Origin of the sequence: Dolichospermum sp. UHCC 0260, from assembly GCF_009711985.1 — a bacterium.
Taxonomy (GTDB): Bacteria; Cyanobacteriota; Cyanobacteriia; order Cyanobacteriales; family Nostocaceae; genus Dolichospermum; species Dolichospermum lemmermannii.
This window is the reverse complement of sequence record NZ_VIKZ01000003.1, coordinates 49,262-132,400: the sequence shown is the minus strand read 5'-3', so window position 1 is coordinate 132,400 and position 83,139 is coordinate 49,262. Positions and strand designations below refer to the sequence as shown.

The following is an 83,139-nucleotide window of genomic DNA, read 5'->3' as shown; positions in this document are numbered from 1 at the left end:
ATTAAATCCTTATTTTCATCCTGTTAATCCTTAAATCCTGGACATCCTGATAGCGAAGCGTGGCGTTAGCCATTTCTGACAATATTCTGACAATTTTCATATTAAATATTCAAATCTCGTAAAGCTAAACGAATTTGCTCTAAGCGAGTGCGGTTGACACCAAAATCAGAATCTCCCACACGAGAAGAAGAACGAATATGAATAACTGAATCATTGCTAGGAAAATAAAATTCTACATCATCAACGAATTTGAAAATGCGACTTTTAGAAATCGCATGAATATAATTATCTGTTTGTTCTATAACTGTGGTGCGGGGAACAACCGTGAGAACTTTGAGTAAGGTTTCTCTAGCTTTATCTCGTGTTACATCATAAGTGATTGGTGCAATAGCGTGTTTAGCATCAGCATTTTGACTGACAACACAGTTAGGGGAAGTTGGACAAGGAGGAAGAGAACCTGATTCAATTCCCACGCTAGAAGCCGAAGCAGTTGCAGGAACTATGCAACTGATGATCAGAGTTAGGAATATCGAGAAAATAATATTCCGTAGTCGGGCGATTGTTGTTAAATTGGACATAATCAGTTAATTACTATATTCTGTGATTTAAGATATATTATCAGCTTTTGATATATTATTGTCTGAATCGGGCGCATATAGTCGCTGGGGAAAGTACCAATGTACTTATGCTGTATTCGGGTAAATGGGTAGCCTTTCGCTTACCATCATGAAATAATATGCTTGTAGTTTAATTCCAGATTCTATTTATTCTCATCATCAATGCTATTGATCATTTCTTATGGCTGTATGATAAGCTTGAGTTATAGAAAATCAATAATACTTTTGATATTTATAACTTATAGCAATTTGCCTTTAGATTTCCTTAATAATTAATTGAGAATCTTTTCTATTTATCAACGAGGTTGCAATACTTTCCGCGATTTGCTATAATTTCAGAGAATTTCATAATTGGCCTACTATTGTCAATTTTGGATTTTTCAGAAGATGTTAGTCTCAAACCCTTTATTGACAGTAGTTTCAGAAATTAATTTCCCAGGTTAATACAAAACTTTACAAAAATTTTAGCCATAAATTTGCTCAGAAATGATCTAATTTGAGCGATAGTAAAAATTTACTATTGACAAATTGGTAAATAAGTGATTAGTAACCTTTCAACGTTATTAACTTTAGTGATATGAAGTCAATATGAATCACCTTAACTTCGATATATGGTAGGGGTTTAGCACTACTCATTGGTGTCAACTTAGGTTACAGATGGCTTATTTGTTTGGCTTCCACACCCGCCAGGGAATAAATTCCCTGTCTCATAGCTCAAGTCCGTTAAAACGGACTAATGAATTTTCCTAGTATTTAGTCATCTTTTAGATGACTTTCGCTATTAGCAAGGAACTTGAGTTCCTTGCGGGATGAAGATTTTGCGTTAAGTTGACACCAATGAGCACTACTAAACCCCTACAAATCACATCAAATCAACAGTTTTCCTAATATTACTTAACCAACGCAGCATACATTTTTTAATATCTGCGGGGTTAGTTTGTCAAAGTATGAGGGTATTTATTTTATTTTTTATATTTTTGCAAACCCATGAGATTTAACGGAAGTTTTCTTCCCTAACAACCAATGTAAATGCTGTGGCAATAATTTTGCTAAATCATAATTATTTACTATAGTCTTTCTTGCGGCTGCACGAATAGCTTTCATATCTTGGAAGTTATCTAACACTTTGTTGACTTTATCTGCAATTTGTTCAGGAGAAAAGAAATCTACTAAAAGTCCATTTTTACCATCTTTAATTACTTCTAAAACTGGTGGAGTATTAGCAGCTATTAACAAACATCCTGTTGACATTGCTTCCATCATTGACCAGGATAAAACAAAGGGACGGGTTAAATAAATATGGGCTGAAGATGCTTGTAAGACTTGGAGATATTCATGATAAGGTAATCTACCAGTAAAGTGTAATCTGGATAAATCTAAATCCAGTTTTGCTAACATTAATTGTTTATAGGTTTTACCATCAGGAAGCTGTTTACCATAGGCTACTCTATCTTCTCCCACAACTACAATATGGCAATTTGGTCGTTGTTGTTGAATTAATGCCACTGCTTCCATAAACTGAGGAAAACCCCGATAAGGTTCCATTCCTCTGCCTACATAGGTGACTAATTCTGAGACATGGGAAAGGTCAAGATTAATGCGGGGTAAAACTAATTTAGCATCTGGCTGAGGTTGAAAAAAATTAGTATCTATCCCATCGTGACAAACATTAATTTTACTATGATATTCTGGGGGAAATTGTTGATGTTGCCAATTAGTGGGAGTAAGACCTCTATGGCAATTATATAAATCAATTAAAATCGGGGCGTTTTTTACACGAATTCGACATAAATCATCTGCATTTAATGGTTCATTGGGATCAAAATCAGCATCAGAACCGCGAGGATGATAAAACCATTCAAAGAAACACAATAATTCTGCTTTGGGAAAAACTTCTTTCATAAATAATGTTGGACCCCAACCAGAATGACCATAAATTATATCTGGGATAAAACCCTGTGCTTTGAGGTTTTCTGCGATTCGATATACAGCTTGTCCGGTGAGAACGGCATTTTCTAAATTGCGGACATAATGATGAGTTTGGGGTGCAGCTTGACGGGAAGGTTCATAAATGACTTTATGTACACCTGGTATTGTTCCTTCTTGACGATTGGTAGTAAATACTATTTGATAATTATCATCTTTTGCTAAAGCTGTGGCTAGGTGACGAAATTGGGCGGGAAAATTGGGATGTAAGAATAAAATGTGTTTGGGTTTTTTAGTCATAGTTGCTTGATTTGGGGTATAATTACTGATGAAATTATTTTAGCATTATGTTAATGACAACTTATTGAGATTTTATATGTTCAGAAATTTGTCTGAAAATTGCTTCAATATCAACAGATAAATACGGAAAAACGGAATCTTCAGAACCATCATGTACATGATGGGGGTAAGTTGAAATTTCCGGATGATGGGGTGCGTTATCCCAACGTTTTATTAGTTCTCTATTTTCAGTTTGCCAATGGAAACTATATTTAATTATTTCTACTTGTCCTGATGCTATTTGCAAGAATTCAAACATTTCTAAAAAGCTACCATTTTTTAATGTCAGACGATAACGCCATAGTCCTTTATCAGTTTGTGATTCTTCTCGAATAATCGTTACATTTACGACTTCTGGACAAAGTGCAATTACAGATTTTATCCATGCCAAATAGTCATCGGCATTTCTAACATTTTTCATAAAGCTTGTTCTAATTTATGGATTTTTTGGAAGATATCTTTGCGTAGTTCGCATAAGCCGAACCATTCAAAAAAATCCATTTCATCTCCTAAATTTCCTGAGTTAAATTGTTCTAAAAATTGTTCAGAAGCGAGTTGATATTTTTTCTCAAATTTATCTATATCTAAGTTATAGATAGCGAGTTTTTGACGATAACGAGTTAAAATTACATTTAAAAGTTGTCCAATAATTCTATCTAATTCTGTGTTGTCGCTACAGGTTTCACTCAACAATTCTAATTTTTCTAATGTATTCATAATTATATATATGTTTTTAGTGAATTTTTTCTTGATCATACACTATTCGAGGCAATAAATACCATATATGGGTGCGGCTCTTTTAGGAAGACAAAATACTACATCCGCGTCTGGGGATTGTACAATTTACCCAAACCCGCTATACTTGTACAATAAACAGTACAGGTTCTCCGCCAATGAAAATTATCTCTTTTAGCGAGGCCAGAAATAGTCTGAAAACGGTTTTAGACCAGGTGACGGCAGATGCCGACTATACAATTATCACTAGACGGGATGCTGATGATACGGTGGTGATGTCCCTGGAGTTTTTTAATAGTCTCATGGAGACTGTGCATTTATTGAAGTCTCCGGCAAATGCAGCCCATTTAGAACGTTCCATTGCTCAATTTAAGCAGGGGAAGGTGGTGCAGCGAGATTTGTTAAATGAGTAGAATGTTGGCTTGGACTGATGAGGCTTGGGGTAATTATCTTTACTGGCAAGGGCAAGATCAAAAGACTCTCAAAAGAATCAATAAGTTGATTGAGGAGACGATGCGGATGCCTTTTGAGGGTATTGGTAAACCAGAGCCTCTCAAGGAAAATTTAGCTGGATTTTGGTCACGGCGAATTGATGATACAAATCGTTTGGTTTATGCTGTTGATGATGTCTATGTAACTATTATTTCTTGCCGATATCATTATTAATTTTGCACTAACAATACTGTAGCTATTAGCAATTAGTGAATTTTTTCTTGACTATACACTATTCGAGGCAATAAATACCATATAGCGGTTATCGGTCGGATGCAATAGAATCTATTTGATTATTCTAACATAAAAGTAGGATAGTAGGGGTAAAGCAAGAGATTCATAAGTGTCAACTTAACGTAAAACCTATTACCCGACGGGGAATTAATTCCCCGTCTCATAGCAAAAGTCATCTGAAGATGACTAGAAATAACCATCAATTTATAGTTTACTTTAGTAAACTTTGGCTATTAGCCATGAAATTCATTTCATGGCGGGTTTGTTAGCCAAATCAATAAGCCATTCTCCTTTGGTAGTGGTAGGTTGGGCTTAACGTGGGAAAACCCAACAAATGCGCCAAAATGTTGTAAATGGGGCAAAATGTTGGGTTTCGTTCCTCAACCCAACCTACTGGCTTTCATTGGGTTGACGGTGCTGCTTGACGGGAAAGTTGATAAATAGCCTTAAATACACCGCATTATGATCACGCCACAGTGTAAAACCAAGAACTATCAGTTTGACTAAGTAGTTGCAAACTGTAATTATGTTGTGAGTTGTACCCGGCAATATCCAGGAAAACTAAAGAATCCTCCCCACCAGCTTGATTCTGTTGTTTGATGTTTATTCCTTGATAATATACGTTATCTATGTTCGTTCCTAGATTACGATTCTCAGTCCAATTAAAACCTTTCGGTATAACCAATATATCTTTCTGTGGCTGGAAATCATCAATGATCACAACATCATTCCAACCTCCAATAGCTGGTTTAAGGTCTTGTAATATTGAAGATCCTAGACCGAATGCACCGCCCAAAGCACCTATCACAGCCCCAGTCAGAGGGTTGATAACACCAACTACAGTACCCACTATTGAGGTAATTTGTCCTGTATAAGACAAGACCTTACTAGCAGTATCTAAATCGTTGCTATCCCCTGAAACTCCCACAAAAAATGTATCTACACCTTCACCACCATTAAAAATATCTCTCTGACCATCAAATTGTACCGCAGCAAAAACGTCGTTTCCATCTCCACCGTATATTGTATTTGCTCCCTTACCACCATTTAGATAGTCATTGCCAGATTCACCAATTATGGTGTCATTTCCAGACCCACCATAAATGGAGTCGTTGTCTTCACCACCCCAAATATAGTCATTGCCAGATTCACCATAGATAGTATCTCTCGCAGAGCCATAGACTGTATACGAAGCATCACCATCTATAACATCATTACCGGCACCACCATATATAACATCATTGCCACTTTCGCCGTAAATAGTGTCATTGCCATTTCCTTTATCAATCCAATCGTTGCGATCGCCGTAAATAGTGTCATTACCACTTCCGCCATAGACTAAATCGTGGTCTTGACCAGCATCAATATTGTCATTACCGTCACCACCATAAAGAGTATCATTTCCTTGCCATGCCCAGATGGTATCATCACCACTTTCACCGTCTACAGTGTCATTTCCAGATCCGCTATCTATGAAGTCGTTGTCTTCACCACCCCAAATTTTGTCATTGCCAGATCCACCATAAATAGTATCTCTGGCAGACCCAGAAACCCAATACCATGAATCACCATCTATGACATCATCGCCGTCTCCACCATCAATATAATCATTACCTTCCATACCATAAAGAGTATCATTACCCCAAAAACTAATCAGAGTATCATTGTCAGTTCCACCATTAAGATAGTCATTACCCTCCCCACCATCAAGGTAATCATTTCCAGATTCTCCATAAAGAGTATCGTTGCCATTTCCTCGATTAGTCCAATCATTGCGATCGCCGTAAATAGTGTCATTACCACTTCCGCCATAGACTAAATCGTGGTCTTGACCAGCATCAATATTGTCATTACCGTTACCACCATAAAGAGTATCATTTCCTTGCCATGCCCAGATGGTGTCATTGCCATCCCCACCATCTATCAAGTCGGCATTATATGCGCCTTTGAGAAAGTCGTTTCCTGCCAATCCGTATAGCTGGTTATCATAAGCCCAATTCCAAACTCCCCAAGGTGCCCACCATGGGTTAGTCCAGTATCCCTCAACAGATAAATCATCATTTCCATTGCTTCCATATCTAGCCATTTGAGATTCTCCTTGTTTAGTTCCAGAAAAAGATATTGTTTTCGTGATATTTCCATGGGGTGCTAATTAGTTGAATTAGCATATATTCAATCTACCCAACGCTGTACTGACTTCCGTACTGAGAAACACTGACTTCATCTGACTTCATCTGACTTGAGAGCTAATTTTGACATCAAAAAACAAAACAACCATGTCATCTATCTAAAGATAGATTTACATGACGCACTGATTATGAGAATATATCAATCAAAACATCTGAATTTAGTCAAATCTGCCTGAACAAGTGAATTATTACCGTCTTGACGTAAATTATTTAACATTATGTCAAAGTCACTTAAGGTAAGCAATGACCGTATTCAACAGGTTAATATGGCACTTGGAGTTAATGGCTACCCCAGCCAAAGGGCTTTAGCTTATGATACCGGATTGTCCTTAGCTACAATTAGTAATTTCCTGACTGGTAAACCTGTTAGTTATACAAGCTTTGAAGAACTATGTCGGCGATTAAATCTAGATTGGCGAGAAATTACTACCAGTGCTGAAGTAATATTTCCCCCCCCCGCATACGCACAAATACGCAAAAAAAAACCAAATTTAAATCAATTCCCAGACTGGGGAACTGCAATTGATATTTCAGCATTTTACGGATATAGCCAAGAACTGACACAATTGCAGTCATGGATTTTACAAGATGGTTGTCGCTTACTAGGATTATTCGGTATAGGTGGAGTTGGGAAAACAACCTTAGCTACTCAACTTGTAAAACAAATTCAGGATCAATTTAATTACGTTTTTTGGCGTTCAGTACCGACAGTTCCATGTTTTGATAGTATGATGACTGACTTGCTATCTTTGTTCTCCCATCACAAAGAAAACAAACTCAATATTAATCAAATTATCTATTATTTGCGTACTCATCGTTGTCTGATTATTTTGGATCATGTAGATATTGATCATCTGAAATATATGCAATTCATCAAAATAATTGCTGAAACCAATCATCAAAGTTGTGTGATTTTCACCTGTCGAGAACAATATCCAGAATTCACTTTTTTAGAATATTGGCTATCATCAGTAAGGTGTTTAAAGTTGTCTAATTCCTCAGAAATAGCCTTGTCTCTGATAGAATCACAACCACTATGGGGAACTGATCAAGAAAAGGATGATTTATGTAATCTCTGTAATAATAATCCTTTGAAAGTTAAACAAATGATTGTTTCTATAATTCATTTATATAATGGGGATATTGGTAAGTTTTTAGAACGAAATACATAATAGACATCTGGTGAAAATCAAATATGCGTGACTTACAACCCTTGTAGAGACGTTCCATGGAACGTCTCTACATTCTTTTCTGGAGATGTCTAATAGATAGAACTTATATACTGGACAAATTTACCATTATATGTATTAATGAAATTGCCTCTTTTCAGACTTTTGGTGATAAAGTTCATTCTCACTCCTATTCCTCTAACACTGTTTTGCATCTGCTGGATTCACAAAATCATGTAAATCAGCATCCCAAATACTAATATAGATAAAATCACAACTTTGTCGAACTATTTGACCTTTTACCCCACCCTTACTAAAAGTAAAATTATCTGTTTGTCGTTGTTGAACTTGTTGCAGTCCTTGTTTAATTTCTGCTGTAGCTTCTCCATTCAATAAACCATTGAGAGTTGTCTGCATAACTTCAGGTTCTACTGATGATGCAAAAGCTGCTTCTGTTTGTTTTAGCGTTCCAGTTTTCTTATCAAATAAGTAGCCTAAATCAATTTTCTTAGGAACAACTTTATAAGTAACAGCGCGGGTATTTCCCCATAATCCTCTTAAATCTTTCTTTGGTTTACCTAGCGTTTCTTCTACACTACTTCTTGATGTACCTGTAGGAAATGCTGGGACAGTTTCCCTAATATTAGTAGCTACTTGATCACGTTTTTCCTGTCTTTTTTTCTTTAATGTTTCTTTGATAGTTAAAGTCGGTTCTGTAGTAGGAACTACAGACGTTTGTTCCTGTTCATTTTTTATTTCTGGTTGTGGAGTTGATTCTATGGAAGGAGTAGGAGTATTTTCAGGAATTGTCTCTGTGGGTTCAGGTAATATTGAAGGAGTAGGAGATACAGTTGCTTCAGAAATGGGAGTATTTACAGTTGTTGGTATTGGTGTTGGTGTTAGGATTGATGTTGGTGTTGGGGTTGGGGTTGGTGTTTCTGTGATGTTGGAATTAGTGACAATGGAATTTGTGGTTTGTGGTCGGTTTATGCTAGAAATAGCCATTGCACCCATTAAACTTCCCATCATAACGCTACCAATAATCACCGCTGGTTTTTGCCAAATTTGAGGATTATTCCCAGTTTTAACCACGGGATTTTGAGAGAGTGAAGATATAGGTTGATTTAGTGCGGCAGGAGTGAGATGAATTGTTGCTGCTGTTTGATTAATATGATAAACTTGTGAGGGAATAGAAGTGTCAGATTTTAAAGCATATAACATTTTATTCGCAGTAGTAAAGCGATCGCCTGGACGTGGTTCAATCGCTTGAGTTAGTAGCATTACTAATTGGGGAGAAATCCCCCCAGCGAATTGTTGCCAAATAACCTGTCCCGTGTGAGGATGAGTTTCTAATTCTTGAGGATATTTACCCGTAAGTAAATAAATAGCCGTTAAACCCAAACTATAAATATCAGTAGCATAAACCGGACGACCAATAGCTTGTTCACTAGGCATAAAACCAGGAGTCCCAATCACTAGAGACTGAGTAGGATGTCCAGCAGCATTAATAGTAGTCCGAATAGTTTCTTTAACCGCACCGAAATCAATTAAAACTGGTTTATTATCTATCTCCCGCAAAATAATATTATCTGGTTTAATATCTCGATGAATAATCCCTTTACTGTGAACATAATCCAACACAGACAGCAAACTTAACAGAATTTCTCTAACAGTATTTTCCTGTAATTGTCCTTGAGATTTAATCACATTAGTCAAAGTGTGACCATGCACCCATTCTTGCACCAGATAGAAGAGACCATTTTCCGAGAAATAAGCATAAAGTTGGGGAATTTGGTCATTAGCTTCCCCCAAATACTCCAACGTCGCAGCTTCCCTCTCAAACCGTTGTTGAATTACTTGATAAGTTTTGGGGTCATTGCTAATAGGTTTAAGTTGCTTAATCACACAACGACGACGGGAAGGCATATAGGTATCTTCAGCGAGAAAAGTTTCACCAAACCCTCCTGCACCTAAAACCTGAATAACCTGATAACGATTGTTTAGCAACTTCATAATTATGAAAAATTACCAATATATTTAATACCAAATTTTATGTGAAACTGCACAAAAAAATAATCATCCATATTTATCTGCGTTTATCTGCGTTCATCTGCGGTCAATAATTCTGGAAATATTAAGAACCAGGATAAACAGGATACAGAAAAATCCTGAAATCCCGTAAATCCTGATTCAGACAAAAAATCAACTAGACCAAAGCAGCAGCCTGTTTCTTAAAAAAAGCTTGTAAAACAGTTTCCGCAATTTGAGGACTACTCAAACCTAACTCCGCAAAAGATTGATCCGGTGTGGCATGATCTACCAAAATATCAGGAACACCAATCCGCTTCACAGGGACAACAATATCAGCATCAAGTAAAGCCTCAGCCACCGCAGAACCAAAACCACCCATTAAACAACCTTCTTCCAAAGTCACAACCCGACCAATTTGTTTAGCCAAAGGTAAAATCAACTCAGTATCCAAAGGCTTAACAAAACGGGCATTAATCACAGTTGCTTCAATCCCATGTTCGCTGAGAATTTCCGCTGCTTGCATTGCCGGGTAAACCATTGTACCATAGCCCACAATTAACACATCATCCCCTTGACGGAGAATTTCCCCCTTCCCGATTTCCAGAGATTCCCAACCTTCCTCCATTAAGGGGACACCGTGACCATTACCACGGGGGAAACGCATCGAAATCGGTCCATCAGTGTAATTAATCCCAGTCACAACCATCCGTTGTAATTCCGCCTCATCCTTGGGAGCCATTACCACCATATTCGGAATGAAACGCAGATAAGCGATATCATACATACCTTGGTGAGTCGGACCATCAGCACCAACAATCCCCGCCCGATCTAAACAGAAGAATACAGGTAGATTTTGAATGCAAACATCATGAATAATTTGGTCAAAGGCACGTTGTAAGAAAGTAGAGTAAATAGCAGCAACAGGACGCATACCTTCACAGGCTAAACCGGCAGCCAAGGTAATAGCGTGTTGTTCAGCAATACCCACATCAATATACTGGTTAGGCAATTTAGCTTGTAGTTTATCTAAACCTGTACCAGTCGCCATTGCGGCTGTGATGCCGACGATTTTAGGATTTTGTGCCGCCAGTGTCACTAAAGTATGAGAAAAGACCTTAGCGTAAGCGGGGGGTTTAGGTTTGTTGGAAGGAATCGCTTTCCCAGTGGTTAAATTAAAGGGAGTTTGGGCATGGTAGCCTACTTGATCTTTTTCCGCCAGTTCATAGCCCTTACCCTTAGTTGTCACTACGTGAACCAAAACAGGGCCAGTAATTTGATGTGCCTGTTGGAATGTGGCAATTAATTCTTCTAAATTATGGCCATCAACTGGCCCCATGTAGGTAAAGCCCAATTCTTCAAAAACAGCGCCGACTTTGGGAACTGCTAACCGCTTCATACCTTCTTTGATGCGTTCCAGTTCTGGGGAAAGCGATTCACCCACAAAAGGCAGATGTTTTAACTGTTCCTCAATTCCATCTGAGAGAAACTGCACCGGCGCACTCAGACGCATTTTATTCAGATAACGAGGAATCGCCCCCACATTGGGAGAAATGGACATCTCGTTATCATTGAGAACCACGAGGAGATTAGTTTTGGGTAAGTGTCCCGCGTGGTTAATCGCTTCTAGCGCCATGCCTCCAGTTAAAGCCCCATCACCAATCACAGCAACGGTTTTAAATTTTTCCCCTTTTAAGTCGCGGGCTAAAGCCATTCCTAATGCGGCAGAAATGCTTGTAGAAGCGTGTCCTGCCCCAAAATGATCAAATTTGTTCTCGCCGCGTTTAAGATAACCTGCAACGCCGTCTTTTTGGCGAAGAGTGTCGAAATTACTGTAGCGTCCGGTAATTAATTTGTGGGGATAAGCTTGATGTCCTACGTCCCATGTGACCTTATCCCGATCTAAATCTAAGGTTTGATAAAGCCCCAGTGTTAATTCGACAACGCCCAAACCCGGACCCAAATGCCCTCCAAAGGCTGCTACGGTTTGTAGGTGCTTCTCACGAATTTGCCGGGCAATTTGTTCTAACTGCCGAATTGACAAACCATGCAACTGGTTAGGATGGGTAATTTCACTCAAGTGCATATTATCGGCTTTTCCTCTGTTAAGTCTTCTCTTGGCATAATTTTATTTTCCCACTTTCGGTGGCTTCTAAAATATAACTGTCATTAATTATTGTTGTACAACTATAACCTTTGCGCGTTATTAATAGCTATGTATACCAATTTTAATGGGTACGACAGGACTCGAACCTGTGACCGTCCGCTTAGAAGGCGGATGCTCTATCCAACTGAGCTACGTACCCATGAAGCCTTCACAATCATAGCTAAAATTGTCTAAATAAGCAAGAGAAAATTAAAAATTTCCTAATTTCATTCAGAGGGAACAGGGAACGGGCAACAGGGAACAGAAAAAACTCATGTTTTTAACCGTTTATTTGCCACAGAGATAACCGGGGTATTACAGAAAAATCAATTTCCCGATATATCTGCCGCAGATGCAGTAAAATCTTTCCTAACCGCGAATTTGTCACAGATGAGTAAAATGCCAGCTTGGCAAGAAACTCATGTAATTCTTTTTTTAGAAGAACTGCACAGATTAGGAAAAACATACTTTGGTGACACCAAGAACTATTTATCAGTTGGTTACAAAAATCTCCACTTCATCAGCTTTGGCGTTAAGGTGGATATTGATTTGTTAAAAAACAACTCTTAACTGGCACTTGCCTTTAACTGGCTATTGTCTATCACACAAGTACGTAAATGCCAATTATTTCATCAATTTTGTAAACAATATTACATTCAGAGCATTTACATAGTTAATCTCTATGAGTAAATCTTACGACAACTCATCTGATCTCAAGCCCACCTACTTAACTACTCAAAACCTTGTTCTTTGCTGTTTTAGCTGGGCTGTTTTAGCATTGTTATACTTTTTGTTGTTCAGTGCCAAAATCCCTGACCCAGAGCAAGCAGGAATAGAAGTTCGCGCCCAGTGGTATGTAATTGGTACAAATATTTTTGAAGCTGTGGCTTATTTGGGTGCAAGTCTCTTATGCTGGAGGAACTGGCGGAGTACCCAAATGGTTAGTAGTGGAAAAGTCTGGCTCTCAATCGGGTTAGGAATGTTTGCTTATTTTATAGGTGGACTCGTTTTCGGCTATATAGAAATCGTCCTAAAACAAGAGCCAGATGTATCTATTGCTGATATATTTTTTGTCCTCACATATTTATGTTTAGGGACTGGTATGGCTTTAGCCTTGCTTTCTCGCCGCATTCATCTAGACCCATGGCAATGGCTAATTGTAGCAGCAGTTGGCGGATTAGGCAGTTTTCTCCCTTGGTTGATTGCTCAAAAAGAGCAAACATCAACTGAACAGATAGCCTTTTTTCTCAACTTGTTTTACATAGTTAGCGATGTGGCATTATTAATTATTGCCACAACTATGCTGCTGGCTTTTTGGGGACGTAAAGTCTCCTTGTCTTGGCGAATGATTGCCGCAGCCGCATTTTCGCTCTACATTGCAGATATGCAGATATGTGGTTTAAATTCGCCCAATGACCTAATTATCAAAGTGGAGACATACTAGAAGTATTCTGGGTGTTTAGTGGAGTGTTATTCGGTCTGGGTGCTGTTCTAGAATATGACGCATCATTGAGTCTTAAAGGCCGAGACCGTGGACGCAAACGAACTTAACAAATTTTGGTGTCTACCGTGAGAAAATTAACAGATTCTGACAAACAAGAAATTCTCAAGCTATATCGAGAAACTGCGGAAACAACCTCGACTTTAGCAGAACGCTATGGTGTGAGTAACTCTACAATTAGCCGTCTGCTTAAAAGTACCTTACCAGAAGAAGAGTACGAATTTCTCGTCTCTTTAAAACGTGCTGCTAGAACCCCTGAAGGCAGAGCGCAGGTAAGTTATGAGCAGTTACCGCTGTTGACCCAACCACCATTGCTAGTAGAGGCTTCTAGCAGCGTCAGCAGTGGTGGGGAGTTATTGAACCCAAAAGTAGAAAAGCCCACAATAGAAGCAGAAGCATTACCAAAACCAGAACCAGAGAATGATTTTGATTTTGATCAACCGATTCCGGCTAATAGACGGGTGAAAACACGCTCCTCAGCAGTGGAAAAACCCAAGCTTCCTGTTATCAAGGAAACTCCTATTGTCAAAGAACTGGAAATTGTTAGACACAAGCCAACGGAAACGCCCATTGTCCCCAAACCAAAGATAGAGGTAGAAACTCGATATTCACAGCCGAGTCTGTTTGCGGAAATTCTCGATGAAGATTTGTTGGATGAACCTGATGATTTAGAAGATGACGATTTAGATGATGATTTGTATGAGGATGAGGAGGACTTTGAGGACGAAGACTATGAAGCTCCAAAACCCCTAGTTACTAGACGGGGAAATGGGGAAGTATCTGTACAAGTTTTACCATTGTCAGTCGCTAATTTACCGAAAACTTGCTATTTGGTAATTGATCGTTCTGCGGAGTTAATTACCCGGCCACTCAAGGATTTTGGTGATTTGGGTCTCATTCCTAGTTTGGAAAATCAACAGAAAACACTGCCAATTTTTGATAACCATCGTGTAGCTAAACGCTTTTCTACTAAGCGCGATCGCGTGATTAAAGTTCCCGATAGTCAAATGCTCCATAAAGCTAGTAGCCATTTACAAGCTAAAGGGATTACGCGACTGTTGATTGATGGTCAAGTCTACTCATTGTCTTTGGTCTAAGGCAATGCGAATATTTGCTGGTTGGAGTAGTTAGCTACTCTAACCGCCGCTTGATCAAGGTGGCCTCTGACCATGTTAAAATCAAAATAATATTCATAATTCCGACTGATTTTAAGTAGTTTATTTAGCCAAATAGGTGCTATTAATTGCTTAATTTTAATTTTGTCTACCGCTTTATTCAGAAACGTATCTACCGTAATGGTTAACACTGCTGCTTCTCCTACGACCAATCGTCAGCCTTCCAAAGTCGAAGGTATCAAAGAAAATAGTAATTTTTTACGTGAACCTGTAGCCACGGAAATCCTTGAGGACACTACCCACTTTAGTGAAGACGCAATTCAGATTCTCAAGTTTCACGGTTCTTATCAACAGGATAACCGTGATAACCGCATCAAGGGTCAGGAAAAAGATTACCAAATGATGCTGCGGACAAAAAATCCCGGTGGTTTAGTACCCCCTGAGCTTTATTTGGCTTTGGACAAACTGGCTGATGAATATGGTAATCATACCCTCAGAGCTACTACTCGCCAAGGCTTTCAGCTACATGGTATCTTAAAAAAGAACCTGAAAGCGGCGATCGCTACAATTGTCGAAAATCTCGGTTCAACTTTGGGCGCTTGTGGTGACATTAACCGCAACGTTATGGCTCCTCCAGCCCCCTTTAAAAATCGCTCAGAATATCAGTATGCTTGGGAATATGCCCAAAATATCGCTGATTTACTTTCTCCCCAAACCGGTGCTTATTATGAAATTTGGTTAGATGGGGAAAAAGCCATTAGCGCTCAAGAACATCCAGATGTCAAAGCAGCCCGACAAACCAACGGTAATGGTACTATTCTTCATGATTCCGTAGAACCCATCTATGGAACTCACTATATGCCCCGCAAATTTAAAATTTGCGTCACAGTTCCGGGAGATAATTCTGTTGATTTGTACTCTCAGGATTTGACGTTGGTAGTGATTACCAATAAAAAAGGCGCATTAGCAGGATTTAATATTTTTGCTGGTGGTGGTCTGGGGAGAACCCATAATAAAGAAGAAACCTTTGCTAGAGCCGCTGACCCCATTGGCTATGTAGCCAAAGCTGATGTATATAATCTTGTAAAGGCTATAGTTGCGACACAACGAGATTATGGCGATCGCACGGACAGACGACACGCGAGGTTAAAATACTTAATTAATGATTGGGGTGTAGATAAATTCCGCACTCAGGTAGAAGAATACCTTGGTAAACCCATCGAACCTTTTAAACCTCTGATCCAGTTTAAATATAAAGACTTTTTGGGCTGGAATGAACAAGGCGATGGTAAACTATTTTTGGGTATTTCCATTGATAACGGGCGTGTGAAAGATGACGGAACATTCCAACTAAAAACCGCTTTGCGGACAATTGTTGAGCAATTTAATCTGCCTATTCGGCTCACAGGTAATCAAAACCTGCTATTTTACGATATTGCACCAGAAGATAAAGCAGCAATTCAAGAGATTCTGGATAAATGTGGCGTTGTTGCTGATCCTAGCCAAATAGCAGCATTAACCCGCTATGCTATGGCTTGTCCGGCTTTACCTACTTGCGGTTTAGCAATCACAGAATCGGAAAGAGCCATTCCTGGAATTTTAGAACGAATTCGGGCTTTATTAGATAAATTGGGTTTACAAAATCAGCATTTTGTGGTGAGGATGACCGGTTGCCCTAACGGTTGCGCTCGTCCTTATATGGCAGAATTGGGTTTGGTGGGTAGCGCTGTGGAGTCTTATCAAGTATGGTTGGGTGGTTCACCAAATCAAACTCGGTTAGCGCAACCTTTTGTGGAAAGACTGCACCACAATGATCTTGAAAGTTTTCTAGAACCGATTTTTGTCTTCTTTAAAAAGTCGCGGACACCGAAAGAAAGTTTTGGGGATTTTTGCGACAGATTGGGTTTTGATGCAATTAGGGAATTTGTGGCTGATTACACACCAGGAGATCCTACTAGCAGCGGTAAGTCCCGTCACCGCATCAGTCTGCGGGATGATTTTTACGCGCAACTCAAGGAAACGGCGGAAAAACAAGAACGACCGATGACTGATTTGGTACATGAGGCTTTGGAGGCTTATTTCCAAACTCTGTAGGAATATATTCTCACGCAAAGGCGCAAAGTTGTTTTTGGGGTTTTTTGCGTGAGATTAAATTACAGCTATTTTTGGGTGAATTAATTACATTTTTCTTTCTCACGCAGAGGCACGGAGAGAGAGCAAGAGTTTAGTTTAAATATGTGAATTAGATGCTGTTTTAAAAGTATTAAATTAAAAATCTAGTGTTCAAGTCTGGATGATTTTCATATTATTGATAAGGTAGAGTAATTTAGAATTTATTGGTTGATCTTGCACTAGACTATTTTAAAATTGTTGATGGAGCATTATTGAAGATTGATATGAATTCTAGACAAATCGAAAGTTGGGCATTGAGAGTAATTGATAGTGTTAAAAGTGGTCAACCTAACGAAGATTTTTTGGTTGAATTAAAGGCAACCTGGATATCTGGAGAGAAAGCTGCTCGTCGAATTGCTGGTCATGCTAATGCTGCGCGAGGAGAGAATATACTTTGGTTAATAGGCGTTGATGAAAAAGAAGGTGCTGATTGTGTGATTGGAGCTAATGTTGCTGATATCGCTAGTTGGTATCCTACTGTAGAGTCATTTTTTAATGAGCTTGCTCCAACAATGATTTCTTCATTGAACATTCCTGTTGATGAAAAAACGGTTGTAGCTTTGGTATTTGAAACTGATCGCGCTCCTTTTGTTGTTAAAAATCAAGCTTTTGGCTCTGTGAAAGGAGTTGTTGTTGAACTTGAAGTTCCTTGGCGTGAAAATACGGCTATAAGATCCGCACGTCGTTCTGATCTCATTCGATTACTTGCACCACTTGAACTTTTACCGGAAATTGAAATTCTTGGCGACATTGAACTGACAGCAACGATTGCAGGAGAAGATTCTGTAGGAAATTATCATTCCGATGAATTGCGGTTAAATTCAGAGTTGTACATTATTCCTAAAAGTAGAGAGCGTGTGATCATTCCATTTCATCGATGTCGCGTAGAGTTTGAAATTCCTGGAATTCCAACATTTAAGTCTAATCCGATTAGTTTAAATCCTGCTCTTGGTGACTATGGATTTGCAGGAGGTAAACCTGGCTCTTTAACAATTAAAAGTACACGACACGAAATCATAATTGATGGACCAGGCAAGCTTTCACTCGAAGCAACAGCACAAAGACCTTCTTTGACGGAAGATGCAAAAAATTGTGATATTCGTATATCAATTTATCTCCAGCCAACTGCTGCTAACCGTCCAGTCGTGTTAACAAAGACTTTACCTTATCCAATAGAGAAATTACCGTCTTAGCGCGATCGCTAATCTTGTAAAATACTTTCATGAATTTTATCCTTTACTCAGATGTAATTTTATTGCGTGATCTTCCCGAAGAAAATGTATATGCTGGGGACATTGGCACAGTAGTTGAACAACATAATGTTCCCGGACTAGAAACAGGCTACAGTGTTGAATTTTTCGATATGCTTGGCAATACTGTGGCGATTGTCACATTGCCAATGAGTTGTTTCCGGTTGCCAACTATTACAGATAGACCCGCAGTTAGGCTGATGGCTAATGCTGCATAGTCTATTTTAGGACTTATGCACTGCACAAATTAATCATTTTATGTTTTGACTATCTAGTTGGGTTTGGGATTGTATTTCATTCAACCGATAACCGCTATAATGTACTTCTAGCGAAGATATATGAAAAAACTTTTAATTACAGGTGTTAGTGGATTTCTAGGTTGGCATCTTTGTCAATTAGCGCAGCTAGGATGGGAAGTTTATGGTACATATCATACCCATTTTCTAGAAATACCTGATATTAAAATGGTGAAAGTTAATTTAACAGACTTTCAGGAATTAAAAGGGATATTTAATGATATCAAACCAGATGCAGTAATTCACACTGCTGCCCAATCTCAACCAAATTATTGTCAACTTCATTCCCAGGAATCTTATAAAATCAATGTTACAGCCTCTTGTGATATTGCGGGACTTTGTGCTGATAATTCTTTACCTTTAGCTTTTACCTCTACCGATTTAGTTTTTGATGGTTTAAATGCACCTTATCAAGAAATAGATCAAGTATCACCTGTTAATATTTACGGTGAACAAAAAGTCGAAGCTGAAGCAGGTATATTAAAAGTATATCCCCAAGCGGCTATTTGTCGAATGCCGTTAATGTTTGGCAGGGAAACACCCACAGCTAAAAGCTTTATTCAGCAATTTATCCAAATATTGAAAGACGGAAAAGAACTAAGTTTATTTATAGATGAATTTCGCACTCCGGTTAGTGCAAATACAGCCGCGAAAGGGTTATTATTAGCTTTAGGAAAGGTTAATGGGATCATTCATTTAGGTGGAAAAGAGAGAATTTCCCGTTATGAATTTGGGAAAATATTAGTTGAAATCTTACAACTTCCAAATGATAAATTAAAATCCTGTTTTCAGGCAGATGTGAAAATGGCAGCAGCAAGGCCAAAAGATGTTTCTTTAGATAGTTCCCAGGCTTTTGCTTTGGGTTATCAATCATTATCTGTGAGAGAGGAGTTAGAAATATTAAAATCTACCTGTTAGGGTCTGTTAGCGAAGCATAACGCCCCATGCAAAGTCGTTTTTCAGGTTTTTTGCCTGAGATTACGGACGGGGAGTATACAGCGGTTTCCGCTCTTATGAGGTACAAAGTTGAATCATGAAACTCTTGTAGTGCGGGCATCTTGCCCGCTAGATATGTACCTCATAACACCGGGAAGTGCTGTAGCTGACACCATACTCCTGTATTTTTTTTAAACTGTCACTGGTTGACGAACTTCTACCACTTCTCCAGTTAAACTAAAAGCCCGAACTTCGGTAATTTTGACTTTGACTATTTGTCCTTTAAGTTCATTAATATCACCAGTAAAGAACGTAAGCCGATTTCCGCCGGTTCTTCCCATGACTTGATTTGTGTCTTTGGTGTTTTGAGCTTCTACTAATACTTCTTCAATGCGGCCAAAGTAACGTTGCGATCGCTCGGCTGCCTTAATATTAACTAAATGATTCAATCTTTGCAAGCGATCGCTTTTTACCTCTTCACTGAGTTGATTATCCCACAAAGCCGCAGGTGTGCCAGGACGGGGTGAATAAGCCGCAGTATTCACTAAATCAAAACCGATATCTTCCACCAATTTCAAAGTATTTTCAAACTGTGTTTCTGTCTCACCGGGAAAACCCACAATCGCATCAGCACTAATTGACGCATCTGGCATATATCCTCTAATAGTATCAATAATCCGGCGATATTTTTCGTGTGTATAACCCCGTGACATAGCTTTTAAAAGCTCATTGTCACCAGACTGAAAGGGAATATGGAAATGTTCGCATACCTTGGGCAAATCTGCACAAGCTTTAATTAATCTTTCTGTAAAATAACGCGGATGACTCGTGGCAAATCTAATGCGTTCAATGCCCGGTACATCATGTACATAATAAAGTAAATCTGTCAATGTGTGCAGGTGACGACCTTCGGGAGTAGAACCGGGTAAATCTCGTCCATAAGCGTCAATATTTTGACCCAAGAGCGTAATCTCTTTGTACCCTTGTCTCGCTAACTGTTCAATTTCGGATCTAACCGCTTCTGGTGTGCGAGACTGTTCCACACCACGGACGTTAGGAACTACACAATAAGTACAACGTTCGTTACAGCCATAAATGATATTTACCCAAGCTGTGACTTGACTATCCCGACGCGGTTGGGTGATATCTTCAAAAATGTGAACTTCTTCAGTAGCGACAACTTGATTACCTGCAAAAACCGACTCTAGCAAATCTTTCAGACGGTTAGCGTGTTGGGGTCCCATGACTAAATCTAATTCTGGCACCCGTCGCAGTAAAGCTGCCCCTTCTTGTTGGGCAACACAACCAGCAACAATCAAAGTTAAATCAGGTTCTTCCTGCTTGCGTTTGGCCTGTCTACCTAAATAAGAATATACCTTTTGTTCCGCATTATCCCGAATGGTGCAGGTGTTGTAAAGGATTAAATCTGCCTGATTTGGGTCTTCTGACCACTCAAAGCCCATGTCCTCTAAGATGCCAGCCATGCGCTCAGAGTCGGCCTTATTCATTTGGCAACCGAAGGTAATAATGTGGTAATGGCGTTTAGTGGTCATTGGGAATTACGCTTAGTTAGTAATGTATATCAAATCTGTTTATTATTCAGTTTACAACTTTTCTGGCAGAAACAGGCTCATTGAACAGAAGTTTCACACCTTTTATATCTATATGGATAATAACAGCTTTCATCACATTTTCCCTAATTTGGTTTGTTCACTATATATATATAGTAGTAATAATCGAAAGTTTATGGCTAACAAAATTATAACTAATCACCAATAAATAATGATCAAAAAATTAAATCTTTTGCAAATTATCTGCATTAATATAGATGATATAGCAAAGGTATATTCCTTATACAGCAAGATATACAGCTACAATTTATATCATTAATAATCGAAAAATTAAAAAAATATAAATTGCATTTTTACCCGAAAAAAAATGATAGGTTGTATACAGAATTGAATTTCGCTCGGATCTGGAGTAGTCGGATTAGTCTTACTCCAGTTTTTTATCCTCAAATCCCTGATAAACAAGAGTTTTCAGGATAATTTGCCGAAAAGTTGAGTACAGTCGAATATCAAGAAAACCCAATAAAAAGATAGCTGAAATCCTTACAGGTATTGACTTGGAGATGAGTACAAAGAAATCCTGAACCCCTCATGATAAATACTCGTACCCCTCACTATAAATACTCGTACCCCTACCCGAAAAAATCTTTTTTAATTTTTGTATCGTTGCAATGCAAGGATTTAAGGATTTGAGTACAAACATAATAAATCCAATAAGTTCTATCCCCTGTCAACGAAGGGGGGCAAAAAAAAGGGCTGCTATAAATCATTTATCGCCAATCACTTAACGCTCCTTAACAAAACCAAGTTAGCAGTCAAAAGTGAGTGGAGGGATGAGATTAGCACCATGTCTAAAATAATTTAGATATTGGCAGTAGTAAAAGCATCTCCCACAGTGGCTCTCAAGTCCACCTCCAACAGCGAAATTCAATGACACTACCTGCTACAGATATTCTCACCTCCGACTTTGAGAATGCCATTATCGCCCCTGCTACATCTGCTGCTTGCGGTTGCGACAGCACCACAACTCCAGAAATGGATGAAAAACTCATAGAACGCATTTCTAAACACCCCTGCTATAGTGAAGAGGCTCATCATCACTATGCACGGATGCACGTTGCCGTTGCTCCAGCTTGCAATATTCAATGTAACTATTGTAACCGCAAGTATGATTGCGCTAACGAAAGTCGTCCTGGAGTAGTGAGTGAATTACTCACACCGGAAGAAGCTGCCCATAAAGTGTTAGTAATTGCCGGAAAAATTCCTCAAATGACTGTGTTGGGAGTTGCTGGTCCTGGTGATCCTTTGGCTAATCCAGAAAAAACTTTTCGGACTTTTGAATTAATTGCCGATAAAGCACCAGATATTAAATTGTGCTTATCTACTAACGGTTTGATGCTGACAGAACATATTGATCGCATCAAGCAATTAAATATAGATCACGTTACTATCACCCTTAATACCATTGACCCCGAAATAGGTGCAGAAATCTATTCTTGGGTTCACTATAAACGCAAACGTTACAGAGGGATTGAAGGGGCAAAAATTCTTCTAGAAAAACAATTGGAAGGATTGCAAGCTCTCAAAGAAGCTGATATCTTATGCAAAGTTAATTCCGTAATGATTCCCGGAATTAATGACAAACATTTGGTAGAAGTTAATAAGGCTATTCGTGAAAGAGGAGCATTCTTACACAACATTATGCCGCTCATTTCTGCACCAGAACATGGTACACATTTCGGTTTAACTGGTCAACGTGGACCAACAGGAAAAGAACTGAAAGAAGTTCAAGATAGCTGTTCTGGTAACATGAAAATGATGCGCCACTGTCGCCAGTGTCGAGCCGATGCGGTAGGATTATTAGGAGAAGATCGTAGCCAAGAATTTACTAAAGATAAGTTCATGGAAATGGCTCCAGAATATAACTTTGAAACTCGTCAAGAAGTTCACGAAGGGATTGAGAAATTTAGAGAAGAAATTAAGGCTGCAAAAGATAAAGCATCAACTGGCAAAAAATCTGCTAATAGTCCTAAAATCTTGATTGCAGTAGCAACAAAAGGTGGTGGATTAGTTAACCAACATTTCGGACACGCCAAAGAATTTCAAGTTTATGAAGTTGATGGTAATGAAGTTCGTTTTGTTAGTCACCGCAAGATTGATCAATATTGTCAAGGTGGTTACAGCGAAGCAGCTACCGCAGACAATATAATGAAATCAATTGCAGATTGTAAAGCAGTCTTGGTATCGAAAATAGGCAATTGTCCCAAGGAAAAACTAGAAGCAGCAGGAATCCAAACTGTTGAAGCCTATGACGTAATTGAAAAGGTTGCTTTAGAATTTTACGAGCAATATGTTAAGGCTAATGGGTAATGGGTAATAGGTAATGGGTAATAGGAATGGGTAATATGTTCCAATCACCAATCACCAATTACCAATCACCTATTACCTCTTCACCAATTCCCACAAAGGTAAATAATCATGGCTTACGAAATTACTAGCCAGTGTATTTCCTGCAAGTTGTGTTTATCTGTTTGTCCTACCGGTGCAATTCAAGAAGTTGACGGTAATTACTGGATTGACTCGGAACTTTGCACAAATTGCGCTGGTAGTATTCACACCGTACCTCAATGTAAAGCCAGTTGTCCTACTGTTGATGGTTGCATTAAACAACCTAGTGATTATTGGGAAAGTTGGTTTGCTACTTACAACCGTGTGAGAGCAAAGTTAACCAATAAGCAAGACTATTGGGAGAATTGGTATAAATCCTATTCCCAAAAGATTGCCCAACAATTGCAAAAGCATCAAGGACCAATAGTTATATAGGTGACAGGTAACAGTTAAGAGGAAATAGGAAATAGAGAATATTTATATTTATCTTTCTTCTGAATTTCTGACTCCTGTAAGGGCGAAGCATTGGGAAAATAGTCTTGGACAAAACCGATAATTTATCGCCCCTGTAAGGGCGAAGCATTCAGAAAATAGTCTTTGACAAAACCGATAATTTATCGCCCCTGTAAGGGCGAAGCATTGGGAAAATAGTCTTGGACAAAACCGATAATTTATCGCCCGAATGCTTCGCCCCTACTTTATACTTTTATATGGAAAATCATGCAAAATAATTGTATCTATCTTGATAATAATGCCACCACTAAAATAGATCCTCAAGTTGTTGAGGCAATGATGCCTTATTTGACGGACTATTATGCTAATCCTTCTAGTATGCACACTTTTGGTGGACAACTTGGGAAGGCTGTAAAAATAGCTAGAGAACAAGTTGCTGCTTTACTGGGAGCAGATGAATCAGAAATTGTTTTTACCAGTTGCGGAACTGAGGGCGATAATGCTGCTATTCATGCTGCTTTATTAGCTCAACCTGAAAAACGTCATATCATCACTTCCCAAGTAGAACATCCGGCAGTTTTAAATGTCTGCAAACAATTAGAATCTAAAGGTTATCAAGTTACCTATTTGTCGGTAGATTCTCATGGACAAATGGATTTGAGTGAGTTAGAAGCTGCTCTAACTGGTAATACTGCTTTGGTAACAATGATGTATGCCAACAATGAAACCGGCACGATATTTCCAATTGAAGAAATTGGTGCTATGGTTAAGGAATACGGCGCTATCTTCCACGTTGATGCAGTGCAAGCGGTAGGCAAAATACCCTTGAATATGAAGACCAGCACCATAGATATGTTAACTATATCTGGTCACAAAATTCATGCTCCTAAAGGTATTGGTGCTTTGTATGTGAGACGTGGGGTTCGTTTCCGTCCTCTCTTAGTTGGTGGACATCAAGAACGAGGACGCAGAGGCGGTACAGAGAACGTTCCGGGAATTATTGCTCTTGGCAAAGCTGCGGAATTAGAACTGTTACATTTAGAAGAAGTATCTCAGAGATTAACAAAGTTGCGCGATTATTTAGAGAAATCTCTTCTATCCCACATTCCTGACTGTGAAGTAAATGGTGATATCAAACATAGATTACCAAATACTACAAATATCGGGTTCAAATATATTGAAGGTGAGGCAATTTTGCTCTCTTTAAATAAGTACGGTATTTGTGCTTCTTCTGGTTCTGCTTGTACTTCTGGTTCTCTTGAACCTTCCCACGTTTTACGGGCAATGGGTTTAGCCTACACTACTTTACATGGCTCAATTCGCTTCAGTCTTTCTCGCTACACAACCGAAGCTGAAATTGATCAAGTAATAGCAGTAATGCCGGAAATTGTTGACCGTCTCCGAGCTTTATCTCCCTTCAAAAATGATGAAGCAGGTTGGTTACAACAACAATCCGTAGGGGCGAAGCATTAGGATGATCAATTATCGGTTTCTCCCAAAGGCTTTTCTCCGAATGCTTCGCCCGTACATTAGTCATTAGTCAGTGGTCAGTAGTAAGTAAAAACTGACTGCTGACTAATCAAAAATTACGAATCACCGATCTAAAATCCAAAATCTAAAATTAACTATGTGGGACTACACTGATAAAGTATTAGAGTTATTTTACGATCCCAAAAACCAGGGTGCTATTGAAGAAACTGGCGAAGCTGGTGTGAAACTGGCAACTGGTGAAGTGGGAAGTATTGCTTGTGGTGATGCTTTAAGATTACATTTGAAAGTTGAAGAAGCAACAGATAAAATTCTCGATGCTCGGTTTCAAACTTTTGGTTGTACCAGTGCGATTGCTTCTTCGAGCGCTTTAACTGAAATGGTTAAAGGTCTGACTTTAGATGAAGCTTTGGGTGTGACAAATAAGGAAATCGCTGATTATTTAGGTGGTTTACCTCAAGAGAAAATGCACTGTTCTGTTATGGGTCAAGAGGCTCTAGAAGCTGCCATTTATAATTATCGTGGCATTCCTCTAGAGGCACATGACGATGAAGAAGGTGTCCTCATCTGTAGCTGTTTCGGAATAACTGATGCTAAGATCAAGAAAGCAGTTGCACAAAACAATCTCTTCAGTGCAGAGCAAGTAACAAATTATGTAAAAGCTGGTGGCGGATGCGGTTCTTGTTTAACGAAGATTGATGATATAATAAGAGAAGTAAAGCAGGAAGCCGCCAACAAAAATCTCTACAGATACAAGGCAAATGCTAAAACAGAAATTCCCAGTTCAGAGCAACAAAGACCATTAACTACAGTTCAAAAAATTGCTCTGATTCAAAAAGTATTAGATGAAGAAGTCCGACCCGTTTTAATCGCCGACGGGGGAGATGTAGAACTTTATGATGTTGAAGGCGATAAAATTAAGGTAATTCTTAAAGGTGCTTGCGGTTCATGTTCTAGCAGCACAGCCACTTTAAAGATTGCGATTGAAGCGAGATTACGCGATCGCATCAGTAAAGAAATTATTGTCGAAGCAGTTTAGTAAACAACAGCTAATGGTAAGGGTTTAGCAGTGCTAAACCCCTACAACAGACAAAGAAAAAATCCTCACAACCTCATAAATACAATGCACTCAACACTGATTCTATTTTCTGTAGAGCGTTCGCCTCCTGGCGGGGCTTTGCCCATCGCCTCCATAGATAGCGACGTTCTACAAACGCTCACCGCCGTAGAACTTTGGCCGTGAGAACCAGACAAAACCACCAATTAACTAATTCTAGGAAACACGAACAATGACTGAAGAAAAAATTAGACAGATAGCTTTCTACGGCAAGGGCGGTATCGGTAAATCTACCACTTCTCAAAATACTTTAGCCGCTATGGCTGAAATGGGTCAACGCATCATGATCGTAGGTTGCGACCCTAAAGCTGACTCTACTCGTTTTAATAATATGGACATCTTCCACACCCAATTTCAGCCAATTCTTTAGGTGTGAGGATTGACGTCTGTACCTTGCTTCTTTGCAGATAGCGTCTTGTATCCCTTGTGGGACTGAAGGAAAGAGGTATTTTAGATAGATGCACCGATGGAAGAAATAACTCACATGGCACGCTACGCAATTCATCCCACGCTCCTAAGAGTGAGACGTGGGGCTTCTTGCTGTTAAGCTAAAAAATTGTTATATTGTCAATACCTTGTTCAAATTGGAAAAAGCATTGATTTGTAGGTTGGGTTGTGGAACGTGAACGTATCCCTGCGGGACACTGCGTGAACGCGGAGCAATTAGCATGAAACCCAACAAAGCAGGAAATGGACAAGGTATTAATTGTAAGTAGATGAACGTTCGCAAAGCAATAAAACGGAACGCACTATTGTTTAATAGCGTAGCCATATCAAGATCTACAGGATTTAAGGATTGACAGAATTTTATGGCATTTAGCAATTATAAAAGTATTAGTTCAGTTATTAAAAAGTTTCAAATCAAGTATGTGCAATCTAATTTTATGTTGGAAGTAGAATTTCCGGCTAAGGAATCTTTTCAGGAGGAATTAGATTTGCTATTTACAGATGGAGTTATTGATAATTCCGAAGATGCTATTTGTGAAAATCTCATTTATCCAGTATTGAAAGAAGTATGGAAACCTTATCGAAGTAAATTAACTCTTTGGAGTCATGAAGCATTAGCTTATGATGAGGATTTATCAGGTATTCCTGATTATACTGTGACACAGCGAAACTCTTTAAGTACAATTGTTTTTGATAAACCTTATTTTTTGATGGTTGAAGCTAAACAAGACAAATTTGAAGAAGGTTGGAGTCAGTGTTTAGCTGAAATGATCGCAGTTCAGAGAATTAATGATGATTTTGTTAGTGATGTTTTTGGAATTGTTTCTAACGGGAAAATATGGCAATTTGGAAAGTTGGTTGGTGATGTATTTACTCGAAATAAAAATCTGTATATGATTCAAGATTTAGATAAATTATTTGCTGCGGTGAATTATATTTTCCAACAATGTGAATTAAAAATCCAAAAACATTAAAATAATTTCTCGTTCCGATCTCTCGTTCCTATACTCTGTATGGGAATGAATTCTAGAAGGCTCTGCCTTCAAAAACAGTGGAGTCTGGACCCGGATTTCTCACCAAAGCGAGGCGCGACCTAGGAATCGCATTGTTTATGAGAAGGGTTAGCGACTTTCATCGCCACCTGAAGAAAACCACAGCTATCAAGTATTCATCATGGCTAAAGAAAAATTTGAACGACAAAAACCGCAAGTTCACGTTGGCACCATCGGTCACGTAGATCACGGTAAAACAACGCTCACTGCTGCCATTACTACTGTTCTTGCCAAGACCTATGGTGGTGAGGCGCGATCTTTCGAGCAAATCAATAATGTGTCAGAAGAAAGAGCGCGTGGTATCACTACCAATACCTCTCATGTAAAATACGATACTCCAATACGTCATTATGCTCACGTTGACTGCCCAGATCACGCTGATTATGTAAAAAATATGATCACGGGCGCTGCTCAGATGGATTGTGCAATTCTGGTTGTTGCTGCAACCGATGGACCAATAATACAGCGTCTTGTATCCCTTACGAGACTGAAGGAAAGAGAAGCGATGGCTACTGCGAGTGAAGCGATTCCTGCAGGCTACGTCAAAGTTAAAGCATTGTATCTAAAGACGTAATTCAATTTATGACCCTAGACTCAAACATTGATCAGAACCAATATAGCAATATTGAATGTCTCTGTACAATTTTTGGGCAAGTTAGTAAATCTTAAAATCGGTTTCTGCAATATTGGTTTACAATGTGTCCTAAATTGCAAGTATCCTGAGTGTACCTCAATATGTTCTAAATATTCACTCCCACCAATTGAAAAGCCTGTTTAATACCTGCATTCATTGGTGATTTTTGTTCTTTTCCATATAATTCTGTGGCTTTACTATAAGCAGATAACATTTCTCGGCAGTTTTCTACTTGTCCATCTTGACTTTTAATATTCAGCAATACCCAACCTAAATTATGATAGGCCTCAGCATAAATATGATTATATTTAATCGCTTTTTCAAGATATAACCTTGCCTTTTGCCATTCTCCTATTTGAGCATATAAAGTACCGAGACGAAATAAAATAAAAGCTTGAGGCGTAAATTTTTGTAGATAATTGTCATAGATTTGAATAGCACTTTGATAATTTTGTAAATTTTCCTGAGTAATAGCGTAATTAATTAATACCCAATCTATAATTGATGCTTGATGACTGGCTTTTTCAAAACTGCTGATAGCATCTTGCCATAAATATTTAGTTGCTTGTTTCCAACCTTTTAAACCCCAAGCTATAGCACTATCAGGCACTTGATTAATGAATTCTTCAATTCTTCTATCTACATCATTAGCTTGTTTAGTGACAACGGCTTTTTCTAAAGCTATAATTAAATAAGGATATAGGCTAGATTGTAACTCTTTTCCATGACTATTTTGCTGATTCTGTAATTTAAATATTGCTTGTGTAGCTGCACGAATAGTTAATTTCCATTCTTGTTGCTGTACATATATCCAAGCTTGCAAAGCCAAAGCAAAGGTACAATCAGGCTGTAATTGTAATGCTTTATTTACTGTATTTTCTGCATCTTTCCATTTACCAAATTTACCTAATGCCCAAGCAAAATTAGCTTGTATCCAAGCCTCTTGAGGAGCTAATTGAACGGCTTTCTGTAAATTCTTAACTGCTTCTTCCCAATTTTTTTGACGGCAATTAATCAGTCCTAAAGCTCCATAACCTCTGCCGTCATTAGGTTGTAATCGAATGGCTATTTCTGCGGCTGTTTCTGCTTGTTGATCATCAAGATATATTTGTAATAATGCTAGTTCTACGGCTGCTTCTCCATGATCTGGTGCAAGTTGTAAATATTTTTGATATGCTTGAACGGCATCAGCTAGTTGACCTTGTTTGACTAATTCCTTGGCTCGTTGATGTTGAGGAGAAATAAATTTACCTTGAAGTGCATTAATTAATTCATCAGCCGTTTGAAATCTATCCTCTACTCTAAATTGCATTCCTGTGAGAATAACTTTTTCTATCAATGAACTTAAATTAGGGCGTAATTGTCGGGGTGATATTAATTTATCCACAGAACTACCTTGTAAAAAAGCACTGGCTCTATCTGTGGCTTCTATTGGTAATTTTCCCGTTAATAATTCATACATTGATGCACATAAAGCATAAAGGTCTGTACTGGGAAAACGCTTACTTTTTTGAATATATTGTTCATAAGGTGCATATCCAGGGGTTAATATTCGGGTCATATCCCCAGTTTGACCGGCAATAAATTCTCTAGCTGCGCCAAAATCAATTAATACAGCTTTATTGGGAGGAACAATAATAATATTTTCTGGTTTGATGTCTCGATGGAGTAAATTATGACTATGAATAACTTTTAAAGCATCAGCAATTTGCACAAAGTAATTTTTAACTCGATTTTCTTCTAGTGGTCCTGTTTCTAGCAATATTTTATCTAATGATTTACCAACAAGTAATTCCATTACCATGTATGCGGTATCATTTTCTGTAAACCATTCATAAATTTTAGCGATATGAGGATGAACACATTTTTGTAAATAGTTAGCCTCTAATTGAAATTGTTGCAGTTGTTGTTGACGCTGCATAGGGGTAATGGACATTGGCCACAGAACTGTATTACCTTGTCTAGCTGCATTTTCTGGCCATAGTTCTTTAATGGCAACTTTAGCGGAATTTTGCAGATAAGTTGCTGCATAAGTAATCCCAAAGCCACCTTGTCCTAATATGTTATCTATTCTATATCTGCCATTCCCTAATAATGTTCCTGGGGATAAATGCAGATTTGATGTAGTGGAAGAAGAGGTTAAAGGTGTACCGCAAGCGATACAGCTAGTTTCATTATCGTAGTTATCTGTGAGACAGGTTGGACATTGAATAGACATAATTGGTAATTGGTAATTAATGAGAATAAGATCCCCGACTTCTTAAAGAAGTCGGGGATCTATGAATTGATTAAAAATTGTAATGCTAAAAGGGTAGCGTTATCAGATGCACCACGTTCTAAAACTTTATTGATAGTCAAATTAACTGATGTTTGTAAGTTTTTATCAGGGGTGAAAATTTCCGCTATTTCGTTTTTAGGCACTAAGTCCCAAACCCCATCAGAACATAGTAAAAGAATATCTTGATGCTCTAGTTGCATAGATAATTCTGGAGTAGTTTGTTTTAAATCTTGGACGTAACCATCACTTAATCTGCGTTTTGTACCGATAGATTTTGTCAGAACATTTCTATCTGGATGTTCTAAACTTTCGGTTTCTGTAATTTGTCCACTAGCTACTAACATGGCGACTAGAGAATGATCTTGACTGAGTTGTTTTATTTCTCCTTGACGTAGTAAGTAAATGCGAGTATCACCAACATGACTAATTATTAATTGTTGGGATATGGCTAAAATGATGCTGAGGGTTGTTCCCCCATCTTTAACTTGATTTGATACTGTTTCATTTGTTTGAATGAATAGGTTTGTTAACCATTCTTGGTATTGTTCTATGGTTTGATATTGGAAAAAAATGGGTGTTTCTAAAACTGTTTTTATTGCCAATTGACTGGCTAATTCGCCTTGAGACATTCCCCCCATACCATCAGCGATCGCAGCTAAGAGGATGGTTTCTGTATCACTGATTTTATGTTGTTTAATGCCATAGTTATCTTCATTTTGTAAACGGTTTATTGATAGTCCAACGGTAGAACTACTGGCTATTTGCCAGTTAATTTTGGGTGTGCTAATGTTTTGGCGGGTGCGAACTAATATTTTTAATAGTTGTTCTAGAGGAAATCTTTCTTCTGGCAGGGAAGATAAACAAATTTTGAGAATTTGATAAATAATAGGAATGGGATTAATTTGTATTTCTATGGTTTGATCTGTTGATAGGGTTTTGTTGTGAATTATCTGATATAATAATGCTGCAACTGTATAACTACTCATTGTTTCATGAATGGGGTTTTTACAGTATGCTAATTCGGGGGCGCAATAAGTTCCTATTAACCCAGAATTGAGAGTTTCACCCAAAGGATAGGCACTGGTAATATCGAAAAATTGTATAGGTGTTCCCATTTGAATAAATTGGGGAAGGATATTGATAAAACACCATTCTCTTTGATAAAGATAGCGACATAGTTGACATATTTGGCTGGTTAAAAATATTGATTCTTCTAAAGAATGTTCGGTTTTTAGCCAAGTTTCTAGGGTCTGATTTTCCTTGGGAAGGTAGGTAAGAAGGATAAGTTTTTGATTTGATATATTGGTGCTAATTTCTGTTTCTGGATAATATTCGTCTTCTAAATATTCTTTTTCTAAATATTCGTCTTCTAAATATTCATCTTCTAAATATTCTGAGGATGTATCTATTTCTGTAATAGGAGAAAAGATAGTTTCATTTTCCGGTGTATTTTGGGGTTTAATATCAATAGTTATATTGTCTTCTCTATGTGCAAGTAGTTCGGTAATGAGTTTGTAATCACCTAGTCTTTTTCTCAGTTCTAGTTCTCGGTTGAGTGCGCTGTTAGTTGCACCTATTCTCAGTAAACCTGGTTTTTCAGATATGATATTGACTTGAAAATAATAAATATCAGGTGTGAGTTGTCCTAAATAGGAGATGATTTCTATTTGCAGGTTATCTATTTGAAAACAGATGTTTTCTTTAATTGTTAATGGGTTTTGATTTGTCATTTCATTCATGGAATTTGCAATAAATATAGCAGTGGCTGGCGGGCAAGATGCCCACCCCACAAGAGAGTTTTTTTGATTTTCTAGATAGTTTGAAAGAGAAATCTAACTTTACCAAATGCTATTTCATCACCTGAGTTTAAGGGGGTGGGTATGGTAATTCTGGCACTAAAGCGAGTTTGTCCTGGTGGTTTGATAAATACTCCGTTGGTAGAACCTAAGTCTTTGACTTTCCATGTTCCTAGTTCTTGATAAATTTCGGCATGATTACGAGATACTGTTTCTCCGCCAAAAAATGTTTCTAAATCAATTTCTACTGGTCCTGTGTCTGGATCAAATATGCCAACAATGGCGTTATTATCTAGGATAAATTCTGGTATGGGGGCGTTTGTTTGTTTAGATGTTAGTTTGGCTTTTGTAAATGTGTTGATAATTGTGGGAGATTCAGAAATAATTGGAGGATTGTTGGGTTGTGGTGTAGTTGGTTGAATGACTGTAGGTGCTAAGGTGGGTTCTATTTTTGGTGGTGGTGTGACTATGGCTTGTAGTTCTGAACCGCAAGCGTTACAAAATTCTGAGTTGTCTGAATTTTGATCATAGCCGCAAACTGTACAAGTAATCATGGTGTTTTCTCCTCATTTTTAATTATTAATTTTTTTCGCGCAAAGACACAAAGGGGCAAAGACGCAAAGTTTTATAGTTGGAGTTTTGCAATTTAAGATTCTATATTGTGTCAATTATTGATGTTTGAATCTTTCTCACTGCTGACTTCTGCTGTATTTATGTTCCTGTGAGTTTTCGCATTTCTTCTTCTGAAAGTATTTCGTTAATATCGTTGCCCATTTTAACGGTTTTACCTTTTGCACCCATTTTAACGGTTTTCCGAGTTCCATCGGAGATTTTTTTGGTTTTTCGGAGTTCTTCTTGGGCGTTGTTTAAGGATTCTGTCATGTCCTTATTGCCGATTTTCATGGTCATTCGTCGGGCTGTTTCTAATATTTGTTCTGCTTTTTGTGGGTCTTGTTCGGCTATTTTTGTGGCTTGGTTGACGAGGTTGGCTATGTTGCATTGTTGTACATAATCCATAACTTCTTGATTGACTTGGGCGGCATTTTGTTGTCCAGAAACGAATTGGATAATTAGGTTTTGTGGTGGAAGTTCACCGCGTATTTTTTGTCCAGGTATGTCGTAAGTGAGTCCAAGTTGGGCGATACGCACACGACCAGCGGGGCGATTATTAATAGTAAATTCGAGGATAAATATGGTTTCGTCATTAGCGATCGCATTCCCTAAAGGATGAGGATCTTGATTAATGGGAAATTCGGCTTGGGTGGGGTAAGCGCGAACAATTCTAGTCAGTTCTACTCCTTTAACTGTTTTTACTGTTAAGGCTAGATTGGTGATCACTTCTTGTTGGGCTTGGCTATATTCGTCTATAATTTTATTGGGTAAATCAAGGATAGAAATTTGTGTACCTATGGCTGTTCCTGGGACAATATAAAGTAATTTTCCTCCTGTAGAATCGCTAAGATGGGTAAGTAAATCTTCGTTGAATTCTCCTACTCCTAATGCGGTAATGGGGATATTATTGGTGGCGAAATTACTAGAAATTGACCGACATTGATCTTCATCAAATGTTTGTCCATCAGTAAATAATAGGGTGCGTCTGACTGTCATTTGTTGTTCACTTAAGATATCAAATGCCCGACGTAATCCTAAACCCATGCGTGTACCACCGGAAAAGTCCCGAAGTTGGGCGATCGCATTTTCTAGTTGATTAATTTCTGTAGCACTGGTTAAACCGATAATTTGGGAAGCGTTGTCATCAAATTGGACTATAGCAATGCGATCGCTGGTGGTCAATTTTCCCGAACGTACTAATGCTAATAAGGATTCAATGACTATATCTATTTTTGATTTTCCCCCTGTAACCTGTTGATATGCTTGTCCGTCTTGTTGATATGTAATACCAGTTGGTTTCACATCTCCTGATACTACCTCATACATTGAACCACTGGTATCAATGACAAAGGTAAATGTGGTATGTGGGGAACTTGTAGCGACATCTTTAGTAGGACGTAATTTCAACATCACAAATAATTTTTGTGCTGCTGTATCCGCTGGCATAAATTCCCGATGGGGAGTAATACTAATGTTAAGATTATTCTGCATTTTTCTTTCCTAATTGAATAATTAAATAAAATTTAAAGGAGGAAGCATACCAAATTGAGGTTCTATATTTGATATATCTGGCTCAATTATTTTCGGGATTTCTTGATTTCCTGTTTCATGGAGTTTATCAATATTCTCTTCTATTAATAACCGCAAATTGAGAGTTAAAGAACTAAATCTATAGCCTTCTCTAATATCTTCTACCCAAGTTTGAATAATGTTGTTGAGTTGATGATCTTTAATTGCTGAGAGGCTGAGTTTTTGTAAGGTTGTGCGGATATCTTCTTTGATAGCGGGGGTAAAAATCTGTTCTGGCATATCTTCTTGAATTGGGTTTAAATCTAAGGTGTAAGTATATTGTTGTGGTGAATCTTTAAGTTTGAGATTAAATGTATATTTAACCATTTATTTAACCATTTGCGGTAAGGGTTTTATCTTTAACTTCTATAGTGATTTGTCCTAATTTCCGGGTATCACCGACTTTTAAATCTTGACTGGTTTTTTTCATGTTTTTTATAGCTGCATACTCTTGATCAAATTGCATAATAATGTTTTCTTCTTCTTTAAAAATTTTAGCAGTAATAGGTGTAAATCCATCGGAGGCATTTAAGGGAATTTCTACATTTAAGGAACTACCAATTAAAATTGGCTTTGTCCCTAATAAATATGTAGTTTGTTCCGTTGGAGTCCAATTTACTAATAAATATGGTTGTGATTGTAATTGCTTTTGTTCTATCCAGGCTATCATTAAACCAATAAAAAATCCCAACATAGATGCACCGGATAAACGCCCCAAAATATCACCAAAAATATTGGCTGTAATTAAGAAACCACTAGCACCAATTCCTCCGCCAATTGTTCCACCTAATAAAGCATTTTTTAGTTTTAAATTGGGAACAAAAAACTTAGTTCCTCCTCCTACTAATGCACCTAAAATTATCCAGCCTGCAATTCTGCCAATAATTTCTAAAACAGCTATACTAGAGAGAGGTAAAAATAAGATTTGTCCGGTTGCACCTGCTATCATTCCCGCAGCTAGACTACCAAAGGTGCTAATAATTCCTTTATTTGCTGTTAATAAGGGAAGGCGCATATAGCGGTTTTGTCCCATAATTAAAGCTAGGGATATTCCCATTGCTAAAAATGCTGTCCAACCACCAATGCGTAATACTGAATAGGTGACACTGTAGTTTTCGCTGGAATTAGATTCAACTAATTGTTTATAAATTGCGGCTTCTGCGTTGCGAAATGCTTGATCAAATTGACCGGAATTAGCATAAAATACTAATGAGCGTTCGCCTGTAATTTGAGTTAAATAATTTATATCAGCATCCCCAGTAGCAACTGAAATTAGTTTTACTCCCGTGTTTCTGGTAGCTAGGGCTGAATTGTAAGCCAAATTAGGGTCATCTGGTACACCGTCAGTAAATAAGATGATATTGCGATTTAATGCAGTTGTTTGTAATTCTCCAATAGCTGCGTTGATACCTTCAGCCATTGGTGTACCTCCATTTTCTGATAAAGTATCAATGGCATTTTTTAAGGTGTTAGCGTCGTTTGTGAGTGGGGTAGCGGTTTTAATTTCTAGTCCAAAACTGACTACTGCTAGTTGATCTTTTTGTAAGTCACGACGTTCTATAAATTTGCTGGCTGCTGTTTTGACTTCTGTTAATTTTCCATCACTCATACTTGAGGATGTGTCAATTAATAAAACTATGGCTTGGGGAGTGACGGGAGAAGTTGGGTTTGGTTTAGCTTTGGTTAAGGCTAAAAATGGTTCTCCTAATAGGATTGCGGCTGTGAGACATCCACTAGCACCGTATAATCCAAATAGTAGGGGTTTGTTGTTTTTTAAGCGGTTAAATGGGTTAAGCATATAGTTTATTAAAGATTGTTTTTTAATAGAAATTATTAATCAGCATCAGATATTTTTTCATTATTATATATTTTCCATGTACCATTTTCTTTTGCAAAGAAATAAATATAATCAATTTGATATTCACCAGAATTGGTTTTATCAATTCCTTTTTCACCTTGTAAATATAATTCTTCTATAATTCTAACTTTAATATATGGTCTGCTTCCAGAACTAGAAAAACCCATAACATTTGTAATTGCTGATTTATTATATGTATAGTAACGATTATATTTTTGTAACCAATCTATTGCACCTTCTTCACCTCCCACTCTTTGATAAAGTTTTCCTGTGGCTAGTTCATTTAATAAATCTCTATCAAAAGGCGGCGCAAATATGCGGGGTTTAGCTGCATACCATTTCTGGACTAATTCTAATGCTTGTTCTTGAGAAATATCATTTTCTGGTTGGAGATTATCATTTTCTAAACTAGATTGAGAGTTATTATTTTCAGGAGTATTTTCAGGAGTATTTTCAGGATTGTTAGTAGGTGATGCAGTAGGGGTACTAGAAGCAGTTTCTAAAAGTCCTAAACTCATTTTTAAATCAAAGGTTTTTGCCCCTTGAGGTGCAGCAACTTGAATAATATATTTACCATTTTTAGATAATTCTCCACCTTTGAGAATTTCATTATCTGGAGTAAATACCCAAATACAAATATTCGCATCAGTGCTATAACTTAATTTCTGTCCTGTTGTTGCTGTAAAGGTATAGCCAATATTTTTACTAGCACTAACTTGACCAGATTTAGTAATTGTACTTTCATTTAATGCAACAGTTTCTACATCTTTTCCACTCAGCGAAACTGTAGGTTTTTCCGCACAACCAGAGGAACTGATAGCATTAGAGGAAACATTAGCTAGAGGATTTTCTATTGCTTGACAACCGATAATTGATAGACAGGTAGAGTAGACAATTATTTTTTTAAACATATTAAATCATCTCAGATTTGCTAAACAAGAATTAATTTTCATCATTATGGTTCTTTTGTTATGGTTCTGATTTATCATTAATTAACCATCTATTATCATTTTGATTCCATATTAGATAAATACGACTGCGAGAATCTTGAGCAATTTTACCAGTGTTCATATAATACCATAATTCAACATCTAAAGTAACATTATTACCATTGTCATTGACAATTTTAACATCACCAATCTTTATTTCTTTAACACTATCCCACCATTGTTGATATTCTGCATAAGTACCAGAATATTTATTTTTAAACTGATTTGATAGTTGATTCCGTGTTTGACTATATTCACGGTTGTTTAGAGATAAATAATGATTTCTAATAAAATCAGCCGCATCTTTTCTGGGGGAATTTTCTATATTAGTTTGACTGGTTTCTAAAGGTGTTGGTTGTGCTGATGATAATGATTTATCTGCATCGTTTTGTAATTGCAATGCTAAATCAAAGGTAGTAGAACCGCCCATAGCAGCAACTTGAACCGTATAGTTACCATCAAGAGGTAAAATAGGACTATTAATTAATTGATTATCTGGGGTATAAACCCAAATACAAATATCCTGATTAGTTTTATAAACCAGTTTTTCACCTGATTTAGCTGTAAAAGTATAACCATGATATTTACTAGCATTAACTTGACCAGATTTAGTGATTGTTCCTTCATTTAATACAATTTCTTCTACATCTTTCTTGCTGAGAGAACCTGTAGGTTTATCAGCACAACCAGAGGAACTGACAGAATTAGAGGAAATAGATGCAATGGGATTCATTCCAGGTTGACAACCGATAATTGATAGAAATGTGGAATAGATAAGTAGTTTTTTCATTTTCGGTTTTTTATTTTTTAAGATTAAATATTTATTCATGTTGAATTTTAGTAACATACCACCTTTGATTTTCTTTATTCCAATTCAGATAAAAATTGAGTTTAATAGGTGAAACTTTACCACTTTTCATTTTATAGCGAGTGCTAATATTGACGATAGCATTATCATGAATTTCTTCTTCAACACTAACTTTATCAATATTTACATAATCAACCTTGTCCCACCATTCAATAAAAGAATTGTAACCATCTGGATGTAATTCTTTATTTTCTTTGACTGCGGTGGGATAAATATCCCAAGCTGTTTGATACTGTTGATTATTAATCTGAATATAGTAATCTTTTATGGCTGTCCCTGGTGATGGTCTATCAACATTATTTGAATTTGATATAGCATTATTATTACAAGAAAGATAATTAGAATTAACCCATCCTTCCAAACCGTCAACTTTTTTATTTGGTCCATTGATGACAGTAACATAAGCCCAAATACTTTGTTGTTTTCGGAGTATAACCTGATCACCATTATTTAAACCTGCTTTAGCTGTACCGTTGGGTGTAAACCGCAGTGCTAATTGTCCAGATTCAATATTGACTACATCACAGTTAGCGATCAATTTGAGAGTTGTTATAGCATTTGTAGCTTTTGGTAATGTGGGGGTAGTCACCTGAGTTGTTTCTACAGGTGTGGGAATAGGAGAAGATGATAAATTAACAGTTTGGGTATTATCCTCTAATTCCAATGCTAAATCAAAAGTAGTAGAACCCTTGATAGCAGCAAGTTGAACTGTATATTTACCATCAAGAGGTAAAATAGGATTAGTAATTAATTGATTTTCTGGGGTATAAATCCAAATACAAATATCTTGATTAGCTTTATAAACCAGTTTGTCACCTGATTTAGCTGTAAAAGTATAACCAAGTGATTTATTATTAGTCACCATACCTGTTTCGTTAATAGCTTGAGAACCCAGAGAAATAGGTTTAACATTGTTGGTTTCTAAAACTGCTGTTGGTTGAGTAGGACATTGGGAAGTAATTACTTGATTTGCTGGCTGATTTTGAGAACAAGCAGTGAGAAAATAAAGACTCAAAGAAAATAAAAATATTCGCCGATGTTTTTCAAATATCCTCATAGAATTAGTCCCTTTGTGCTTCTGCTTTTAAATATTTTCCCCAGTAGTGAAAAGGGACTATTCCAAAAATTATGACTATAAATAACACTGATATTACCATGATTAGACGTACTCCCAAAGGCAGCGATCGCCCAAATACAGGCATAATATATTCTATGATTTGCGATTCCTTGGCTTTACCATCTTGAGAACTCACTTCCACCTGAACTTTGTGCTTAGAACCCCTTTCTGCATTAGGTTGAGTAAAGGTAATTTCATACTCTCCTAACAACGCATTCAGAAATAATTGTAAATTCTCCGCTATCCTTTCCGCATTACCAGAAAACTCCGCAATTCCCCCTGTTAATTTGGCAATTTTCGCTAATCTTTGTTGGTCTACAAATTCTGCTTCGGGTACTTTACGTTTATTCAAATCAGCACGAGTAGCAGGTCTGCCTAATTTATATTTTACACCTAATTGTTGTGGTGTCAACCCATAACCTAAAGTATGTACTGTAATATTTTCATTGTTTTTAAGAAACTTAGTTAAAGCTGCAAAATCAGTTGCTTCATTAACTGCGTTGTGATATCCGTCAGACAGGAGAATTATTGATAGTCTGGGTTCTGGTTGGGAAGAATTTTCTGGTAAGTAAAATCGGGAGTCCTCAGTATTAGCTAAAAACTCGACTGCTGTGGTTAAAGGTTCATATAAATCTGTAGACGCACAGGGACTCAAACTTGATAAATAATCCAGATTATTTTGCAGTTTAAAATCATTCGCCGCTAGAAACTTATCCATAGTTTCTTTATTTACAATAGATTCAGGACACTTACTACCAGCTTTTCCAAAAGGAACTATAGAAATTTGGGTATTTCCACCGCGTTCACCAGAAATTTTAGTAAATTGACGAATCGCATTAATAGCACCTGCTATTTTTTTAGTTCCTCCACTATCTACTTGATTCATACTGCCACTAAAATCTAGTAAAACTATAATCCAAGCTGGAGGAGGTACACTTTCTTCTGGACTTTTCCAATCTTTAGGTTTAAATTTGGTTTCCTTGTTATCAACTGTCAATTTAAAATTAGTATCTTCTAAACCCATTAAGGGTCTATCTTCTTGATTGTTGACTTTAATTCTAATTGTCACTCTGTCATCTTTAACTGTAGGACTACCAACGATTTCAGAAGTTTTAACATTAGCTAAACTAGGTAATATCCAGCATATTAATAACAGGCAAGATAAACTAAGCTTGTGGGTCCAGGAAGCGGTTATAGTAGACAAAGCGATAATAGTTTTCTTCATTGATGCCATCTTTCTTAATTTGGTAAAATGTCAATACGTAATTATGTTTTAAAGGTATACCACGACCAGATTTAACCTTGTTTCCATTCACTTCTATTGCCTTGATAAACCGAACATTGGGCATGAGAATTGCTGTCCGGTTTTCTAATTTAATATCAGCAAGATGGAAAGGTAAGCCAGGAATAGAAATGTGTGTATCTTTGATAGTAGAACCTATTCTAATAGTCCCAGTTGCAGGTAATTGAATAGATAAACCTTCTTCAATTTGATCATCCTTAATATTATCATTTTCTGTCACAAAAGAAAGTACAGATTTATCAATAAAAGAATGTGATTGATTGATATTTGGTAATGAGGGAAGTTTCTTATCCTCTTTAATTTCTCTATACTCAAAACCAGTCCCAGCCCGCAAAGCGGCAATATAACTAGGGGAGTTAGTGAGACTAAAAACGCCACCTAGCAATAAACCTAAAATACCAAAACCAATAGGATCTTCTATACCTTTAAATTCTGCCGGCATTGTCCCCAACATTAAGCGAATGATTTCAAATATAATTGCTGCTGCAAAACTCGCCCCACTTGCGGCCATGATGCTGGTTTTTAATCTTTGTTGAAAGCGTTTTTTACTCCCCGCTTCCATACTATACCAGCGCCAACTTAAACCCTCTGCAATCCCTACAGAACTACCAATTAATAACCATCCTAATGTTCTCACAATGGGAGTAGGTACACGAATAATTGGTAAAAACAGGATTTGGGACATAATACCAGCAATTAACCCAGAAAGTATCCCTAAACCCAAGGCTATTAGTAGGGGCTTTTGTGCAGTTTTGAAACTGCGTTTTGGTCTGGTGGGGTTGCTGATAAATATTTCATTCATCACCATACCAAAGGCTAGGGAAATGGCTATACAGGGAAATAGAGTAATTTCGGGAAATTGTGTGAATAACCCCAAATCTGTGAGGAAAAATTGACCTATATTCCAGCCTATTAAGGCTGATGTGATGCCGGCTAGTATGTAAAGGTAGATTCTCATATTTGGTGTATATTTTGATTGCTTAAATATTAGTTTTTAGGGATAAGGGTGTAAATTGAGTTTGTAGTTTCGCAAAAACTTCTCCAGGTTTTGTAATTCGTTTTTATTGCGACAACCAACGATTAGCTCTATCTTTGTAATTATACTAATTGCTATCGAATAATCGTTAGTTAATGATTCAAGTTTATCAATAGCAACTTGAATACTTCTAGCAGAGTCAATTAAAATATCGGTATCTACAACAATAATGTTATTCATTTCCTATTGCCACTCATTTTGTCTTAACTGACGTAACCATTGATTACTATCTTCCATATCTTTTCTATCTTTCCACATTCCAACAAATGGTTCATTTTCTAAATTTATAGAATTATTTTGCTGCACAGGAAACGATGTAGTTATATTTTGAGAGATGATCTTTTTTTCTTCATCACTTAAAGAGTTGATAATTTGAATCAGGGAATCAAGTAATTTAGTATTCATTTTCTTATCCTCTTATTGTCAGTAAGGAAAGGAAACCCATAAATTTACAAACTTCGTTCGGGTAGCATTCCGCAGGAAATGATGGTTTCACTGTGGCGTTTTTGCAATTTATCATTTTTCAATGCAGTATTTATATTTTACAACAATTCAGTAATTTTTAGGAACTATTTAACCTTGAGTCAATCACGGATAGGATATAAAGGTAGATTATCATATTTTCTGTATTTTCACTGAATTATTTTTTTGAAGCTGCACTAATGAAGTAAAATATGAATATTATAAAAAATATTCCAATATTTTGAATAGCAAAACCAATACACACCAGACCAATTGATATAAATAATAACCAAGTGATAGCTGTAAAAATCCACTTTATTAAATCAACGAGAAACTCAATAGTGTTTTTGATTAAACTGCTAGTAAAATTTATGCTGGGTGAAATCAAACCTTGGATTACAAAATTGATAATAAATTCAATAAACGTTGGTTTCCGTTTAATCAGTAAGCCGTAAACAACGATATTAGAATTGCGATATTCTTGATAAGCCACCTCATAAAACAAAACTTTAGAAAGTTTATCTCCATTAGGATTAAGTCGGAGATATTTTTCATAGGCTATGTTATAAAATAAATCATTAGAAACGTTGCTTTGACTTACTTGATAAAAATATGCAGCTAAGTCATATTCTTGGAATTTTTCAAATAATTCAGCAAAAGGTTGATATTCTTCTCCTTTATAATATCTTTGTTGAATACCTCTCCAATTATTTATTAAACTCGTCCAAACTTGCTTTTGGCATTTAAACAAGTTGTCAGACAAACCATTTTCATATTGTCTAATAAAATAGTTATCAATTAATTGTAAATCAGAGTGAACATAATTTATCAACTCTTTCTGAGCATAAATCCAAGCACTATCATCTATCATTAATAACCAATAAAGACTATCTACTGATATTTTCTTATTCAATAAATTTAATAGTAGATATCTAATTCCTCCTGCAATTTGTGCTTTAGGAAATAAAGCCCGAATAGCTTTTTGAAAATCTAAAGATACCGTTTGATTTTCATCAGGTTGCTTACCAGCTTGAATATTCAACCATTCCAAAAACTGCGGTAAAGTTTCTGGAATTACCATTGCTCTCAACGTTATTAGTCGCACCATTTGGGGACTATAAATCTTTTGTTTTATTGCAATGTCAGCACCTTCTTTATTAAATAGAGTTTCCCAATAATCAGATTTAATTTCCTTATTTTCTAACCCTTCAACAATTACCTGCACAGCTTCCGGTTTGACTTGGGAACTGTGGATTAATTTCCTAATTGCTGGTTTTAGTGATGCTTGTGTTTGTGAGTTCATTGATTTCCTCAATTAGCTTTTAGTCAATCAGACAGGGAATCAATTCCCTGTCTAATAGCTCAAGTCGGTTAAAACCGACTAATTCTTGGGATTTGCTGGCTCTATGTTACCAGGTTGTATGGGTTGGGGAATTTATTTTCTGGTGTTTTCGGTGTTGAAAGAGATTTTTTACCAAATACTATAAATTAATTTTCAATTCCTCCCTTTAAATTCCCAGTCGGTTTTAACCGACTTAAGCTATTAGACGGGGAATTGATTCCCCGGCTTTGTTCTAATTTTATGGCTGCTAAAATATCATTTTTCAATTTATTGTAAAGATCAGAACCTTTTGCATTATCAACACTATCACTCGTATCATTGTCTTCTCCAGATTTCGATAAACATACCCAGAATATTCGCCGGTTACATTCATCGCTTTTATTCCCATTATCTGCAATTTTTTGATATTTTAGCTTCCTTGTAATTTGATAATTATAAATTGCTGTCACCCATTGCTTTTGAATCGCTAAATCTGTCGCCTTTTTACCAGATTTTAAATCCCCGTAGTTAAGTTTAAGTTCTGTACCTCCTGTTAAAATTCTTTCTAGACTTTTTTCTGGGTTTGTTTTTTCAATAACAATATCATCTACAACCGCTGGAATTAATTGCTGGATTTCACTAAAACTATAACTTGTCTCTGGCTTTAAAACTATAACCGGACAGTTTTTAATATCTTTGTTTTTACCAGATGGGAAAGTCTTGCTACACAAAGATTTTTCAATATCAGTTGCACTAGTATAAGATTGCCAAGTTTTTGTACCGATAAACCAACCACTTACTAAGATTAATAGTGAAAGAGGAACAACAAATTGAATTTTCATATCTACCTCCAGAGTAATAAAATCAAGGACATGATCAATTAAATTCTTTTTCGGTTCAAGACGTAAACCAAAAACAACAGGTGAGCGACGATGTTGTTGATTAGCTACTTCATAATATAAATCTTTGTCAACTATTCCATCACTCACTTGATAAAAATATGCAGCTAAATCATATTGTCTGAACTTGTCAAATAATTCAGCAAAAGTTTGATATTCTTCTCTTTTAGAGCGTCCTTGTTTAATACCTTGCCAACTATTGATTAAAGTTGCCCAAATTTGCTTTTGGCATTTAAAATCATTTTGCCATGAATCCTTTTTAATTGGTGGTTGAACATGATGCAATTGTGAATCATTTTCAGACTCCACAGGAGAACTGCTAGTTAATACTGAATTAGGATCAGCGTAAGGACTGCTTTTGTATGCAGTCTTAGGACTAGAAAAATGATCATGAATTAATTGTAAATCATCCTGAATATCAGTAATAAATTGTTTTTGTGCATAAACCCAAGCACTACCATTTGTTGTTAATAACCAATAAAGACTATCTACTGATATTTTCTTATTCAATAAATTTAATAGTAGATATTTAATCCCTTCTGCAATTTGTTCTTTAGGAAATAAAGCCCGAATACCTTTTTGAAAATCTAAAGACACAGTTTGATTTTCATCAGGTTTTCTACCCCCTTGAATATTCAACCACTCCAAAAACTCCGGTAATGTCTCTGGAATTACCATTGCTCTCAGTGTTATCAACCGCACCATTTGGGGACTATAAATCTTTTGCTTAATGGCTTTATCCGCACCTTGAGCATTAAATAAACTCTCCCAATAATCAGGTTTAATTTCCTCATTTTCTAACCCTTTAACAATTTCCTGTACTGCTTCCGGTTTGATAGTAGAACTATTCATTAAACTCCGAATAGCAGATTTTAACGCCGCTTCATCAACATTTATTGCTGAAACAACCTGAGCAGCATTAGCAATGGCTCGTTTTAATCCATCGCAGGCTCTTTGTGATGCTGGTTGAATTACTTGAAAACGCTCCGGTTTTTCCAAAGCTTCTACATTAAAAGCCCACGCAACAGGTAAAACTTTTTTAGACTTGTTAAATTTTATGATTGCTAAGGCGTTAAGAGTATATAAATCACGTTGATTTTCTGCTGATAACACTATTGCTTGATCTTGTTCAAACGGTAAAGACTCATCCTCTTTTGTCAGGTGAGGTTTACCTGATTCTCCCATAAATAAATGAGGACTACCTTTAAAATCTAAGGGGTTAAATATTGGTTTTCGGTTTTGTTCCCACCAAGTTAATATAAACCGTAAGTTATTAATTCCCTCACACAAAAAATAACGATAAAAAGCCGCACTGCGTCCCACTTCATCCTGTCCTCGTGTGACAACAGCCATTACAGACCAAATATCATCACCACTTCCTACTACCCGTCCAATAATTGCTGGTTTTTCTGTAGATGATCCTTCAGTTAAAGCAAATTCTTGATTAGCAATAGACCTTTCCACAACTGTAGGAATAGGGTTAATAGTAGCGTTCATATATTGTCCTGTAAAACCCAAGGACACCCAACCATTAGCCCTTTCTTGAAAGTGAATACCTGTACTAAATTCGTGAATTTCAATATCTGGTGAACTCATGTTTTTAACCTTTATCTAAGAGGATGTTTAGAAAATCATAAAGTTTATTAAAAGACCTCTCTCCAAACCTCTCTCCTACAAGGAGAGAGGCTTTGAAATCCCCTTCCAGTTCCCTCTCCTCGTAGGAGAGAGTTAGGGAGAGGTAGAAAACGGGGATCTCCTTTCATACATGATCTAATTCCTGATGACGTGAACCTGTACAAAGCCAATAAATGGGAGCAACTAAACCAAAAGGCCGCCAAAGTTTGGGATTTTTAATTACTGCTGTTACTCCCCCTCTACTTTTAGTGAGTAAGTTAACATTTGGTTCTGGATATTTACTACCCAACATCCCAAAAGCCGAAGCTGTAAAAAATTCTATATCACCTCCTCCCATTTGTTGCCATGATTGTAATTTTCTGCAAACTTGGGGAAACCTTGCTGATGCTAAAAACGCTGGTTTATCTCGATTTACCCACAAATCAGATTGTTCACATTTATTCAATACTAAGGCAATTCGGCGCTTACTTCCACCCATATCATTCCGGTCAAGTGCTAACAGCAATTTATCTAAACCATTGGCATATTCTAAATCTTTTCGCCGACTACTACCATCAACCAAAAACATAATACCATTACACTGTAAACAATCTTCTAAATAATCATCTAACTGGGGATTTTTACCACGATGTAATAAATCATCAAAAAATTCCCCAGAATAATCTTTAGAACTGATATTTAAATTCAGTAATTTTGAACCTAATTTTTTTTCTTTTAGAGTAATTTGCAAAGTGCAATCTCTTACCTCTGATACATTTATAGCTAACTCTGTTCTTCCTAACTCTAACCCTTGTTCTAAGATATTTTGAGCTTTACTAAGTAAGTCTTCTCCACCTTCATCTACAGCGGTTACAGCCTGAACTGGACTATCAGGATCAGCATTTGGCCATCGTGCTAAGGAAGCCATATATGTGGTTTTTCCAGAAGAGCGATCGCCTATAACTCGCAACACCGCACTACTTTGTAATGGAGTCTGATTTTTATTCTTAAATAAATTAAACATTTTCTTTCATCCTCTTACCTGTACTTAACCAATAGAGAGGTGAAATCATCCCATAAGGCGACCAGTTATCAGTTTCTCTTAACACAGAATATCTGCCCTCTTGTCCTAATTCTTGTTTGCGATTGGGGCGCGGATCTTTATTTCCTAAAACCCCAAAAGTAGATATAGCATAAAACTGTAAGTTTTTACTAGGAATATTATCTTTTAAAAATGACAGTGTTTCTGGAAAATGAATTGCAAATAAATCATTTTCTGGATCTAACCGACCAGGCCACAGTTCCCCCCGTTCACATTTACTCATGGCTACAGCTAACCGTAATTCTTGTAATCTTTCATCTTTATCCATTAAATCTATAAACCTTTTAAATACTCGTTTATAAAATTTATCTGTTCCTTGTCTCCACTCTGTTAACAAAATCAAACACCCACTCACATCTTTTCCTAAACATTCATTCATAAATTCTTCATATAAGGGATTTGCTGAACCCATTGCTAAATCTTCAAAAATCTCTCCTGGGTAGTCTCGCACTGCTAAATTTATTTCTTGTTTTTTTTGCCATTTTTTGTGAATCTCAATATAAAATGAATAGACTTCTAAATCATCAATTGTTTTTACTTCTTTCCCTGTCGGTTCTAAAGATGCACCCTCTAAAATAATATTCTCAGCTTTATCTGCTAATTTTCTTGTTTCTTCATTCAATGCTTGAACTTTAAAATTCTGATTTTTCCGTCGTGATCTTGATGGTTGATAAGCCAAAGCTGCTAAATAAGTAGTTTTGCCAGAAGCACGTGGTCCAATTACATAAATGTTGCCCATGTTACACCTTTTTAATTATTTAAAGAACAGAGAATGACGAATATAGCCCCGGCGATGGTTTCAATCTATGAAAAAATTTGTTTAACATAATTTCTACCTATTTAGCTAAAAAACTACCCAGATAAATCCAAGGTAATTCTAATAAACCTCGATGATGAATAGATGTAATAAAACACCGCACCGAGCCACCGGAAAGGCCATTATTCAATTGTTCTAATTGGGAATAAATCGGACGAAAATATCTTTGTAAAACATAAGTATGCCGCTGCTGCCAGTTCAGGGAACTACCATAAGGCTTGTAAGCCAGTTTACCACCTTCCTGGGATAAATCACAAAATAAATCAGCTTTATTGATACAAATAGCTAAATGTCTAACATTGGGACATTGGTGATGGAAAAATTTCACCCATCTGTCAAAGCGATTACACCATTGTTTTTGCGTGACAAACTGCTCCACATCTGTACCTGGTTGTAAACTCATGCCCCGGTGGGGTGGAAGAATAAGCAACACTCCCTCACTGTTGCGGATAGCCTCTAAAAATTGAGTCCATTGATCAGAATAATCCCTTTGATAACTTTTCAGCCACACATCGCCCGCTGTATCAATCCAATCTACTACCACCTGTTTATTCCCAGATGGTAGCCGCACCTGAATCTCCAAATACCGTTCATAGGGCATTTGCAAAGGTGTCGGTTTTGCCCGTGAGTTCTCATCCAGTAATTGCACTCTCAGATTGTCGTAATCGAGATTGGCAACTTTGACATATTCACCTTTGGGGTTGACTAACTCTAGTGCTAAGTGAGTCTTGCCTGTTGCGCGATCGCCTATATATACTACTCCCATGTTGATTATTTTTATGACATTACGTATATCTAAACGTCATCATACAATAATTGTTTTGACACAACAATACCTTAGCCAAATTACGAGGGTGAGATGATAATGCTTTAACCTGAAGGAATCGTAGCCTGTGCTGATTGTCAATCTCTAACCCGACACGAAGAATTAAAACTAAGTAGAACGGCTTGAATAATTCAAAGTTTGTAGTGAGGAATTTATTCCTCATTTGAGGGCTGAAGCCCTTACTACGAAATCATCTCCAGATTTTTTACATTACTTAATCTACTTTGATTTATTTTCGTCTACTTACTTAGGCTTGTCCAGAAAAATACGTTAATTGTCAGTGGTCATTGATCAGTGGCATTTAAACAACGGACAACTGACAATATAAGATTCTTGATTCTTGAGAAACAAAAAACTTGATTTGATATTTAATTTTGTGTCTGAATAATAGATTTGTTCATCATAAACAGACAAAAATATCAAAAAATAGCTAAACTAGTTATAAGACTTCATCTATTATGATATGCAAGAAACAGCGACTCAAGTATTGATTCGTGTCTCTAAAAAATGGTATAGGATTCGGTATTTAGATCCTTATACCAGAAAGAGATTAATGTTATTATCAGAAGAAGAATTTGAAGTAGAACTTCAAGGGCTGCTTAAACCCGCAGCTTGACTTCTTTGATTTCACCATTGGCAACTTTTACGTAATCAATTAATTCTTTATATATTAAGGATTTATCCGCCCAGGGTGTTTCATCCCAAAAATTAATATTGCTACAACAAAACGCAAGAATATCAAATAGTTCGCTGTTGATTTTATTAACTACTGTTTCTTTTTGTTTGATTTTATTTATCTCTAAAATTGTTTGGTCAATGGCATCTTGAATTATTGGGTTTTTAGGTAAAAGTCTCAGTGATTTTAGTTGTTCTTGTCTAGCAATCAATTCCGGGCTATCCTGTGTTTCCACATTTGAATTTGTAATTGCATATTCCTTGATTTCCCTATACCGTTCTACTAAGGTTTGATCTACCGTTAAAATAATATCTGGTAGATAAGTGCTAATTTTGTTACTACAAAAATTATTTCCCATGTTTTCATGTTTTTTGCAGCGAACTCTATATGTCGAATTTCGTTTCTTACAAAAACATTTATAGCCGCAGTCAGCGCAAATAATCTGCCCCGCTAGTGGGAAAATCTCTGTTTCCTTTTTTTCTCTACCGTAGCTGTATTTAGATTTATTCTCGTCAAGTTTTGCAACTATGCGTTTGAAGATATTTTCACTAATTAAAGGTTGGTGAGTATCTTCATGAACATCCCAATTCTCAGGTTTATTTAAATTGTCTTTGATATTGTAGGCGGTACAGCCTCTCAGTACAGGGTTTAAAAGCCAGTAACGCAGTCCGGCAGCAGTCCACTTGAGATGATAAGTTTGCAGTAAATATTGACCCGTACTCCTCAATGTAGCCCCATCACCGAGGAAATATTCAATCATCTTGTGAGCGATCGCCCATTTACTAATACCATTAATCTCAGATAAATCAGGAGCATACTTTTCATCCACGCGACAATACCCAAAAGGTGGACGGGGAGAAGCCTTTTTCTGCTCTCTAAAAAAGTTCATACCATTTTTGATCCGATTAGCAAGTAGCCTAGATTCAAATTCAGCCAATCCAGCCATCTGGTTCACAGAAAACCAGCCAAAGGGGGAAGATGGGTCAACGGGGGCATCCAAAACCGTGAGTTTGACCTTATACTCCTCAAAGATAGCGATCGCCTTGTGAATCCCTACCACGCTGCGTCCTAGTCGGTCAATTCTAGTGCAGATAACTTCGGTGATTTTGCCTTGTTTGCACTGAGCAATCATTTTATTAAATTCTTTCCTCTTGTCGCTGCGCCCGGACTCAACATCTGAGAAGATGACAATAGCGCCCGCCCTTTCTACTCGTGCTGTTTGTTGCTCCAAAGCATTGCCTTCATCCTGTTCACGGGTGGAAACCCTCACATAACCTGCTTTCATGATCATTCCTCATACTGCCCATATTGTTAATATAACTCTACTCGTTTGATGCTTCACTCCAAGGCTCAAACAACCGTTCTTCACTTGGCTGCTGAAAGAGGATCTGTTGAAGATCTAGAACTTCATGAAGTAATGCTCAAAGGTTTCCGCGACGTTAAATGCGTGGAATCCGGTGGTCCAGAACCCGGTGTAGGTTGCGCCGGTCGTGGTATTATCACCGCTATTAACTTCCTAGAAGAAAACGGCGCTTACACAGATTTAGATTTCGTATCTTACGACGTATTGGGTGACGTTGTATGTGGTGGTTTTGCTATGCCTATCCGTGAAGATTAAGCTATTTTGTCTAGGGTTTTTGTGAATGCAATTGGTTGGGAATTTTTATTTTTTTATGCCCTATTTTTGCCCTGGGAAATTTTAGAGAAATGGGATTTTTGTTAGGATTTATTCTTTTATTTACCCTATTTTGTCCCTAGTGTCAAGGGGGATACATGATTTTTGATAAATGGGTTACTAATTGTCATAATTTTTCAATGTCTAAATCATCATTAACTGCTACTAACCACGAACTACGATTAATGGAGTATTGTATGACGGTTATTTCTCTGGCGTTACAGTTTTCAGTAGGGTTATGAATCCAGTATATCTGGTTTTGTGACTCCACTCTAAAGTTCTCAATGATAGCCAACCAGTAATCTGAACCATATTCTTTTGCTTTTTGCCACTCTCTTTCAGTTAAAGTTGGAGAACAAGAACCTAATGAACTTTTAACTTCAATATATTTTCGTTTGTTACCCTTTTCAGCCAAAAGGTCATATCCACATCTTTGCTGAGATACATCGTATACAATCCAATCATTATTTCGTAAAACCTCCATTACATATTGTTGAGCGCCCCAACCACTATTTGATCCTGGTTCAGGTATTTCTACTTCTGAAAGTATTGGATTTGGAATCTCTTTAATCTGTCTATCAGATGAAAGTTTTGAAATTGCTGGAACTGAAACAACTGCGTTTAATAAGCTTTGTGAAATAGGGGTGTAATCTACTGACGGAAAATTTTTCAATAGTTGTAGATTATACTGATTCTGTTTCTTATCCTCAAAGTATGCGATTAATTCTTCTTGAGAGAAGCCATAGTCACTTGCAAAATCATTAATATCAACTTCCTTGCGACTAACATAAATACCAGGTAATGGGTCGTGATACAAGGCAACTATCAAAGGTAATATAGGTATACGTTGCCCATTTGGGGCTATATGTGGTAGAAAATTTTGTATGTTTGCCATATCTACAAGAGAATAGCTTTCTCCCCGCACAGTTGTTTCGGCGCGAAGCCATTTTGGTTGTTCTTCGCCTCGGTATTTAGCCTCACTTTGACATAATATACAAGTGGCATTTTTTAAGCTACCTTGTTGTACAGGTTGAAGATATCGGCAATTCAAACGATTTTGATTCAAAAAATCATGGTCAGCTAAATCTTTTGAAGAGGCATAACAAACTATTCCTTTCTGAAGGCGGAAGTTGTTTCTCCAAGTATTTTGAGGAGAAGTATTCCCAAGACCAACAACACCAGTTTTAGCCAGATAGTTGTTATCAAATAACCTGAGTACGCAGTTATTTGATGGTCTAGATTCTTTACTGTATAAGTCATCTATATTTTTCTGAATAATTAAGGCTGAGACAGATTGATCGGAGAAAATACTTGGGATTTCACTTCGCCAAAATTTCAATGCCAGAAAAACCTGAGTTAAGCGACCTTTGAAATTTCGCCCTACACTGTTTCCATACTTTTGGAGTTCTTTTAACGATGCCTCGTATAAGTCTTTATTCGTTATGTCAATCACTTTTAAGCATCTCCTAGTATATTACTTTTTGACTTAATTTAAACCTTGAATAGAGACAGAAGTGTAAATTTCTTTATCGTGCAATTTTTTTAAATACTGTGCAGGTGTGATTATATTACGCATTAAGGATTGGTATTTAGTTAGTGCTGGCATTATGTAATCAAGATGTTCTCCATCCTGTCCAGCTTCTAAAGGTGGTAGATCACTGATGGCTTCATCAACTCTGACTACTGGTGAAAGACCTAGTAAACCGCTTCCATCTGAATCACATACAGGTGTGGGAGGTGGAATAGGCTGTTTTTCTTGCTGCAAACCGATCAAAATTACACGCTTGCGCCTTTGTGGAATTCCATAATTTGCTGTATCTACTTTCCAAGTTGAAAGATTATCTGTTACTGATTCAAGAGCAGTTTTTATTTGCTGAAAAACTAAACCATTTTCCATACTTAATAAACCCATAACATTCTCAAAAACAAAACCATCTGGATTTATTGCTTCAATAATTTGTTGATAATTTTTAAATAGTGAATTACGCTCATCCTGCATTGACCTAGCATTACCAGCAGTAGAAAATCCTTGACATGGTGGACCTCCCAAAATAAACAATTTAGAATCAGGTTTACTTTGTCTTGCAGCAATAGCTAATGAAACAATTTTTGAAAAAACTTGATCATCCCTAATATCTCCAACAATTACAGAAGAATCAATATTTTTAGCATAAGTTTCCAGAGCTATGCGCTCAATATCGTTAGCGACTATAGGTTGCCAACCAGCCCATTTGAATCCTAGTGCTAACCCCCCTGCTCCTGAGAAGATATCTACAAACATTCCCGGTGATCCTAAATGCAAGGCGATTTGATATGCCAGAAGTGGTGGAACAGCATTACCTATTTGTGTATTAATCGCAGTACGAGATCCCAGGAAACAAAAATTATCTGGGAAGCTTTGAAGCCTTGCTGCTTCACGTTGGCTAATGACCCGATGCTGACCACCTGCATAGTCATAATGGAGATGACAACCATTACCAGGACGATTAAAGTAAGTATTGATTGTGTAAGCTGGTGCATCTGGGTGTAATCGCCCATAGTAAGTAGAGCGGCTTCCCTTACCCTGAGCATAACTTTCTCGAATTTGAACTAAACGTTGAGATGGTATGGAAGTTGGAATATTTTTCCAATTACCTCCAGGCGGAATGTGTACCACCATTGCCAAGTCAAGGTCACTGAGTTTTGCTGAGTAATGATTTGGAATCATGAGTTTCTCCACATTGGATGATCAAGCAAGTTTTGGCACTCCTCTGGTGTAAGTTTAGGGAAAGATTGCATAATTTCAGCTAACCCTTGACTATCTAAACCATAAGCTTTAGCAACAACAATCTCAATTTCTACTTCTGCGGTAACATCTCCAGCTAGTTTCCGCTCAACCATTGGAACTAATTTTGTAGTCAGTTCAGAGGTAATTGGTGGTATGCGAGTCTTGCGTAACACCCCTACAGAAACATGAGAAGTTGATAGCATCGAGCGAACTTGAAACTCAAAAGGTAGTGAGGACATAATACCGAGAAGAGTGTAAAGCTTTGAAAAATTATCTGTTCGGAAATGCGCTACACCAAGAGAATTACCTGTAACCCAGTTTTTAGGAATAATTGTTGCCTGAACCCTTCGCTTTTGAGTAGTTCGGCTCACATCTCTCCATACAATTCGTGGATATTTGACTGACGAAGGAATACTTAGTTTTTTGTCTGGATCAATAAACATAGAAGGTTGGTTAACTAAAGTTAACCTGTTGATCATTTTTCCTTTAAGAAATGGATAATAACCTTTTAATGTTAAATAGCTTGTATGCCCTGTTTCATCTAATTCTCGACCTGTCCATAGTTGCCCTTCACAATCGCCTTGTAAATCTCCAAGGGTTTTTAGTTCTGAAAAACTAAGTAGATGATTGAGTTGTGATTTATTAGAATAAACGGGAATAACATAACCATTTGATTTTAAAAAGCTTTCAGGTAACTTAAGTTCTTGATGATATTCTATGCAACTTAAATTCTTGTCAAATTTGTAAGTAAAAGTTTTTTGTCCAGGATTATTTGCTTGAATTGTTATATTAACACAAGCTTGATCAACACCTTCAAAAAGTCTGGCTTCAGAGGGAAAGTAATCTATATATTTAATTGCATGATTTGTCAGTAACCACTTTCGTAAAGTTTCAGAGTTTTGATCGCTAAGGAAGGATACTGGTGAAACAATTCCTGTAACTCCATGATTTTTTGTCAAATGTGTGGCTACTTCCAAGCCAATACGAGCAAGATTGATACCCCAACCTGCGAACATTTTTCGCGGCATTGACAATGGAAAATTATTTTGTAGTTTTTGTGATAACGCTCGCAGCGATTTAATATAAATTGACTCTGTTTGCTCATCCAATCTTTCAAGGTCGCGGCGATCTGGCTTAATAACTTCCCAGGGAGGATTGGTAATTGTAATGTCGAATTGTGGTTTATTATCTGTTTGTCTTTCTCTAAATTGGGATATAAAATAAGCAAAGCTATCGTGAGAAAATGCGCTCAAAGTAAAATTAATGCCGATATAATTGGCCATTTTCTCAATAGCCTGCTTTGCTTGAATGACTGCTTGCTCATCACAGTCCCATATTTCAATTCGCCATGATCGATTTGTCAGACTAGGAAAAATTAAAACACGCTCCAAAAGCCAAACAATTAATCGCCCGTCACCGCAAAATGGATCAATAACAGATAGCTCTCCAGTATTTTCTGTACGAGATGCAACAGTCAGAACACTATCAACCAGCCGTTCACCAATGAATTTTGGAGTGTAAAACTTACCAGTTGTCTTGATTAGAAGGTTATCTCTCCCAAGTCCTACTTGAGCAGCAGGTGTAGATTGAAGTATTTCTAGGTGATTCACGGTTGACTCTCTGGTTCAAAGTTGTTAATAATTTTAATTATATTCTATTTAGAATATAAATCAAGCATCTGGTTTGTCGGATTTAGGTCCTGGTTTGGGACTCCTATCTATATAATTGCGTAGGCTAGAAGCATCAATTAACCAGATTCCACCTGCACGACGAGCTTTTATTAGTTCTTGACGAATAAGTAGCCGAATGTGCTGGGGTGTATAACCTGATTCAAGAGAAGCTTCTGAAACAGTAATCATTTCGGTGTCAGTCATCTTTCCACAAGATTTTTAGTTATGTGTTGCGTTGTCCGCATTTATTAGTTTTGATCTAGAGTTAATTTTACTCTACTAATCTCCAGCTTTTTATAAAGTTGAGTTGATCGTATTTCCGATTTTATTTTGAGGAAGGAGAGCGATCGCGAAGCACTCCGCAGGAATTGCATTTCCGGTGTTGTGGGTTTTGAGTGCGATCGCTTCTACTAAAAACGGTATAATACTTTTATTCTCAAGGATAATACTCATGGAAATCCAAGAACTTAAAGCAATAATCAAAGAAAGTATCCGCGAAGTTTTGCGAGAAGAAAGAATGTTACTCTGTCAAGTCCTTATACCCTATGTAAGTGACGAAGAACAAGAAGAACTAGATGAAATGTTTGGTTCACCATCAGATTATCAAGATGAAGAATTAGTTGATATGACAGAGTGGGTGAAAAATGGCCATAAAATTTCGTAAGAATGCTATTAAGTTTTTAGAAAAAGCAAATCTTGAAGATACTGAGAAAATTCAGGAAAAAATATCTCAACTTCTAGCTTTTGTCGAAGAACAGGCTATTATTCCCTTTACAGAACTTGATATTAAAAAAATGAAGGGAGAGTGGGAAGGATTTTATAGATTACGTATCGGTAAAATCAGAATTGTCTTTACAGTTAATACCCAATCTGGTGAAGTTGAAATTTTCACAATTGGTACAAGAGGAGATGTTTATAAATAAAAGTTTTTAAATTAATAAAGATGTGCATTGTGGGGATGCGATAGCGTTCGCGGTAGCGTCCCGGAGGGAACTAGCGCGACCTAGGAATCACATTTAGTGTGTCCAAGTAAGTGATTTAATGCTTTAATTAGGATTAAGAATATAACTTTGAGAACTTTTATCAATTCAAAGATAAGGAGATAAAGATGCAAATTGCAGTCAAGCCAGATCAAGAAAAATACATTCTTGAGAAACTACAACAAGGTAAATATAAAAGCATTGATGAGTTATTATCTATAGCTTTTCAACTTTTAGAACAACATGAGGAAAAAGAAAAGCAACTTAGTGAATTAAGACGAAAAATTGCTGAAGTAACAGAGCAAATTCGTCAAGGTGAAGTAATAGAAGGTGAATTAGTTTTTCAACAACTACCACAAAAGTTAAAATATGACTAAATTACTAAGAAATCAGGGTTTTTCAAATGCACATTATTACTCGTAAACGACTAAATGAATTTGCTAAACTTTATCCAGATACAAAAAATGCTCTATCTCAGTGGTATCAATTAATAAAGGAAAATGAATTTATCTCATTTGTAGAACTCCGTCAAATGTTTCCATCAGCAGATCAAGTTGGTAAATTGACAGTTTTTAATATTGGTGGTAACAAAGTTAGACTAATTGCAGCAATTCATTATAACCGCCAAAAAATCTATATCCGTGCTGTGCTAACACATTCAGAATATGATGAAGGAAAGTGGAAAGAATAATGCAAACTTTAAACTTTGAAAAAACCATTAATGCTTGGTCATCCATTGCCGAAAATGTCTTTGTTCCTCACACAGAACAGGAATATGAACACTTAGTTGATATACTAGATTCTCTGATAGATCAAGTTGGTGAAGATGAAAACCATCCCCTTGCTTCACTCATGGAAGTCATCGGAGTTTTAATTGAAAACTATGAAAATGAACATATTCCTGAACTAGAGGATATAGATTAACTATTGGGAAGTAATTTTTAATTACTGAATTAACCCCCATTTTGCATCATCCAAACTAACATACCCAAAATTTCTTCCACAGGAGGTAGAGAATAATCCATTAAATCAATAGTAACAAGATCATTTTCCAACTTCAGGAAACGCCATTGTGTACCACTACTAATTACACCATAAATAACACGAAGGGAATTATTTTTAGCAGCATTAAATCTTTGCGCGGCCACCATCTCTGCAATACATTGTCCAAACCCAGTTCTTAAATCAGCCTTTTTTGCTTCAACAATGACAATTACAGGGGCTTCAATTTCTAACACTTCAGGAGAACTACTTAATAGAAAATCGCAAATTCCATTAAGTCCCACTGACTCATCAACTGTAAAATCTTCACCCGAAAATAAGCTAATTTGCCGATTTAAAATTCTTCTGACTTCTAACAAAACTGGGTAAATAATCCCTTCCGAACGGGCTTTTTCACTAGCAGAACCAGCCAGCGGTAAACTTTCTTCAAGATATGCTTTTAGCGTCACAGATGGTTCAATTTTTTCAAGAATAGGAATAAAACGCCCACCTTCCTGAGTTTTTAAACCAAAAGCTTCTTTAACCTTACCAATAGATGTAAATTGACTATAAGACATATCTTGTAACATTCCTAGTTTTATAAAATTACTCTTTGCGCCTCTGCGTGAGGCTAACTCTTATCCTAACTCAATTTTTATCAAACTGTGTCCCATCTGCAACCTCAATCTTTCATTGTCAATTCTCAACCTCTCATTTTCCTGTTCCAATCTAATCACCATATCTTGTAAATCTTCAACTTTTGATTTTTTCTTAATTGCTTCCTCAATTGCCACCTTGCGATTTTCCAAACTAAACCACTTTTGATAAATGGATGTGTGCATATTCACAGAATGACCCAAATTATCAGCAGCAGCTTTAATAGGAATCCCCATCAAATGCGCTCGAATTGCCCAAGCATGGCGTAAATCGTAAGGTTGAAAGGGAATCCCCACAAATCTAAACCATCTATCTGTACCATGTCGCGCAGAGTTGATTTCTCGACTGGTAACTTTATCTTTAATTTTTGCTTTTAATAATTCAATCGCTTCCGTATCCCCTTTTAAATTAAAACTTTCCACCCAACGCGGATATAATGGTAAAGCTTCCCTTTCTCCCGTTTTACATTCTTGATTCACACGCCATGTATTCATCGTATTTTCTGATGATAACCACCAATTTAAATCAGGATTAACAAAAATTTCAATCGGTCTTAATCCATAGGTTGCTAACATCCCATAAACCCAACGCCAAAGTTGCCAATTATTTCTATCTTCCCTAGTTGTCAACTTACTAGGACGATTAATTGCATAGGTTTCAAACTTGAGATATTCTGTTTCTATCTCTGCATCAGTAGGAATATCACGCTTACGTTGAGAAATAGCTTTGATTTTTAAATTACTTAATTCTGGAACTTCTAAACCAGAGCATTTACATAAAACCCTAATTACCTTAATTAATTCATTTTTTACACTATCGGAAGATGGGCAAAATTTCACAGCATCAATAAAATTGGCATTTATTGCTAATTTATCTTTTGGCAAATGTGTTTTAGCAATGTAGAAATAACTATTAAAAGTATTGTTACTTTTGAGAGTGCGTTTCCTAGTTTGGAAATAGTTATTTTCAAACTCAGAAACCAACTCAAACATGGTGAGGAACTTAGCTTTAAATCTAGTTTTGCCTAAATATTTATCAGTCCAAACAAATTGTTTTCTGGCAATTAATTTTCCCAACTCATTAGCTTCTTCTTCTGCCGTATTTAAACCATCAAAACTAAAAGGAATACCCAAAGAAATATCATATTGCTTTGTGCTGCTACCGTTTTTATCAATATCACCTGGTTTAATAGGTAAAGTAGTTCTCAACTGTAATGAATTGCCGGATTTTCTGACAGAAACACTCACCCTAGCAGCTCTTAGTCTAGCATTAATTGCCTTTAATTCTGTTGTCAGTTTTGCCATTAAGTGATTTTCCTGGTTTTCTACTGCTTGCATTCTGCCTAAATATCCCCCGTCGGTAATAGCTGTTTGGTGAAAATCGGCAAATGCTTCCTGTGTTCTGTCCATACCCTAGATTTACCCTAATAAAAAAACTGTTCACTCCAGACAATGATTGCGGCAAACATAGTTGAGAATGAACATTTTCCGGCTTTTAAAATTATCTTATTACTCTTTCCCGTGAAGGTAAAGCACAAGAAATCTACATCGTTACATCAGGTGAAATGATGGCGATGTATGCTGCAAACAACATCGCTCGTGGTGTACTTAAATATGCTCACTCCGGTGGAGTTCGTTTAGGTGGTTTGATCTGTAACAGCCGTAACACAGACCGAGAAATCGAATTAATCGAAACCTTGGCAAAACGGTTGAACACCCAAATGATTCACTACGTTCCCCGCGACAACATAGTTCAACACGCTGAATTACGTCGGATGACAGTGAACGAGTATGCGCCTGATAGCAAACAAGCTAACGAATACCGCGCACTAGCTAAGAAGATCATCAACAACAGAAACCTCACTATTCCTACACCTATCGAAATGGAAGAGTTGGAAGAATTGTTGATTGAGTTCGGTATTCTCGAAAGCGAAGAAAACGCTGCAAAAATGCTGGCTAAATAGGCATAATTCGCTACGAAGAAAGAATTTTCTAGTACCAGGAAAAAGGCAGAGAGCAGCACATCAAAAGCTCTCACCTTTGACCAACATTTCCCTATCGCTACAGGGGACTTCATGTCCCCAAACACCTCATCCCTATTTCCGTTCCTTTAGGAGCAAGAGAGATTAACAATGACTTCGACCGACGACAAGAAGATTGTTGAACAAAGAAAAGAACTAGTTAAAGAAGTTCTCAAAGCTTACCCCGAAAAAGCTGCTAAAAAGCGTGAGAAGCATTTAAACGTATTTGAAGAAGGTAAGGCTGATTGTGGTGTTAAATCTAACATCAAATCCTTACCTGGTGTAATGACCGCTCGTGGTTGTGCTTACGCAGGTTCTAAAGGTGTGGTTTGGGGTCCTATCAAGGACATGATCCACATCAGCCACGGTCCCGTTGGTTGCGGTTACTGGTCTTGGTCTGGTCGTCGTAACTACTACTTAGGTACAACAGGTATTGATACCTTTGGTACTATGCACTTCACCTCCGACTTCCAAGAACGCGACATCGTGTTTGGTGGTGACAAGAAACTGACTAAATTAATTGAAGAATTAGATGTATTATTCCCCTTGAATCGTGGGGTTTCTATTCAATCTGAATGTCCTATCGGTTTGATTGGGGATGACATCGAAGCAGTAGCTAGAAAGACATCCAAAACCATCGGTAAGCCAGTTATTCCCGTCCGTTGCGAAGGTTTCCGTGGTGTGTCTCAGTCTTTAGGACACCACATCGCTAACGACATGATTCGTGACTGGGTATTCCCCAAAGCAGATCAAGGTAAGAAAGACGGTACATTGAAGTTTGAAGGCACTCCTTATGACGTAGCCATCATTGGTGACTACAACATCGGTGGTGATGCTTGGGCCAGCCGGATTTTGTTAGAAGAAATCGGTTTGCGCGTTGTTGCTCAATGGTCTGGTGACGGTACAATCAACGAAATGTTGATGACCCCCAACGTGAAGATGAACCTCATCCACTGTTACCGCTCGATGAACTACATCAGCCGTCACATGGAAGAAGCTTATGGTATACCCTGGTTAGAATATAACTTCTTTGGTCCTACCAAAATTGCTGAATCTTTACGCGAAATCGCTTCTAAGTTTGATGCGAAGATCCAAGCAAATGCTGAAAAAGTAATTGCTAAGTACCAACCTACTATGGATGCGATCGTTAGTCAATATCGCCCCCGTTTGGAAGGTAAGACAGTTGCAATGATGGTTGGTGGTTTACGTCCCCGTCACGTTGTTCCCGCTTTCCAAGATTTGGGAATGAAGATGATTGGTACTGGTTATGAGTTCGCTCACAGTGACGACTATAAACGTACTACTCACTACATTGAAAACGGAACTATCGTTTATGACGACGTTACCGCTTACGAATTTGAAGAATTCATCAAAGCATTGAAGCCTGACTTAGTTGCTTCCGGTGTGAAAGAGAAGTATGTTTTCCAAAAAATGGGTCTTCCTTTCCGTCAAATGCACTCTTGGGATTACTCCGAACTTGATTATGTTGGTGGAAAGGTGCGTTAGTTTAAGGTTTTTTGGGAGGTTTTTTGGTTGGGGAATTAAGAGAGTTTAATTTTTAGACTAAATGGATTTTATTATGTTCTATAATAACATTGTTTGTGGATAACTGCAAGTAATAAAGGTCTTATTTTGTCTGGGTTTGAGATGGTTGTTAATTTGTGATGTTTGGTGATTTAGTTAAATAGGATAACTTTTTGTGGGTTGGTTTTATAGACTAAATAGTATGGTGTGTTAGTCTTGAGCAGCAACAGCAGCGTTAATATAACTGAAGATATCGTCAAGTTCCCCTATTGCCTCTAGTTCTATTGCTTCCTCTGGGGTGAGGGTATCTAATTTGTTTTTATCAAGCAGTTCTTGCATCCGTTCACCTAGCTTATCGGTAAATTTGAATAGCATGAGGTTGTTGATATGCTTGATGCAAATTCCTTCAGGTAGTAATTGGGACGGTTTAACTAGTGTAGTTGTCATTGGTAAATTATCTTTAATTTTCTTGATTTTATCATTGAATATTTGGGATGTGATATCTACACAGAATATCACTAACTCAAGGAGTTATTATAACATATTCTCTAAAAACAGGAGATAAAATAAACAATGTTTTATCACTTTCTATAGTTGTAACTAAATAGCGCCTCTTTAAAGACTGTAAACCATTAATTAATTCCATAGAAGATAAAGATAAACTTTCTCTTAATTGTTCTCTATTCACAGGTTGATTAGATTTACTCATTTCTAAAACTATCTGTTGTTCTACTGTTGATAGTCTATTAAATAGTTCACTTAATTGATATTTCATATTCTCTGTCAACAGCAATCCTTCACTTAAAAAATCTGATATCTTACCTTGGAAAATATTTCTAATTAAACTAGAAATATCTTGTAAATAGACTGGATTACCTTCATATAAATTAATGAGTTTTGACAAACTTTCCTCATCTTTTAGTTTTTGATTTTTCAAAATATCTGTATTATCTAAACCTTGTAATTCTAAGCATTTAACCGGATACAACTCTTCATCTATGCAAATCATCTCTTGACATTGTTCTTGACTAATTAAAATCAAACTACTTTGATGTTCAATTTCTGTTATCATTGTCAAAAATGTTTTATAGTCTTTATATTCAGCTTTATACTGTCCAGCAAATTGTCCTGGGGTAAATAGTTCTTGGATATTATCAATAATAATTAAACATTTTTGCTGACGGAAAAGATTAAAAAGTTGAGTTAGTTTATTTTCAGTTTGAATAAATTCGGAATTAATCGCTTTGAAAATTTCAGCGATAATGGAATCTAAAGAATCGGATAGTTTAATATTTTTCCAGATGATGATATTGAAATTTTGTAAGTTTAGGTCAACAAATCTTTTAATTAAGGTAGTTTTGCCAATTCCAGGTAATCCTAAAACAGAGATAAGACGGGCATTCTGATTGATTAAGAAATGGGATAGGGTTTGTAGTTCTCTTTCTCGTCCGTAAAAGTGGGTAATTTTTGGTGCAATTGTTAAATCATGGTAGAATGATTGGCTGGTTGATTTTTCTTCATGAGATTGATTTTTATCAGTTTTAGGATGATTAGAACACAAACTAATTTTAGTATTTACTAAACCAACAAACTGAGAATTTATAACTCTTTCTATAGTCCAACAAAAATTATATTTATTAATATCTTCACCTAACTGTTCTGATAAAGTTTTAAATAACTTACGACTAACATCTCCAATATAGTTTTGACTATTGTATCCCGATTCGTCTGCTATTTGATTGTAAGTTTGACCTTGCCAAAGTCCTTTGAGAATAGCTTTTTCTAAATCGTCTAGATGTTCTCCTGTTTGTTTCTGGACGACTTGATCCACAAATTGTAATAACTCTGTAACATTCATATATTCTAGGCTGGGTAAGTATTACAGCAACAATTATAACTTAATTTCAACCATGAAAATCATACTTTTTCAGTGTTTTTCGGGTTACTGAGTTTATATTTCGTTATATAAATGCGAGAAAAACAGGTTTTTTTGGTGTAGAAAGTTCAAAAGAGAACATTTAGTATAAGAACTAGCTAAAACATAAGTACGGATATAAATTTATGGCTGACAATCAGGGTGTAACCTATGCAGTGGACTTAGTAATGTGTATTGATGGCACAGGTTCAATGGGTCATTTGATTGAAGAGGTGAAATCAACCGCTCTGAAGTTTTATGAGCAGCTAGAAGCCAAAATGAAGGAAAAAACTAAGAAAATTGACCAACTTAGAGCTAAGGTAATTGTATTTCGGGATTATTGGGCAGATTCACCAGAAATTGCGATGCAGTGTTCAGAATTTTTTGATTTGCGATCGCAGTCCCCAGATTTTGCTAATTTTATCTCTGGAATTAAGGCTGAAGGTGGTGGAGATGAACCTGAACATGGCTTAGAAGGATTGGGGTTAGCACTTACATCTGACTGGGAAAAAGGGAATTTTAGCAAGCAAAGATATGTTGTAGTTGTTTACACAGATGCCAGCGCCCATAGTTTAGAAAAAGGTGAAAAACCCAGTAACTACCCTGAAAATATCCCAAAAACCTTTGATGAATTGACAGATTATTGGCACGAAATGCCACAAGCAGCTAAACGATTGGTACTATTTGCTCCTGATGCTTCACCTTGGACAGTTGTAAGCAGTTGGGAAAATACAGTTCATTATGTTTCTCAAGCAGGTAATGGATTAGAAAAAGTAGACAAAGATCAAATATTAGATGCGATCGCTAACAGTATATAAGCAATGACAGTTAACTTAATCATGAAAATATGAGTGGTTAAGTTAAGTTTCTTAATTAAAATAAAAACTTCAACAAGGACTTTAGTAATGGTTATGACATTTGATGCATTAGTAGATTTAGAAGTAGCTGAAAATAAAGGTGAAGATGCTAACCTGAGAGAAACTTATAAACAAACAGAAATTTATTTGATAGGAGTATTTGATGGTTTAGGAGGACGTTCTGCTGGTTATGGTGGTCAAACTGGAGGACGGATTGCTTCAAAAAGAGCATCGGAAATTAGTAAAGAATTTTTCAAACAATGGAATGGCAAAATAACATCAGATAACGCTATTCAATTACAAGATAAAATTTGTCAAGCACTAAAAAAAGACGCAGATGATCATAATATGCGAACCACTTCATCTCGGCTTAAAGGTTCTTTAGTAGAGCATAAACTTTGTACAACAATTGCTTTGGCTAGTATTCCTAAACAACGAACTACGGGTAACTCTTTTAAAGTTGATTTAGCTTGGATGGGAGATTCACGAATTTATTTTCTCAGCCCTACTAAGGGTTTACAGCAATTAACTAAAGATGATTTAGTAACTCCCAAAGATGCTTTTGAAATGCTCAGACAAGATCCGCCCATGTCTCAATATTTAACTGCTGATATTAATCCCAAATGGCAAATCCATTTTCAGAGTCATACATTTCAAGAACAGGGCTGTTTTCTAGCTTGTACTGATGGTTGCTTTCAGTATGTTTCTGCTCCTTGGGAGTTTGAAAGATTGCTGCTAGAAACACTTTCTAATTCAAAAGGCACTACAAAGAAAACGAATAATTGGCAAGATTTAATTGAGCAAAAATATACTGAAAATAAACAAGATGATGTTTCTTTAATTATTCATGCAGTTGGTTTTCAAAGAATATCAAATATCAAAGATGTTTATCAAAAGCGATTGAAATATCTTCAAGAAAAATTTATTTCTGATACTAATAACTATGACGATTTGAAAAAACTATGGGAAAAATATAAACCTGACTATGAACATTATTTGCCATCTATTCAGGATAGTCCACCTATTTCTCAAGTATCTGTTTTAGAAGATGAATCTTCTACTTCAGGTGCAAGTACAAGTAAAGAATGTAAAGAACTGACTGAAATATTTAACTAACAAAAAGAAGCTAAAATTAAAAAGCTTTTAGATGATGCTAACTCTTATTATGCAAATTATCAGCTTTCAAAAGCGCAGGAATTATGTGAACAAGCTTTAAAAGCTAACAAACCTTTAATTTATTATCATATAGCAAGTTTACAAGAAATAGAAAAAGAATTTGACGCTGCATTAAATAGTCTAAAAAAACTTTTAGAATTAGATTTAGATGATTCAATGCGACAAAAAGCAACACAAAAATATCAAGATATTTTGAATAAATTAAATAATAGGAGATATTAATCAATGTCTTATAAAACAGGTGATCTAATTGCTGATAAATATTTAGTAACCCGTGAATTTGACAGCGCTAATGGTGGGCAATGTCAATGGGGTTTTGCTGTAAATATAAATGATGGTAATGAGTATTTTGTGAAAAAATTTCTGAGTCCCGTATATCCAGGAGAAAAAGCACCAGGAGGCGAAAAAAGTAAACAAAAGCGTCGTGATCAATGCGATAAATTCGCTATGAAACAATTACTGATTCAAAAAGCACTATCTGCTTGTGGTGCTGGTGGTTCAGTTGTTGTCACGGTAGACTTTTTTAAATATGGTAATGAAAATGGTGAACATTTCTTTAAAGTTTGTCAAAAAGTAGATACTAGCTCTTTATCAAAAGTCATACATACATTAGAACCAAAAAAGCGTTTATTTGTCATGCTAACAGCGGTAGGAGGGCTTAATATCTTACATGACAATGGCATTGTTCATCTTGATTTGAAACCAGATAATATCCTAATTCAAGAATGGGAAGGAAAACAAATTGCCAAAATTATTGATTTTGATAGCAGTATTATTAAAGGAGAATCAATAGCAGTGGAATTTTTAGTAGGTGATCCAGTATATTATTCACCTGAGTTTGCTAAACATATTTCTACAAATGGAGAAACACCAGCACCAAACAAGAAATCTGATATTTTTTCCTTGGGGTTAATTTTATGTGAATATTGGACTGGTAGTCGTCCATTTTTATCAGGAAGCTATACTTATGCCCATGAAGCAGTTCTAGATGGAAAAAAACTTGAATTACCATTACCACAGAGTAAAAGTAAATTACGGGGAACTATGATTCAAACGCCACTAGATACAGAAGTGCGTAATCTGATAGGAAAAATGTTAATTTTAAGTCCTGAAAAAAGACCTCAAATAACTCAAGTACAGCAACAGATTAAATATCTTTATAATAATGGTACTTTACCTAAAAATAAAGATGCCAAAAATAAGTTAATTATGAATTTTTAACTTCCATGAAAAAAACATACAAATGTAAAAGTTGTGGCTGTGAAGTTGTATCTCTGATGAAACCTTCTGAATGTCAAGTTTGTGGGGGAAGAGAATGGATGATGCTAACTACTACTAAAACCGTTAATTTAGGAGATGAACCAATGGCTATTGATAAAGACTTATTATCTTCATTCAAATTTCGATCAACAATACAGAATTTCTGCCAAACTGTTGGCTGGAATCTTTATAGTATTGATGATACAATAGCTATCCTGAGATTTAATATGGATTCAGGCAGCACACAAACTGTATTTATTATTAAATACGATTCAACTCTTGAATTTTCTTGTCCAAGTAGCTTAAAATTGGATGATATAGATGATATACCGCATAGGTTATCTACGTTACTTCTTAAAAAAAATGCAGGTTATAAATTTGGTTTTTGGTCTATAAAAGAAATAGCAAATAAGCAGATTTTTTCAATTATTCATAACGCAGAAATGAGCTTAATTGATATTAATTATTTCTGTAAAATAGTTGATAGACTAATACAAGAATGCGATGAATTTGAACAAGCAATAGCAAACATAATGAATAGCTAATAATAATTATAGGAGGCGAGGCGATCGCTACCAATTAATGATCTTCAAACTGTTGATCTTTGCAAATTCTTGATCAGCAGTCACTAAGCTTGCTGAATTTTGGATTGTTATTGCAGCAATTACTGCATCAGGTAATTTTAACCGATATTGCTGACGAATTTCGATAATCTTGTCAACTAATACCGGATCACCTGCTGCCAAACCAACAATTTCCACTCGCTGAATAAATTGTTGAAAAAGTTGGAGATCGCTTTGGGTTAGCCCAGAAAAAACCAAAAATTCAATCTGGCTAATAATCGAAATCCCAATCCAATTAGCATTTTGAAGTAATTGAATAAGTTGGGTATTACCTTGTAACAGGGCAATGATCGCATTCGTATCTAGCACATAGCGATTACCATTCATCTCTTAATGTCCTTTGCATCACTACTGCATCTCCTTGCCAATTTAACCGTCCTACCAAATCAGAAAAATCATACTTGAGATTTTGATCTTTAGATGGGACAACTGGATTAATTACCAGCACAATACTTACTTCTCCCGGATCAAGTTGTGTGGGAATGTCAAGATGCAAATGACCTGATGAATCCACTATCGTTGTAAGTTGAAGAACTTCCATTTTGATGTTAATAATTGGATATCAATTTTATTTTAGTCCAAACTCAAGTAACAATCATCATAAATGATAAATAAAATTCTGTAAATCCTAAAATCCTGGATATCCTGATAGCGAAGCGTGGCGTTAGCCATTTCAGACAATTAATGCTACAATAAACAAATAATTACTTGGTATCATATCATGATGATTACTCAAGCACTGGAATTACAACCTAACATCTTAGAAGATATATCAGAAGATATCATTTTCCCCCCCAGTGACCTATATAGTGATGAACCTCCCGTGGAAACAGAACTGCATCTCGAACAAATAATGCTCTTAATAAAATCTCTCAAATGGTTATGGAAAGAGAGAACTGATTTTTATGCTGTTGGAAATCTGAGTATTTACTATAGTCCTCATCAAAAGAAATCAGAAGATGTGAGAGGTCCAGATTTTTTCGTAGTTTTAGGAACAGAACGGAAAACTAGAAAAAGTTGGGTTGTGTGGGAAGAAAATGGTAAATATCCTAACCTGATTGTGGAAATTCTTTCACCAACCACAGCTAAAACTGATAGAGAAACTAAAAAAGAACTTTATCAAGATACTTTCCGCACACCTGAGTATTTTTGGTTTGATCCCTATACTTTAGAATTTGCAGGTTTTTATTTAATACATGGTAAATATCAACCTGTAGAACCGAATGAAAAGGGACATTTATGGAGTCAAGAATTAGGTTTATATTTAGGAATTGTTCAGGGTTTATTAAGGTATTTTACATCTACTGGATCTTTAGTTCCTACACCGGAAGAAAGTGCAGAATTTGAAACCCAAAGAGCAGCAATTGAAACCCAAAGAGCAACAATTGAAGCCCAAAGAGCAACAATTGAAGCCCAAAGAGCAGCAATGTTTGATGAAAAAGCTCAACGGTTAGCAGCAAAGTTGCGAGAATTAAATATTGATCCAGATACAATTTAATTTAGATCCCTTACTTCTTAGAGAAGTTCGGGATCTATTTCATATTTATTTTGGACTATAAGGCAGAGAAGAATGGTGTACAATAATACGCAATTTTCCATCACCACCTCTAATAAACTGCCAGGTTTTATCTACTGTTGTGACTTTACCTGTTTTATCAGTTATGGAAACATTACCCATAGTGGTAGCAGTATTACCGACAATAAAAATACCAGCGTTGCGAATTTCCACCTTTCGCCATCCTTTGAGAGCAAAACCAGTATCTTTAGGGAAGGAGGAATCACCACCCACAAAATAAGACAAAGCTCCTTTGTGTGTCGTGCGGAAGGTCTCGTCTCCACCTGCCAAGGTTGGCTTGAACAACACCAATCCCGATTGATAAGCATATGATTGATCTATTATATTGTCAGCCAATGTTCTAGCAGCGGCTATCCCCTTTTGATCATAGGTGGTACTGATGGAAACCAATGCTTCACCCCAGGCTTTTTGAGCAGCCAGGACTTCAGCCTCAGTAATGGATATATTAACTACTGATGTCTTAGAATTTGATGAGGACGGCTTAGTGGTGGTACTATTAACTTGACCATGAGCTATTGATGGCGCAGTAACCAACAAGGCTATAGTAGCAGCCGTTACAGAAAGATTGACTTGTAATTGTTTAAAGGGGTTGGTATGCATACTAACAGGAAATATCAAAGGGGAAGTTAAAAAACGTCTCAACAATATTTAACAACCTTGTGCCACCTCAGTCCAATAGTTACTATAAATAGTTACCATAAGTAATCATCTATGCTACCATTTAATGATCTAGGATTAGCCATTTCAATGTGTGTTAATTTTCTGCTTAACGAGTGACAAGGCGGTTGATGAGATATGGGGCTTGTTCTTAAGGTAAGTTCCTTTTGGTCGAGCAATTTTTAGATCGCGTGGATGACGGCAAAAAGCTATGGCAAATGTTTAAGAGATTTGCGATAATTCAGTGAAAGTAATTGACAATTAATGCTACAATAAATCAATAATTACTTGGTATCATACATGATGATTACTCAAGCACTGGAATTACAACCAAACGCCTTAGAAGATATATCAGAAGATATCATTTTTCCACCCAGTGACCTATATAGTGATGAACCTCCCGTGGAAACAGAACTGCATTTACGTCAAATTATTCTTCTTTTCAAATGTTTAGAGTGGTTATGGAAAGACAGAACAGATTTTTACGCTGTCGGAAATCTGAGTATTTACTATAGTCCTCATCAAAAAAAATCAGAAGATGTGAGGGGTCCAGATTTTTTCGTAGTTTTAGGAACAGAACGAAAAACTAGAAAAAGTTGGGTAGTGTGGGAAGAAAATGGCAAATATCCTCATGTCATTGTCGAAATTCTTTCACCAACCACAGCTAAAACTGATAGAGAAACTAAAAAAATACTTTATCAAGATACTTTCCGTACACCTGATTATTTTTGGTTTGATCCTTATACATTGGAATTTGCAGGATTTAATTTAATCAGTGGCAAATATCAACCCTTAAAACCTAACAAAAAAGGACATTTATGGAGTGAAGAATTGGGGTTATATTTGGGGATTCATGAGGGTTTATTAAGATATTTTACATCATCAGGAGTTTTAGTTCCTACACCGGAAGAAAGCGCAGAGATGGAAGCTACAAGAGCAGCAATGGAAGCAGAAAAAGCGAAAATATCAAATGAAAAATCCCAAAGGTTAGCCGCAAAATTGAGAGAATTAAATATTGATCCAGATACAATTTAATGAAATCTAAAATCCAATTGTGTTTGTTTTCATTACCCCAACTTTGTATATTAGGAGGATGATTTTATGTTAATTATGACAATTAAAGATGTAGAACAAGTCCAAACCGCTTTTAGTGAAGCTGGTTTAGATTACGATGTTGAATTAACAAACGGGAGAATTTCTATTGTGGGTCCATCGGATATTGTATCTAGTGAAGTTGGTATTCTTTTTAGTCGGCTATTAGCTAATTGGGTTTATCCTCGTCGTTTAGGAAGAGTATTTGATTCTGCTGGTGGTTTTATTTTACCTGATAGCAACCTCACCGCACCAGATGTTTCTTTTGTGCGGGCTGCACGTCTGCGTCAAAGTCCCCGTTATTTTGGCGAACTTGTGCCAGATTTAGTAGTAGAAATTAAATCTCAAAGTGATAGAATTAAACCTTTAGTTACTAAAATTCTCAACTTGATCAAATTAGGTGCTGTGATGGGAATTTTAATTGATCCTGATGAGGAAACTGTTACAGTTTATCGTCATCAAGGTGAACCAACTATTTTAAATAATGGCGATATTTTAACTTTACCAGAACTTTTTCCCGGTTGGGAATTAGCCGTTTCTGAATTATGGCCTCCTATTTTTACTGAAGAAGAAACTCAAAGTTAGTTTGTTTGATCGGATTAGTTTTTCTGTGGAGTTCTTGCATGGGAAACAGGGGATTTTGCCTGAAGATAGCGGTGTGCGGAGAAACCTCCGCACTAATCCTTGAGTTTATTCGTTGATAGTCACTTTGATCATTTTAACAGGTGTTTTGGGGCGATCGCCTGATCCTGTGGGAGTAGTTTCAATGGCTTTTAATACATCCATCCCTTCAGTAACTCGACCGAAAACAGGATGCTTAGATTGACCAGGTGTAAACCAATCCAGATAGTGATTGTGGACAGTGTTGATGAAAAACTGGCAACTGCCACTATTAGGTCTTCCCGTATTAGCCATAGATAGAGTTCCTGGTTCGTTAGAAAGTTTCCCGTCTTCAGGATGCTCATCTTGAATACACCCATCAGGACCATTACCAGTTCCTGCACGAGGAGAGCTAGGATCTTTACTGTGAGGACAACCAAACTGCACCATGAAGTTTTTAATTACACGGTGGAAATGCAGACCATCATAAAACCCACTTTTAGCCAATTTGATGAAATTTCCCGCCGTTATGGGCATAACATCGGTGAATAGCTCAAGAGTAATCGTACCAAGGGAAGTTTCTAGAGTTGCGGTGGGATTTGCCATGAATATTGAATTACTAATCTTTGTAGTGGGTTGGTTTGTCGCTTCTAGTTTACCTAAAATATTGAAAATAATGTTCACCAAAATCCGCAATTAACCCAAATCCGCATTACCTACTGTCAAATCAACAACCTCCACTCGTATCAAGCTGAGGTTGTTTTTTCAGCATTTTAATCTGGGAAAGCTAAACCAGTTCTCGGATCTCTGATATATAATCCTAATGTCAAACTCCGCATAACTTCATCCCAAACAGGTATTAATTGTTCCGCTTGATCTGCCCAATAATCAAAGGTAATCAAACATTGAATATTAGAACCTAAACCCACGCAAGTCCGAGAAAAAGCTTCCCTGGGTTCTGCTTGAGTATCAATAAATTTAATTTCACACCACATAATTCGGGCAGTTTGTCGCTTAACGGTAATCACTTCTCCTCTTTCAATCACATCACGGCTATCATTTTCCATGATTTTTTTTAAAGTAGATTTGAGAGGAAATAGAGTCCAATCATTAGCTGGTAAATGATTGTAAGATACCTCTAAACAACAATCATCATCAGGTGTTTTGTTATCCATGAACTTGAAAGATTTTTCTTGTGGTTCAAACACCCAATTCTGGGGAACATTAAAGCGAACCGCACCCCTCCCGGCTACAAAAATCTTATAATCATCAGGTCCTTCCCAGTGATGATCCGGTTTTAATTCGAGGGTTTCTTTAATCCATTGAAGATTGCTTTTTTTACGCTTTGTCATAATTTTAATAAGGTATTAAATTTTAGCTGGCATTAATCAGATTTACTTGGGAAATATTATTTTATGTTTCTATTTCCAATTCAACACCATCATATAGCATTTCAATCGGAAATTCAAATTCGATACTTGATAAAGTGATGATGTCTCCAGTAGTGTAAGGATAATAAAGCCACATTCTTCCTTCTCCTCGACAATAACGTTCAACAGAGATTTTTTCAGAATCAATCAAGATGTATTCTTGTAAACTGGGTATTGTTAGATAATATCTGAATTTTTCCCCTCTATCTTTACTTCTTGTACCAGGAGAAAGAACTTCCACAATTAATTTAGGATTTTGAATAAATTTGCGGGCGTTGAGGTCGTCAGGGTGACAACTAACGATAAGATCAGGATAGAAGTATAGGCTGTTAGGACTAACTTGGACTTTTACATCTAATATATTTATTCGATCACCTCTAGCACGAAGATGGGGATGTAAAATATTGTAAAGATTGAGAGTAATATCATTGTGGGGAATTGTACCACCTGTCATGGCAAAAACTTCGCCGTTGATGTATTCATAGCGAATATCCTGGTCAAGTTCCCATGGGAGATATTCCTCAATGGTCATTTTTGCTGGTTGTTGGGGAATGGCTATCATATCATGATTTTTTCAAGTTTGTTTTGATTATAGCAACTGACAAAAAATAGTTCTTAATCAGACACAATAATTGCAGCTAATCGTTTCTCAACTTCTTGAATATAATCTGTCAAACCTGTATCAAATCCTCTTTCTCGTAGATGTTTTAATTTTGTCTTTTCCCAACATAGCTTTTCCCGTTCCATATCGTTTCCTGTAAGTTGTTCAACTACTACTTTTACATTTCTGATTCGTTCAGGTTCTTTCTCTGAAGTAGCACGTAATCTGTGAGACTCTATGGAAGGATCAAAACTCAATTTATTTTTAATTTCTTCTAGAATTTGTTTCTCTTGTTGATTAGATGGAATAAAGCCATTTAAAACCCATGCTTCACGTTTTGGATCAGCAGCACCAATGACAATTTCTAATTTCGGCGTTTTATTAATATGTTCTGAACGTGCTTGTTCAATTCCTTCTTTACGTTCCGGTTGATTATCTAAATCACGGATAAAAATAACAGCTTTAATCTGTCGTATTCTTTGCAGAAAACGTACCAAATTAAGAACTTTAATAGATGCTGCACCATCAGCTTTTAAAGGCACACCCTTGCTATGACCTATAAATCTGGAAGGTTTATATTTTATTTGTGATTTTGCATCATCAATGATTTTGATAATGTCTCTCCAGCAAGAAAATTCTGTCCCTTCCTCTAAACGAGTCCATGTAATCGGGAACTATCGAAATTGAGTTCTGTAGATTTATGGCTTTTGAAATTATGAAGAATTAGTTTTTCTAGCATATTTTTATAGATCACAATAACTCAGGAATATGTTCATTTTCATAGTTTTCAATTAATGCACCAATAACTTCCATAAGCGATGCAAGAGGATGGGTTTCATCTTCACCAACTTGATCAATGAGAGTATCAAGTATATTAACCAAGTATTCATATTCTGCTTCTGTGTGAGGGACAAAAACATTTTCAGCAATGGATGACCAAGCAGTGATAGTTTGATTGATGTTTAAGGTTTGCATTATTCTTTTCTTGAATGTACCTCAAAAGCCAAATCTGCACGGTAAAAACACACATCAAACTCTAAAAAGAAGTTCATACGCCCTAATAATAAAGGTACATCATCAGATAAGCACCACGCAAAAACTAAGCGAACAGGCTCAAATGATCCAATCTGGGCAGATACCAGTAAACCTCTTGCCTCTACTGGTGCTAAATTGCCAGCCAATATCACAGAAGTAGTTTGTTCCTCCCAAATTGCACCTAGCTGGATACCTACACTGTATGGAAGAACGTTAACACTTGCGCCAGTATCCAATAAACCGGAAACGTCTACTGATGAGTTACGATAAGTAAGTGTTAATGGTAACTTTGGTAGAGCATCAGGAACACCAAAGGTATCATATCCCTCTGTAAAGGAAAATCTTTGAGTTTTAGTCATTTTACTTTTGTTCGTCGGCTTCTAGTAGTTGGGCAAGTTGATGTGCGGCGGCATGGGAATTAAGCGGTGATAAAATAGAATAGGTTGCTCCCTGTTCTAATGATGGTTCTTCATCCCTAGATAATTCGGAAACTAGAAACTGCATTACTTTTAGTTTGTCGGCACGATTTAGATTTCGCAGGGTGGGAAATAGTTCTATGGCGTTCATAATTGTCATAGTAGAGGGAATTTTATATTTCTATTTTTCCACAAGTTTCATGATTGTGCGATCGCTCTTGGGGATTTGGAAGAGTGCAATACGTGCTACACCTATATCTTACTAGTCTCATCCTTATTTATCCTATAAACCTCACTAAGCTTACTTAAAGTTTTTGGTCCAGCAGTCCCATCAATAGGTGTTACTTCATATTTTTCTTGAAAAGCACTAATTGATTGTGCCAATTGCTCATCAAACTTTTCATCTATTACACCTTGATACAATCCGATATTTTGGAGCATTTCCTTCAAATGAGACACATCCATATCTATATCATTTAAATGAGAGCGTGTATATTTTTTTTGGTTTTTTAATCTTTCTTCTGGAGTAGCTTTTTTAAGCCATTCTAAATATTTTTGGTATTGTAAATCTCTTTTCGCTTTGTATTCTTCTGATAAAGATTCTTCACGATCTCTTACTAATTCTAATCCCACAAATAAATCTTCTTTTAATTCCTTAGTTGTTTTATCTATAAGATTTTTATTCTCCTCTATTTTTCCTGACATTTCCTGTAGCTGAACCTCTATATCTTTGATCTTAAATTGCTTAATACTTGGAATAATTGCCGCCACAAAAGAAGATCCAAACCAATAAATAGCTTGTTGTTTTAGTTCTTTTTCAACTGGAAAGAAAAGTATATATACAAATACTAAGAAAGATATTGCTGAAAAAGAATATCCGAAAAACCTTAATCTCTCAGCGTCTTCAGCAAGATTACCTTGATTGCCATGATTTTCAGTCATTTTTGTTTCTCTATTGTTTGCCAAATAATCAATTAATTATACCACGCATCAGAAAAATGAGGTAGTTGATAGGAGAAATATTGGAAACAATAATCATTTAGTATGTAATTAGCTGGTAGGTTGGGTTAAGAAACGAAACCCAATATTAACTTATTTATTCCCAATCTTCATATTTCAAACCGTCAATACGGCTAAATTAACTGGTATCGTGAGTAACAAGTGTGAGATCATTTGCCAACGAGATCGCCGCAATTAACAAATCATTAGGCCAACGAGATCGCCGCAATTAAAAAATCATTAGGTCCAATGGGAGTACCCAAAGAATCAAGACGAGCGTGAATTTGTCCAGTAATTTTTGCTGCTTGATGATCTAGTGGTAAATCAGCAAATTCAGCCAATAAATAACTAATTATACAACACATCACAAAAATAATATTCTTGATTAACCAAACTTAACTGCGTTTATAAACCATTTCCATCCTCAACTTCTCTACCTCAATCTTCAATCTTTCATTCTCCATTTTCAACTCCGTATTTTTATCCTTAATCAACTCCACCTCATTCCGTTTACTCAAAGCCTGATTAATTGCCAACTTCCGCATATCCAAAGAAAACCAACGTTGATAAGTTTTCGTGTGAATCTGCACACTATGACCCAAATTATCCGCCGCAGCCTTAATAGGAACTCCCAAAATATGCGCTCGAATTGCCCAACCATGACGTAAATCATAGGGTTTAAAATCTAAACCAATTTTTCTAAACCACCAACTTACCCTTTGGATTAAAGCCGTGATTTCTGCATGATTATTTTGGTCTTTTTTACTAATTGCGATCGCCAACATTTCTAAATATTTAGGATTCCTTAAATCAAATTCATCTATCCATTCCTTATATAAAGGTAAAGCTTCTCTTTCACCTGTTTTACAATCTTTATCAACCTTCCAAGTTAAATCTATATTCTCATCACTTAACCACCAATCAATATGAGGATTAACAAAAAGCTCACGGGGACGTAAACCAAAAACCGCCAACATTCCATAAGTCCAACGCCATAATTTCCAACTATCTTTAACATCTTGATTAACTTGCTTACCTCGATTATGCAAATATTCATCAAACTTATAAAATCCAGTAACTATATCCTTATCAGTAGGAACATTGCGAGAATTACTTTCAGGGACTTTGGAATAATTAGTTAAATTAATTTCAATTTTAAAAAGTTGACAAAAAACAGAAATAGCCCTCACAGCATTATATTTAGCCCATTCCTTATCTATCTTATCAATCGCATTAATCAAAACTTCCCCAATTGCCAAATCATCAGCATTTGTATAACGCTTAATTCGAGAAAAATAATAAAAGAAAGTATGTTCACTTTTAGTTGTGCGTTTATGGGTCTTAAAATATTCCTCCTCAAACCTTGCCAATAACTCACCAATAGTTCGTAAATCCTTTTTAATTCCTTCATTTCCTAAATATTTATCATTCCAAACAAAACTTTTTCTAGCAATTAACTTACCTAACTCATAAGCTTCTTCTTCCGCAGTTTTCAAACCTAGTAAATTTGCCGGAATATTCAAACTGAGATTATATTGCTTTTTCCCCGTTCCCCTGATATCCTCATCTCCCGGTTTAATAGGTAAAGTTGCCCGTAATTGCAGACATCCATTGGATTCCCGAATTGTTACCCTAGCCTTCGCAGACTTTAACCGCAGATTTACACGCTCCAATTCCCATAACATCTCTTCTTTCATCCTTTGCGCCTTTGCTCCTCCGCGCCTTTGCGCGAAACTTAACTCTGAATCTTTCAGACTATATTTAGACTAAAAATAAATGAGTTAACTGCAAACATAGTTTATCCCTGACATTGCTCACTGCAAACATAGCGAAGTTAAAAGCTATTAAACCAGCAATATAAATACTCCGGACCTTATCACGGTTACGACGGATTCGCAATCTTCGCTCGTGACATGGATTTAGCTCTGAACAGCCCAACCTGGGGATTAATCGGCGCTCCCTGGAACAAGAAAGCTCAAGCTAAGGCTAAAGCTAAGGCTGCCGTCTAGGGGACAAAAGATAGTCTGGGGTTTTACCCCAGGAGAGTTGGGAAGTCAAGATTCAAAATTAAAAATTTCATTGTTCTGGATTTTGCATTCTGAATTTTGAGGCCCATTCCCGACTCTCCACCGAACGCAAACATAATACACAGCAAGCTTGGAGATATAGAAATGCCTCAAGATCCCAATAAGATTCAGGACCACGTTGAGTTATTCCACCAACCAGAATACCAAGAACTGTTTGAAAACAAAAAACAGTTTGAAAACGGTCACACCCCTGAAGAAGTACAACGAGTTTCCGAATGGACAAAAAGCTGGGAATACCGGGAAAAGAACTTTGAACGGACAGCTTTAACCGTTAACCCAGCTAAGGGTTGTCAACCTTTAGGTGCTATGTTTGCGGCTGTGGGTTTTGAAGGTACTCTTCCCTTTGTTCAAGGTTCTCAAGGTTGTGTAGCTTACTTCCGTACCCACTTAACCCGTCACTACAAAGAACCATTTGCTGGTGTTTCTTCTTCCATGACAGAAGACGCTGCTGTGTTCGGTGGTTTACAAAACATGATTGATGGTTTGGCTAACTCCTACAGCTTGTACAAGCCAAAAATGATCGCTGTTTGCACCACCTGTATGGCAGAAGTTATCGGTGATGACTTACAGTCATTTATCGGTAATGCTAAAGAAGCTGGTTCAGTTCCTCAAGATTTCCCCGTACCTTTTGCTCACACACCTAGCTTCGTTGGTTCTCACATCACTGGTTACGACAACATGATGAAGGGAATTCTTTCTACCTTAACCGTAGGTAAAAAGACAGCCAAGAGCAACGGTAAAATCAACTTTATCCCTGGTTTTGATACCTACGTAGAAAACAACCGCGAAATTAAGCGGATTGCTTCTTTAATGGGTATTGACTACACCTTGTTATCTGACAACAGTGATTATGTTGATTCACCTTGTGATGGTGAATACAATATGTATCCAGGTGGTACTAAGTTGGAAGATGCAGCAGATTCCATCAACGCTAAGGCTACTATTGCTCTTCAAGCTTACTCTACCACCAAGACCCGCGAATACATTGCTAAGGAATGGAATCAAGACGTTAGTGTTGCTCGTCCTTGGGGTATCAAGGGAACTGACGAGTTCTTGATGAAACTCAGCGAAATGACTGGTAAGGCTATTCCTGAAGAGTTAGAAATCGAACGTGGTCGTGCAGTTGACGCAATGACCGACTCCCATGCTTGGTTACATGGTAAGCGTTTCGCTATCTACGGTGATCCTGACTTAGTTTACAGCGTAGTTGGTTTCATGTTGGAAATGGGTGCTGAACCAGTACACATCTTGGTTCACAACACCAATGAAGTATTCGAGAAAGAATTGCAAGCATTGTTAGATTCTAGCGCCTTCGGTAAGTCCGCTAAAATCTGGGGTGGTAAAGACTTGTGGCACTTACGCTCCTTGTTATTCACCGAACCCGTAGACCTATTGATTGGTAACTCCTACGGTAAGTACCTGTGGCGCGATTGTGGTGTACCTTTGGTAAGAATCGGTTATCCTATCATGGACCGTCACCACTACCACCGTTATGCAACTGTTGGTTACAAAGGTATCATCAACTTGTTGAACTGGATCGTTAACACAGTATTTGAAGAAATTGACCGCAGCACCAATGTTGCTGGTAAGACCGACATTTCCTACGACTTAATTCGTTAAGAATGTCTGTAGGGTGGGGTTTCCCCATCCTTAAAAATAGACAAAGGGGATTGGGATATAGGCAATTTACCTAACATCCTATCCCCTATCTCCAGTTCTTAATAATTAAACGCAGATAAACGCAGATAAACGCAGATGAATTAATTTTTTCTCTTTTCTCTTGCAAAACCAAATGTTATGAAAATCCCACCCCTAGAAAATACAGATAAATACATATCTTTTTTGAAAGTTTATCTGTGTAAATATTAAGTTAATCAGATTTTGCAGAAAATCTATAAATCAATCCAAACTAAGTATAAAAACTTGGTTATTTTCGGGGAATTAGAATTATTATATTTAATATATCCTGTGGTAATCCTAAATTATTTGTGAGATATTTCTCACTTATTCTCTATTACAGCAAGTTTCTATGATCTTTTCTGTAGAGACACAAACCCAGAAATAGATAATGCTGTAAATAGTTCCACAAATAATTTTTATTAATTTGCAATATTTTTCTCGAAGTCATCATCTTGATGATTAACTTTAAGCAAGATTTGTCATGGTTGTAAACTCCATCTAGCACAAGAATAAAAATGAAAGTCACCCAAAGCAAAATTAACGAACTTCTGAGTGAATCAGGATGCGAACATAATCAACAGAAACAGGGAGAAAAGAAAAATAAATCTTGTACCCAACAGGCTCAACCAGGTGCGGCTCAAGGTGGTTGTGCCTTTGATGGGGCGATGATTGCTTTAGTTCCTATTACCGATGCTGCTCACTTGGTACATGGTCCGATCGCTTGCGCTGGCAATTCCTGGGGAAGTCGTGGTAGTCTGTCTTCTGGACCAATGCTTTATAAAACAGGTTTTACTACCGATGTGGGTGAAAATGATGTAATTTTCGGTGGTGAGAAAAAGCTTTATCAGGCGATTTTAGAAGTTAATGAAAATTACAAACCTGCGGCAGTTTTTGTTTACGCCACCTGCGTTACAGCCTTAATTGGTGATGATATTGATGCAGTTTGTAAGGTAGCAGCCGAAAAAATTGGTACTCCGGTAATTCCTGTGATTGCTCCCGGATTTATTGGGAGTAAAAATTTAGGTAATCGCTTTGGTGGTGAATCTCTACTAGAATATGTAGTGGGAACTGCTGAACCTGAATATACTACCCCTTATGATATTAATTTAATAGGTGAATATAATATTGCTGGGGAAATGTGGGGGGTTTTACCTTTATTTGAAAAGTTAGGAATTCGGGTTTTATCGAAAATTACTGGTGATGCTCGTTATGAAGAAGTGCGTTATGCTCACCGGGCTAAATTAAATGTGATGATCTGCTCACGGGCGTTATTAAATATGGCGCGAAAAATGCAGGAACGTTACGGAATTCCCTACATTGAAGAGTCATTTTATGGAATTAAAGATATTAACCGTTGTCTGCGAACTGTAGCTGCTAAATTAGGTGATGCTAATTTGCAGGAACGCACAGAAAAACTCATTGCTGAAGAAACTGCGGCTTTGGATATTGCTCTTGCTCCCTATCGAGCCAAGTTGAAAGGAAAGCGCGTTGTTCTCTATACTGGTGGTGTGAAAAGTTGGTCAATTATTTCTGCTGCGAAGGATTTGGGAATTGAAGTTGTGGCCACAAGTACCCGCAAAAGTACAGAAGAAGATAAAGCGAAAATCAAAAATTTGTTGGGTAATGATGGCATTATGTTGGAGAAGGGGAACGCTACAGAACTCCTGAAATTAATTGAAGAAACTAACGCAGATATGCTTATTGCTGGCGGTAGAAATCAATATACTGCTCTAAAAGCGAGAGTTCCCTTTTTAGATATTAACCAAGAACGTCATCATCCTTATGCCGGTTATGTGGGCATGGTGGAAATGGCGCGGGAGTTGACTGAGGCTTTATATAGCCCCGTTTGGGAGCAAATTCGGAAGCCAGCACCTTGGGAGTAAATTAGCTGACAGGTGATGGTAAGGGCGAAGCATTCGGAACATAATTTTCGAGAAAAACCGCTAATTTATCGCCCGAATGCTTGGGATGGTAAGGGCGAAGCATTCGGAACATAATTTTCGAGAAAAACCGCTAATTTATCGCTCGAATGCTTCGCCCCTACGACTTCTGACAAATTATTTTGAGATTATAGTTATTATGGCGATCGCAATTGTTTCAGAAAAGTCTCTGACTGTAAACCCCCTCAAACAAAGTCAGGCTTTAGGCGCTTCTTTGGCTTTTTTGGGGTTGAAGGGGACTATGCCTTTATTTCATGGTTCTCAGGGTTGTACGGCGTTTGCAAAAGTGGTTTTGGTTCGACATTTTCGGGAAGCAATTCCTCTTGCTACTACTGCAATGACGGAAGTTACTACGATTTTGGGTGGTGAGGAAAATGTGGAACAAGCTATTCTCACTTTGGTGGAAAAGGTACAACCGGAAATTATTGGTTTGTGTACTACGGGGTTAACAGAAACTAGAGGTGATGATATTGAAATGTTCTTGAAGGATATTCGAGAACGTCACCCTGAACTTAATCATTTAGCCATTATTTTTGCTCCCACTCCTGATTTTAAAGGTGCATTACAAGACGGTTTTGCAGTTGCAGTTGAAAGTATAGTTAAAGAAATTCCCAAAGCCGGGGGAATTAAACCGGAACAAATCACCATTTTAGCTGGTGCTGCGCTCACTCCTGGAGATGTCCAAGAAGTTCGAGAAATGGCCACAGCTTTTGGTCTAGAACCAATATTTGTTCCTGATTTGGGAGCTTCTTTAGATGGACATTTAGAAGATGGTTATACTCCTATAACTGCTAGTGGCACAACTTTAAAAGAATTACGTTCTTTAGGTAGTTCGGCTTTTACCTTAGCATTAGGTGAAAGTATGTTGGGGGCGGCGAAAATTTTAGAGGAACGGTTTGGAACTAACTATCAAGTATTCAGAGATCTAACAGGATTAGAACCTGTAGATCAATTTATGCAAAAGTTATCTTTATTAAGTGGAAATCCCGTTCCTGAAAAATATCGCCGTCAACGTCGTCAATTGCAAGATGCAATGTTAGATACTCACTTTTATTTTAGTTCCAAACGAGTATCTTTAGCTTTAGAACCAGATTTGTTGTGGACAATGGTGGGATTTTTGCAATCAATGGGGGCGGAAATTCACAATGCTGTCACCACAACTCGTTCCCCATTACTTGAACTACTTCCTATCAATAATGTCACCATTGGTGATTTAGAGGATTTTGAAAACTTGGCGCAAGGTTCTGATTTATTGATTGGTAATTCTCATGTAAATACCATCTCTAAACGCCTTTCAATTCCGCTCTATCGTTTAGGTATTCCTATCTATGACCGATTAGGAAACGGGCTATTTACCAAAGTAGGCTATCGCGGTGCTATCGAACTTCTTTTTGGCATGGGAAACCTATTCATAGAACAAGAAGAATCATCAATGATGCACCAATGGTCATCAGTAATCAACAAATAATAACTGACAACTGTACGG

The 83,139-nt window shown here is 36.8% G+C and carries 81 protein-coding genes, 1 tRNA gene and 6 pseudogenes; 37 read left to right on the top strand and 51 right to left on the bottom strand.

Annotated features, from left to right (window positions below; translation table 11 throughout):
- Window positions 1-101: 101 nt before the first annotated feature.
- From FJR08_RS02465 to FJR08_RS02450, 4 genes are all read right to left on the bottom strand, one after another.
- Window positions 102-578, bottom strand: coding sequence for a DUF1499 domain-containing protein (locus FJR08_RS02465; protein ID WP_168632029.1), 477 nt, complete (start codon window positions 576-578; stop codon window positions 102-104).
- Window positions 579-1,586: 1,008 nt separating this feature from the next.
- Window positions 1,587-2,843 carry a glycosyltransferase family 4 protein gene (locus FJR08_RS02460; RefSeq protein ID WP_168632028.1) on the bottom strand — a complete coding sequence of 419 codons (1,257 nt, stop codon included), beginning with the start codon at window positions 2,841-2,843 and terminating at the stop codon, window positions 1,587-1,589.
- A gap of 61 nt (window positions 2,844-2,904) precedes the next feature.
- Window positions 2,905-3,303 carry a DUF6516 family protein gene (locus tag FJR08_RS02455; protein WP_168632027.1) on the bottom strand — a complete coding sequence of 133 codons (399 nt, stop codon included), beginning with the start codon at window positions 3,301-3,303 and terminating at the stop codon, window positions 2,905-2,907.
- A complete protein-coding gene (locus tag FJR08_RS02450) occupies window positions 3,300-3,599 on the bottom strand; it encodes a hypothetical protein (protein ID WP_168632026.1) in 300 nt (99 codons plus the stop codon). The genes FJR08_RS02455 and FJR08_RS02450 overlap by 4 nt, the downstream gene beginning before the upstream one ends.
- A 176-nt stretch (window positions 3,600-3,775) precedes the next feature.
- Here FJR08_RS02450 and FJR08_RS02445 point away from each other — a divergent pair, with 176 nt between their 5' ends.
- Both FJR08_RS02445 and FJR08_RS02440 read left to right on the top strand, forming a co-directional pair.
- Window positions 3,776-4,030: a type II toxin-antitoxin system Phd/YefM family antitoxin gene (locus FJR08_RS02445; protein ID WP_015081214.1), complete on the top strand. Its 255-nt coding sequence runs from the start codon at window positions 3,776-3,778 to the stop codon at window positions 4,028-4,030.
- Entirely contained in the window at window positions 4,023-4,283 is a 261-nt protein-coding gene (locus FJR08_RS02440; RefSeq protein WP_015081215.1) for a Txe/YoeB family addiction module toxin, read from the top strand. Before FJR08_RS02445 ends, FJR08_RS02440 begins: the two co-directional genes overlap by 8 nt.
- 526 nt (window positions 4,284-4,809) lie before the next feature.
- On the opposite strand, the gene FJR08_RS02435 is transcribed toward FJR08_RS02440, so the two are convergent.
- Entirely contained in the window at window positions 4,810-6,429 is a 1,620-nt protein-coding gene (locus tag FJR08_RS02435) for a calcium-binding protein (protein WP_168632025.1), read from the bottom strand.
- Between the two features lie 321 nt (window positions 6,430-6,750).
- Here FJR08_RS02435 and FJR08_RS02430 point away from each other — a divergent pair, with 321 nt between their 5' ends.
- Window positions 6,751-7,704, top strand: coding sequence for a helix-turn-helix domain-containing protein (locus FJR08_RS02430; RefSeq protein ID WP_168632024.1), 954 nt, complete (start codon window positions 6,751-6,753; stop codon window positions 7,702-7,704).
- A 195-nt stretch (window positions 7,705-7,899) separates the two neighbouring features.
- Here the strand turns inward: FJR08_RS02430 and FJR08_RS02425 are convergent, their stop codons facing one another.
- From FJR08_RS02425 to FJR08_RS02415, 3 genes are all read right to left on the bottom strand, one after another.
- A complete protein-coding gene (locus FJR08_RS02425) occupies window positions 7,900-9,714 on the bottom strand; it encodes a serine/threonine-protein kinase (RefSeq protein WP_174782957.1) in 1,815 nt (604 codons plus the stop codon).
- A 193-nt stretch (window positions 9,715-9,907) separates the two neighbouring features.
- Entirely contained in the window at window positions 9,908-11,815 is a 1,908-nt protein-coding gene (dxs, locus tag FJR08_RS02420) for a 1-deoxy-D-xylulose-5-phosphate synthase (RefSeq protein WP_148762583.1), read from the bottom strand.
- A gap of 146 nt (window positions 11,816-11,961) precedes the next feature.
- Window positions 11,962-12,035, bottom strand: a tRNA-Arg gene (locus FJR08_RS02415).
- A 230-nt stretch (window positions 12,036-12,265) separates the two neighbouring features.
- On the opposite strand from FJR08_RS02415, the gene FJR08_RS02410 reads away from it, so the two are divergent.
- The 3 genes and pseudogenes from FJR08_RS02410 (at window position 12,266) to FJR08_RS02400 (ending at window position 14,473) form a co-directional block, all read left to right on the top strand.
- Window positions 12,266-12,445, top strand: coding sequence for a hypothetical protein (locus tag FJR08_RS02410; protein WP_148279071.1), 180 nt, complete (start codon window positions 12,266-12,268; stop codon window positions 12,443-12,445).
- A gap of 112 nt (window positions 12,446-12,557) precedes the next feature.
- A pseudogene (locus FJR08_RS02405) lies at window positions 12,558-13,426 on the top strand (hypothetical protein).
- Between the two features lie 18 nt (window positions 13,427-13,444).
- On the top strand, window positions 13,445-14,473 hold the full coding sequence (locus FJR08_RS02400; protein ID WP_041458114.1) for a transposase: 1,029 nt from the start codon (window positions 13,445-13,447) through the stop codon (window positions 14,471-14,473).
- On the opposite strand, the gene FJR08_RS02395 is transcribed toward FJR08_RS02400, so the two are convergent.
- Window positions 14,470-14,682 carry a hypothetical protein gene (locus tag FJR08_RS02395; RefSeq protein WP_041458115.1) on the bottom strand — a complete coding sequence of 71 codons (213 nt, stop codon included), beginning with the start codon at window positions 14,680-14,682 and terminating at the stop codon, window positions 14,470-14,472. The two genes, FJR08_RS02400 and FJR08_RS02395, sit on opposite strands and share 4 nt — an antisense overlap.
- Between FJR08_RS02395 and sir the strand changes: the two genes are divergently transcribed.
- The 4 genes from sir (at window position 14,672) to FJR08_RS02375 (ending at window position 19,127) form a co-directional block, all read left to right on the top strand.
- Complete coding sequence (gene sir / locus FJR08_RS02390; RefSeq protein WP_168632023.1) at window positions 14,672-16,585, top strand: sulfite reductase, ferredoxin dependent; 1,914 nt, start codon at window positions 14,672-14,674, stop codon at window positions 16,583-16,585. The genes FJR08_RS02395 and sir overlap by 11 nt on opposite strands.
- 242 nt (window positions 16,586-16,827) lie before the next feature.
- Complete coding sequence (locus FJR08_RS02385) at window positions 16,828-17,856, top strand: hypothetical protein (protein ID WP_168632022.1); 1,029 nt, start codon at window positions 16,828-16,830, stop codon at window positions 17,854-17,856.
- Between the two features lie 29 nt (window positions 17,857-17,885).
- On the top strand, window positions 17,886-18,131 hold the full coding sequence (locus FJR08_RS02380) for a DUF4926 domain-containing protein (RefSeq protein ID WP_168632021.1): 246 nt from the start codon (window positions 17,886-17,888) through the stop codon (window positions 18,129-18,131).
- Window positions 18,132-18,251: 120 nt separating this feature from the next.
- The gene (locus FJR08_RS02375; RefSeq protein WP_168632020.1) at window positions 18,252-19,127 is read left to right on the top strand and encodes an NAD(P)-dependent oxidoreductase; all 876 of its coding nucleotides are present in this window, start codon (window positions 18,252-18,254) and stop codon (window positions 19,125-19,127) included.
- A 209-nt stretch (window positions 19,128-19,336) separates the two neighbouring features.
- Here the strand turns inward: FJR08_RS02375 and miaB are convergent, their stop codons facing one another.
- Complete coding sequence (gene miaB, locus FJR08_RS02370; protein ID WP_168632019.1) at window positions 19,337-20,698, bottom strand: tRNA (N6-isopentenyl adenosine(37)-C2)-methylthiotransferase MiaB; 1,362 nt, start codon at window positions 20,696-20,698, stop codon at window positions 19,337-19,339.
- Between the two features lie 945 nt (window positions 20,699-21,643).
- Here miaB and nifB point away from each other — a divergent pair.
- The 7 genes and pseudogenes from nifB to FJR08_RS02335 all read left to right on the top strand — a co-directional run.
- The gene (nifB, locus tag FJR08_RS02365) at window positions 21,644-23,083 is read left to right on the top strand and encodes a nitrogenase cofactor biosynthesis protein NifB (RefSeq protein ID WP_015081223.1); all 1,440 of its coding nucleotides are present in this window, start codon (window positions 21,644-21,646) and stop codon (window positions 23,081-23,083) included.
- Between the two features lie 108 nt (window positions 23,084-23,191).
- Window positions 23,192-23,536, top strand: a complete 345-nt coding sequence (locus FJR08_RS02360; RefSeq protein ID WP_148762569.1) for a DUF362 domain-containing protein — start codon at window positions 23,192-23,194, stop codon at window positions 23,534-23,536.
- Window positions 23,537-23,821: 285 nt separating this feature from the next.
- Window positions 23,822-25,027: a cysteine desulfurase NifS gene (gene nifS / locus FJR08_RS02355; RefSeq protein ID WP_168632018.1), complete on the top strand. Its 1,206-nt coding sequence runs from the start codon at window positions 23,822-23,824 to the stop codon at window positions 25,025-25,027.
- A gap of 154 nt (window positions 25,028-25,181) precedes the next feature.
- The gene (gene nifU, locus FJR08_RS02350) at window positions 25,182-26,081 is read left to right on the top strand and encodes a Fe-S cluster assembly protein NifU (RefSeq protein WP_168632017.1); all 900 of its coding nucleotides are present in this window, start codon (window positions 25,182-25,184) and stop codon (window positions 26,079-26,081) included.
- A gap of 250 nt (window positions 26,082-26,331) precedes the next feature.
- Window positions 26,332-26,484 (top strand): annotated as a pseudogene (locus FJR08_RS02345) (AAA family ATPase); the annotation flags it as partial.
- A gap of 484 nt (window positions 26,485-26,968) precedes the next feature.
- A complete protein-coding gene (locus FJR08_RS02340) occupies window positions 26,969-27,580 on the top strand; it encodes a hypothetical protein (RefSeq protein WP_148762563.1) in 612 nt (203 codons plus the stop codon).
- A gap of 199 nt (window positions 27,581-27,779) precedes the next feature.
- Window positions 27,780-28,124: pseudogene (locus FJR08_RS02335) on the top strand (GTP-binding protein); the annotation flags it as partial.
- Window positions 28,125-28,398: 274 nt separating this feature from the next.
- On the opposite strand, the gene FJR08_RS02330 reads toward FJR08_RS02335, so the two are convergent.
- From FJR08_RS02330 to FJR08_RS02245, 18 genes are all read right to left on the bottom strand, one after another.
- On the bottom strand, window positions 28,399-30,510 hold the full coding sequence (locus tag FJR08_RS02330; RefSeq protein WP_168632016.1) for a protein kinase: 2,112 nt from the start codon (window positions 30,508-30,510) through the stop codon (window positions 28,399-28,401).
- Window positions 30,511-30,569: 59 nt separating this feature from the next.
- Window positions 30,570-32,309: a PP2C family serine/threonine-protein phosphatase gene (locus FJR08_RS02325; RefSeq protein WP_168632015.1), complete on the bottom strand. Its 1,740-nt coding sequence runs from the start codon at window positions 32,307-32,309 to the stop codon at window positions 30,570-30,572.
- A 71-nt stretch (window positions 32,310-32,380) separates the two neighbouring features.
- On the bottom strand, window positions 32,381-32,920 hold the full coding sequence (locus FJR08_RS02320; RefSeq protein WP_168632014.1) for an FHA domain-containing protein: 540 nt from the start codon (window positions 32,918-32,920) through the stop codon (window positions 32,381-32,383).
- Window positions 32,921-33,077: 157 nt separating this feature from the next.
- Window positions 33,078-34,469 (bottom strand): VWA domain-containing protein, encoded by a 1,392-nt coding sequence (locus FJR08_RS02315; protein ID WP_168632013.1) that lies wholly within the window; start codon window positions 34,467-34,469, stop codon window positions 33,078-33,080.
- 21 nt (window positions 34,470-34,490) lie between these two features.
- A complete protein-coding gene (locus FJR08_RS02310; protein WP_168632012.1) occupies window positions 34,491-34,874 on the bottom strand; it encodes a hypothetical protein in 384 nt (127 codons plus the stop codon).
- A 4-nt stretch (window positions 34,875-34,878) separates the two neighbouring features.
- Window positions 34,879-36,345 (bottom strand): VWA domain-containing protein, encoded by a 1,467-nt coding sequence (locus tag FJR08_RS02305; RefSeq protein ID WP_168632011.1) that lies wholly within the window; start codon window positions 36,343-36,345, stop codon window positions 34,879-34,881.
- Between the two features lie 35 nt (window positions 36,346-36,380).
- Window positions 36,381-37,316, bottom strand: coding sequence for an ARC6/PARC6 family protein (locus FJR08_RS02300; RefSeq protein ID WP_168632010.1), 936 nt, complete (start codon window positions 37,314-37,316; stop codon window positions 36,381-36,383).
- Window positions 37,317-37,374: 58 nt separating this feature from the next.
- Window positions 37,375-38,184: a hypothetical protein gene (locus FJR08_RS02295; protein ID WP_168632009.1), complete on the bottom strand. Its 810-nt coding sequence runs from the start codon at window positions 38,182-38,184 to the stop codon at window positions 37,375-37,377.
- Window positions 38,185-38,215: 31 nt separating this feature from the next.
- A complete protein-coding gene (locus FJR08_RS02290; RefSeq protein ID WP_168632008.1) occupies window positions 38,216-39,319 on the bottom strand; it encodes a hypothetical protein in 1,104 nt (367 codons plus the stop codon).
- 4 nt (window positions 39,320-39,323) lie between these two features.
- The gene (locus tag FJR08_RS02285; protein WP_254435665.1) at window positions 39,324-40,604 is read right to left on the bottom strand and encodes a vWA domain-containing protein; all 1,281 of its coding nucleotides are present in this window, start codon (window positions 40,602-40,604) and stop codon (window positions 39,324-39,326) included.
- Window positions 40,546-41,640: a hypothetical protein gene (locus tag FJR08_RS02280; RefSeq protein ID WP_168632007.1), complete on the bottom strand. Its 1,095-nt coding sequence runs from the start codon at window positions 41,638-41,640 to the stop codon at window positions 40,546-40,548. Before FJR08_RS02280 ends, FJR08_RS02285 begins: the two co-directional genes overlap by 59 nt.
- Before the next feature lie 36 nt (window positions 41,641-41,676).
- Window positions 41,677-41,898, bottom strand: coding sequence for a type II toxin-antitoxin system VapC family toxin (locus tag FJR08_RS02275; protein WP_168632006.1), 222 nt, complete (start codon window positions 41,896-41,898; stop codon window positions 41,677-41,679).
- Between the two features lie 3 nt (window positions 41,899-41,901).
- Window positions 41,902-42,123 carry a hypothetical protein gene (locus tag FJR08_RS02270; protein ID WP_168632005.1) on the bottom strand — a complete coding sequence of 74 codons (222 nt, stop codon included), beginning with the start codon at window positions 42,121-42,123 and terminating at the stop codon, window positions 41,902-41,904.
- 235 nt (window positions 42,124-42,358) lie between these two features.
- Entirely contained in the window at window positions 42,359-43,483 is a 1,125-nt protein-coding gene (locus tag FJR08_RS02265) for a hypothetical protein (RefSeq protein ID WP_168632004.1), read from the bottom strand.
- Window positions 43,484-43,668: 185 nt separating this feature from the next.
- On the bottom strand, window positions 43,669-45,996 hold the full coding sequence (locus tag FJR08_RS02260; RefSeq protein WP_168632003.1) for a hypothetical protein: 2,328 nt from the start codon (window positions 45,994-45,996) through the stop codon (window positions 43,669-43,671).
- A 163-nt stretch (window positions 45,997-46,159) separates the two neighbouring features.
- Entirely contained in the window at window positions 46,160-47,038 is an 879-nt protein-coding gene (locus tag FJR08_RS02255) for a GTPase domain-containing protein (RefSeq protein ID WP_168632002.1), read from the bottom strand.
- On the bottom strand, window positions 47,031-47,855 hold the full coding sequence (locus tag FJR08_RS02250) for a hypothetical protein (RefSeq protein ID WP_168632001.1): 825 nt from the start codon (window positions 47,853-47,855) through the stop codon (window positions 47,031-47,033). Before FJR08_RS02250 ends, FJR08_RS02255 begins: the two co-directional genes overlap by 8 nt.
- Window positions 47,856-47,952: 97 nt before the next feature.
- Window positions 47,953-48,699 carry a hypothetical protein gene (locus FJR08_RS02245; RefSeq protein WP_168632000.1) on the bottom strand — a complete coding sequence of 249 codons (747 nt, stop codon included), beginning with the start codon at window positions 48,697-48,699 and terminating at the stop codon, window positions 47,953-47,955.
- A gap of 523 nt (window positions 48,700-49,222) precedes the next feature.
- Here FJR08_RS02245 and FJR08_RS02240 point away from each other — a divergent pair.
- Complete coding sequence (locus FJR08_RS02240) at window positions 49,223-49,375, top strand: hypothetical protein (RefSeq protein WP_160170653.1); 153 nt, start codon at window positions 49,223-49,225, stop codon at window positions 49,373-49,375.
- On the opposite strand, the gene xisF is transcribed toward FJR08_RS02240, so the two are convergent.
- The gene (gene xisF, locus FJR08_RS02235) at window positions 49,359-50,726 is read right to left on the bottom strand and encodes a fdxN element excision recombinase XisF (protein WP_168631999.1); all 1,368 of its coding nucleotides are present in this window, start codon (window positions 50,724-50,726) and stop codon (window positions 49,359-49,361) included. The genes FJR08_RS02240 and xisF overlap by 17 nt on opposite strands.
- A gap of 27 nt (window positions 50,727-50,753) precedes the next feature.
- Between xisF and nifH (FJR08_RS02230) the strand changes: the two are divergent.
- Window positions 50,754-51,047, top strand: a pseudogene (nifH, locus tag FJR08_RS02230) (nitrogenase reductase); the annotation flags it as partial.
- 190 nt (window positions 51,048-51,237) lie between these two features.
- Here the strand turns inward: nifH (FJR08_RS02230) and FJR08_RS24155 are convergent.
- The 5 genes from FJR08_RS24155 to FJR08_RS23080 form a co-directional block, all read right to left on the bottom strand.
- Entirely contained in the window at window positions 51,238-52,563 is a 1,326-nt protein-coding gene (locus tag FJR08_RS24155; protein ID WP_168631998.1) for a DUF3883 domain-containing protein, read from the bottom strand.
- A 33-nt stretch (window positions 52,564-52,596) separates the two neighbouring features.
- The gene (gene dcm, locus FJR08_RS02220; protein ID WP_168631997.1) at window positions 52,597-53,817 is read right to left on the bottom strand and encodes a DNA (cytosine-5-)-methyltransferase; all 1,221 of its coding nucleotides are present in this window, start codon (window positions 53,815-53,817) and stop codon (window positions 52,597-52,599) included.
- The gene (locus FJR08_RS02215) at window positions 53,814-55,487 is read right to left on the bottom strand and encodes an Alw26I/Eco31I/Esp3I family type II restriction adenine-specific DNA-methyltransferase (RefSeq protein WP_168631996.1); all 1,674 of its coding nucleotides are present in this window, start codon (window positions 55,485-55,487) and stop codon (window positions 53,814-53,816) included. Before FJR08_RS02215 ends, dcm begins: the two co-directional genes overlap by 4 nt.
- A gap of 60 nt (window positions 55,488-55,547) precedes the next feature.
- Entirely contained in the window at window positions 55,548-55,751 is a 204-nt protein-coding gene (locus FJR08_RS02210; RefSeq protein WP_053540135.1) for a helix-turn-helix domain-containing protein, read from the bottom strand.
- 90 nt (window positions 55,752-55,841) lie between these two features.
- Window positions 55,842-56,000: a hypothetical protein gene (locus FJR08_RS23080; protein ID WP_217357470.1), complete on the bottom strand. Its 159-nt coding sequence runs from the start codon at window positions 55,998-56,000 to the stop codon at window positions 55,842-55,844.
- Between FJR08_RS23080 and FJR08_RS02205 the strand changes: the two genes are divergently transcribed.
- The 5 genes from FJR08_RS02205 (at window position 55,999) to FJR08_RS02185 (ending at window position 57,451) form a co-directional block, all read left to right on the top strand.
- Complete coding sequence (locus FJR08_RS02205) at window positions 55,999-56,211, top strand: hypothetical protein (RefSeq protein WP_168631995.1); 213 nt, start codon at window positions 55,999-56,001, stop codon at window positions 56,209-56,211. The two genes, FJR08_RS23080 and FJR08_RS02205, sit on opposite strands and share 2 nt — an antisense overlap.
- The gene (locus FJR08_RS02200) at window positions 56,192-56,470 is read left to right on the top strand and encodes a type II toxin-antitoxin system RelE/ParE family toxin (protein WP_168631994.1); all 279 of its coding nucleotides are present in this window, start codon (window positions 56,192-56,194) and stop codon (window positions 56,468-56,470) included. Before FJR08_RS02205 ends, FJR08_RS02200 begins: the two co-directional genes overlap by 20 nt.
- A 185-nt stretch (window positions 56,471-56,655) precedes the next feature.
- Window positions 56,656-56,904: a type II toxin-antitoxin system ParD family antitoxin gene (locus FJR08_RS02195; RefSeq protein ID WP_168631993.1), complete on the top strand. Its 249-nt coding sequence runs from the start codon at window positions 56,656-56,658 to the stop codon at window positions 56,902-56,904.
- A 26-nt stretch (window positions 56,905-56,930) separates the two neighbouring features.
- Entirely contained in the window at window positions 56,931-57,218 is a 288-nt protein-coding gene (locus FJR08_RS02190; RefSeq protein WP_168631992.1) for a type II toxin-antitoxin system HigB family toxin, read from the top strand.
- Window positions 57,218-57,451 carry a hypothetical protein gene (locus tag FJR08_RS02185; RefSeq protein ID WP_015081302.1) on the top strand — a complete coding sequence of 78 codons (234 nt, stop codon included), beginning with the start codon at window positions 57,218-57,220 and terminating at the stop codon, window positions 57,449-57,451. The genes FJR08_RS02190 and FJR08_RS02185 overlap by 1 nt, the downstream gene beginning before the upstream one ends.
- Window positions 57,452-57,480: 29 nt before the next feature.
- On the opposite strand, the gene FJR08_RS02180 is transcribed toward FJR08_RS02185, so the two are convergent.
- Window positions 57,481-58,086 (bottom strand): hypothetical protein, encoded by a 606-nt coding sequence (locus FJR08_RS02180; protein ID WP_168631991.1) that lies wholly within the window; start codon window positions 58,084-58,086, stop codon window positions 57,481-57,483.
- A gap of 60 nt (window positions 58,087-58,146) precedes the next feature.
- Window positions 58,147-59,574 (bottom strand): site-specific integrase, encoded by a 1,428-nt coding sequence (locus tag FJR08_RS02175; RefSeq protein WP_168631990.1) that lies wholly within the window; start codon window positions 59,572-59,574, stop codon window positions 58,147-58,149.
- Between the two features lie 110 nt (window positions 59,575-59,684).
- Between FJR08_RS02175 and nifH (FJR08_RS02170) the strand changes: the two are divergent.
- Together nifH (FJR08_RS02170) and nifD are read left to right on the top strand one after the other, a co-directional pair.
- Window positions 59,685-60,128: pseudogene (gene nifH / locus FJR08_RS02170) on the top strand (nitrogenase reductase); the annotation flags it as partial.
- A gap of 168 nt (window positions 60,129-60,296) precedes the next feature.
- Entirely contained in the window at window positions 60,297-61,691 is a 1,395-nt protein-coding gene (gene nifD, locus FJR08_RS02165; RefSeq protein WP_051155216.1) for a nitrogenase molybdenum-iron protein alpha chain, read from the top strand.
- A 228-nt stretch (window positions 61,692-61,919) separates the two neighbouring features.
- On the opposite strand, the gene FJR08_RS02160 is transcribed toward nifD, so the two are convergent.
- On the bottom strand, window positions 61,920-62,156 hold the full coding sequence (locus tag FJR08_RS02160) for a hypothetical protein (protein ID WP_053541339.1): 237 nt from the start codon (window positions 62,154-62,156) through the stop codon (window positions 61,920-61,922).
- A gap of 76 nt (window positions 62,157-62,232) precedes the next feature.
- On the bottom strand, window positions 62,233-63,567 hold the full coding sequence (locus FJR08_RS02155; protein WP_168631989.1) for an ATP-binding protein: 1,335 nt from the start codon (window positions 63,565-63,567) through the stop codon (window positions 62,233-62,235).
- Between the two features lie 203 nt (window positions 63,568-63,770).
- On the opposite strand from FJR08_RS02155, the gene FJR08_RS02150 reads away from it, so the two are divergent.
- The 4 genes from FJR08_RS02150 to FJR08_RS02135 all read left to right on the top strand — a co-directional run bounded on the left by FJR08_RS02150 (window position 63,771) and on the right by FJR08_RS02135 (window position 67,462).
- On the top strand, window positions 63,771-64,442 hold the full coding sequence (locus tag FJR08_RS02150; RefSeq protein WP_015081307.1) for a VWA domain-containing protein: 672 nt from the start codon (window positions 63,771-63,773) through the stop codon (window positions 64,440-64,442).
- 93 nt (window positions 64,443-64,535) lie between these two features.
- Window positions 64,536-65,597: a PP2C family serine/threonine-protein phosphatase gene (locus tag FJR08_RS02145; protein WP_217357469.1), complete on the top strand. Its 1,062-nt coding sequence runs from the start codon at window positions 64,536-64,538 to the stop codon at window positions 65,595-65,597.
- Between the two features lie 285 nt (window positions 65,598-65,882).
- Window positions 65,883-66,878, top strand: coding sequence for a protein kinase (locus FJR08_RS02140; RefSeq protein ID WP_168631988.1), 996 nt, complete (start codon window positions 65,883-65,885; stop codon window positions 66,876-66,878).
- 5 nt (window positions 66,879-66,883) lie between these two features.
- Window positions 66,884-67,462, top strand: a complete 579-nt coding sequence (locus FJR08_RS02135; protein WP_015081310.1) for a hypothetical protein — start codon at window positions 66,884-66,886, stop codon at window positions 67,460-67,462.
- 27 nt (window positions 67,463-67,489) lie between these two features.
- Here FJR08_RS02135 and FJR08_RS02130 read toward each other — a convergent pair whose 3' ends face one another.
- Window positions 67,490-67,867, bottom strand: a complete 378-nt coding sequence (locus tag FJR08_RS02130) for a type II toxin-antitoxin system VapC family toxin (protein ID WP_015081311.1) — start codon at window positions 67,865-67,867, stop codon at window positions 67,490-67,492.
- A complete protein-coding gene (locus tag FJR08_RS02125; RefSeq protein WP_015081312.1) occupies window positions 67,857-68,081 on the bottom strand; it encodes a hypothetical protein in 225 nt (74 codons plus the stop codon). The genes FJR08_RS02130 and FJR08_RS02125 overlap by 11 nt, the downstream gene beginning before the upstream one ends.
- A gap of 180 nt (window positions 68,082-68,261) precedes the next feature.
- Here FJR08_RS02125 and FJR08_RS02120 point away from each other — a divergent pair, with 180 nt between their 5' ends.
- Entirely contained in the window at window positions 68,262-69,038 is a 777-nt protein-coding gene (locus tag FJR08_RS02120) for a Uma2 family endonuclease (RefSeq protein WP_015081313.1), read from the top strand.
- Between the two features lie 45 nt (window positions 69,039-69,083).
- Here the strand turns inward: FJR08_RS02120 and FJR08_RS02115 are convergent, their stop codons facing one another.
- Complete coding sequence (locus FJR08_RS02115) at window positions 69,084-69,716, bottom strand: hypothetical protein (protein ID WP_168631987.1); 633 nt, start codon at window positions 69,714-69,716, stop codon at window positions 69,084-69,086.
- 357 nt (window positions 69,717-70,073) lie between these two features.
- Here FJR08_RS02115 and FJR08_RS02110 point away from each other — a divergent pair, with 357 nt between their 5' ends.
- Both FJR08_RS02110 and FJR08_RS02105 read left to right on the top strand, forming a co-directional pair.
- Window positions 70,074-70,808 carry a Uma2 family endonuclease gene (locus FJR08_RS02110; protein WP_168631986.1) on the top strand — a complete coding sequence of 245 codons (735 nt, stop codon included), beginning with the start codon at window positions 70,074-70,076 and terminating at the stop codon, window positions 70,806-70,808.
- Between the two features lie 66 nt (window positions 70,809-70,874).
- A complete protein-coding gene (locus FJR08_RS02105) occupies window positions 70,875-71,450 on the top strand; it encodes a Uma2 family endonuclease (protein WP_015081318.1) in 576 nt (191 codons plus the stop codon).
- A gap of 105 nt (window positions 71,451-71,555) precedes the next feature.
- Here the strand turns inward: FJR08_RS02105 and FJR08_RS02100 are convergent, their stop codons facing one another.
- The 10 genes from FJR08_RS02100 to FJR08_RS02055 form a co-directional block, all read right to left on the bottom strand.
- Entirely contained in the window at window positions 71,556-72,149 is a 594-nt protein-coding gene (locus FJR08_RS02100; RefSeq protein WP_235082056.1) for a peptidylprolyl isomerase, read from the bottom strand.
- Between the two features lie 89 nt (window positions 72,150-72,238).
- Window positions 72,239-72,817: a hypothetical protein gene (locus FJR08_RS02095; protein ID WP_168631985.1), complete on the bottom strand. Its 579-nt coding sequence runs from the start codon at window positions 72,815-72,817 to the stop codon at window positions 72,239-72,241.
- Window positions 72,818-72,878: 61 nt separating this feature from the next.
- On the bottom strand, window positions 72,879-73,457 hold the full coding sequence (locus FJR08_RS02090) for a Uma2 family endonuclease (RefSeq protein WP_168631984.1): 579 nt from the start codon (window positions 73,455-73,457) through the stop codon (window positions 72,879-72,881).
- 53 nt (window positions 73,458-73,510) lie between these two features.
- A complete protein-coding gene (locus tag FJR08_RS02085; protein ID WP_254435664.1) occupies window positions 73,511-74,038 on the bottom strand; it encodes a hypothetical protein in 528 nt (175 codons plus the stop codon).
- A 208-nt stretch (window positions 74,039-74,246) separates the two neighbouring features.
- Window positions 74,247-74,471, bottom strand: a complete 225-nt coding sequence (locus FJR08_RS02080) for a hypothetical protein (protein ID WP_053540115.1) — start codon at window positions 74,469-74,471, stop codon at window positions 74,247-74,249.
- Window positions 74,471-74,890: a retroviral-like aspartic protease gene (locus FJR08_RS02075; RefSeq protein ID WP_168631983.1), complete on the bottom strand. Its 420-nt coding sequence runs from the start codon at window positions 74,888-74,890 to the stop codon at window positions 74,471-74,473. Before FJR08_RS02075 ends, FJR08_RS02080 begins: the two co-directional genes overlap by 1 nt.
- Before the next feature lies 1 nt (window position 74,891).
- On the bottom strand, window positions 74,892-75,107 hold the full coding sequence (locus FJR08_RS02070; RefSeq protein ID WP_371415533.1) for a hypothetical protein: 216 nt from the start codon (window positions 75,105-75,107) through the stop codon (window positions 74,892-74,894).
- A 92-nt stretch (window positions 75,108-75,199) separates the two neighbouring features.
- Window positions 75,200-75,889 carry a peptidoglycan-binding protein gene (locus FJR08_RS02065; protein WP_168631982.1) on the bottom strand — a complete coding sequence of 230 codons (690 nt, stop codon included), beginning with the start codon at window positions 75,887-75,889 and terminating at the stop codon, window positions 75,200-75,202.
- 263 nt (window positions 75,890-76,152) lie between these two features.
- A complete protein-coding gene (locus FJR08_RS02060; RefSeq protein WP_217357468.1) occupies window positions 76,153-76,314 on the bottom strand; it encodes a hypothetical protein in 162 nt (53 codons plus the stop codon).
- A gap of 27 nt (window positions 76,315-76,341) precedes the next feature.
- The gene (locus FJR08_RS02055) at window positions 76,342-77,643 is read right to left on the bottom strand and encodes a site-specific integrase (protein WP_168631981.1); all 1,302 of its coding nucleotides are present in this window, start codon (window positions 77,641-77,643) and stop codon (window positions 76,342-76,344) included.
- 159 nt (window positions 77,644-77,802) lie between these two features.
- On the opposite strand from FJR08_RS02055, the pseudogene FJR08_RS24150 reads away from it, so the two are divergent.
- The 4 genes and pseudogenes from FJR08_RS24150 to nifN form a co-directional block, all read left to right on the top strand.
- Window positions 77,803-77,955: pseudogene (locus tag FJR08_RS24150) on the top strand (nitrogenase molybdenum-iron protein alpha chain); the annotation flags it as partial.
- Window positions 77,956-78,117: 162 nt separating this feature from the next.
- Window positions 78,118-79,653, top strand: a complete 1,536-nt coding sequence (nifK, locus tag FJR08_RS02045; protein ID WP_015081327.1) for a nitrogenase molybdenum-iron protein subunit beta — start codon at window positions 78,118-78,120, stop codon at window positions 79,651-79,653.
- Window positions 79,654-80,228: 575 nt separating this feature from the next.
- Window positions 80,229-81,596, top strand: coding sequence for a nitrogenase iron-molybdenum cofactor biosynthesis protein NifE (nifE, locus tag FJR08_RS02040; RefSeq protein WP_168631980.1), 1,368 nt, complete (start codon window positions 80,229-80,231; stop codon window positions 81,594-81,596).
- A 196-nt stretch (window positions 81,597-81,792) separates the two neighbouring features.
- Window positions 81,793-83,121: a nitrogenase iron-molybdenum cofactor biosynthesis protein NifN gene (nifN, locus tag FJR08_RS02035; RefSeq protein ID WP_168632057.1), complete on the top strand. Its 1,329-nt coding sequence runs from the start codon at window positions 81,793-81,795 to the stop codon at window positions 83,119-83,121.
- The last annotated feature ends 18 nt before the right edge of the window (window positions 83,122-83,139 follow it).

Excerpts from the sequence above, each read along its gene's own strand:
- FJR08_RS02465 (WP_168632029.1), bottom strand. The coding sequence starts at position 578 with ATGTCCAATTTAACAACAATCGCCCGACTACGGAATATTATTTTCTCG.
- FJR08_RS02460 (WP_168632028.1), bottom strand. The coding sequence starts at position 2,843 with ATGACTAAAAAACCCAAACACATTTTATTCTTACATCCCAATTTTCCC.
- FJR08_RS02455 (WP_168632027.1), bottom strand. The coding sequence starts at position 3,303 with ATGAAAAATGTTAGAAATGCCGATGACTATTTGGCATGGATAAAATCT.
- FJR08_RS02450 (WP_168632026.1), bottom strand. The coding sequence starts at position 3,599 with ATGAATACATTAGAAAAATTAGAATTGTTGAGTGAAACCTGTAGCGAC.
- FJR08_RS02445 (WP_015081214.1), top strand. The coding sequence starts at position 3,776 with ATGAAAATTATCTCTTTTAGCGAGGCCAGAAATAGTCTGAAAACGGTT.
- FJR08_RS02440 (WP_015081215.1), top strand. The coding sequence starts at position 4,023 with ATGAGTAGAATGTTGGCTTGGACTGATGAGGCTTGGGGTAATTATCTT.
- FJR08_RS02435 (WP_168632025.1), bottom strand. The coding sequence starts at position 6,429 with ATGGCTAGATATGGAAGCAATGGAAATGATGATTTATCTGTTGAGGGA.
- FJR08_RS02430 (WP_168632024.1), top strand. The coding sequence starts at position 6,751 with ATGTCAAAGTCACTTAAGGTAAGCAATGACCGTATTCAACAGGTTAAT.
- FJR08_RS02425 (WP_174782957.1), bottom strand. The coding sequence starts at position 9,714 with ATGAAGTTGCTAAACAATCGTTATCAGGTTATTCAGGTTTTAGGTGCA.
- dxs (WP_148762583.1), bottom strand. The coding sequence starts at position 11,815 with ATGCACTTGAGTGAAATTACCCATCCTAACCAGTTGCATGGTTTGTCA.
- FJR08_RS02410 (WP_148279071.1), top strand. The coding sequence starts at position 12,266 with ATGAGTAAAATGCCAGCTTGGCAAGAAACTCATGTAATTCTTTTTTTA.
- sir (WP_168632023.1), top strand. The coding sequence starts at position 14,672 with ATGGTTAACACTGCTGCTTCTCCTACGACCAATCGTCAGCCTTCCAAA.
- FJR08_RS02380 (WP_168632021.1), top strand. The coding sequence starts at position 17,886 with ATGAATTTTATCCTTTACTCAGATGTAATTTTATTGCGTGATCTTCCC.
- FJR08_RS02375 (WP_168632020.1), top strand. The coding sequence starts at position 18,252 with ATGAAAAAACTTTTAATTACAGGTGTTAGTGGATTTCTAGGTTGGCAT.
- miaB (WP_168632019.1), bottom strand. The coding sequence starts at position 20,698 with ATGACCACTAAACGCCATTACCACATTATTACCTTCGGTTGCCAAATG.
- nifB (WP_015081223.1), top strand. The coding sequence starts at position 21,644 with ATGACACTACCTGCTACAGATATTCTCACCTCCGACTTTGAGAATGCC.
- FJR08_RS02360 (WP_148762569.1), top strand. The coding sequence starts at position 23,192 with ATGGCTTACGAAATTACTAGCCAGTGTATTTCCTGCAAGTTGTGTTTA.
- nifS (WP_168632018.1), top strand. The coding sequence starts at position 23,822 with ATGCAAAATAATTGTATCTATCTTGATAATAATGCCACCACTAAAATA.
- nifU (WP_168632017.1), top strand. The coding sequence starts at position 25,182 with ATGTGGGACTACACTGATAAAGTATTAGAGTTATTTTACGATCCCAAA.
- FJR08_RS02340 (WP_148762563.1), top strand. The coding sequence starts at position 26,969 with ATGGCATTTAGCAATTATAAAAGTATTAGTTCAGTTATTAAAAAGTTT.
- FJR08_RS02330 (WP_168632016.1), bottom strand. The coding sequence starts at position 30,510 with ATGTCTATTCAATGTCCAACCTGTCTCACAGATAACTACGATAATGAA.
- FJR08_RS02325 (WP_168632015.1), bottom strand. The coding sequence starts at position 32,309 with ATGAATGAAATGACAAATCAAAACCCATTAACAATTAAAGAAAACATC.
- FJR08_RS02320 (WP_168632014.1), bottom strand. The coding sequence starts at position 32,920 with ATGATTACTTGTACAGTTTGCGGCTATGATCAAAATTCAGACAACTCA.
- FJR08_RS02315 (WP_168632013.1), bottom strand. The coding sequence starts at position 34,469 with ATGCAGAATAATCTTAACATTAGTATTACTCCCCATCGGGAATTTATG.
- FJR08_RS02310 (WP_168632012.1), bottom strand. The coding sequence starts at position 34,874 with ATGGTTAAATATACATTTAATCTCAAACTTAAAGATTCACCACAACAA.
- FJR08_RS02305 (WP_168632011.1), bottom strand. The coding sequence starts at position 36,345 with ATGCTTAACCCATTTAACCGCTTAAAAAACAACAAACCCCTACTATTT.
- FJR08_RS02300 (WP_168632010.1), bottom strand. The coding sequence starts at position 37,316 with ATGTTTAAAAAAATAATTGTCTACTCTACCTGTCTATCAATTATCGGT.
- FJR08_RS02295 (WP_168632009.1), bottom strand. The coding sequence starts at position 38,184 with ATGAAAAAACTACTTATCTATTCCACATTTCTATCAATTATCGGTTGT.
- FJR08_RS02290 (WP_168632008.1), bottom strand. The coding sequence starts at position 39,319 with ATGAGGATATTTGAAAAACATCGGCGAATATTTTTATTTTCTTTGAGT.
- FJR08_RS02285 (WP_254435665.1), bottom strand. The coding sequence starts at position 40,604 with ATGAAGAAAACTATTATCGCTTTGTCTACTATAACCGCTTCCTGGACC.
- FJR08_RS02280 (WP_168632007.1), bottom strand. The coding sequence starts at position 41,640 with ATGAGAATCTACCTTTACATACTAGCCGGCATCACATCAGCCTTAATA.
- FJR08_RS02275 (WP_168632006.1), bottom strand. The coding sequence starts at position 41,898 with ATGAATAACATTATTGTTGTAGATACCGATATTTTAATTGACTCTGCT.
- FJR08_RS02270 (WP_168632005.1), bottom strand. The coding sequence starts at position 42,123 with ATGAATACTAAATTACTTGATTCCCTGATTCAAATTATCAACTCTTTA.
- FJR08_RS02265 (WP_168632004.1), bottom strand. The coding sequence starts at position 43,483 with ATGAACTCACAAACACAAGCATCACTAAAACCAGCAATTAGGAAATTA.
- FJR08_RS02260 (WP_168632003.1), bottom strand. The coding sequence starts at position 45,996 with ATGAGTTCACCAGATATTGAAATTCACGAATTTAGTACAGGTATTCAC.
- FJR08_RS02255 (WP_168632002.1), bottom strand. The coding sequence starts at position 47,038 with ATGTTTAATTTATTTAAGAATAAAAATCAGACTCCATTACAAAGTAGT.
- FJR08_RS02250 (WP_168632001.1), bottom strand. The coding sequence starts at position 47,855 with ATGGGCAACATTTATGTAATTGGACCACGTGCTTCTGGCAAAACTACT.
- FJR08_RS02245 (WP_168632000.1), bottom strand. The coding sequence starts at position 48,699 with ATGGGAGTAGTATATATAGGCGATCGCGCAACAGGCAAGACTCACTTA.
- FJR08_RS02240 (WP_160170653.1), top strand. The coding sequence starts at position 49,223 with ATGCAAGAAACAGCGACTCAAGTATTGATTCGTGTCTCTAAAAAATGG.
- xisF (WP_168631999.1), bottom strand. The coding sequence starts at position 50,726 with ATGATCATGAAAGCAGGTTATGTGAGGGTTTCCACCCGTGAACAGGAT.
- dcm (WP_168631997.1), bottom strand. The coding sequence starts at position 53,817 with ATGATTCCAAATCATTACTCAGCAAAACTCAGTGACCTTGACTTGGCA.
- FJR08_RS02210 (WP_053540135.1), bottom strand. The coding sequence starts at position 55,751 with ATGACTGACACCGAAATGATTACTGTTTCAGAAGCTTCTCTTGAATCA.
- FJR08_RS02205 (WP_168631995.1), top strand. The coding sequence starts at position 55,999 with ATGGAAATCCAAGAACTTAAAGCAATAATCAAAGAAAGTATCCGCGAA.
- FJR08_RS23080 (WP_217357470.1), bottom strand. The coding sequence starts at position 56,000 with ATGAGTATTATCCTTGAGAATAAAAGTATTATACCGTTTTTAGTAGAA.
- FJR08_RS02200 (WP_168631994.1), top strand. The coding sequence starts at position 56,192 with ATGGCCATAAAATTTCGTAAGAATGCTATTAAGTTTTTAGAAAAAGCA.
- FJR08_RS02195 (WP_168631993.1), top strand. The coding sequence starts at position 56,656 with ATGCAAATTGCAGTCAAGCCAGATCAAGAAAAATACATTCTTGAGAAA.
- FJR08_RS02190 (WP_168631992.1), top strand. The coding sequence starts at position 56,931 with ATGCACATTATTACTCGTAAACGACTAAATGAATTTGCTAAACTTTAT.
- FJR08_RS02185 (WP_015081302.1), top strand. The coding sequence starts at position 57,218 with ATGCAAACTTTAAACTTTGAAAAAACCATTAATGCTTGGTCATCCATT.
- FJR08_RS02180 (WP_168631991.1), bottom strand. The coding sequence starts at position 58,086 with ATGTCTTATAGTCAATTTACATCTATTGGTAAGGTTAAAGAAGCTTTT.
- FJR08_RS02175 (WP_168631990.1), bottom strand. The coding sequence starts at position 59,574 with ATGGACAGAACACAGGAAGCATTTGCCGATTTTCACCAAACAGCTATT.
- nifD (WP_051155216.1), top strand. The coding sequence starts at position 60,297 with ATGACTTCGACCGACGACAAGAAGATTGTTGAACAAAGAAAAGAACTA.
- FJR08_RS02160 (WP_053541339.1), bottom strand. The coding sequence starts at position 62,156 with ATGACAACTACACTAGTTAAACCGTCCCAATTACTACCTGAAGGAATT.
- FJR08_RS02155 (WP_168631989.1), bottom strand. The coding sequence starts at position 63,567 with ATGAATGTTACAGAGTTATTACAATTTGTGGATCAAGTCGTCCAGAAA.
- FJR08_RS02150 (WP_015081307.1), top strand. The coding sequence starts at position 63,771 with ATGGCTGACAATCAGGGTGTAACCTATGCAGTGGACTTAGTAATGTGT.
- FJR08_RS02145 (WP_217357469.1), top strand. The coding sequence starts at position 64,536 with ATGACATTTGATGCATTAGTAGATTTAGAAGTAGCTGAAAATAAAGGT.
- FJR08_RS02140 (WP_168631988.1), top strand. The coding sequence starts at position 65,883 with ATGTCTTATAAAACAGGTGATCTAATTGCTGATAAATATTTAGTAACC.
- FJR08_RS02135 (WP_015081310.1), top strand. The coding sequence starts at position 66,884 with ATGAAAAAAACATACAAATGTAAAAGTTGTGGCTGTGAAGTTGTATCT.
- FJR08_RS02130 (WP_015081311.1), bottom strand. The coding sequence starts at position 67,867 with ATGAATGGTAATCGCTATGTGCTAGATACGAATGCGATCATTGCCCTG.
- FJR08_RS02125 (WP_015081312.1), bottom strand. The coding sequence starts at position 68,081 with ATGGAAGTTCTTCAACTTACAACGATAGTGGATTCATCAGGTCATTTG.
- FJR08_RS02120 (WP_015081313.1), top strand. The coding sequence starts at position 68,262 with ATGATGATTACTCAAGCACTGGAATTACAACCTAACATCTTAGAAGAT.
- FJR08_RS02115 (WP_168631987.1), bottom strand. The coding sequence starts at position 69,716 with ATGCATACCAACCCCTTTAAACAATTACAAGTCAATCTTTCTGTAACG.
- FJR08_RS02110 (WP_168631986.1), top strand. The coding sequence starts at position 70,074 with ATGATGATTACTCAAGCACTGGAATTACAACCAAACGCCTTAGAAGAT.
- FJR08_RS02105 (WP_015081318.1), top strand. The coding sequence starts at position 70,875 with ATGTTAATTATGACAATTAAAGATGTAGAACAAGTCCAAACCGCTTTT.
- FJR08_RS02095 (WP_168631985.1), bottom strand. The coding sequence starts at position 72,817 with ATGACAAAGCGTAAAAAAAGCAATCTTCAATGGATTAAAGAAACCCTC.
- FJR08_RS02090 (WP_168631984.1), bottom strand. The coding sequence starts at position 73,457 with ATGATAGCCATTCCCCAACAACCAGCAAAAATGACCATTGAGGAATAT.
- FJR08_RS02080 (WP_053540115.1), bottom strand. The coding sequence starts at position 74,471 with ATGCAAACCTTAAACATCAATCAAACTATCACTGCTTGGTCATCCATT.
- FJR08_RS02075 (WP_168631983.1), bottom strand. The coding sequence starts at position 74,890 with ATGACTAAAACTCAAAGATTTTCCTTTACAGAGGGATATGATACCTTT.
- FJR08_RS02070 (WP_371415533.1), bottom strand. The coding sequence starts at position 75,107 with ATGACAATTATGAACGCCATAGAACTATTTCCCACCCTGCGAAATCTA.
- FJR08_RS02065 (WP_168631982.1), bottom strand. The coding sequence starts at position 75,889 with ATGACTGAAAATCATGGCAATCAAGGTAATCTTGCTGAAGACGCTGAG.
- FJR08_RS02055 (WP_168631981.1), bottom strand. The coding sequence starts at position 77,643 with ATGAAAGAAGAGATGTTATGGGAATTGGAGCGTGTAAATCTGCGGTTA.
- nifK (WP_015081327.1), top strand. The coding sequence starts at position 78,118 with ATGCCTCAAGATCCCAATAAGATTCAGGACCACGTTGAGTTATTCCAC.
- nifE (WP_168631980.1), top strand. The coding sequence starts at position 80,229 with ATGAAAGTCACCCAAAGCAAAATTAACGAACTTCTGAGTGAATCAGGA.
- nifN (WP_168632057.1), top strand. The coding sequence starts at position 81,793 with ATGGCGATCGCAATTGTTTCAGAAAAGTCTCTGACTGTAAACCCCCTC.